This is a genomic window from Pseudomonas sp. PME37.24/006, assembly GCF_055556635.1.
Window position 1 is genome coordinate 848621 of the sequence record NZ_JBVHNL010000001.1, and the last position, 112285, is coordinate 960905.

Consider the following 112285-nt stretch of genomic DNA (forward strand, 5'->3'; position numbering starts at 1 on the left):
CGTGCTGCCAACCGGCGCATCGGTAGTGCCGGTGATGGTTGGGGTCGTATCACTGCTGACGGCCGGAGCATCGACAGTGATTGCCGGAGGCGTAGTGTCGATAGCGCCACTGTCGGTAGCGTTGCCAGTATTGCCAGCCGGATCGGTAACTTGGGCACCGACGGTATAAGGGCCTTCAGCCAAAGCCTGTGGAACGTCCACGGTGTAAGTGCCGCCAGCCAAAACCGGTGTGGTGACGGTAATGACGGTGTTGCCCTGAGTGATCGTCAGCGTGACCGTGCTGCCAACTGGCGCATCGGTAGTACCGGTAATGGTCGGCGTCGTGTCATTGCTGATGGCCGGAGCATCGACGGTAATTGCCGGAGCAGTGGTGTCGATGGCACCGCTATCAGTGGCCGAGCCGGTGTTGCCAGCCGGATCAGTAACCTGAGCGCCAACGGTATAAGGGCCTTCAGCCAGGGCCTGCGGCACATCTACGGTATAGGTGCCGCCGGCCAAAACCGGTGTAGTGACGGTAATGACGGTGTTGCCCTGAGTGATCGTCAGCGTGACCGTGCTGCCAACTGGCGCATCGGTAGTACCGGTAATGGTCGGTGTAGTGTCATTGCTGACAGCTGGAGCATCAACGGTGATCGCCGGAGCAGTGGTGTCGATAGCACCGCTATCGGTAGCGTTGCCAGTATTGCCAGCCGGATCGGTAACCTGGGCCCCTACGGTATAGGGGCCTTCAGCCAACGGTTGTGGCACATCGACGGAGTAGGTGCCATCAGCCAGAACCGGCGTAGTCACGGTGATGACGGTGCTGCCTTGGGTAATCGTGATCGTGACTGTGCTGCCTACAGGCGCACTAGTCGTGCCGGTAATGGTCGGCGTCGTGTCATTGGTGATTGCCGGAGCATTGACGGTGATGACGGGGGCGGTGGTGTCCGGATTGTCAGTGGCAGTCGCCGCAGTGTTGGTAAAGATGTCCGGGTCGTTATCTTCGATAAGGTTGAAGCCTGGTGTGCCAGGGCCTGCAGTTTCAAAACCGATCGTCGGATCGACGCGCAGGGCGGTTTCATTCAACATGACTGCGCTATGGCCGCCGCCAGCACTACCGCCACCACCACCCGCTCCTGGGCCTGCTGCGGTCGGCTCCAGATCGGTGGTCGGGTCGAAGCCGGCAGCCAGCGCCTGTTCGAATTCGCTGCTCGCTGCCTGGTTTGCGCTATCGGCAACGGCCTGCGAATCAGGATTACCCGCTTGCCAGGAGCTATTCGCGCCCAGAGTGACGACTTCGCCATCCGCCATTTCCAGAGTAACGGAGCCGCCATCCGCAGTGGTGACTTGCTCACCGGCGAACACGCGATCGCCTTCGAAGACCTGGCGTCTGAACCCGTCAACCGACATGACGAATACCTGACCGATCAGCGATTTGATGACAGCGGCGAAATTACTCATAAAAACAGCTCCATGCGCGCATGCGCGAGGTAATCCTGTGAAATACGTCTATACCGGTTATAGCGGATATTGCAAAAAACGGATCGTCATATAATTGGCGAGTATTAATGAGTGAATCAATTTCGCCAGACTATTGACCCTTCGGGTCTGATCATAAACAATCGCACACGGTGATGTCACTTTGATATTTTCAGATTTTTGGCGCGCCGTGAATCGTTGTAAACCAAGCGGCAATGATAGGCTGTCGGCTAGTCGTGCAGCGACTTGATATATACCGACGAAGTGTCGGTTTTTATAGGGAATTCATAGATCATGCGTTTCATTGCCATTCTTCCTCTTGCCCTCGCGATTTCCGTTTCGGCCCAGGCGCAAACACTCACCGAGGCCATGCAGAATGCACTCAACGTGCATCCTGAAATCCAGTCGGCTATCAACGCCCGGATGGCGGTCGAAGAGGAAATGAAGGTTGCCAAGGCTGGCTACCTGCCGCGGGTCGAGCTGCAGGCTGGATATGGTCGCGAAGGTACTGACAACAACAGTACCCGCGGCGTTGATGATCGCGGCTATCGCACCCTCAATCGCTCCGAATCCAGCCTAACCGTGCAGCAGATGCTGTTTGACGGTTTCGCCACTCGCGGGGAAGTGGCCCGTCAACGTGCGACGGTCAACGCCCGTGCCTATGCGTTGCTGGCGAACTCCGAGCGCACTGCGCTGGAGGTCGCCCAGGTCTATCTCGAAGTACTGCAGCGCCAGGATCTCATGCGTCTCGCAGAAGAGAATTTGCGCAGCCACGAGCGTATTTACGACCAGATTTCGTTGCGCAGTGAGCGCGGGGTAGGGCGTATGGCCGATCTGGATCAGGCCGAAGCCCGCCTCGCGCAGGCGCGAAACAATCTGCTTACCGAGCAGACCAATCTGGCTGATGCGCAGGTGACTTATTTCAGCGTAGTGGGACGCGAAGCTACTGACTTGAGCATGCCCGACAGCATGGGTGTGCATCTGCCTGAAAACTTGACCGCCGCCCGTGACGAACTGATGGCCAACAACCCCAATATCAGTTCTGCCGAGGCCGATGTGAAGGCCACTGAGGCCCAGTATCAGACAGCCAAGTCTTCTTTCTACCCACGCCTGGATGCTGAGCTGTCGACTGGCGCGAACCACAACGTCGATGGTGTGGAAGGGCAGAGCAACGAATGGCAGGCGATGGTGCGCATGCGTTACAACCTTTACGCGGGTGGTAGCGACAGCGCCAACGTGCGCTCCAAGGCTTACCTGAGTAACCAGGCCATGGATATCCGCAATAACGCATTGCGGGTTCTCAATGAAGAAGTCGGCCTGGCCTGGAACGCATTGCAGAATGCCCGTGCACAGTTGCCGATCGCCCAGCAGTACGTCGATCACAGCTCCCGAGTACGCGACTCTTATCAGAAACAGTTCGGCCTGGGCGAGCGTACTTTGCTCGATCTGCTGGATAGCGAGAACGAGTACTTCACTGCTGCCCGTCGTCTGGAAGAAGTGCGCTTCACCGAGTTGTTCACCCACTACCGGATCAAGGCAACCACGGGCACGTTGCTCAAGAGCCAGGGCATCGCGGCGCCAGTCGCTTCGGTACCGCTGGATATCATCAAGGCCGATGTGCAACTGCCCAAGTTGAACTAGAGTCAGGTTTTTCAGGTAAAGGGTAATTGTGCAGTGGCAGTAGAACCTGATCCGTCCCAGCCGCGTAACGATCCTCGGGATCGTTACGATGATCCCTTGCTGGATAGTCTGCTGTCCTTGTGCAGTCTTCATCAGAAGTCCGTTAGCAGGGCCATGCTCACCGCTGGGCTGCCCCTTCCCAAGCAGCGCCTGAGCGCCGAACTGTTGCCGCGTGCAGCGGCTCGTGCCGGGCTGCAGGGGCGCTGGTTGCGCCGCAGTCTGCAAAAGATCCCCGAATTGGCGATGCCCGCGCTGTTGCTGTTGCGCGATGGTCGCAGCGCCTTGTTGCTGGGCTGGGAGGCCGATGGGCAGGCGCGAATTATGCCCAGCGAGACCGAGGGTGGCGAGGTTCGGGTCAGCGTCGAGACCCTGGCTGAGGATTACAGTGGGCGCGTGTTCTTCGCCCAGCCTCAGCACAAATTCGACTTCGCCCGTGGCGAGCTGATCCCCCGGGCGGGTTCCTGGTTCCGTGACACCCTTATGCGATCGCGCTGGTTGTATATCGACGCGGTCGCTGCCAGCTTGCTGATCAATCTGATCGGCCTGGTCACCCCATTGTTCGTGATGAACGTCTACGACCGCGTGGTACCGAACCAGGCGGAAGCGACCCTGTGGGTGCTGGCTGTTGGTATTTGCGGGGTGTTCATCTTCGATCTGCTGCTCAAGACACTGCGTGGTCTGTGTCTGGATCTGGCGGGCAAGAAGACCGACATGATCGTCTCGGCCACTCTGTTCGAGCGGATCATCGGCATGGCGATGAAGCATCGACCGGCGCGGGTCGGCAGCTTCGCCCAGAACATTCACGAATTTCAGAGCCTGCGTGATTTCCTCGCCTCACTGACGTTGGCCAGCGTTATCGACCTGCCGTTCACCGTCCTGATTCTTGCCGTAATCGCCTATCTCGGCGGGCATCTGGTATGGATTCCGATCCTGGCGTTCCCGCTGGTCGCCCTGATTGGCTGGGCCCTGCAGCGGCCCTTGGCACAGACCATGGAGCGCAGCATGGCGCTGGCTGCCGAGCGCCAGTCCGGGCTGATCGAAAGTCTGGCCGGCCTCGATGCGGTGAAGGTCAATAATGCCGAAAGTGAACGCCAGTATATGTGGGAGCAGACGATCGGCACCCTCGGGCGTTTCGAATTGAAGGCGCGCATGTTGTCGAGTCTGGCGATGAACTCGACGTTGCTGCTGCAGCAATTGGCGGGTGTGGTAGTCATCGTGCTCGGTGTGTACCAGATCATCGCCGGCAACCTGAGCATGGGTGGTCTGATCGCCTGCTACATGCTTAGCTCGCGAGCCCTTGGGCCGTTGGCGCAGGTGTCCGGTTTGCTGATCCGTTATCAGCAGGCCCGCGTGACCCTTGAATCCGTCAATCACATGATGGAGCTGCCCCAGGAACGCCAGGCCGATGAGCGCCCGCTCAAGCGTCAGACGCTGCAGGGTGGGATCGAATTTCGTCAGCTGGATTTCCATTACCCCGATCAGCAGCAGGCCGCGCTGCAGGGCATCAATCTGATGATTCGTCCTGGTGAGAAGGTCGGCATCATCGGCCGCAGCGGCTCAGGCAAAAGCTCACTGGCTAAGCTGATCGTGGGCCTTTATCAGGCCGATGCTGGTAGTTTGCTCGTCGACGGTATCGATGTGCGTCAACTGGATGTCAGCGACGTGCGCTACAACATCGGCTACGTGCCGCAGGATATCCAACTGTTCGCCGGCACGCTGCGTGACAACCTGGTGTCCGGTGCGCGCTACGTCGAGGACGAACTGGTGCTGCAGGCATCCGAACTTGCCGGCGTACACGAATTCGCGCGGCTGCACCCCAATGGCTATGAGTTGCAGGTGGGCGAACGCGGCCAGAACCTTTCCGGTGGCCAGCGCCAGAACGTCGCGCTGGCTCGAGCCTTGCTGCTTGATCCGCCGATTCTGCTCCTTGACGAACCCACTAGCGCCATGGACAACACGGGCGAGGAGCGCCTCAAGCAGCGCCTCGCTGCGATCAGCAAGAACAAGACCTTGCTGCTGGTAACGCACCGCGCCTCGATGCTCACCCTGGTCGAGCGCCTGGTCATCGTCGACCGTGGCCGCATCATCGCCGATGGCCCGAAAGAGAGCGTCATGGAGGCGTTGAAGAAGGGGCAGATCAGTGTCAGTTAGAGACTCTTTAAAGCGCTTTTTTCGTGGTGTCTCTTCTTACTTCGGCCCTCGTGACGAAATAGGCGACGAGCCGCTGCCGGAAGTTCGCAAAGCCCTCATCGAAGATGCGCCCAGGGTCATGCGCCTTACCCTATGGGGCATCATTGCCTTCGTGGTGTTCTGCCTGCTTTGGGCCAACTTCGCCGAGGTCGATGAAGTCACCCGTGGTGATGGCAAGGCCATTCCATCCTCACGGCTGCAGAAGATCCAGAACCTTGAGGGCGGCATCGTTTCCGAGCTGTTCGTGCGCGAGGGTCAGATTGTCGAGGCGGGTGCGCCATTGTTGCGCCTCGATGACACCCGTTTCGCCTCGAATGTCGGCGAGACCGAGGCTGATCGCTTGTCGCTGTCCATGCGCGTTGAACGCCTGAGTGCGGAAGTTGATGGGCGCGAGTTGGCGATCCCTGACGATATCGCTGCAAAGGCGCCAGGCCTGGCGCAGAGTGAAAAGCAACTGTTCGCCAGCCGTCAGCAACAGTTACAGGATGAAGTTGCCGGTTTGCAGGAACAACTGATCCAGCGTCGCCAGGAAGTCCGTGAGTTCGTCTCCAAGCAAGGCCAGTTCCGCAACAGCCTGGAGCTGCTGCGTCAGGAGATTCGTATGTCCGAGCCGCTGGTGGCAGAAGGTGCGGTATCGCCGGTGGAAGTCCTGAGGCTAAAGCGGGCGGAAGTCGAGAGCCGTGGTCAGTTGGATGCCACTGGCCTGGCTATCCCCCGTGCGGAAGCGGCAATCAAGGAAGTAGAGCGCAAGATCGATGAAACCCGTGGGCGCTTCCGCAGCGAGGCGTTGACTCAATTAAATGAGGCGCGCACCGACCTGAGCAAGATCCAGTCTACTGGTAAGGCGCTCGAAGATCGTGTTAACCGTACTCTGGTGACGTCGCCCGTACGCGGTATCGTCAAGCAACTGCTGGTCAATACCATTGGTGGCGTGATCCAGCCGGGCAGCGATATGGTCGAGATCGTGCCGATCGATGACACCCTGCTGGTCGAGGCACGCATCCGTCCGCAGGACATCGCCTTCCTGCATCCCGGTCAGGAAGCGGTGGTCAAGTTCACCGCCTATGACTACACCATCTACGGTGGCTTGAAGGCCAAGCTGGAGCAGATCGGCGCGGATACCGTGACCGATGAGGAAGGCAACAGCTTCTACCTGATCAAGCTGCGTACCGAGAAAAGCCATCTCGGCACCGAAGAGCGCCCGCTGCTGATCATTCCCGGCATGGTCACATCGGTGGACATCATCACTGGCAAGAAGAGCGTGCTCAGCTATCTGCTCAAGCCGATTATCCGCGCCCGCGCCGAAGCTTTACGCGAGCGCTGAAACGGCAACAGATCCTAGCCGAGGTGAGCCAGTGGGTGCTCACCGTCGAGCGTGGTGAAATGCGACTCGACCACCTGCGCTGGCACGCTACTTACATCGGGCCAGTGCCAGCTCGGTGCGTGATCCTTGTCGATTAGCCTGGCCCGCACGCCTTCAGCGAATTCCGGAAGTCGGCAGCAGTTCAGGCTCATGCCGTATTCCATCTGAAACACCTGGGCTAGAGACAGGTGCCGTGCTCGCCGGATTTGCTCCCACACCAGATGGCCCGTCAGCGGGCATCCTCCCAGCAGAGTTCTGGCGGCTTTTGCCAGCAGGGCATCGTCGTCATTCTCCAGAGCCGCTATCGCCTTCCAGCTGAGGGGCAGATTGGACTGGTCGAGTAGCCTGTCGATACGCTCCCTGCGTGGTAGCCACTGGGCCGCTGGCAGTTCGCTGCGTGCCTGTTGTTCCAGTGCCTTGAGCAGGCTATGCAGCTGCAGATCCGGCTGCTCACGCCAGTTCAGTTGAATCAACCCGTCGATCAACGCGTCCTGCTGGGTATCGAGCATGAAGCGATCGGCCAGATTCAGGTCGAGAGCATCGTGGGCGTTCATCGGGCTGGCCGTCAGACCGAAGAACAGGCCGAGCTTGCCGGGTAGCCGGGACAGGAAATGGCTGGCACCGACATCCGGGAACAGGCCGATGCTGACCTCGGGCATGGCCAGGCGGCTACTCGGCGTGACGATGCGAATGCCAGCGCCCTGCAGCAGCCCCATGCCGCCGCCCAGTACATGGCTGTGGGCCCAGCAGATCAATGGTTTGCGGTAGGTATGCAGGTAGTGATCGAGTCGGTATTCATGGGCGAAAAAACGGTGCGCCAATTCCGGTGTTTCACCGGGGTTAGCCAGGCAGCGTTTCGCCAACTGCACCACGTCGCCTCCTGCACAGAATGCCTTGCTGCCGTTGCCGCGCAGCAATACGCAGGCGATGCGTGGATCGTCAGCCCAGGCTCGTAGGCGATCGTATAGGGCATCGATCATCGGCAGCGACAGGGCGTTGAGGCTGTTGGGAGCGTCCAGGCTGGCGATGCCTATCTGGTAGCCATGCAGGCTAGGGCGTTCTTCAAAGATGACATTCATGTCGGCTCTCAGAGGCTGTTGCCAATAAACATCAGGTGTTGCGCCACTGCGGTGGGCGCTTTTCCAGAAAGGCATTGACGCCTTCGCGGGTATCAGCGGCATCGAACAGATCGACGAAGCGCTCGCGCTCGGTAGGCAGCCAAGTGCTTGGGGCACGTTCGCGGGCGCCCTGAATCAAGGGTTTTATGGCGCGCACTGCCACCGGGCTCTGGCTGGCCGCTTTGGAGGCCAACAGCAAGGCATGGCCGCGAGCCTCACCATGATCGACCACCTGCTCGACCAGGCCGATACGCAGCGCCGTTTCAGCATCGATTCGTTCGCCACAGAGAATCATACGCTTGGCCCAGCCTTCACCCACTAACCACGGAAGGTGCTGCGTACCGCCGGCACAGGGCAGCAGGCCGACGCTGGCTTCCGGGAGTGCCATCATGGCTTGGCGCTCGGCGATGCGAATGTCACAGGCCAGAGCGCATTCCAAGCCGCCGCCCATGGCGTAGCCATTGATCGCGGCAATCGACACCCCCCGAAAATCACGTAACTGTTCGAAGGCTTCACCGAAGCGGCTGGCCATCTCACGGGCACGGGCTTTGTCACCATCAGCGAACAGTTTCAGGTCTGCGCCCGCGGAAAAGAATTTATCGCCCTGGCCGGTGAACACCAGCGCATAGATATCGTCGTCACGGTTTAAATGTTCGATCAGATATTTGAGTCCAATCAGCGATTCGCGATCCCAGGTGTTGGCCGGCGGATTGTTGATAGTCAGCAGCGCCGTATGGCCATGCTTTTCCACTGTGAGCTTGTGGGTCAGGTCGAAGATACCGGGTTTGTAAGGTTCGATTGCCGTACTCATGGGGCGTCCTCTTCAGTGCCTGCTACTCACTTTAGCGTCAATGGCTGGCCTGCGTTGCGTCGTTCGGTCTGCCAGGTGTTTAGGTCGGGCAGGCCAGTGCCGCCGTCCAGTCGTTCGACGATGTCGAAATAATCCTGCTTGAGCGGATCCTTGAGCACCTCGGAGCGGGGTTTCACTTTCACGGCATATACCGTCTGTATGTTCTGATGGTCGAAGCTGCGCCATTGCTGGCGATCCTTGAGCAGCGTATAGCTGTGGCCTTCCAGCGCCTTGATCAGGGCTTCGCTGTCCAGGCTGCCAGCACGCTTGGCTGCATCTGCCCATTGCTGGACGATGCTGTAGGCCGAGGCAGCCGAGCTGGACGGATACATGGCGTAGCGTTCGCTGTAGGCCTTGACGAAGGCTTTGCCGGGGGCTGAGTTTTCCAGCTCTGGGACGCGCCATGTCCACGGCTCGGTGCCGACCACGCCTTCCATCAAGCCGGGACCGGCCTGTTCGACGATGCTCTGCGTGAGGTTGGGAGCGACGATCTGCATGCGTGAGGTGAGTCCGAGATCCTTGGCAATACGCATCGCTCGCACCAGATCTTCTCCAAACAGTACCAGAGCCAGCACCTCGGCATTGCTGGCAGCTGCCTGGGTCAGTGCATTCTGGTAATCGCCCAGATTGGCGCCGGGAAAGGGCACCTTGAGACCAGGGTGCTTGGCTGAATCCTCGGTCTTGGTGGTCTGCCGCAGAGAGCTCTCGGTGGTATTGCCCCAGGTGTAATCGGCGGTGACGTAGAAGTAGCGTTTGTCAGGCAGTTGTTTGTTCAGGTACTGCCCCAGTACCTGGGCGCTCATCCAGGCGTTGTTGCACTCGCGGAACATGTAGCGGTGTCCGTCTTTGCCGGTGGTGTCGTTGGAGTAGGTGAGGGTACCGAAGTAGAGCAGGCCATGCTGTGCCGCTCGCTTGCCAGCGGCAATGGCCACCGCGCTGGAGGCGCCACCGAAGAGCATCGATGCACCCTCTTTGGCCAGCTTGTCGACATTGCGTTCGGCCTTCTCCGGGCGGGACGCGTCGTCCAGGCTGGACAGGCGCAGGCTTCGGCCCAGTACGCCACCTCCAGCGTTGAGCTCGTCGATGGCCAGTAAGGCGCCACGCATCTGCGCCAGACCTTCCTCCTTGTAGCTGCCGGTACGTGGATAGTTGAGGCCGAGTGTGATGGGGTCGGCGGCCTGCGCACAGGCATTGAATCCGACGCACAGGGCGAGAAAGGCGAGCAATCGTCTCATGATGTGTTCCTTGTTTTTATTGTGGTGTTGACCGCTCCGTTTTACGCTTTTCTCAGCCAGATGTGTGATTCGCTTTTGGTATAAAAAGTTGTTCTTGGTCGATCATTTTTGAATGACCGCTCCGGCCGCCGACCTTGACTTGATCTGTGTGCTTCTCTAGCGTGCCGATTCCATTGATTTACCCGGGAGCAGGCATGTCCGCCGCAGATAAGGTCAAGCTGGAAGCCGGCTGGAAACAGGCGCTTTACGAGGAGTTCGACAAGCCCTACATGAGTGCGCTGGGCGATTTTCTGCGTCAGGAAAAGGCGGCTGGCAAAGAGATCTATCCGCCGGGACCGCTGATTTTCAATGCGCTTGATTCCACCCCCCTGGATCAGGTCAAGGTGGTGATCATCGGTCAGGACCCCTATCACGGCCCAGGCCAGGCGCATGGCCTGTGCTTCTCGGTGCAGCCGGGCGTCGCCACGCCGCCGTCGCTGGTGAACATCTACAAAGAACTCAAGCGCGACCTGAACATCGACATTCCCAGCCATGGTTATCTGCAATCCTGGGCCGAGCAGGGCGTGCTGCTGCTCAACACATCGCTGACCGTTGAGCGCGCCAACGCAGGCTCTCACGCCGCCAAGGGCTGGCAGCCATTCACCGACCGGATCATTTCGGTTGTCAGTGAGCAGCGTCCGCGTCTGGTGTTCCTGTTGTGGGGGGCGCATGCGCAAAGCAAGGAGCGGCTGATCGATACCAGCAAGCATCTGGTGCTACGTTCGCCGCATCCGTCACCGCTGTCCGCGCACCGCGGCTTTATCGGTAACGGTCACTTCAGCCGCACCAACAAGTTCCTCGAGCAACATGGCCTGGCACCTATCGACTGGCGACTGCCCCAAGGTTGATCAGCCAGTACAGATCTGGCCTGCCAGATCGCTCTGTATGGATGCGAAGCGTTTGGCCGCCTGAGCTCGCTGTTTGTCATCGGCGGCTGCCAGCAGGTCACTGAGCAGGGCAGCCATGGCCTGACGTGATTCTTCGTAGGCTTGCTTTGCCTGTTCGTCGTGGGCGCCGCGGCGGTTCTCCAGTACCTGGGTCATGCGTTCGGGGTAGTCCGCTTCATTGCGTGCGTCCAGCGCCGCACGAAACTCACTCTGCCAACGGGCGCGATTTTCCAGCCACTGACGATTCTGATCGCGGCGCTCGCTGGCCCATTCGCCAATTCGCGCACGCTGTACGTCATTCAGTTTTCCTAACCAGGGCGTCAGGCGTTTCTCCAGACGCTCGGCGCGTTCGCTGATCTGGGTTTCTAGTGGTGGTTCGAGAAACTCCTGGCGATCTTCGAGGTTGTCCTTGTCCATGCGTGCATAGAGGCGCTCGACCTGCTCCGGGCGTAAGTCTCGGAGCAAGGACACCGCGGTGGCATTGGTCTCTTGCACGATGGCGTGGAATGCCAGCTCGGCGTCGAGCATCTGCGCTTCGAGTTGTCCTGCACCGGGTGTCGGCTCTTGCAGCAGATCCTGGGTTCGTTGCAGCCAGTCCACGTAGCGCGGCAGCTCGCTGCTGCAATGCCAGTCGAGGTGCGCTTGCAGGCGCGGCTTGAACCAGGCTTTTTGCTGTGAGTCGAGATCCAGGTACTGGTTCACTCGCCAGGGGATCACCCAGTCGAGATTACGATAGGCCAGGCTGGTCTGGCTGCAGGCGCTCACCAACAGACCGATCGCCAGCAGCAGGGACAGGCTTTTGAGATAACCAGTCATGTATCAACGCCTCTTCGCGAGTACTCCGGAAGACGAGAGTACGTCAGCGATGTGGACAGCGGACGGTCTGACATATTTGGCTAAAAAAGAGCCCGGTATCAACCGGGCTCTGCTGTTTCAGGTGAGTGGTAGTCGCCGCATCCATAAGCGGAACAAGGGTTCCGCCAGAAACATCACCATGAACAGGCGCAATGCCTGTAGCGCCGTGACCAGCGCCACCGAAAGGTGTAACGCTTCGGCGGTCAGGCACAGTTCGGTAATGCCGCCGGGCATCATGCCGAGCATCAGCGACATGGGCTCGATGCCGGCCAACCATCCAAATCCAGTGCCTAGCAATGCGGCGCCGGCCATGGCCAGCAAGGTAAACACCACTATGCGGGCCAGAAAACCCGGTGCACTGCGAAAGAACGCCCGGTCGAAATGGCAGCCCAGCGCACAGCCGATCAGCCATTGGCCGACTTGGCCAAGCCACTCTGGTGTGCCGATATGCAGGTCGAACGCTACGCTGGCAGCCGCGCACAGCGTCAGTGGGCCGAGCATCCACGGATTGGGTTGCCCCAGTCGGCCCCAGATCACGGCAAGCAGGGCACCGGCCGGGAGCAAAATTGCCAGCCAGAACCAGTCCACAGTTACTGTCGGTGGTGGCTCCACGCTGGGCAGGCCCCAGGTGAACAAGGCCGGAATCAGCAGGATCACCATCAGCAGGCGCAGGCTATGGGCGGCGGCGATGCGTGCCGGTTGCGCACCGTGGCGCAGCGACAGATTGACCATCTCACTGGCCCCACCCGGCATGCTGGCGAAGAACGCGGTGGCGCGATCGACACCTGAACGGCGCAGCCCAGCGATGCCAATGACGCTGAGTGCAAGCGTCGCGACGACACCGACGGCGATGACCGCCAGGTTGCCCAGCACCTGTTCCAGTACTTCTCCGGTGAAATGCAGGCCGATGCCGGCCGCCACCAGCCATTGACCGACCTGTCGCCCGCCGGGCATTTCCCGGCTGAGAACGCCACAGCAGCGCAGGGCGATGACCGCCAGCAGTGAGCCGATGACCCAAGGCAAAGGCCAGCCTATGAGGCTGGCCAGGTAACCACCGAGTGCGCCAACCAGTGGTGTGGGCCACCAGTTGCGCAGGTGCTTCGGGTTGTCGTGCGGGGCGACGCTATCAGGCATTGGCCGCTTCGGCCTTGCGTTGACTGCGCTTACGCCAGCTGCGGTAGAAGGGCAGGACGATCATCGCCACGATCAGTGTCCAGACGCCCCAGGTGATCGGGCTGGCGAACAGGATGCCCAGATCGCCATTGGAGATCGACAGCGCACGACGCAGGTTCTGCTCCATCAGGCCGCCAAGAATGAAGCCGAGCAGAATCGCCGAGAGCGGAAAATCCATCTTGCGCAGGATGTAGCCGGCGACGCCGATTCCGATCATCAGGTACAGATCGAACGCTGTGGCGTGCACGGCGTAAACGCCGATCGAGGTGATGATGGCGATGGCCGGCACCAATGCCCAGTACGGCACGGCGAGGATCTTGGTGAAGATCTTGATCATTGGCACGTTCATCACGATCAGCATGATGTTGGCGACGAACAGCGAGGCGATCAGGCCCCAGACGATGTCTGGTTGGTCGCGGAACAGCAGCGGGCCAGGGGTGATGTTGTACAGCGTCAGGGCGCCGAGCATCACCGCGGTGGTGCCGGAGCCGGGCACGCCGAGGGTCAGCATTGGCACCATGGAACCGCACGCCGAGGCGCTGTTGGCGGTTTCCGGAGCTGCCAGGCCACGCAGGTCACCGTCGCCGAACTTGTTATCTTTGGTGGCCAGGCGCTTCTCGCTCATGTACGCCACGGCACTGGCCAGGGTCGCACCGGCGCCCGGCAGGATGCCGAGGAAGAATCCCACCGCCCCGCTGCGCAGGTTGGTGGCCAGTACCGACAGGCCTTCCTTCATGTTGAACAGCATACGGCCCTTGGCTTCGATAGCCTTCTGGCCATGGTGAGTACGCTCGAGCAAGACGAGAATTTCACTGACCGAGAACAGACCCAATACCAGCACCACGAACTGGATACCATCGGCCAGGCCGAGGCTACCGAAGGTGAAGCGATACACGCCGCTGTTGGAGTCGATGCCGACGCAGGACAGCAGCAAGCCGATGCAGGCGGCGATCGCGGTCTTCATCGGTTTGTTGCCGGCCATGCCAGCCAGGCAGACGATGGCAAACACCATCAGTACGAAATACTCGGCAGGGCCGAATGCAACTGCCCATTTGGCCAGTAGTGGGGCAAATATGACTACGCCGCAGGTGGCCATCAAACCGCCGACGAAGGAGCTCCAGGCGGAGATCGACAGGGCGATACCGGCTTTGCCCTGGCGTGCCAGCGGGTAGCCGTCGAGGGTGGTCATCACGGCCGATGCTTCGCCTGGGATGTTCAGCAGGATCGAGGAAATACGGCCGCCGTATTCACAGCCCAGGTACACGGCCGCGAGCAGGATCAGCGCGGTTTCCGGCGGCAGACCGAGAGCGAAGGCGATGGGGATCAGCAGCGCCACGCCGTTGATTGGGCCCAGGCCCGGCAGCAGGCCGACAACGGTGCCGATCAGGGTGCCGCACAGAGCGGTGAACAGGTTGTAAGGGCTGAGGGCGACGCCGAAGCCCTGACCCAGGTAGCTAAATGTATCCACGGATCAGATCTCCAGAGAGGACAGAATGCCCAGCGGCAGGGGAACGTCGAGAATCTTGTCGAACAGCAAGAACAGGCCGATCGACAACACCACACCGGAGATCAGGCTGGTCATCCACGTGCCCTCGTAGAGACGGGCCATGGCGATGCCGAACATCAGGCTGGCCGGAATGAAACCAAGTGGCTCGAACAGCGCGGCGTAGAGGGTGAAGATCGCCACGCAGCCAACCACCTTGCGGATCACGTGCTTGTCGAGCGGCGGCTCATCGCTGTGCGACGCGCTGCTGGATGGCTTCTTGACCAGCAGATAGATGGCGCCGAGCCCCAGGAGGATCAGCAGCAACAAGGGATAGGCGCGTGGGCCGACCGGCTCGTAAGAAAAGGGCGCGTGATAGCCCCAGGCGACGATGCCCAGCCCTGCACAGGCGAATAGCAACACCACGCCGAAGATGCGTTGTGACATGAGGAGATCCTTGTTTTTTGACAATGGCAAAAGCACCCCCTGGGCAATGCCCAGAGGATGACAAGAGTCGTGTGTGGTTAGCGTTGCCGTGTTACTGCTGGATCAGGCCGAATTCCTGGGCGAGTTCCTTGTACTGAGCAACCTGCTTCTTCACGTAGCCGTCGAGTTCTTCGCCGGTCATAGCGAACGGATACAACTGGCGATCTTCACGCAGCTTGGCGAAGTCCTCGGAAGCGAGCAGTTGGTCGAAGGAGTTCTTCCACCAAGCATAGGCTTCATCGCTGACTTTCGGGCCCAGGTAGAAGCCGCGAATTACCGGCCAGACCACTTCGTAGCCTTGCTCTTTGGCAGTCGGGATGCTGGCCACTACGTCACCGGGGAGGCGCTCTTCGGAGAACACCGCGAGAATGCGCATGTCGCCGCTTTCGATGTGTGGAACGGAGTCGGCAATGTCGGTACTGGCCACCTGAATGTGACCACCGAGCAATGCAGTGGCCAGCTCACCACCGCCTTCCATCGCCACGTAGCGCAGTTCACGCGGGTCGATGCCGGCAGCGCGGGCGATCAGTGCGGTCTGCATCCAGTCCTGGCTGCCGACGGTACCGCCGGAGCCAATGACGACTTTGCCCGGGTTGTCCTTGAGCGCCTTGACCAGGTCGTCCAGGGTCTTGTACGGAGAGTCATTACGTACCGCCAGTGCACCGTAGCTGGTGCCGATACCGGCCAGCCACTTCACGGCGTTCTCGTCGAAACGACCGAACTTGCCCTGCGCCAGGTTGAGCAGCGAACCGCTGGAGAATGCTGTGATGGTGCCGGCATCGGCAGGGCGCTGGGCGACCACTGCGTTGTAGGCCACTGCACCTACGCCACCAGGCATGTAGGTAACACGCATCGGCGACTTCAGCAGCTTGCTTTCTACCAGGGCGCTTTGCGCCAGTTTGCAGGTGAGGTCGAAGCCACCGCCAGGTGCTGCCGGTGCGATGCACTCGGGGCGGCGAGGTTCATCGGCCAACAGGGGGGCGGCGAAGGCCATGCAGGCTGCTGTCAGGGCTATACGGGTGAAGGCGGTTTTCATTCAGGATCCCTCTTTCTTATTGTGAGTTACCAAATCGGCAGTGTGTAGCCGACTATGATTCGGTTTTCGTCCGCATCGCGGGCGAAGTCGGAGCGGAAGCTGGCATTGCGCAGGCGCACGTAGACATCTTTCAGGGCGCCGCTCTGCACCACGTATTTGAATTCAATGTCGCGCTCCCACTCGCCGCCGGTCTGGTCGCTGCCGGCGATTTTGGCGTCGTCACCACTGATGTAGCGGGTCATGAAGCTCAGGCCTGGAATACCGACCTTGGCGAAGTCGAAATCGTAGCGGGCTTGCCAGGATCGCTCGTCGGCGTTGGCGAAGTCGTTGATCTGCACGAAGTTGACCAGGAACGGGTCGCTACCATCTATGTAGGCAAAACCAGTGTCGCCGCTCATGTCCTGGTAGCCCAGGCCGAACTTGTGGCCACTGATGGCATAACTGACCATACCGTTGAGGGCACGGTTATCGATCTTGCCGGCATTGGCCGCGCCGCTGTCATTGCTGATGGTCAGGCGCAGGTCGCTGGAGAGTACGCCAGCGCCCAGTGCATGTTTGGTCTGCAGCCCGAAGAAGTGCTGGCGGTAGATGTCATCCAGGTCAGCGAAGTAGTAGCGCCCGGTGATCTCTTTGCTGAAGGCATAATCGAGGCCGGCGAGGTCGAGGTGATCGGCCTTTATGTTGCCGGCATAGCGCCCGTTTTTGGCGTTGAGCACCAGGTCTTCGGAGTTGGTGGATGCGCGGTCGATGACCTTGTCCAGGCGCCCACCAGTGAAGGTCAGGCCGTCCAGCTCCGAGGAGGTCAGCAGGCCACCCTCGAACACTTGCGGCAGCAGGCGACTATCGCTGGCCTTGACCACGGGCAGTTCGGGAATGTGCGAGCCATAGCGCAGCTCGGTTTCGGAGACCTTGACCTTGGCTGTCAGGCCCAGGCGGGAGAATTCATCCGGCGTACCGCCGTCGTCCTGAACCGGAAGCAGGTCGGTACCGGTGCGGCCACCGCCAGAGTCCAGTTTGACGCCCAGCATGCCCATCGCGTCGACACCAAAACCGACAGTGCCTTCGGTGAAGCCGGAGCGCAGGTCGAGCAGGAAGCCCTGACCCCATTCTTCGCGCTTGTTCTGGCCGGTGCCTTCGCGGAAATCACGGTTCAGGTAGATATTGGTGGTGGTCAAGCTGGCGGAGCTGTCTTCGATGAAGGCGGCTTGAGCCATCGGGGCGAGCAGTGCGGTTGGTAGAGCGAGGCTGAGCAGACTCAAGGACGAGATAGCCTGGCGCGAGGCAGTCGGCATGTGTGGTAACTCCATTGTTATTTTTGTCACGATTGCACACCACTGTGCAGATCGTTCTATGGGCGGATCTGGCCACCCTGCGGTGATCCTAGAAGCCCAACCTTTCACCAACCTTTCAAGGGCGAAAGTTGTTGCATATGCGCCGTCATCGCACGCCGTAACTGCCAAGTTCGCGCGCTAACGGTAAACTCTTGCCAGACATGGCGGTCAGTCATGGTTCGGTGTGGAGGTTGCAGTGCGAATTCTGCTGGTCGAGGATCATCCGCAGTTGGCGGCGAGCGTTACCCAGGCGCTCAAGAGTGCCGGCTGGACCGTGGATGTTCTGCATGATGGCGTGGCTGCGGATCTGGCGCTGAGCAGCGAGGAATACGCTTTGGCGATCCTCGACGTGGGGCTGCCGCGAATGGACGGTTTCGAAGTGCTGACACGCCTGCGAGCGCGAGGCAAGACCGTGCCGGTGCTGATGCTCACCGCCCGCGGCGAGGTCAAGGATCGGGTGCACGGGCTCAATCTGGGGGCTGACGATTACCTGGCCAAGCCGTTCGAGCTGAGTGAGCTGGAGGCGCGGGTCAAAGCCCTGCTGCGGCGCAGCATGCTCGGTGGTGAGCAGCAGTTGCGCTGTGGTGATCTGGTCTATGACCTCGATACCCGACGTTTCACCTTGCTGGAAGAAAGCCTCAACCTGACGTCCCGTGAGCAGGCCGTGCTCGAAGCGATGATCGCCCGGCCGGGGCGGGTCATGAGCAAGGAGCAGTTGGCATCCCAGGTATTCGGTCTGGATGAGGACGCCAGCGCCGACTCCATCGAGATCTACGTTCATCGCCTGCGCAAGAAGCTCGAGGGCGGTGCGGTACGCATCGTCACCTTCCGTGGTCTCGGTTACCTGCTGGAAGCTACGGGTGGATAAACAGGGCAGTCTTCGTGGGAGGCTGATCCGGCGGCTTGCCGTGTTGTTCACGGTAATCCTGCTAGTCAGCAGCCTGACGGCTTATTGGAGCGCTCGGCATGCTGCAGATACGGCCTATGACCGTACTTTACTGGCCTCCGCACGAGCGATTTCCGACGGCCTCTATGCCGTGGAAGGCATGCTGAGCGCCAATGTGCCTTATATCGCTCTCGACACGTTCGCTTATGACAGCGCTGGGCGTATCTACTATCAGGTTCTGGGCCCCAACGGTGAGCAAGTGTCGGGGTATGAGGATCTGCCAGAAGCACCGCCAGACACCCTGCGAACCAACGATTACCCTGCCTTGGCCAAGTTCTACGATGGCGATTACCGCGGTCAGGGTGTGCGTCTGGTCAGCTTTCTGCAGCCGGTTAGCGAGCCTGGGTACAGCGGAATGGCTGAGATTCGTGTAGCAGAAACCCTGGGTGCCCGCGAACGCATGACCCGCGATTTGCTATTCGGCACGCTATGGCGCATGGGGTTACTGTCTCTGAGTGCGCTGCTGCTGGTCTGGTTGGCGGTCAGTGTCGGCCTGCGTCCGCTTGAGAGTCTACGGCGTACGGTGGCGGCACGGAGCAGCGACGATCTGCGCCCGTTACCCGATAACGATCTACCTCGAGAGCTGCTTCCGTTGGTCAATGCGCTGAATCAGTTCAATGGCCGTCTGCACGGGCTGTTCGAACGTCAGTCGCAGTTCATCGCTGACGCTTCTCACGAGTTGCGCACGCCATTGGCGGCACTCAAGGCCCGCGTAGAGCTCGGCCTGCGTGATCGCGAACCGGAGGTTTGGCACGCTACTCTAGAGGACGCAGCGCTGAATGCCGACCGCCTTACCCATCTGGCCAACCAGTTGCTGTCATTGGCGCGCATCGAAAGCGGTGCGCGCGCAATCGCCGAGGGTGGCGCGCTGCGACTGGATCTCAGTCAACTGGCTCGTGAACTGGGCATGGCACTGGCGCCGTTGGCGCATTCGCGCGGTGTCGCCCTGGCATTGGAGGCCGAGCAGCCTGTATGGATTCGTGGCGAACCGACGCTGCTCAACGAGTTGCTGTGCAACCTGGTCGACAATGCCATGGCCTATACCGAAGCAGGCGGCAACGTGATTTTGCGGGTGCTGAGGCCTGGCGTGCTAGAGGTCGAGGATGATGGGCCGGGGATTCCTGAAGAGGATCGGGAGCGGGTCTTTGAGCGTTTCTATCGGCGTCAGGTACATGGCTTGGGCGCAGGGCTTGGTTTGGCTATCGTCGGTGAGATATGTCGTGCGCACCGTGCTGACATTAGCCTGCATCAGGCCAGCCCTCAGGGCTTGCTAGTTCGTGTGGCGTTCCATAGCGAAGCGGATTGATCGACGAACCGGGGCGAGTAGAGGCTCGCCCCGTGGCCGCTACTGCAGCATGGTCATTGCAGCATCCATCGCTGCGGAAAGATCTTCGTCCGCGTGCAGATCCGTGTCCGGCTTGAGGCCCAGTTTGGCGAACGCCGGTACCTGATTCCAGTCGAGTTGCGTGTAGGGGTGTGGTGTGCCGAGGTAGCTCTGCAAGGTAGCCACCTGGACAATATCGACGTAGTCGACCTTCGCGCTGTCGCGGCTGAAGTTCAGGTGCTGGCTAGGCACGCAGGCGATCATTTCCGGAAACTCCCAGGTACGCAGGATCTTGTCGCCAATGATCGGATGAATCTGCTCGATCACGTGGTTGAGGCTGATCGAGTCTGCCAGTAGCTCGCTATGCTCTTCCGCATAGGTGAGGATCGGCAGCACACCAATCTGATGCACCAGTCCGGCGAGGGTCGCCTGATCCGGCATCAGGCGAGTGTAATGGCGGCTCAGTACGTGGCAGATGCCGGCGATCTCGGTGCTCTTGTTCCACACTTCGCGCATCTTGCGGTCAACCACATCGGTGGTGGCCTGGAACATCTGCTCCATCGCCAGGCCGGTGGCCAGGTTGCAAGTGTAGTTGATGCCGAGGCGGCCGATCGCCATCTGCAGGTCGGTGATTTCGCGATTAGTGCGCAGCAACGGGCTGTTCACCACCTTGATGATACGTGCGGTGAGCGCCGCATCGTTACCGATGACCTTGCTCAGCTCCGGGATGCCGACGTTCGGATCTTCCGCAGCCTCGCGAACCTTCAGGGCGACCTCGGGCAGGGTTGGCAGAACCAGCTCATCATTGTCGATGGCCCTGATCAGATCCAGCTGGACTTTCTCGGCGAGTTTGCTCATGAAATTCTCGTTGATGGCGTTGTGGTCGCGGACAGAATGCAGTGTACGTCAGCGTTGGATTTCGCGGTTGCTATCCAGCGTGTACGGCAGGTCGAGCAGGTCAAGCGGCAGGCCTTCCGGTGTGCCAAGATGGATGTTGCCATCCTTTGCCGCGTCCTCCTGCAGTACGGCCAGCAGCTCCACGCCATTGGCGCTGGGCGCAGCCAGTACCACCTCGCCCACTGCACTGCGGTGTACGGGCGAGAACAGTTCGGTGCCAGGTTGAGGTGCCTGATCAGCGGCTGAGGTCAGGCGATAGAGACGCCGCTTGAGTTTGCCCAGGTACTGCATGCGCGCAACGATTTCCTGCCCGGTGTAGCAACCCTTCTTGAAACTGACGCCGCCGACTGCCTGCAGGTTGATCATCTGTGGGATGAACAGCTCGCGGGTCGCCCCAGTCACCTGGCCGATGCCGGCGCGAATCTGTGCCAGCAGCCAGTCGTTGAGCGTTCCTTGGGGCAGTTGTTCGCTCAGTTGCAGGCGAATGCTTTCTGCCTGCTCGGCTGGCGTCCAGAGTTCTGCGCGGCCATCGCTCAGGCGGATGGCCAGCAGGCTCTCGGTGCTGGCAACACTGTCCGCTTCTGCTGCCAGCTCCAGGCCGAGTGCCTGCAGCGCGCCTTCGCCACCGCTCAGCCCGAAACGAACCCAGGTCTCGCTTTCATCGCCGAGCTTGGCTTTGGAAAACACCACGTATTTTTGCAAGTCAGCGAGCTGCGCTTCCAGCAAGTCACGATCCATGGCCAGCAGAAACCCTTCGACTACGCTGACGATGCGGAAACTGGAGAGCATCCGCCCTTTGGGCGTGCAGCGAGCGCCCAGGCTCGAGCCGCTGGTGCCCAGGTAGCTGATGTTGCAGGTGATCTGACCCTGCAGGAATTTCCCGGCATCGGGGCCGCGCACGGCGAGGATGCCTTCATGGGTGAGTGTGCAGAAGAAAGCGCTATCGGCCATGGTCGAGGGAATCGCAGGCAGAGAATGAGGCTGCCATGATAAGAGCAGCGACGAGCAGCAAGCTACAGGCAAACGCGTAGCAGGCTCAAAGGATCGCTAATACCAGGTGTTGACGCTGCTGTGACGTGTAGCTGTTGTTATACTGCCGGCCCTTTTCCAGGAGCAGCCCCATGGTCGATGCCACTGAACTTAATCGCCTCTTCTGGCATAGCCGGCGCGGCATGCTGGAGCTGGATGTGCTGCTGGTGCCCTTCGTTCGGGAGGTGTACCCCAACCTGAATGAGCAAGACCGCGCCCGTTACTGCAAGCTGCTCGAGTGTGAGGATCAGGACATGTTCGGCTGGTTTATGCAGCGCGGCGAACCCGAAGACGCGGATTTGCGCTACATCGTTCGCATGATTCTGGATCGTGTCCAGCCCAAATAAGCGCTTCGAATGCCACTGGCAACCGTCGCGACGGTTGCTGGAAGTTTATCTTTGCGCTCAAACACTGGCCTTGCTCACGCTACTCTTGGTCGACATTCCGTTCTGGGCGCGGATCTGTGGCGTATTGATGTGTTGTGCCCATGCCGCCTGTGCGATGCCTCGGCATGTGCTACTCAGTGGTTCTGACCCCTTTCGCGGGCTGCGTCATGACGACGACGGTTGGCAGGTGCGTCGTGAGGGCGGTGACTGGCTGCCGGTCACTCTATTGCCTGATAGTGTGGTGCTGCCGTGGCTGGTGATCGTCCGCTTGCGCCTTCCTGGTCAGTACCGCGTGCGCAGCCTTTGTCTTCCTGCAGATGCAATGCCCCGTGACGCACATCGGCGATTGCGTGTGCGCCTGAAGTTCAGTCGTCAGCGCTGGCGGGTCGCAGAATAGTGTCTTGAGCCACTGGCAGCAGCTCTGGGTAGTCCAGGGTGTAATGCAGGCCCCGTGATTCTTTGCGTTCCATCGCCGAAAGAATCATCAGTTCGGCCACCTGCGCCAGATTGCGCAGCTCGATCAGATCCCGGCTGACCTTGTAGTTACTGTAGAACTCGTCAATCTCGTCGAGCAGCAGGCGCACGCGATGCTGGGCGCGCTGCAGGCGCTTGGTGGTGCGCACGATACCGACGTAGTCCCACATGGAGCGCCGTAGCTCATCCCAGTTATGGGCGATGATCACGTCTTCGTCCGAATCGGTGACCTGGCTGGCGTCCCAGGATGGCAAACCCGTCGGCATCGGTACCTGATCCAGGTTGGCGACGATGTCGGCGGCTGCTGAACGGGCGTAGACGAAGCATTCGAGCAGTGAGTTGCTGGCCATTCGGTTGGCGCCGTGCAGCCCGGTGAAGCTGGTTTCGCCAATGGCATAAAGACCGGGCAAGTCGCTCCGTCCCGCTTGATCGACGAGCACGCCGCCGCAGGTGTAGTGCGCCGCAGGGACTACGGGGATTGGTTGCTGGGTGATGTCGATGCCGAATTCCAGGCAGCGCAGATAGACGGTAGGGAAGTGACTTTTGACGAAGTCGGCCGGCTTGTGGCTGATATCCAGATAGACGCAGTCGATACCCAGGCGCTTCATCTCATGGTCGATGGCGCGGGCAACGATGTCGCGTGGCGCCAGTTCCTCGCGGGTGTCGAAGCGCGGCATGAAGCGTTCACCGTTGGGCAAGCGCAGGAGGGCGCCTTCGCCACGCAGGGCTTCGGTGACCAGAAAGCTCTTGGCCTGCGGGTGATACAAACAGGTCGGGTGGAACTGGTTGAATTCCAGATTGCCGACCCGGCAGCCGGCACGCCAGGCCATGGCGATACCGTCACCGCAGGCGCCGTCCGGGTTGCTGGTATAGAGATAGACTTTGGCCGCACCGCCCGTGGCGAGAATCACGAAACGCGCATGATGGGTATCGACCTCACCACTGCGCCGATCCAGTACGTAGGCGCCCAGGCAGCGCTGTCCGTCTCGGCCTAACTTGCGCTCGGTGATCAGATCCACGGCCACACGCTGTTCGAGCAGTTCGACATTGCTGCGCTGGCGAGTGCGCTCAAGCAAAGTGTTGAAGATCGCAGCGCCGGTGGCATCGGCGGCGTGGATGATCCGTCGATGACTATGGCCACCTTCACGGGTCAGGTGGAACTCGAAGCCGCCATCTTCGCGATCATGCTCATCGTCGCGAGTGAAGGGCACACCTTGGTCGATCAGCCATTGAATGGCTTCGCGGCTGTGCTCCACGGTGAAGCGTACTGCATCTTCTCGGCACAGGCCGCCGCCAGCATTCAGTGTGTCATCGACGTGAGAATCGATGGTGTCGCTATCGTCCAGTACGGCTGCCACACCACCTTGAGCCCAATAAGTCGAGCCATTGGCCAGCTCGCCTTTGCTCAGCACGGCAATGCTCAGGTGCTCAGGGAGCGTCAGTGCCAAGGTCAGACCGGCGGCGCCGCTACCGATGACCAGAACGTCGTGCTGGAAATGTTGGCTCATTATTCGAATGTCCGCTGGATGCCGCCCACTAGTATATAGAGGGGGGCAACGGCACAATAGTCAGTCAGGTGGGCCACCTCGAATAGAAGGTGTATTGTGGAGGGCTGGCGATGTGCCTGCTTCACGGGTGTCCGCCAAACGTGGTGCTGGAGCTTCATATGCTCTGCTATAGCCGGGATGAACTTTCTTGGTCGTCAAGGTTCTATAGCGAGTCGCCCCGGAGAGGGATTATGTCTGGTGTGCCGGGAGAATGAAGGTCGCGTAAGCGGGTTCGTTTCGGTAAGTCAGGCGATCTAAGACTATTCACGCAGCAGGGACATGCCCTGGTGCGTTGTTTCGTGCAAAACCAAAATGTTTTGCGGGAAGCTTGTTCGGAGGGGGAGAACTTTTGCACATGGCTCGAGTCTATTTTTGCAGACCGATTCTCTGGCAGACGCTGACCTCCTACGGACTTAACGAGGAGTGTTCATGCTAACCCAGGAAGAGGATCAGCAGCTGGTCGAGCGCGTTCAGCGTGGTGACAAGCGTGCGTTTGATCTGTTGGTGCTGAAATACCAGCACAAGATTCTCGGGTTGATCGTGCGGTTCGTGCACGACACCCATGAAGCTCAGGATGTAGCCCAAGAAGCTTTCGTAAAAGCATATCGGGCGCTGGGAAACTTTCGCGGTGACAGTGCGTTCTATACATGGCTGTACCGCATCGCCATTAACACGGCGAAGAACCATCTGGTGTCACGCGGCCGCCGGCCGCCAGACAACGATGTAAGTGCAGAAGACGCAGAGTTCTACGATGGTGATCATGCCCTGAAGGACATCGAATCCCCCGAAAGAGCCTTGCTGAGGGATGAAATCGAAGCCACCGTGCATCGGAGCATCCAGCAACTGCCAGAAGATTTACGAACGGCGCTAACGTTACGTGAATTCGATGGTCTGAGTTATGAAGACATTGCGAGCGTCATGCAGTGTCCTGTTGGCACCGTGCGTTCGCGAATCTTTCGGGCGCGTGAAGCCATCGACAAGTCCCTGCAGCCGCTGTTGCAGGAAACCTGAGACAGCGGCGACAGCCAAGAGAGGAACCGCTATGAGTCGTGAAGCCCTGCAGGAATCGCTGTCCGCGGTGATGGATAACGAAGCGGATGAACTTGAACTTCGGCGTGTGCTCGGTGCGAGCGATGATGCCGAATTGCGTGCTACCTGGTCGCGCTACCAAGTAGCTCGCGCCGTGATGCACAAGGATCTGCTTGTGCCTCGGCTCGACATCGCCGCAGCCGTTTCCGCTGCCCTGGAAGATGATGTGGCGCCAGTTGCACAACAGCAGCAGGATAAAGTTGTGCGTGGCCCTTGGCGTAGCCTTGGACGCGTAGCTGTAGCTGCTACCGTAACCGTCGCAGTGCTGGCCGGTGTGCGCTTCTACAACCAAGATGATGTTGCCGGAGCCCAGCTGGCTCAGCAGCAGACTCAGCCATCCATTGCTCTGCCACAGGCTCAAGGCCCGGCTATTCTGGCGGGTTTCAACACCTCGGATCAGCAGCCGAGCGTTGAAACTGTGTCTGCAGAAGGCGAAGGCTGGCATGAGCAGCGTGTTCCTGAGTACCTGCGTCAGCATGCTCAGCAGTCTGCTCCTGGTGCTACCGAAAATGCACTGCCGTTTGCCCGGTCTGCGAGTGTAGAAGAGCGCTAAGAAGGACGCGCATGCGCCTCGTTCCCGCTACTTCCTTCTTGATGCTCGGCAGCTTTTTGGCGATTCCTGCCATGGCTGCCGATGCTCAGGACTGGCTGCAACGCTTGAATACTGCCGAAGCCAGCCAAAGTTTTCAGGGCACCTTCGTTTACGAACGCAACGGTAACCTCTCCACTCACAGTATCTGGCGTCAGGTTGAGCCTGGCGGCGGCGTGCGCGAGCGGCTGCTAAAACTTGATGGTGTACCTCAGGAAGTGCTGAGGGTGGATGGGCAGGCGCAATGCGTTAGTGGTGCGTCGCCCGTCGAGTTTGTCGATGGTCAAGCTTGGCCTGGCCATGAGCTGGACACCGAGCAACTCGGTGAGTGGTACGAGATACGAGTGACCGGCGAATCGCGTGTGGCGGGGCGTCAGTCTGTCGTTCTCGGGTTAGTGCCTCGTGATAAACACCGGTATGGTGTCGAGTTGCACCTGGATCGTGAAACAGGTCTGCCGCTAAAGTCGTTGCTTGTCAGCGATAAGGGCGTGCTGCTCGAGCGTTTACAGTTCACTGAGCTGGAAACCGGCAACTCCCAGCATGCGGCGGTTTTGCAGCCTTCTGCCAACTGCGCGCCCGTACGCGTCATAAAAACCCAAAAAAAACAGCCGGAGCTCTGGCGCTCCGACTGGCTGCCGCCTGGTTTTAGCCTCAGCGCTGTGACCCAGCGGCGTAGTCCCGTCTCCGCAGACAGCGTCGACTGTCTGATTTACGATGATGGGCTAGCCCGTTTTTCCGTATTCCTCGAGCCCTTGCATGGTGCAGCGGTTGCCGACGCGCGCAGCCAGTCAGGGCCTACCGTAGTTGTTTCACGCCGCCTGACAACCGATGGCGGAGATGTCATGGTAACGGTGGTGGGGGAGATTCCGCTGGGAACGGCGGAGCGTGTCGCCATGTCGATGCGTGCCGACGATGCGCATGTAACGCCATAAGGATCGACGATAACGATCAAGGTTGATGTTGCCGCTATATCGTCATGTTCTGTTGTACCGATGGCCCCTCAGGGGCTCGTTTGTTCTGGATGGGGAAGCAACTGTAATGTCGATGCCTAGCCTGAAAACCTACGCTGCCGCGCTATTTGCGGTGTTCATGATGGGCCAGTCCGTTGCTGTGCACGCGCAGTTGCCGGACTTCGCGCCACTCGTCGAAGCCGCTTCGCCTGCCGTGGTCAATATCAGTACCCGACAAAAAGTACCCAATGCCGTTGCCGGTAATGGTGGTCTCGCCATGCCTGATCTCGAAGGCTTGCCGCCAATGTTTCGCGAGTTTTTCGAACGCAATATTCCCCAGACACCCCGCTCGCCAGGTGGCGGTGGTCGTCAGCGTGAGGCGCAGTCACTGGGCTCTGGTTTCATCATTTCCAAGGATGGCTACATCCTGACCAACAATCATGTGGTTGCCGATGCTGATGAGATCATCGTGCGTTTGTCCGACCGCAGCGAGTTGGAAGCCAAACTGGTAGGCACCGATCCGCGCAGCGACGTAGCCTTGTTGAAGGTTGATGCTGATGATCTGCCCATTGTGAAACTGGGTAACTCAGACAATCTCAAAGTAGGTGAGTGGGTGTTGGCTATTGGCTCTCCCTTTGGCTTCGATCATTCGGTGACTGCCGGTATCGTCAGCGCTAAAGGCCGCAGCCTGCCGAACGAAAGTTATGTACCGTTCATTCAGACTGACGTGGCGATCAATCCCGGTAACTCAGGCGGCCCGCTGTTTAACCTGGATGGCGAAGTAGTCGGTATCAACTCGCAGATATTTACCCGCTCCGGTGGTTTCATGGGCCTGTCCTTCGCCATTCCGATGAGTGTGGCAATGGATGTGGCTGATCAGCTGAAGAGTAGCGGTAAGGTCAGCCGTGGCTGGTTGGGCGTAGTCATTCAAGAGGTGAACAAGGATCTCGCAGAGTCCTTTGGGCTGGAGAAGCCGGCTGGTGCGTTGGTCGCTCAGGTGCTTGAGGACGGTCCGGCCGCCAAGGGCGGTTTGCAGGTGGGGGATGTGATCCTCAGCTTGGATGGCAAACCGATCATCATGTCCGCTGATCTGCCTCATCTTGTCGGTGCTTTGAAGCCGGGTACCAAAGCCAATCTGGAAATTGTCCGTGAGGGTGCCCGCAAAAACCTGAAAATGGCCGTTGGGACGATGCCGGCCGATGATGGCGACGAAGCCGCTGAAAGCGCTACGCCGAGTGCCGAGCGCAGCAGTAACCGTCTTGGTGTCAGTGTCGCCGAGCTTACCGATGAGCAGAAGAAAGCCCTCGATCTGAAAGGTGGCGTGGTCATTCGCGAAGTGCAGGACGGTCCTGCGGCCCTGATAGGCCTGCGCCCTGGTGATGTGATTACGCATCTGAATAATCAGGCAATCGGTTCGGCGAAGAATTTCACCGAGGTCGCGCAGTCGCTACCGAAGAATCGTTCGGTCTCTATGCGCGTGCTGCGTCAGGGGCGCGCCAGTTTCATCACCTTCAAACTGGCTGAATGAGTCTGCCTGAATTAGTGGTGCTTAATAGCGGCTTTCGTTAGTCGTGACAAAGGGGCGATGAGAGTCGCCCCTTTTTTGTGGCTGGCTATTTGTGATGCCACCAGTAGGGCTGCCATTGGCGTCACGAGAAAATTCCCTCTGCCTATTTTGTTTCCGGGCGTGGTCGTGCGGGCAAATAGCTCGGTCAAGCGCTTGTCCCGACGTGACGTAGGGGCAGCCACTCGGTTAAACTTCGGCGCTATTTTCGGCGGGCAGTCGCCTGCGGCCTTTTGAGTGTTGTCCTGTGAGTGACCTGAGTCATATCCGCAATTTTTCCATCATTGCCCACATTGACCACGGCAAGTCGACGCTGGCTGACCGGTTCATCCAGATGTGCGGCGGTCTGACTGCGCGTGAGATGGAGGCCCAAGTTCTCGATTCCATGGATCTGGAACGTGAGCGCGGCATTACCATCAAGGCCCACAGCGTCACCCTGTATTACAAGGCGCAGGACGGCATCACGTACCAGTTGAATTTCATTGATACGCCCGGCCACGTAGACTTCACCTATGAGGTGAGCCGTTCTCTGGCCGCCTGTGAAGGTGCATTGCTGGTGGTCGATGCCGGCCAGGGCGTGGAAGCGCAATCGGTCGCCAACTGCTACACCGCCATCGAGCAGGGCTTGGAAGTCATGCCCGTGCTGAACAAGATGGATTTGCCGCAGGCCGATCCGGATCGCGTCAAGGACGAGATCGAGAAGATTATCGGCATCGACGCCACCGATGCTGTCGCCTGTAGTGCCAAGAGCGGCATGGGCGTCGACGAAGTACTCGAGCGTCTTGTAAAGACTATCCCCGCGCCGACGGGCGATATCGAGGCGCCGCTGCAGGCGCTGATCATCGACTCCTGGTTTGACAACTACCTCGGGGTTGTCTCCCTGGTGCGTGTACGTCATGGTCGGGTGAAGAAGGGCGACAAGATTCTGGTCAAGTCCACCGGCAAGGTGCATTTGGTCGACAGTGTGGGGGTCTTCAATCCCAAGCACACCGCAACCGCTGATCTCAAAGCGGGTGAGGTGGGCTTCATCATTGCCAGCATCAAGGATATTCACGGTGCACCGGTGGGCGATACGCTGACCCTCAGCTCGACACCCGACGTCGACATGCTGCCGGGCTTCAAACGCATCCAACCGCAGGTCTACGCTGGCTTATTCCCGGTGAGCTCCGAGGATTTCGAAGACTTCCGCGATGCGCTGCAGAAGCTGACCCTCAACGACTCGTCGTTGCAGTATCTGCCAGAAAGCTCCGACGCCTTAGGCTTCGGTTTCCGGTGCGGCTTCCTGGGCATGCTGCACATGGAAATTATCCAGGAGCGCCTGGAGCGCGAGTACGATCTGGATCTGATCACCACGGCGCCTAGCGTAATTTTCGAGGTCGTGCTCAAGACCGGTGAAACGATTTACGTCGATAACCCGTCCAAGCTGCCGGATGTGTCGTCGGTCGAGGATTTCCGTGAGCCGATCGTGCAGGCAACCATTCTGGTGCCGCAGGAACACCTGGGTAACGTTATCACCCTATGTATCGAGAAGCGTGGCGTTCAGCGGGATATGCAGTTCCTTGGCACCCAGGTTCAGGTTCGCTATGACCTGCCGATGAATGAAGTGGTACTCGACTTCTTCGACCGTCTGAAGTCCACCAGCCGTGGCTATGCTTCGCTGGATTACCATTTCGACCGCTACCAGTCGGCTAACCTGGTCAAGCTGGACGTGCTGATCAACGGTGACAAGGTCGATGCCTTGGCGCTGATCGTGCACAAAGATAACGCCCACTACAAAGGGCGTCAGTTGACCGAGAAGATGAAAGAGCTGATCCCTCGGCAGATGTTCGATGTGGCTATTCAGGCCGCCATTGGCGGGCAGATTGTCGCGCGTACCACTGTCAAGGCACTGCGTAAGAACGTTCTGGCCAAGTGCTATGGCGGTGATGTAAGCCGTAAGCGCAAGCTGTTGGAAAAACAGAAGGCCGGTAAGAAGCGCATGAAGCAAGTGGGCAACGTGGAAATTCCACAAGAAGCCTTCCTTGCTGTACTCAAGTTGGATAGTTAGGGCCTATGTCATTTAATTTTCCGCTGTTGTTGGTCATCGCCGTCGCCGTGTGCGGCGCGTTGGCCCTGTTTGATCTGGTCTTTCTGGCGCCTCGGCGTCGTGCGGCGATCGCCAGCTATCAGGGCAAGGTCGAGCAAGCCGACGAGGCAGTGGTCGAGAAACTCAATAAAGAGCCCTTGCTGGTCGAATACGGCAAGTCGTTCTTTCCGGTACTGGCCATCGTGCTGGTGCTGCGCTCCTTTCTGGTTGAGCCGTTCCAGATTCCATCTGGCTCGATGATCCCGACTCTTGAGGTTGGCGATTTCATCCTAGTCAACAAGTTCGCCTACGGTATTCGCCTGCCGGTGCTGGACACCAAGGTGATCGAAGTTGGTGACCCGCAGCGTGGTGACGTGATGGTGTTCCGCTACCCGAGCGACCCCAACGTCAACTACATCAAACGGGTGATTGGTCTGCCGGGTGATCATGTGCGTTACAGCAGCGACAAGCATCTGTTCGTCAATGGCAAGCCGGTCGCCGAGCAACTGATCGGTGAAGAACCGGGCAGCCTGGGCAGTGCCACGCTTTACAGCGAGCACCTGGGTGAAGTGGAACACCGCATCCGCAAGGAAATGAGCCGATACCGCGCTGAGCCTGGTAAAGAGTGGACGATTCCTGCAGGCCATTACTTCATGATGGGCGACAACCGCGACAACTCCAACGACAGCCGCTACTGGAATGACCCGAACATTCCCAAAGATGTACTGGGCATGGTTCCGGATCGCAATATTGTCGGCAAGGCGTTCGCCATCTGGATGAGTTGGCCGGATCCGAAGTTCAGCCATTTGCCGAACGTCTCTCGTTTCGGGCTTATTCACTGATCTGATGAATATTTGCGGCGTCGTTCAATACGGCGCCGTCAGCTATCTATAGTCTTCTCATGCGCCCGACGCGCATGACTTGAACTACTTGGATATTGGGGAAAAACATGAAATTCGCACGCTCGCAGCAAGGTCTGTCGATTGTGAGTTGGCTGGTTGTGCTTGCTGTGGTGGCATTTCTCGCCAGCACCGCGTTCAAGGTGATCCCGCATTACCTCGACTACATGTCGATGGAGAAGATCATCACCTCGGTGGAAACCGACAAGTTGCAGGAAGTCAGAACCGTGGGTGATTTCTACTCCCACGTCAGCCGTGGCATGACGGTTAACAGCATCCGCGACCTGAACATGCAGGACGTCTTGAAGGTGACCATCGAGAATAACGAGTTTCTCGCCCACCTGAAGTATGAAAAACGTGAATCGCTGATCGAGAATCTCGATCTGGTGGTTAATTTCGATAAAGAATTCCGTGTGCGTATGCCGTGAGTGTTTCGTTGACCCGCCTTGAGCGACAGCTCGGGCACACTTTCAAAGATCAGGATCTGATGATTCTGGCGCTGACCCACCGCAGCTTTGCCGGGCGCAATAACGAGCGCCTGGAGTTTCTCGGTGATGCCATCCTCAACTTCGTTGCCGGTGAAGCGCTCTACGAGCGCTTTCCCCTTGCCCGTGAAGGCCAGCTTTCGAGGCTGCGTGCGCGGTTGGTCAAGGGGGAAACCCTGGCCGTACTGGCGCGTGGTTTCGATCTGGGTGAGTACCTGCGATTGGGCTCTGGCGAGCTGAAGAGTGGCGGATTTCGTCGTGATTCGATCCTCGCCGATGCGCTGGAAGCCCTGATCGGTGCCATCTATCTAGATGTCGGCATGGATATCGCCCGTGAGCGAGTCTTGGCCTGGCTGACCAACGAACTGGACAGCCTGACCCTGGTCGATACCAATAAAGATCCCAAGACTCGCCTGCAGGAATTCCTGCAGTCACGTGCCTGCGAGCTGCCGCGTTATGAGGTGGTCGACATTCAGGGCGAGCCTCATTGCCGGACGTTCGTGGTCGAGTGTGAGATCAATCTACTCAATGATAAAACCCTTGGCCAAGGCGCCAGTCGCCGTATTGCCGAACAGGTAGCGGCGACGGCAGCGCTGATCGCTCTGGGTGTGGAGAACGGCAATGACTGATACGCCTGTAACACGCTGTGGCTACGTCGCCATCGTTGGCCGGCCCAACGTGGGCAAGTCGACGTTGCTCAATCACATCCTCGGCCAGAAGCTGGCGATCACGTCGCGCAAGCCGCAGACCACCCGCCATAACATGCTCGGCATTAAAACCGAGGGTGACGTGCAAGCCATCTACGTCGATACACCCGGCTTGCACAAGAACAACGAGAAAGCGCTCAACCGCTACATGAACAAGAACGCCTCGTCGGCTCTCAAGGATGTCGACGTGGTGATCTTCGTGGTCGATCGTACCCGGTGGACCGACGAAGACCAGATGGTGCTCGAACGTGTGCAATACGTAGAGGGCCCGGTGATCCTGGCGGTCAACAAGACCGACCGTCTGGACGACAAGGCCGACCTGATGCCGCACCTGAAGTGGCTGGCCGAGCAGTTGCCGAATGCCGAGATCGTGCCGGTATCCGCGCAGCAGGGGCACAATCTGGATTCCCTGGAAAAGCTGGTGGGCGATCGTTTGCCCGAAGGTGTGCACTTCTTCCCGGAAGACCAGATCACCGATCGCTCCGGGCGCTTCTTCGCTGCCGAGCTGGTACGCGAAAAGATCATGCGTCAGTTGGGCGCTGAGCTGCCTTACCAGATCACCGTGGAAATCGAAGAGTTCAAACGCGAAGGACGGATCATGCACATCCATGCACTGATCCTGGTCGAGCGTGATGGGCAGAAGAAGATCATCATTGGTGAAAAGGGCGAGCGCATCAAACGCATTGGTCAGGATGCGCGCAAGGACATGGAGTTGATGTTCGACACCAAGGTCATGCTCAACCTCTGGGTCAAGGTCAAAAGCGGCTGGTCCGACGACGAGCGCGCCCTGCGTTCTCTGGGCTACGACAATATCTGACCCGGCATCCCGCCGCCTTGCGGCTGGCTATCCTTGCGAGTGATCCCCACATGCTTGCGCTCAGCCAGCCCGCCTATGTCCTGCACAGCCGTGCGTACCGTGAAAGCAGTGCGTTGGTCGACTTCCTCACGCCCCAGGGGCGTTTGCGTGCCGTGTTGCGCGGCGCGCGGGGCAAGGCTGGCAGTCTGGCCAGGCCATTCATTCCTCTCGAGCTGGAAACCCGCGGCCGTGGTGAGCTGAAGAACGTCGGCCGTCTCGAGGCCGCCGGCATCCCCAATCTGCTTTCCGGCGATGCGCTGTTCAGCGGCCTGTACCTGAACGAGCTGCTGATCCGCGTGCTGCCGGCCGAAGACCCCCATCCGATCATTTTCGAACAGTACGCCATGACCGTCCTGGCGCTGGCCCAGGGGCGTGCGCTGGAGCCGCTGCTGCGCGCCTTCGAATGGCGCCTGCTGGACGAACTCGGTTATGGTTTCGCCCTCGACAGCGATGTACAAGGCGACGCTGTCGTCGCAAGCGGTCTGTACCGGTTGCAGGCAGACAGTGGTTTTTTGCCCATCGGCCATTGGCAGCCTGGCACCTTCCTGGGTAGCGAGCTGCTGGCCATGGCCGAGGCGGACTGGACTGCACCAGGCGCCCTCGCTGCTGCCAAGCGACTGATGCGCCAGGCGCTGGCCCCTCATCTTGGCGGTCGACCGCTGGTCAGCCGCGAATTGTTCATGACGCTCAAGGAGCCGACCCGTGACTGAAGCCAACCGTGTTTTGCTGGGCGTGAATATCGACCACGTCGCCACTCTGCGCCAGGCGCGCGGCACGCGTTATCCCGACCCCGTCAAGGCGGCGCTGGACGCCGAGGAGGCCGGTGCCGATGGCATCACCGTGCACCTGCGCGAGGATCGTCGGCACATTCAGGAGCGCGATGTGCGCCTGCTCAAGGACGTGTTACAGACGCGTATGAACTTCGAGATGGGGGTGACCGACTTCATGCTCGATTTCGCCGAAGAAATCCGACCCGAGCACGTCTGCCTGGTGCCGGAAACCCGCCAGGAACTGACAACCGAAGGCGGTCTGGATGTAGCCGGTCAGGAGGCGCGAATCGCCGCTGCGGTGCAGCGTCTGGCTGCCGCTGGTAGCGAAGTCTCCCTGTTCATAGATGCCGATCCGCGGCAAATCGAGGCGAGCAAGCGGGTTGGCGCGCCGGCCATCGAACTGCACACCGGGCGCTATGCCGACGCGCATGATCCGCAGCAGGCCGCTGCCGAACTGCAGCGTATTCGTGAGGGGGTCGCGCTGGGCGTTTCGCTGGGGTTGATCGTCAATGCCGGTCATGGTCTGCATTACCACAACGTCGAGCCTGTGGCGGCGATCCCCGGCATCAACGAACTGAACATCGGCCACGCGCTGGTCAGTCATGCCCTGTTCGTTGGCTTCAAGGATGCGGTGCGGGAAATGAAGCAGCTGATCGAGAGCGCTGCGGCGCGCTAACGGCGCGCTCCGTAGGCAACAGCCACCTGCGCCGCCAGCGCTTCTGCAGCTGCGCCACGGTTGCTGCCGCGCAGCAGTTTGATGTGATAGTCGCCCAGGGGCGGCAGCCCGTGTTCCTGTTGAGGAAGGCGGCGTAGCGGCGGTTTGACCAGGCTGGCAGGGAAGGCCGCTATGGCCAGATCGGCAAGCAGCGCCGCTTCCTGGCCAGCGCACTGCTCGCTGGAATAGGCGATGCGGTAGCTACGTCCCAGCCTGTCCAGGCCGTCCATCGCCGCACGTCGCCAGGCGCAGCCGCGGCTGGCCACGGCCAGCGGCAAGGGATTGCGCTTGACCGCCAGCCCGCCATCACGGCCTGCCCATACCAGCGATTCGCTGCAGATGACTTCGCCGCGGGAATCGTCGGCATCGTCGTTGCCAGCATTGAGCAAGGTAAGGTCGAGTTCGCCTGCATCCAGGCGCTCGATCAGCTCGCAGCTGCGGCCTACCGATACGTCGACCTGAACCGCGGGATGACTACGGGCGAACTGCGACAGCAGGTCGGGGAGGGCGCCTACGCCGATGTCGAATGGCGTGCCGAAACGGACGGTGCCCGCCAGGTTCGGAACCAGAAAGTGCGATACCGCTTCCTCATTGAGTTTGAGCAGGCGCCGGGCATAGCCGAGCAGAATCTCGCCATCCGAAGTGAGTCGCACGCGGCGGCTCTCGCGTAGAAACAGCGTGCGGCCGAGCGTTTCCTCCAGACGTTTGATCTGTTGGCTGACGGCAGCCGTGGTACGGAATACCTGCGCGGCGGTTCGGGTGAAGCTGCCACTCTCGGCGATGCCGACGAACGTCTTCAGCACATCGCTTTCCAGGAGTGGCAGCGCAGCGGGCAGGTCGGTGAGCAGTGTGCTGTTCATGGTGTTGTTAATATTTTCTTAATCGATTGTTAGGTATTACTCGTTTGTCTTAACGATAAGCGCAACTCAATCTGTCGGCAAGCGGTCACCGATAACCGGTGACCACAGGCTGTCGAGGAGAGTTGCCATGACGTCGAACGAACAGCATGCCGCCAATACCGAGCGCGCTACCCAGACAAGGTCGTCGGGCCTTATTGCGAATGAGCTGACCCAGTGGTTGGGCGACTGGTACTTCGCCTGGTGCTGGAGGCGTAAAATGCGCCGTCTGCTGAGGCTCGAAAGCGCCGGTCAAGTGCGTCTGGGAAGTGCCCAGGAGCGAGTCTGCGCCGGTGCGCAGATGCCCCTCGGCATGATCGCCGCGCGGCAGGCCGAATGGCGTCGTAAAGGTGATGGGGCTGACTGAGCCTGCTGTCAGGGTTTACGCGCAACCAGCACCGCGCGGCGTGGGGCCGGCAGGCCTTCGAGGGTGCGGCGATGATCCAGTGGGTCGAGGAATTCGGGCAGCGACTGGTAGCGCATCCACTCGGTGCTGCGCTGTTCCTCGATCGAGGTGACGCTGACATCCACGCAGCGCACGTCGACGAAGCCGGCGCGGCGTAGCCACAGCTCCAGCGCCGGTACCGAGGGCAGGAACCACACGTTGCGCATCTGCGCGTAACGGTCTTCGGGCACCAGCACTTGGTTGGCATCGCCTTCCACCACCAGCGTTTCCAGTACCAGTTCGCCGCCCTTGAGCAGGCAGTCTTTCAGTTCCAGCAGGTGGTCGATGGGCGAGCGCCGGTGGTACAGCACGCCCATGGAGAACACGGTATCGAAACCCTGCAGCTTTGCTGGCAGTTCCTCGATGCCCAGAGGCAGATGCCAGGCTGGCATCTCTGGCAAGTAATTTTTCATGGCCAGGAACTGGCAGAGGAACAGCCAGTTTGGATCGATGCCGACTACGCTCTTGGCCCCGTCGCCGAGCATTCGCCACATGTAGTAGCCATTGCCGCAGCCGACGTCGAGCACGCGTTTGCCGGTCAGGTTCAGGTGCGGCGAAACGCGCTGCCATTTCCAGTCGGAACGCCATTCGGTATCCACGTGAACGCCGAACAGATGAAAAGGACCTTTGCGCCACGGGATCAGGCCACGCAGGGCGCTATCCAGGGCAGCCTGAGTGGTTTCGTCACGAGAACCATCGAGTTTGAAATCCCGGGTCAGGTCGATCTGCTCGATGTCCAGTGCCGGCAATGCTTCGACAGCCGCGTACCAGCGTTGCAGATCACCGTGACCGATGGCCAGTTTGGCGTCGATCTGCCCCGGCAGGTCGGCGCTCCACTCCTGCAGGGGAGTGCCGGCGAGTTGCGCCTGCAGAGCGTCGAGATCCATGCGGCGCATCATGGCAGGGCCACCAGGGAAGCGAAGTTCAGGCACTGGAACCAGGGCACCACTTTGCTGAAACCGGCTGCCAGTAGCCGCTCGCGGTGCTGTTCGAGGCTGTCGGGCAGCATGACGTTTTCGATGGCGCTGCGCTTCTGGGCGATTTCCAGTTCGCTGTAACCGTTGGCACGCTTGAACGCCACATGCAGGTCGGTGAGCAGGGCGTGCTGCTGGTCATCCTCGAAACGCAGCTTTTCCGACAGGATCAGTGCGCCGCCCGGCAGCAACGCCTGGCGGATACGCGCCAGTAACGGCTGGCGCTGAGCCGGCTCGATGAATTGCAGGGTGAAGTTCAGCGCTACCAATGAGGTCGGCTGGAACTGCATGGCGAGAATATCCGCCTCGATGACCTCGACCGGCAGCAGCTCCTGGAACATCGAGTCCTGGGCGTGCAGGTATTCGCGGCAGCGTTCGACCATGGCACTGGAGTTGTCCACGGCGACCACCCGGCAGTCTTCCAACTGAACGTGACGGCGCAGCGCCTGGGTCACGGCGCCCAGCGAGCTGCCCAGGTCGTAGAGCACGCTGTGCGGCTGAGCGAACTGACCGGCCAGCACGCCGATGTTCTCGACGATGGTCGGGTAACCGGGCACCGAGCGCTTGATCATGTCCGGGAACACACGTGCCACGTCTTCGTTGAACACGAAGTCCGGCACCTGGTCCAGTGGCTGGGCGAAAAGTTGGTCGGGCTGTCTGGTCACGGTCGGTCTGCGCGGAGCTGGAAAGGCGCGCATTTTAGCCAAGTCCGGCGATTAGCCAAACCTTGTCGCAGGTATCAGTGCAACGCGAGTGCTGAGGCCCGCTGGAAGGCGGGCTTCGAAGACTTGATTAGAGCGTCTGCGGTAATTGGCGGCGACAGCGCTCAGCGCACGCGAATCTGGCAATCGAAGGTCTCGGCAGGTTCTGTGCTGGCATCCCAGGGCTGCGCATAGGTCAGCAACAGCCGTGCTTCACCGCTTTCAATTGCCTGAAAACGCCAGGTCGAGTGGCCATCGCCGCCGACCAGGTCAGAGTTTTCAGCGGCGCTGTAAACTTCCGGGCCCAGGGTTTTGAGTACCTTGGCGGCATCTTCACGGACTGCCCAACGGTAGCCGGTCGTCGGGTTGCTTGGCAGGCTGAGGATCAACTGTTGGCCTGCCTGCAGGCTGATCGGGCATTGCGTCTGTTTCTGAACCTGCACGCTCTTGGACGGGCTGGCGCAGGCGCCCAGCAGGGCGAGACTGGCGATGAGAGGCAGACGGTAGACGTTGATCATGGTGTGCTCCAGACGCAGAAATCGATTGCCAGCATAGCGGCAGAACGGCGTGGTGTAACCCGCCCTGCACCCGTTGCACATGCGGTTTGGCTCAGTCGACGATAAACAGCCGGGCTCCGGTAGCCGTCGAGCTGCGGTGCGCTTCGGCCTGATCGGCGACCTGGTAGCTCATGCCCGCAGTCATCACGAAGCGGCGGCCATCTTCCAGTTCGGTATGCAGTTCGCCCTCGAGGCACAGCAGGATATGGCCCTTGCTGCACCAGTGGTCGGCCAGGTAGCCGGGCGAATAGTCGACCATACGCACCCGCAGCGCACCGAACTGGCGAGTTCGCCAGTGGGCCATGCCGGTTTCGCCGGGATGCTCGGTGGCTTCCACCTGGCTCCAGTCGGTAATGCCAAAAGGGATATCGGCGATGTTCATGAGCGTTTCCTGATGGGTGGTGAATCATGGCGCGGCGGTGATGCCGATCAAGGGGCTGTCAGTCCTGCTGCGCCTGGAGAAACAGCGCGAACAGCTCGGATTGCGACTTTATCCCCAGCTTGCCGTAGATGTGCTTGCGGTGCACCTTGACCGTCTCCGTCGAGATGCACAATTTGCGGGCGATCTCCTTGCCCGAGCAGCCGCTGAGCATCAGCCGGGCGACGTCCAGCTCCCGCGCCGTAAGGGTGTTTTCCATCCAGTGCCCGGCGCTGCCTTGCGGTTGCGGGCGAGCCGGGGCGGGCGTGGTGGTGCCGAGCAGGTGCTGATCGAAGGCCAGGCGCTGGCGCATCAGGCCGCTTACCCAAGGCTGCACCAGGCCAAGCAACGCGAGGTTCTCGGGGCTGAAGCGGTGGCGTGCACCCAGCGACAGGCACAAGGTTCGGCCATTCTGCAGCGGGACGTTGAACTGCACTTCGTCGACCACCACGTTGAGGCGGAAATAGCGCTGGTAGTAGTCGGTTTGCTCGAAGCGTTCCGGTGCCACGTCTGCCAGATGCAGCAGGCCACCCATGCTGCGTTCTCGACTGTCGATGTAGAACGGGTCGAGCTGGTAGAGACCCTTGAGGTAGTCCAGGAACAGGGTGTCGGGGCCACCGTCCAGCCCGGGGCACTCGGCGAGAACCTGGGGGCGTGCGTCGCTGAAGATCAGCACCACCCAGCTGTCGAACGCTACGTACTGCTCCAGAACGCGCACCAGCGCGATCCAGAAAGCGGGACGATCCAGCCCCTCGATGAGTTTGCCAACCGACTGGTGCCAGGCGATGTGCTGCAACGAAAGTCCCACTTCCTACCCCCAATGGGTTAACCCGCCCGCGTGATTACCGGCGTCGATGCTTGCCGCCATACTCGGGGTACGGCATCGGCAGGTCAGTGAGGCAATTCGAACGACCTGTCAGGCAAAGAAATACCCGGCCGATTCTGACGCTTTTTATCGGCCTGGGACAAAACAACAGGAAATCGAGATGAAGATCGAACTCGTACAAATGCGTGGCCGTGATGGCGACACCGCATACAACCTGAGCCGCGCATTGCAGGCGATCGACGACAGCGCCGAAGGTACCGATCTGCTGGTGTTTGCGGAAACGCACCTGATGGGTTTTCCGACAGCGCTCAACATCGCCGAGCTGGCCGAGCCAGTCGACGGCCCGACGATTCAGGCCGTGCAGCAGGCGGTTCGCGAGCGCAACGTCTCGGTGGCCATCGGCATGGCCGAAAACGACGCCGGCGTGTTCTACAACACGACGTTGCTGATCACCCCGGCGGGGATCGCCATGCGCTACCGCAAGACCCATCTGTGGTCGTCCGACCGCGGCATCTTCACGCCGGGTGACCGCTACGTGACTGTGCCCTGGCAGGGTATTCGGGTCGGCATTCTGATCTGCTTCGATATCGAGTTTCCGGAAAGCGCCCGGGCGTTGGCACAGCTCGGTGCCGACCTGATCATCGTCACCAACGGCAATATGGATCCCTACGGCCCTACCCATCGCACGGCGATCATGGCGCGCGCCATGGAAAACCAGGCATTCGCTGTGATGGTCAATCGTGTGGGCAGCGGCGATGGCGATCTGGTGTTCGCGGGCGGCAGCAGTGCGGTCGATCCGTTCGGCCAGTTGCTGTGCGAGGCCGGTCGCGAAGAGTGTCGGCAGATCGTCGAGCTCGACCTCGATCAACTGCAGGCTGCCTGCAGCGATTACCGCTACCTCGACGAGCGGCGCCTGACGCTGCCCGGCGAGCGCATCGACTACCCGGACGGGCGTCGCGAACTACTTATTCCACGTTAAGACGGAGGCCAACCTCCGCATTGCCGCCGGGCCCTGTGCCCGGTGGGCGCTGCTGTGTTCGCCGACTTCGGCTCTGCCATAAAAATCATAATCTCGGAGTAGCAGTAATGGCCAATCTCAAACGTACCCTGTCACTGGGTTCGGTGGTGCTGTTCGGCATCGCCTACATGACCCCGATCATCGTGCTCGGTACCTTCGGCATTCTTGCCGACGTGACCAACGGGCAGGTGCCCGCCGCCTACCTGGCTGCCACACTGGCCATGCTGTTCACCGCGCTGAGCTACGCGAAAATGGCTGCGGCCTTTCCGGTGGCCGGCTCCGCCTACACCTACGTGCGCAAGTCGATCAACGCCAAGCTGGGCTTTCTCGCCGGTTGGGCGGTGCTGCTCGATTATCTGTTTCTGCCCATGGCCATCTGGCTCATCGGTGCAGCCTACCTGGGCTCGGCGTTTCCCGAGGTGCCGCAGGCAGTCTGGGTACTTGGATTCATCGTGGTGACCTCACTGATCAACGTGGTAGGCCTGCAACTGGCCAAGACGGTCAACGGCCTGTTGATGGTGGTGCAGCTGCTGGTGCTGGTGGCCTTCGTTGCCCTGTGCGTGCATTACGTGGCAGGGGATGGCAGCAAACCGCTGTGGAGCTTGAAGCCGTTCTTCGACGGCAGTTTCAGCCTGCCCCTGGTGATGGGTGGCGCTGCCATCGCCTGCTATTCGTTTCTCGGCTTCGATGCGGTCAGCACGCTGACCGAGGAAACCCGCGATCCGCAGAAGACCATTCCCAGAGCGATTCTGCTGATTACCCTGTTCGGCGGGCTGATCTTCATCGTCACCTCCTACTTCGTGCAGCTCGCTCACCCCGGCGCCGTGTTCACCAGTACCGATTCCGCCGCCTATGAAATCGCCCGCAATATCGGCGGCGATCTGTTCGTGTCGATATTTCTGATAGGCCTGATCGTCGGCCAGTTCACTTCAGGGCTGTCGGCCCAGGCCAGTGCCTCGCGTCTGCTGTTCGCCATGGGCCGTGACGGCGTGCTGCCCAAGCGCCTGTTCGGTACCTTGAGCAAACGCTTCGGAACGCCGCTGGGAAGCATCCTGCTGTGCGCGGTGGTGGCCCTGCTGGCGCTGAAACTGGACGTGACCACCTCGACCTCGTTCATCAACTTCGGGGCTTTCCTGGCGTTCTCGCTGGTCAACCTGTCGGTCATCTTCCACTACTGGATCGGCGGCGCCCGGCGCGGTGCCCGCGCGCTGCTGCAGCACCTGCTGTTCCCGCTGCTCGGCATGTTCGCGACGCTGTGGCTGATGATCAGCCTGGATCACCTGGCGATCACCCTCGGTCTGTGCTGGCTGGCGCTGGGCGTCGTCTACCTGGCCTGGCTGACGGCGGGCTTCCGTCGCCAGCCACCGGAGATGCAGTTCGACGCAGCCTGAGCCGTCACTGCCGAGCGACGCTCACCCCTTCGAGGTTGGCGAAGGAGGTGTCCTTGGCGGTGAGCAGGAAATCACGCATGAAGGGCGCGTCGAGCATGTCCGTGCGGATGCCCGCGTAAAGCGTGGCGAACAGCCCCTTGTCGCCCAGGCGCTTGGCGGTCACGTAGCCACGCGAGCTGTACTCGTGCAGCGCCCAGTTGGGCAGGCCGCAAACGCCGCGGCCGCTGGCCACCAGCTGCATCATCATCACCGTCAGTTCCGAGGTGCGCACCTGGGCCGGCTCGATGTCGGCGGGCTCTAGAAAGCGGGTGAAGATATCCAGTCGATCCCGTTCCACCGGGTAGGTGATCAGGGTTTCCTTGATCAGGTCTTCGGGGCGGATGAAGGGGCGATTGGCCAGCGCGTGCTGGTTGGCCACCGCCAGCATCGCTTCATAGGTGAACAGCGGCACGTAGGTGATGCCGGACAGCTCCAGCGGGTCGGAGGTCACCACTAGGTCGAGGTCGCCGCGGGCCAGGGCGGGCAGTGGCGCGAAGGAGAATCCCGATGCCAGATCCAGCTCCACTTCCGGCCAGGCATCGCGAAACTGGTCGATGGTCGGCATCAGCCATTGAAAGCAGCTGTGGCATTCGATTGCCATGTGCAGACGACCCGCGGTGCCGCCGGCAAGCCGTGCCAGATCCCGTTCGGCGCTGCGCAGCAAGGGCAGCACGTTGTCGCACAGCTGCAGCAGGCGTAGCCCGGCGCTGGTGAACCGCACCGGCTTGGTCTTGCGCACGAAAAGCTGCATGCCCAGGCGCTCCTCGAGCTCCTTGAACTGGTGCGACAGCGCCGACTGGGTCAGGTGCAGACGTTCTGCGGCTTCGACCAGGCTATCGGTCTCGCGCAGCGCGTGAAGGGTTTTCAGGTGACGGATTTCGAGCATGGCAGGCCTGCGAGATATTCAACTGAACGCTCGGGAAGATGAGCGTTTTTCATGGAGGGAGTTTCTCTCAGCGCCGGCGTACTGTCGAGCCATCTATCGATTATCCCGCCTGGCGGATTTCATCAAACTGTCACCGTTGTGTGGCAGCGCGATTTTGCCAATCACTGCGACACTTCTCGGCTATCCGGTTTTTCGCCTATGGAATGAATGATGCGCGTCGTGGTTTTTCTGGCTGCCTTGTTGTGCAGCCTGTCGTCCCTGGCGACTGAAATATGCAAGGTCGATTCGGACATCGAGCGCGTATCGCTGGGCGAGGTGAGTCTGGCTTACCAGAGCATCGGGCGCAGCAGTGACCCGGCGCTGCTGTTGGTCATGGGCTTGGGTGGGCAGCTGATCCACTGGCCGGACGACGTGGTCGAGCAGCTGTGTGAGCAGGGCTTTCGGGTCATCCGCTTTGACAATCGCGATGTTGGTCTGAGCCGTTGGAACGGCGAGGCGCCAACCGCCAACCTTGCCTATGAAGTGCTGCGCTATCGCCTCGGGCTCTCCATCGGCGCGCCTTACGGGCTGCGTGATATGGCCGGCGATGCGCTGGGCCTGATGGATGCGCTGGGCATCCGCGAGTTTCATCTGCTCGGCGCCAGCATGGGCGGGATGATCGCTCAGCATGTGGCCGATATGGCGCCGCAGCGAGTGCGCAGTCTGACGTTGGTGATGACCAGCTCTGGCGCCCAGGGGCTACCGGCGCCAAGTCCGGCACTGCTGAGGCTGTTGTCCCGACGTGACGCGCCCAGCCGCGAGGCGGCGCTTGAACAGCAGGCGGATCTGCTGGCCGCGCTAGGCAGCCCGGCGGTCGTGGATGATCGTGCGATGTTGCTGCACCAGGCCGAGGTCGCCTACGACCGCGCCTTCAACCCCGCCGGGGTGGAGCGGCAGTTGCTGGCGATTCTCGCCGAAAGCAGTCGAGTCGATCTGCTCAATCGACTGCAGGTGCCGACTCTGGTGGTGCATGGCACCGCCGATCCACTGCTGCCGGTCATGCACGGTGTGCACGTGGCAGCGCATGTTCGCGGTAGCGAGCTGCGGCTGATTCCCGGGCTCGCGCACCGCTTTCAGGAGCGATTCAAGGCGCCGTTGCTGGCGGCCGTACTGCCGCATCTGCAAGCTCACCGGCAGGATGTACAACTGGTGCAGATGTAGCCACCGGCGTGTGCACTGCAGGGGTGATGTAGCGCTCTAGCTTGCTACGCTGTGTCGCGGACAGGAACAGGCCAAGCTTGCTGCGGCGCCAGAGGATGTCATCCACTTCCGTGGCCCATTCGTGCTGGCGCAGGTAATCCACCTCGCGGGCATACAGGCCGTGGCCGAAGTCTTCGCCCAACTGCTCCAGGCTCTCGACATTGTCGAGCAACTGCCAGGTGCGGCTGCCATAGCTGGCGGCCCAGCGGCGCGCCAACGCCGTATCCAGCCAGCCATGGCGCGCACAGAGTGCGTCGACCAGGCTTTGCCGGCTCTGCATCTGCTCACCACCAGGCAGCGGCGCCTCGGCTGTCCAGCGTGCGCCCAGCTTGGGGAAGAAGGGGGCCAATTGCGCCATCGCCGACTCCGCCAGCTTGCGATAGGTCGTCAGCTTGCCGCCGAATACCGAGAGCAGCGGAGGCTCGTTATCCTGGGCTGACAACGACAGGGTGTAGTCGCGGGTGATGGCCGAAGGTTCGTCTGACTCGTCATCGCAGAGCGGGCGTACACCAGCGTAGCTGTGCAGGATGTCTTCACGGCTGACCGACTTGCGGAAGTGAGCGTTGACCACTTGCAGCAGGTAATCGGTTTCCTCGTCGCTGATGCTGACCGTGGCCGGATCACCGTTGTATTCGCGGTCGGTGGTGCCGATCAGGGTGAAGCGGTCGAGGTAGGGAATGGCGAAGACGATACGACGATCTTCGTTCTGCAGGATGTAGGCCTGCTCGCCGTCGAACAGCTTTGGCACGATGATGTGGCTGCCCTGGATCAGACGGATGCCGTAGGGCGATTGCTGCTTCAGGTCGTCGCGAATGAAGCGCGCCACCCAGGGGCCTGCCGCGTTGACCAGCGCCTTGGCGCGAATCGAGAACAGGCTGCCATCGGCGCGCTCCAGGTGGATGTGCCACAGCCCCTTGCTGCGTCGTGCGCTGACACAGCGCGTGTGGGTGTGCACATGGGCACCGTGTTCGCGTGCGGCCATGGCGTTGAGCACCACCAGCCGCGCGTCATCCACCCAGCAATCCGAATATTCGAAGCCCTTGGTGATTTCCGCCTTGAGCGGGCTGCCTGCGCCAAAACGCAAGCCACGGGAGCGCGGCAGGGCTTTGCGCTTGCCGAGGTTGTCGTAGAGAAACAGCCCGGCACGGATCAGCCAGGCAGGGCGCAGGTGCGGGCGGTGGGGCAGGATGAAGCGCATTGGGCTGACAATGTGTGGTGCCTTGGCCAACAGCACTTCGCGTTCTGCCAGCGCCTCGCGCACCAGGCGGAATTCGTGGTGCTCGAGGTAACGCAGCCCGCCGTGAATCAGCTTGCTGCTCGCCGACGAGGTATGCCGGGCGAGGTCGTCTTTCTCGCAAAGGAACACGGACAGGCCACGACCGGCTGCATCACAGGCGATGCCAGTACCGTTGATGCCACCGCCGACAACGGCGATATCGTAGATCTCGGACAGCGGGCTTGTGGACAAGCTGGATGTGGGCATCGTCAGGCCTCATGTTGCTTTGATATTTGAATTCGAACATTTATGTTCATTTTCGAAAATACTAACCCATGAAGAGTCACGTATCCAGCAGGATTCGATTGAAAAAACTCATAGCCATAGGTTGGAATGAAAATACGTGAACATTTCTACAGATAACTGTAGCGGCCGAAGGTTCGGGCTGCGTTCGAATGAACGTCTTGAAAGGCGAGGTGTGTTGCCCGGCCGACAGTCATCAGCTGTCTGTCGTTCGGGCAAGGTTGGGAGAGGCGTGTGGGGTCAGACCACTTCGAGGCGGATCTTGTGTTGGTCGAGCAGCTGAGCGAGTGCCGGCACCGGCTGCTGGTCGGTCACCAGGCAGTCGACCAGGCTGATGGGGCCGAGGCGGATCATGGCGTTGCGCCCGAATTTGCTCGAGTCTGCAGCGAGAATCACCTTGCGGGCATTGGCGATGATCGCCTGGGAGACCCGTACTTCCTGATAGTCGAAGTCCAGCAGGCTGCCGTCTTCGTCGATGCCACTGATGCCCACCAGGGCGAAGTCGACCTTGAACTGGTTGATGAAGTCGACGCTGGCCTGACCCACCAAACCACCATCGCGGCGCACGTTGCCGCCGGTGAGCAGCACGTCGAAATCATCCTTGGCACTGAGCATCGAGGCCACGTTGAGGTTGTTGGTGATGATCTTCAGGTGGTTGTGATTGAGCAGGGCGCGGGCAATGGATTCGGTGGTGGTGCCGATGTTGATGAACAGCGAGGCGTGATCGGGGATCTGCGCAGCGACAGCTTCGCCGATGCGTTGCTTCTCATGGCGCATCTGGTCGGCGCGCATGGCGTAAGCGGTGTTCTCGACACTGGAGTCATAGGCGGCGCCGCCATGGTAGCGGCGCAGCAGATTGGCGTCCGCCAGTTGATTGATGTCGCGGCGGATGGTTTGCGGGGTGACGACGAACAGAGTGGCCAGCTCCTCGATGCTGACATAGCCGCGTTCGCGGATCAGATCGAGGATTTGCTGCTGACGAGGAGGCAGATTCATGGGGTTTCCTTGGGGCTGCCGTGCAGAATCCGTTCATGATGCCGCACGGGCCCGCTCACTGCCAGTTGTAGCCGAGCGTCAATTCGGCTGCTGCCTTACTTGGCCTCTTCGTGGGGCTCCCAGTCGCGGGTGCGGCTGACTGCTTTCTTCCAGCCCGCATAGAGTTTTTCTTTTTCCGGTTCTTCCAGCTGTGGCTCGAACTCTCGCTCGATCACCGCCTTGCCGCGCAGTTCGTCCAGGCTGCTCCAGAAGCCGCATGCCAGGCCCGCCAGGTAAGCTGCGCCGAGGGCCGTGGTCTCGCGCATTTCCGGGCGCTCCACGTGAGTGCCGAGAATATCGGCCTGGAACTGCATGAGGAAGTTGTTGGCCACTGCGCCGCCGTCTACCCGCAGGGACTTCAGGCGCTCGCCGGAGTCCTGCTGCATGGCGTCGAGTACATCGCGTGTCTGATAGGCGATTGACTCCAGAGCAGCGCGGATGATGTGGTCGACTCGCACGCCACGGGTCAGGCCGAACAGCGCGCCGCGTGCATAGGGATCCCAGTAAGGTGCGCCCAGGCCGGTGAACGCCGGCACCAGGTACACGCCATTGCTGTCCTTGACCTTGTTGGCAAAGTATTCGGTGTCGTAGGCGTCATTGACGACCTTCAACTCGTCGCGCAGCCACTGGATGGTGGAGCCACCATTGAAGATCGCGCCTTCGAGGGCGTAAGTGACTTCGCCTCGCGGGCCGCAAGCAATGGTGGTGAGCATGCCGTGCTGGGACTTCACCGCCTTGTCGCCGGTGTTCATCAGCAGGAAGCAGCCCGTGCCGTAGGTGTTCTTGGCTTGGCCAGGTTCGACGCACATCTGGCCGAACAGCGCGGCCTGCTGATCACCGGCGATACCGGCGATGGCGATGCCGCTCTTGGTGTGGCCGTAAATTTCCGAGGAGGACTTCACTTCGGGGAGCATTTCCCGCGGGATATCCAGCACCTCGAGCATCTTCGCATCCCACTCCAGGGTGTGGATATTAAAGAGCATGGTGCGGGCGGCGTTGGTGTAGTCGGTGATGTGCACCTTGCCGCCGGTGAATTTCCAGATCAGCCAGCTATCGATGGTGCCGAACAGCAGTTCGCCTTTACGGGCGCGTTCGCGGCTGCCTTCTACATGGTCGAGAATCCACTTCAGCTTGGTGCCGGAGAAGTAGGGGTCAGTGACCAGGCCGGTGGTTTGCTGAATGTACTCTTCCAGGCCATCACGCTTGAGCTGCTGGCAGATCTCGGTACTGCGGCGGCACTGCCAGACCACGGCGTTGTGGATCGGTCGGCCAGTATTCTTGTCCCATACAACGGTTGTTTCACGCTGGTTGGTGATACCGATTGCCGCTACCTGATCGTGATGGAGGCCAGCCTGCGCCAGCGCTTCGACCATCACCGCGCTCTGCGTGGCGAAAATTTCCATAGGGTCATGCTCGACCCAGCCGCTCTGCGGGTAGTGCTGGGTGAACTCACGCTGGGCGATGCACACCACGTTGGCGTCGCGATCGAAGATGATCGCGCGGGAGCTGGTCGTACCCTGATCGAGGGCAATGATGTAGTTCTTGTTGGTGTCAGTCATGTCGATTGCCTTGGACGGATGAAAGGAGGGTGAATGGCGCGTGAGCCGTTCGAGCAGGGTCGCGTGTCAGTTGAAGTCAGGAAGCTTTGACGTCGCGATTTGCCGGCTGTTCTATTTCGGGTTCGATCGCACTGGGCAGATGCCGGGCAATCATGCCGCGATACACCGCTGCGCCGATGCATGCGCCCAGAATCGGGGCGAAGATGGGCACCAGGAAATACGGAATATCTCGGCCACCGGTCAGCGAAATCTCGCCCCAGCCCGTTAGGAAGGTCATCAACTTGGGGCCGAAGTCGCGAGCCGGATTCATTGCGAAGCCGGTCAGCGGGCCCATGGCGCTGCCGATCACGGCGATCAGCAGACCGATCAGCAGAGGTGCCATCGGGCCGCGAGGCAGGCCGTTGTTGTCATCGGTCAGGGACATGATCACGCCCATCAGGATGGCGGTGATCACCAGTTCAACCATGAACGCCTGGCCGGTGGACAGCACTGGATTGGGGAAGGTGGAGAACACCGAGGCCAGTTCCAGGCTGGCCTGCGAGCCGCGAACCATCTGGTTGGCTTGTTCGAATTCCAGGAACAGCCCGCTATAAAGCGTGTAGACCAGCAGGGCGCCGCAGAAAGCGCCAGCGATCTGAGCAAGGATGTAGAACGGTAATTTGTGCTTCTCAAAACCGGCGAACAGCCACAAGGCGATGCTAACGGCGGGATTGAGGTGAGCACCGGATACACCCGCGGTCAGGTAGATCGCCATGCTGACGCCAACCCCCCAGATGATGCTGATCTCCCAGAGGCCGAAGCTCGCTCCAGCGACCTTGAGGGCGGCGACACAGCCGGTGCCGAAGAAAATCAGTAGCGCGGTGCCCAGGAACTCGGCCATGCACTGGCCTGATAATGAGGGTTGTCGTAGAGCAGCTGTCATGAGGAACCTCGATTTCTTGTTGTTGTATGGCGCCGATACAGAGCAGATTGGCGAAGCCTCCAGAGAGTCGCCGTTTGCAAGGTGCCATGGCTGTGTGGGTGGCGGTGTTGCTGTCGTAAAATGTTCATAATCGAAAAAAATATATATGCAGGACACGTATTGTCAAAAAATGAACGTAAAAAGCCGCTCATGTTTTCGATACCAATCGTGTACATAGTTAAATAGGTCAGCGGCACACGCGATAGGTTCCCTTACCTGGCAAGATTCGATACCTGCTTTTAAAGGCCGAGGCAGAGCCTTTTGCTAATAGGCGGCGCTAGAATCACCGCAACCTGCGTTGCTCTTACCTTTTGCCTGGAGCTGTCATGACCCCCGCACTGGATCTGCTGAAAAAGGTTCGCGCCGAACATCGAATCCACAGTTACGAACACGATCCAAAGGCAGCGTCCTACGGCCTGGAGGCAGCGGAGAAGCTCGGTCTCGATCCCGCGCAGGTGTTCAAGACGTTGTTGGCCAGCAGTGAAAAGGGCGAATTACTGGTAGCCGTGGTACCGGTCGTCGGAACCCTGGATCTGAAAGCGCTAGCCCAGGCTGCTGGGGTGAAGAAGGTCGACATGGCGGCAATCGATGCCGCGCAGCGGGCAACCGGTTATCTGGTCGGCGGTATCAGCCCGCTGGGGCAGAAGAAGCGTCTGCGTACCTTCATCGACAGCAGTGCGCTGAACTTCCCCAGTATCCATGTGAGTGCCGGGCGTCGTGGCCTCGAAGTCGAGCTGAGTGCCGAGGTTCTGGCGCAGCATACGCAGGCGAAGTTTGCCGTGATCGGTCGCTAGCCTGTCCAAGCGCCCCCCCATGCGTGGGCGAGAATTGCGCGTCCCTGTATGATCGGAGCCAGTTTGCATGAAGCCGCTGATATAGCAGGCTGCATGCATTACACGGGGGTGCAGCGACGGTAGGTCGCGCCGCGCAAACAGGGGCAGGAGGCTTGGCGGGTGATAAAAGGAATTCTGGGTGTTGCAGGTAGCCTGTTGATGGCTGCAATGCTGGGCAGTGCTTGCCTCAGGGCCGAAACCCTGGTCATGGAGGCGGACGTATGGTGTCCGGTCAATTGTGCTGAGGGTGCCGAGCGTCCTGGCATCTTCGTCGAGCTGGCCAGGGAAATCTTCGCCGAGGCGGGTATCGACGTGGAGTACCGCGTTACCAACTGGGCGCGTGCGATGCAGGATGTGCGCAACGGCCGAGTCAATGCGCTGGTTGGCGCTGGTCGTCGTGATGCGCCGGACTTCGTGTTTGGTGATGCAGCTCCCGGTATTTCCCGTAACTGTTTCTATGCTCGTGCCGACAGCACTTGGCGCTATACCGGCCTGGCATCCCTTGAGCAGATCCGCCTGGGGGTGATCAATGGTTACAGTTATGGTGAGGCGCTGGACGACTACATCCGCCGCAACCAGAAAAATTTGGATCGCCTGCAGCAAGCCGCTGGCGAGCAGGCGCTGGCGCTGAACATACGCAAGGTCGAACTGGGCCGTGTCGATGCCACGCTGGAGAACACCTGGGTGATGTCCATGTACCTCGATCAGCACAAAAACGCCGATGAGCTGATCGAGGTCGGTTGCCGGATGCCTGACGTGCCCATCTATATCGCCTTTTCGCCAGTACTGTCTTCCAGCCCCCGCTATCGCGATATCTTCGACGACGGCGTACGTCGCTATCGCCAGGACGGTCGCCTGGATGCCCTGCTACAGCGCTACGGAATTGGCCGCGAGCGTTGATCTCCTGACTGTTATGCCATTTTGACGTCGTGCTGTATCGCAGAGCGCGATGCGGATATAGGCATGCTGACCTTTTTCACTCGCTCACAGGAATCACCCCATGCCCCTCGAGTTTCATCAGGTCGATGCGTTTAGCGACAAGTCTTTTGCGGGCAATCCTGCGATGGTCTATCGCCTGGAGCAATGGCTCGACGATGCACTGATGCAGCAGATCGCCGCCGAGCACAATCTGGCTGAAACCGCATTCGTGGTGAGGGAGGGCGCCGCCTGGCGCATCCGCTGGTTTACGCCTACGACCGAAGTACCACTCTGCGGGCACGCGACGTTGGCCAGCGCCCATGTGCTGTTCGAGTGCTATGGCGAGGTGGGTGAGCGTATCGACTTCCTGTACGCAGGCGGCACGCTAGCAGTGAGTCGTGACAAGGATCGCCTGGCGCTTGATTTCCCCTGCCACCTGCCTGCACCCATTGCCGCACCCGAGGGGTTGGCCGAGATTCTCGGGCAAACGCCGCTCGCCGTGCTGGATGCCCCGCAATTGCTGGTGCTACTCGAGTCGCAAGATGCGGTGCGTGCTTGCAATCCTGATCTGCGGATGTTGGCCCGGTTGCCCTGGGGTGCCGTCATCATCACCGCAGAGGGTGAGACGGTGGATTTCGTCTCACGCAACTTCGCCCCGGCGGTGGGTATCGACGAGGATCCGGTAACCGGCTCAGCCCATTGCATCCTTACGCCTTACTGGGCGCAGCGATTGGGTAAGACCGAGTTGAGCGCCTACCAGGGCGGCAAGCGCGGTGGGTTTCTCTGGTGTCGTCAGGATGGGGAACGGGTGAAGATCGCCGGCCATGCCCATCTGGTGAGCAGCGGCCGACTGCATTTCGATTGCTAGCCCAGTAAAGACTGCGCCGCTACGCTGCCCGCTGCGGCGAATGCCACCAGGTGATCCGCAGCGATTCGAATTCCGACCTGCTCACCGGGCTGGTGATCGGCATGGCTGGGGAACAAGGCTTCCAGCTGACTGCCGGTAGGCAGCTGCAGGCGATACAGGGTCGCAGCGCCGAGGAAGCTCTTGCCGACGACCAGCGCCTTTTGTGGGCTTTGCGGGTCGTGGACGATATCGTCTGGGCGCAGCAGCACATCCACGGCGCTGCCGAGTGGCCATGCATAGGCACGATTGCCGCGAATACTGCCCAGTTCGGTCTGCACCTCATCCGGTGCCAGCAGCTGGCCACGAATAAAGTAACCCTGACCGATGAAGCTGGCGACAAAGGGCGTCTGCGGTTCGTGGTAGAGGTTGAACGGCGTGTCCCATTGCTCCAGATGCCCGGCCTTGAAGACACCGACCTGATCGCTGACGGCGAAGGCTTCTTCCTGATCGTGCGTCACTAGTATAGCGCTGGTGCCGCGGCTCTTGAGGATGTCGCGTACCTCATGGCTGAGGCGTCGGCGCAGCTCGCCATCGAGGTTGGAGAAAGGCTCGTCGAGCAGCAGCAGCTGCGGGTTGGTGGCCAGTGCCCGAGCCAGCGCCACGCGCTGTTGCTGTCCACCGGACAGCTCGTGCGGATGACGTTTACCCAGGTGATCGAGCTTCACCAGCTCCAGCAACTCACGGGTGACCTGCTCGCAATCGGGCTGCTTGCGGATGCCGAAGGAAACGTTCTGCGCCACGCTCAGGTGCGGGAACAGCGCGTAATCCTGAAACACCATACCGATGCGCCGCTTCTCGGGCGCCAGGGTAAAGCCAGGGCGGGAAATCACCTCGCCAGCCAGGCTGATTTCACCCTCTAGCACCGGCTCGAAGCCGGCGATGGCCCGCAGGGTGGTGGTCTTGCCGCAACCGGACGGGCCGAGCAAACAACCTATATCACCTGGGTTGAGGTGCAGATTGAGGTTTTGCACGATGCGCTGCTCACCGTAGCCGCAACCCAGGTTACGCAGGCTCAACAGCATGGGCTGGCTCATGCGTGGTGATACGCCGGTTCGACCAGGAACTCGAGCAGCGCCTTCTGCGCATGCAGGCGGTTTTCTGCCTGATCCCAGGCGGCCGAGCGTGGGTCGTCGAGGAGATCCTCGCTGATCTCTTCGCCACGGTGGGCGGGCAGGCAGTGCAGGAACAGCACGTTCTCGTCGGCTGCATCGAGCAGGGCGCGGTTCACCTGATAGGGCGCGAACAGCTTGTGGCGCTCGGCGATTTCCTCTTCCTGGCCCATGGAAGCCCACACATCGGTGCTCACCAGGTGAACGCCGGCAACGGCCTCGCGCGGATCACGGAAAATCTTCACGCGCTCGCCGGCTTCGGCCAGCAACGCGGCGTCAGGCTCGTAACCTTCAGGGCAAGCGACGTGCAGGTTGAAGTCGAACTGGATGGCCGCTTCTATATAGGAGTTGCACATGTTGTTGCCGTCGCCGATCCAGGCCGCCGTCTTGCCGACGATGCTGCCGCGCTGCTCATGGAAGGTCTGCATATCGGCCAATAACTGGCACGGGTGCAGATCGTCCGACAGGCCGTTGATCACCGGCACCCGGGAGTTGGCGGCGAACTCGGTCAGGGTGCTGTGGGCGAAGGTACGGATCATCACCGCATCGAGCATGCGCGACATGACGATGGCCGAGTCGCTGATCGGTTCGCCGCGGCCCAGTTGAGTATCACGGGGCGACAGGAAGATGGCCTGGCCACCGAGCTGGATCATGCCCGCTTCAAAAGAAAGGCGGGTACGGGTCGAGGCTTTCTCGAAGATCATGCCCAGCACGCGATTCTTCAGCGGTTCGAACAGCACGCCGCTGTTGCGCAAGCCTTTCAGCTCCATGCCGCGTCGGATCAGGCCCACCAGTTCATCCGGTGTGCAGTCCTTCAGCGAGAGAAAGTGTCTTGCGCTCATCGTTAACTACCTTTTGACAACAGGCCGTAGGTTCGTTTTTCACGGAAAAACGGAGGAACCTACGGCTGGGGGCCGCACAGTGCGACGAAACGGGGAAGCCGCCGATCTTATAAGTAAATGACGCCTACGCGCAAATCCGCCCAGATTGCCAAGTGTAACGCCCTGAACGGCTGGCCAGAGCCGCCTGATGCACGGCCCTGATGGTCGGGGATTCACGACGAATAGGCTGCTGGTGTGGCGACCCTGAGGCGCCCATGATGGCTTCTCGAACAAGAAGACGAGGCTGGCCATGACCACGACCCTCCATCACCGTGCGTGTCATCTGTGTGAGGCCATCTGTGGGCTGACCCTTGAGGTCGAGCACGCCGCCGACGGTGAGCCGCAGATACGTTCCATCAAGGGTGATCGTGATGATCCGTTCAGTCGCGGCCATATCTGCCCCAAGGCGGTGGCGCTGCAGGACATCCAGAGCGATCCGGATCGCCTGCGCCAGCCGATGCGGCGTATTGGCGATCGTTGGCAGGCGATCGGCTGGGACGAAGCCTTCACGCTGGCGGCCGAGCGTCTGGCTGCGGTGCAGGCCAAGCATGGGCAAAACGCGGTAGCCGTCTATCAGGGCAATCCTAGCGTGCACAATTACGGGTTGATGACCCACAGCAACTACTTTCTCGGCCTGCTCAAGACCCGCAATCGATATTCCGCCACCTCGGTTGACCAGTTGCCTCACCACCTGACCAGTCACCTGATGTACGGACATGGCTTTCTGATCCCCGTTCCCGATATCGATCACACCGATTTCATGCTGATCCTCGGCGGCAATCCGCTGGCCTCCAATGGCAGCATCATGACCGTCCCCGACGTGGAGAAACGCCTCAAGGCGATCCAGGCACGTGGCGGCCGCCTGGTGGTGGTCGATCCGCGGCGCAGCGAGACCGCTGCCATCGCCGATCAGCATCTGTTCATTCGCCCTGGGCAGGACGCCGCCTTGCTGCTGGCGATGCTCAGCACTCTGTTCGAGGAGGGGCTGTGCCGAGCCAGCCACTTGCAGGTCGCTGGCCTCGATGAAGTGGAGCAGGCCGTGCTGCCCTTTACCGCCGAGCTGATGGCGCCGCGCTGCGCTGTACCGGCGCCGGTGATACGCCAGTTGGCGCGGGATTTCGCCGCCGCGGATCGGGCGGTGTGCTATGGCCGCATGGGGGTATCCACACAGGCATTCGGCACCTTGTGTCAGTGGCTGGTGCAGGTGATCAATCTGGTGACCGGCAATCTCGACCGGGTGGGTGGGGTGTTGTGCACCGAGCCGGCGGTGGATCTGGTCGGCGCGACGTCCGGCGGGCATTTCGATCGCTGGCAGAGCAGGGTTTCCGGTTTGCCCGAGTATGGCGGCGAGTTGCCGGTCAGTGCCCTCGCCGAAGAAATGCTTACCGCCGGAGACGGCCAGGTGCGCGCGCTGATTACCGTCGCAGGCAATCCGGTGCTGTCGACGCCTAACGGGCGGCAATTGGAGCAGGGACTCGAAGGTCTGGATTTCATGCTCAGCGTGGATCTGTACATCAATGAAACCACCCGCCATGCCGATCTGATCCTGCCGTCCACCGCGCCGCTGGAACATGACCACTACGACACCACGTTCAATCTGTTCGCGGTACGCAACGTCACCCGCTTCAACGAGGCGGTATTGCCCAAGCCGGAGGGTGCGCTGGACGACTGGGAGATTTTCATCGGCCTGGCCAAGGCCTTCGCAGCGCAGACCAGCGCCGTGCTGAAGCCCACGCAGACACCGCAGCAGATGATCGACCTGGGGCTGCGTTTCGGCCCCTATGGTGACCAGTCGCCACTCAAGCTGTCGCTGCAGACACTGCGCCAACACCCCCATGGCCTGGATATCGGCCCGCTTGGCCCGAACCTGGCGGCACGCCTGAAAACCGCCGATGGCCGGGTGCAGTCCGCACCGGCGCTGTTGCTCGGCGATGTACAGCGCTTCGCTACGCAAGCTGCAGTCGATTCCGGGCAGTTGCTACTGATCGGCCGTCGGCATGTGCGCAGCAACAATTCATGGATGCACAACTATCACCGGCTGGTGAAGGGCAAGCCGCGTCATCAATTGTTGATGAGCCCGCGGGACATGCAGCAGCGCGGGCTCAGCGATGGCCAGCGTGTCAGCGTCAGCTCGCGGGTTGGCGTAGTCGAGGTCGAGGTGCTCGCCAGTGAAGAGATGATGCCGGGCGTGGTCAGCCTGCCGCATGGCTGGGGTCATGGGCGGCCAGGTGTGCAGATGAGCATCGCCAGTGCCACGCCGGGTGCCAGCGCCAACGACCTGACCGATGAGCGCCAGTTGGATCGGCTGTCCGGCAATGCGGTGCTCAATGGGGTTCCGGTGCAGGTGGTCGCGGCTTGAGCGGTGCCGTGTTCGCGTATTCAGCATGGCCGAGCATTGCGCTCGGCTTTTGGTTACAATGCGTGCACCGTATCGACCCGTGAGTCGGATAGTCCAGTTCTGAGGTGCCCCCATGGAAATCATCGAAACGATCAAAGAGCAGATCGCCAGCAACACCGTTCTGCTGTACATGAAAGGCGCTCCGAACGCGCCACAGTGCGGCTTTTCCGCTCGCGCTGCGCAGGCTCTGATGGGCTGCGGCGAAAAATTCGCCTACGTCGACATCCTGCAAAACCCGGAAATTCGCACCAACCTGCCCAAGTACGCCAACTGGCCGACCTTCCCGCAACTGTGGGTCGGTGGTGAACTGGTCGGCGGCAGCGACATCATCAGCGAGATGTACGAGAAGGGTGAGCTGCAGACCCTGATCAAGGATGCCGTCGAGAAAGCCGGCGCCTGATCGTCTGACCTTCCCGAGATCCGCAGCCAGCGATGGCTGCGGATTTTTTTTGCCTGCACGAAGGTTAGTCGGCAGGCCGTGGCGAAAACCAGCGTTCGATCTGGTGGGCTTGAGCCCACCAATTGGATCAGCTGCCCGTCTACGCCACCGTTACGTCCAGCACGCGAATGCAGCCGGATTGTGGATAGTGCCAATGTACCTCGACATCCCACAGGCGTACGCCGTAACGGCGTTCCGGCTGGGGTTGCTGGTAGGCGGGGCGTGGATCCTGCGCCAGGCACTGCTCGATCAGCTCGACCAGCGGCTCGTTCAAGCGCAGGCCGTGTTCGCGGGCCTGAGCCAATGCGCTGTCCTGCCACTGCACCTCGATCCGGACGGGAGCATCCGCAGCGATATGGTTGTGGGCGTCAGGCACGCTGTCGGCGTAGGGCACGTAGGGTTTGACGTCGAGCACTGGGGTGCCGTCGAGCAGGTCGATACCTGACAACCACAATCGCCCGCTTTCGACGCGCTCCAGACGTACCACTGATTGGCCGATCCCGTTGGGACGATGAGTCGCTCGGGTCGCGAAAACGCCGATGGCACGGTTACCGCCCAAGCGCGGCGGGCGCACCTTGAGCCTGGGCTTGTCTTCCAGCGCCTGGTGGAAGAGAAACAGCAGCCAGACATGGCTGACCTGCTCCAGGCCCTGCAGCGCATCACCCTGATCGAACGGCGCGCATAGCTCGAGTACGCCACGCGCGGCGGGCGCCAGTTGTGGCTGGCGGGGGATGGCGAACTTCTCCTTGAAGCAAGAGCGCACATAACCGATGGGCGAAACCTGGTAGCTCATGGCGTATCAGGCGCGCAGACGCTGGGTCAGGCCCTTGAGGAAGTTACGCAGGAATTGGTCGCCGCAAATACGGTAGTTGCTGGTGCCTTGTTTACGAAACAGTGCGCTCATTTCCGGCTTCGAAACGGGGCAGTCGACGCTGCGCATGATGGCGTGCACATCGTCTTCTTTCAGCTCGAAGGCCACACGGAGTTTTTTCAGCACCTGATTGTTGCTCACCGGCAGTTCCAGGGCCGGTGCGGCGCGACTGTCATCCTTGCCGCGCTTGAAATACACCAGGCCATCGAGTGCGTGGGCCAGCAGTTCGTCGTCACAATCCTGGTAACCGGGTTCGTCATCCTTCTTCAGTACCGCAGTGATCTCTTCAACGGTCACCGGCTTACCACCCAACTGAACGATTTCGGTCAGTTGGGCGTCGCTGACATCGAGCATATAGCGCAGGCTGCGCAGCACATCATTATTGAGCATGAAAATTCCTGATTTAAAAGGCCCACGCCAGAGGAGTAGGCCGGAAGAATAGGGGTTAGAAACGTTCTTTGACGCCCAGATAGCGCCACTGTCCGGGCTGCACCTTGGACATCGGTACGCCGCCGACTCGGATGCGTTTCATGCCCAGCACCTTGAGGCCGACGGCGTTACACATGAACACCAACTGACCTGGCAGCGGATTTTTCAGGGCGAAGCGCAGACGGGTTTCGTTCTGCCAACTGACCTTGCAGGGCGCCAATGCGGTACCGTTGAACACCAGGCCATGGTTGAGGCGTTTGAGATCACGATCCGACAGCTCACCGCTGACCTCGACCACGTATTCCTGCTCCAGCTTGCTCTGGTCGTCCTTGAGCTTGCGCTCGATACGCCAGTCCTGCGTCAGCACATGCAGACCGTCGGCGCCTGCCTGCAGAGGAATGCAGGGTGTCAGGTTGCTGAAGTGACCCTTGAGCGTGCGCTGCTCGGAGCGGTCTTCCGGCCAGCGATTGTCCGGGCCGATCTCTTCGGCTGCGCGTTCTGGAAAGCGCCCGCTGGGAATGTGCAGCAGCAGGGTGATCGGTACCAGAGGTTCGGCAACGGCATCCGGAAGCAGTGCTACAGCTTCGTCAGTCACCTTGCGCTGAGGTTCGTCGATCACTTCGCCGTTGACCGTGACCCAGCCGCCCTCGATATACAGTTCGGCCTCGCGGCGTGAGCAGCCGGTCAGTTCGATCAGGCGTTTGGAGAGGCGTAGGGGTTCGGTCATGGCAGGACATCGTCGGCGAATAGATGCCCATTGTACCGCCGTGAGGCGCGTCATGCGCGTGGCATGAAGAAAGCCGGGCAGGGCGCCCGGCTTTCAGGTTCTGCCAATCAGAAAATCAGCGAGAAGATGCCGATCACGACCAGCAGGCCGATAAGGAAGATGATACCGATGGTGCTGCCGAGGAACTTCAGCATGGGGGCTACTCCTGTTTTCGTCCGTTCAGTATTGGGACTGGAGTGGCGCTGGCATCGTTCAGGGTAAATCTGCCCTGCGGCCATTGCGGCCGCAGGGGAGAGCGGGCTAGCCGCCGAGGTAGGCGTCACGCACCTTGGGATCATTCAGCAGATCATGGCCACTGCCTTGCATGACGATCCGGCCGTTCTCCAGCACATAGCCGCGGTCGGCCAGCTTGAGCGCCTGGTTAGCGTTCTGCTCGACCAGGAACACGGTCACACCGTCCTTGCGCAGCTGTTCGATGATGTCGAAGATCTGCTGGATGATGATCGGTGCCAGACCCAGAGACGGCTCGTCGAGCAGCAGCAACTTGGGCTTGCTCATCAGCGCACGGCCGATGGCGAGCATCTGCTGTTCACCGCCGGACATGGTGCCGGCACGTTGTACCAGGCGTTCCTTGAGGCGCGGGAACAGGTGCAGCACCTTGTCCAGTTGCTCCTGATTGTCCGCCTTGCTGCCGAAGAAGCCGCCCATGGCGAGGTTTTCCTCGACGGTCAGGCGAGCGAACACGCGGCGGCCTTCCGGCACCACGGCGATGCTCTTGCGCATGATCAGCGGGGTTTCCATGCCGACCAGCTCTTCACCCTGATAGCGGATGCTGCCGCTGGTGGCCTGTGGAGTGCCGCAGAGGGTCATCAGCAGGGTGGACTTGCCGGCGCCGTTGGCACCGATCAGGGTGACGATCTCACCCTGGCGCACTTCCACACTGACGCCGTGCAGCGCCTGGATCTTGCCGTAGAAGGTGGAAACGTTGTCGAAATACAGCATTACGCTTCCCCCAGGTAGGCTTTGATCACGTCCGGATTGTCGCGGATCTGCTCCGGCGTGCCGTCGGCCAGGGGCGTGCCCTGGTTGATCACGAAGATATGGTCGGAAATGCTCATGACCAGCTTCATGTCGTGTTCGATCAGCAGCACGGTCACGTTGTGCTCGTCACGCAGCACGCCAATCAGCGCTTTCAGGTCGTCGGTTTCCCGCGGGTTGAGGCCCGCTGCCGGCTCGTCGAGCATGAGGATGTTCGGCCGGGTCATCATGCAGCGGGCAATCTCCAGGCGACGCTGCTGACCGTAGGCCAGGGTACCGGCGGTGCGGTTGGCGAATTCGGTCAGGTTGACCTGCTCTAGCCAATGCGCCGCGTAATCCATGGCCTCGCGCTCACTGCGGCGAAACGCCGGGGTCTTGAACAGGCCGGACAGGAAGTTGGTGTTGATGTGGCGGTGCTGGGCGACCAGCAGGTTTTCCACCGCGGTCATTTCCTTGAACAGGCGAACGTTCTGGAAGGTACGCACCACACCCTTGCGAGCGATCTTGTGGCCCGGCAGGCCTTCGATCTGTTCGCCGTTGAGGCGGATGCTGCCCGAGGTCGGTTTGTAGAAACCGGTCAGGCAGTTGAACACCGTGGTCTTGCCGGCACCGTTCGGGCCGATCATCGACACAACCTGTTTTTCATTGACCGAGAGGCTGACCCCGTTGACGGCCAGCAGGCCGCCAAAACGCATGGACAGGCCGCTCACTTCTAGAATCGGGCGGCTCATCGTTGTTTCAACTCCAGGTGTGGGCGCTGCATGGGCATGAGGCCCTGCGGACGCCAGATCATCATCACGATCATGGTCAGACCGAATATCAGCATGCGGTACTCGTTGAAGTCGCGCATCTCCTGCAACAGGGTCATCACGATGGCCGCGAATATGATGCCGAGCTGCGAGCCCATGCCACCCAACACGACGATGGCGAGGATCATCGCCGACTCGATGAAGGTGAACGACTCCGGCGTTACCAGCCCCTGACGAGCAGCGAAGAAGCTGCCGGCAAAACCGGCGAAACTGGCGCCGATGGTGAAGGCCGAAAGCTTGACGGTGGTCGGGTTGAGGCCCAGGGCACGGCAGGCGATTTCATCTTCGCGAAGGGCTTCCCAGGCGCGGCCGATTGGCATGCGCATCAGGCGGTTGATCACGAAGATGGCCAGCAGTACCAGCAACAGGGCGATCAGGTACAGAAAGATCACCTTGTAGGTGGAGTTGTAGGCGATACCGAGGAAGTCATGCAGGGTCTGGCCGCCATCCGGTGCGCGGCGATCCAGCGACAGACCGAACAGTTCCGGCTTGGGAATCGAGCTGATGCCGTTCGGGCCACCGGTGATCTCGGTAAGGTTACGCAGCATGATGCGGATGATTTCACCAAAGCCGAGCGTCACGATGGCCAGGTAATCGCCGCGTAGCCTGAGTACTGGGAAGCCCAGCAAACAGCCAAACGTGGCGGCCATCAGCCCGGCGATTGGCAATGCCGTCCAGAAACCGAAGCCCGCGTACTCGGCGAGCAGCGCATAGGTGTAGGCACCCACGGCGTAGAAGCCGACGTAGCCCAGGTCGAGCAGGCCGGCGAGGCCGACCACGATGTTCAGGCCAATACCGAGCATCACGTAGATGAGGATCAGTGTGGCGATGTCCACCGCGGCCCGGGAGCCGAAGAACGGCCAGGCCAGTGCGACCACGAACAGCGCGAGCATGATCCAGCGCTGCACGCTGGGCAGGGTCAGCGAGTTCTTCAGGTTCTGCGGTACGCCCGGCAGAACGCTTTTGAGCTTGTCACCGCCGAGCAGCAGATCACGCAGCACCAGGTGCCAGACGAACAGTAGCGCGGCGGCGATGCCGATGGTCCACAGGGTCTTGGCGCTGGCGCCTTGTACCTGCAGGCTGATGCCGACGACGCTGAGCTTGAGGCCGAGGATCGGGTAGGAGATCAGCAGCAGAAGGATGCTGCTGAACAGGGCGGTCTTGAGGTTCTTGCTCATACCTTTTCAACCTCCGGACGGCCGAGGATGCCGGTCGGGCGGAACAGCAGCACCAGCACCAGCAGGCTGAAGGCGACGACATCCTTATATTGGTCACCGAAAATATCGGCGCCGAAGGCTTCCGCCACACCCAGCACCAGGCCGCCAAGCACGGCACCCGGGATGCTGCCGATGCCGCCGAGTACCGCGGCGGTGAATGCCTTGATACCTGCGAGGAAGCCCAGATGCGGGTTGATCACGCCGTATTGCATGCCCAGCAGCACGGCGGCAACGGCTGCCAGTGCAGCGCCGATGACGAAGGTTAGGGCGATGATGTTGTTGGTGTTGATGCCGAGCAGGTTGGCCATCTTCAGGTCTTCGGCGCAGGCGCGGCAGGCGCGACCCAGGCGTGAGCGCGAGATGAACAAGGTGAGGCCGATCATGGTCAGGAAGGTGACCACGAAGATCAGCACCTGCATGTAGGAAATCACCACACCATTCATGGCGCTTTCGCCAAACACGAAGTTGCCGGGCAGCGGGTTGGTGATGGCTTTGTCCTTGGAGTCCTGAGAAAGCATCACGGCGTTCTGCAGGAAAATCGACATGCCAATCGCGGAAATCAGTGGGATCAGCCGGTTACCACCGCGTAGCGGCCGGTAGGCGACCCGTTCGATGCTGTAGCCGAGGGCACTGGTGACGATGATGCTCGCCGCAAAGGCGCAGATCATGATGAGTGGCAGGCTATCGAGCCCCATCATGGCCAGCAGGGTGATGGCGATGAAGGCGACGTAGGAACCGATCATGTACACCTCGCCATGGGCGAAGTTGATCATGCCGATGATGCCGTAGACCATCGTGTAGCCGATGGCGATCAGGGCATAGGTACTGCCGACGGTCAGACCGTTGAGCAGCTGTTGCAGGTAGTGATAAAGATCAGGCATTGCCTAACTCCTGGGTTGTCGCGCACGGCAGCGCTTGTGGCGCAACGCGAAACCGGGGCTCTTTCAATAAACTTTCAATAAACAAAGCCCACTGCGTGTGCAGTGGGCTTTAGATTCAGGCGGGGTGACTTACTTGGCTTCGGACTTGGTGCCGTCCTGGTGCCATTCGTAAACCACGAAGTTGAAGTCCTTCAGGTCGCCTTTCTCGTCGAAGCTGAGGGCGCCGGTCGGGGTGTCGAAGGTGTTGGCGCGCAGGGCGGCCGCTACTTCTGCAGTATCGGTGCTACCGGCTTTCTCAATGCCGCCGGCAATTACTTGAACGGCAGCGTAGGCCGGGAACACGAACGGCCCACTGGAGTCTTCGTTCTTGGCCTTGAACGCGTCAACCAGCGCTTTGTTCTTCGGATCCTGGTCGAAGGATTGCGGCAGAGTCACCAGCATACCTTCGGAGGCTGGACCGGCGATGGCCGAGATTTCCTTGTTGCCGACGCCTTCCGGCCCCATGAAGCGAACGTCCAGGCCTTTTTCCTTGGACTGACGCAGCAGCAGGCCCAGTTCTGGGTGGTAGCCACCGTAATAGACGAAGTCCACGCCTTGTTGCTTGAGTTTGGCGATCAGCGAGGAGAAGTCCTTGTCACCGGCGTTGATGCCTTCGAACAGGCCAACTTTCACGCCTTTGGATTCCAGGGTCTGCTTGACCGCTGTGGCGATACCTTCACCGTACTGTTGCTTGTCATGGATGACAGCGACGTTCTTCGGCTTGACGTGGTCAGCGATGAAGTTGCCGGCGGTTGGGCCTTGCAGGCTGTCCAGACCGATGGTGCGGAAGATCAGCTCGTAGCCACGGGCGGTGATTTCCGGGCTGGTAGCGGCCGCGGTGATCATCAGGATGCCTTCGTCTTCGTAGATGTCCGACGCCGGCTGAGTGGAGCTGGAGCACAGGTGGCCAACGACGAATTTGATGCCATCGTTGACGATCTTGTTGGCAACGGCCACGGCTTGCTTGGGATCGCAGGCGTCGTCATAAGTCACGCCTTCGAGCTGAGCACCGTTCACGCCACCGGCCTTGTTGATCTGTTCGATGGCCATCTTGGCACCGATGAACTGCATTTCGCCGTACTGGGCAACAGCACCGGTCACCGGGCCAGCCATGGCGATTTTGATGGTGTCGGCGGCGACCGAGTAGCTGGCAGCGCCAGCCAGGGCCATAGCGGCGAACAGCTTGGAAATCTGCTTAGTAGCGTTGTTCATTAGTGCTCCACTTATTGTGTTCATTGTTGTAGTTCTGGCAGCCAAAGCAGCAGAACCGGAGTCGACTTTTCCGGCCATACCCCCGGCAACTGTACCGATACAGTGTAGAGCGCTGATTTGCGCCTTGGAAAGTCGGTAGTCGAGGAAGAAAGGTAGGAATGTCGCGTAATTGCAAGAAATGTATAGAAAAACGGCGGATTCCTGACTGACGGGTGGTTGACACGGCTTGTCTGCTCGCCACCCATCGCTATCATGACGGCCGTCGAAAAAACGACCCTTCACGATGGAGCCTGCCATGAATGAACAACCAAGCACCCTCTATGCCAAATTGCTCGGCGAAACGGCTCCTATCCGTTGGCAGGAGCTGCAACCGTTCTTTGCCCGTGGCTCGCTGCTGTGGGTCGACAGTAACGCAGATCTGATTGCGGTGGCCGAGGCGGTTGCCGAGAACCATAGAGAAGCGGTTGCTGAATGGCTGGATTCGGCGCGGGTCGCGGTGTTGAGCGACAGGCACGCGGAGGATCTGCTGGCGCGTGATCCATCGCTCTGGGCCGTGGTGGTTGCTCCTTGGGTTTTGGTGCAGGAGCGCGCTGAAAAGTAGCGTTGGTTTCGAACGTTCGTTTTAACCGCTCTGGAATAGGACTCTTCTAGGGGCGGCAAACGATTTTTATGCTTTATTTTGGTGCTCCGTGTGGGTCGATTTGGGGCGCTGGGAGATTGGCATCATCGCCGAGTCTGGATGTCTATGCTCAGGAGACCGGAAGCCTTTTGGCGTATCGGGGAATCCTTCAGCACAGGAGACTGCTTATGTTTGAGCCCGGCCATCTATTTCGCGGTAACAGCCTGGCGGTGAGTGAGATACCCACCTATGCCATCGACCTGCATTACGACGTGCGCCAGGATGCGGCCGAAGGGCCGATGCTGCACGTGTCCCTCAAGGGGGAAATCGCAGGGGCGGCGTTCGAAGAGTCGTTCGAATTGCACCGTGATACCGCCTTCAACTTCGCCAGCGTGGTCAGCCGTCTGGCTCACAAGCATGGCTTGCCAACCAGTGTTGTGCTGATCAGTCACGAGCACGAAGAGTTCGACCAGATGTTCGAGGATATTCGTCAGCGTCTGGGCGCGCATAGCGGCGAGCCGGTTGATCTCGATCATCTTGAGAAAGATGGCCTGTAAGTGTTGTCGAGAGGCGAGCAGGTTCAATTCACTTCAACGGCTCGGTCGGCGCTTCGGCCCGCGACAGCCTGGAGTCATGCATGAAGATATCCGCCAACCTGACCATGCTGTTCACCGAGCGGCCGTTGCTCGAGCGCATCGTCGCAGCCGCTGCGTCGGGCTTCGATGGCGTGGAAATCCAGTTTCCCTATGAAGTACCGGCGCTTCGTCTGAAGGACGAACTGGCACGGGCGGGGATGCCGCTGGCGCTGATGAATTTTCCAGGCGGTGACTTCATCGCTGGCGGGCCTGGGCTGGCTGCGGTGCCCGCACGCCAGGCAGCATTCGACCAGGCTTTACAGGAGGCGCTAACCTACGCGGCCATGGTGCGCCCGCAATTCATCAACGTGCTGCCGGGACGGCTGGCCGAAGGTCTCGAGCGGGAGCAGGCGCTTGGCACCTTGAGCGACAACATCCGCAAGGCGGCTGAGGCGTTCCAGGCCTTGGGTATCGGTGTGGTCAGCGAGGCGATCAACCCCATCGACATGCCGGGGTTTCTGATCAATACGCCGGAGCACCTGCAGGCGTTGCTGGCCCAGGTCGATCATGACAATTTCCAGGCTCAGCTGGATATTTATCACATGGCGCGGCAGGGGATAGATCCCGTCGAGGCTGTCGAGGCGCTGGCCGGGAAGGTCGGCCATGTGCAATTCGCCGACTGTCCGGGGCGCGGTGCTCCGGGGAGTGGGAATATTGATTTCGCTGCCTTGCCTCTGGCGCTGGAGAACAGTGGTTACCGGGGCTGGCTGGGTGCCGAGTACCGCCCCGAAGAGGGCGATACCCGTGCCAGCCTGGGCTGGTTGAACGCGTGGCGGGCGCCTGCGATCAATTGACCAGAGGAGCGGTTACGCCAACCGCGGGCAGCTTGAGCGCCAGGTTGCCGCGATCCGCCTGGGTTGGTGTGCTCTGGTTGTAAGCGTGGCGCCACAGCGGGTGCTGTTCAGCTTGTTGCCACAACTGCGCATGCAGACGAGCGAGCAGTACCGGATCACTTAGCAGCACCAGCTTGCTCTTGCCATCGAGCTTTTTGGGGCCCAGCTCCAGTGCTTCGCCGAGGACACGTTGCCGCGCCTGTTCGATCAGCGCTGCATTGCCGTGACGAGCCGTGGCCATGGCGCATGCCAGCGCATTGGGGAAGGGGCGCAGCACGGCTTCGATGAAGCCGTTTTCCATGGCGTGCTCGCGGTTATGCCGGGTATAGGCATAGGTGGAGAGCAGCGCCTGAGGCGGGTTGGACTCCTCAGGAATCAGGAACAGATTACCCTTCTTGCTGCGCAGCCCAAGGCTCAGACGGCTGGAGAATACCGAGACCGGAATCGACAGCATCAGCGACACCACGATCGGCGACAGCCACCACAGGAAGTTCGGGTCGAGCCAGGCCACGCCCGCTGTCCAGCCGACACCCAGCAACGCCTGCCAGCCATGGCGGCGTGTGGCGTCGCCCCAGGTGGTGATGCCGTTGTCGCGCTGCGGTGAGTTCCAGGTGGCGGACCAGCCAAGGAACGCGGCGCTGACGAACATGGTGTGGAACAGCATGCGCACCGGTGCCAGCAGCACCGAGAAGAGCATCTCCAGCAGCATGCTCAGGGTCGCTTTGAACGCGCCGCCGTATGCCTTGGCGCCTTTGATCCAGATGAGGATCACGGCGAGCAGCTTGGGCAGGAACAGCAGGGTCAGGGTGGTGGAAAACAGCGCGATGGCTTTTTCCGGGTTCCACCTTGGCCATACCGGGAACAACTGACCGGGCACCAGGAAGTACTGCGGCTCCATCAGCGTATGAATGGCCAGCAGGGCAGTGGAGAGCAGCAGGAACATGAACCACAGCGGTGCCGACAGGTAGGACATCACGCCGGTCAGGAACACCGCGCGGTGTACCGGGTGCATGCCCTTGACCAGAAACAGGCGGAAGTTCATCAGGTTGCCGTGGCACCAGCGCCGGTCGCGCTGCAACTCGTCGATCAGGTTGGGCGGTAGCTCTTCGTAGCTGCCTTCCAGGTCGTAGGCGATCCACACCCCCCAGCCGGCACGGCGCATCAGCGACGCCTCGACGAAGTCGTGGGACATGATCGCGCCTGCGAACGAGCCTGTGCCCGGCAGAGGAGCCAGGGCGCAGTGCTCGATGAACGGCTGCATGCGGATGATCGCGTTGTGGCCCCAGTAGTGGGACTCACCGAGCTGCCAGTAGTGCAGGCCTGCGGTGAACAGCGGGCCGTAGGCGCGGGTGGCGAACTGCTGCAGGCGCGCGTACAGGGTGTTCATGCCCGCTGCCTTGGGTGAGCTCTGGATGATGCCGGCCTGGGGATTGGCCTCCATCAGCCGCACCAGTTTGGTCAGGCATTCGCCGCTCATCACGCTGTCGGCATCGAGCACGATCATGTAGCGGTAATCGCCGCCCCAGCGACGGCAGAAATCGTCGATGTTGCCGCTCTTGCGCTTCACGCGACGACGGCGACGGCGGTAGAAAATATTGCCGAAACCCTTGGTCTCCTGGCACAGCTCCAACCAGGCGCGCTGTTCGGCCACGGCGATGTCGGCATCGCCAGTATCGCTGAGCACGTAGAAGTCGAACTGATTGAGCTCGCCCGAGGCCGCCACCGATTCGTAGGTGGCACGTAGGCCGGCGAAGACCCGTGGCACGTCCTCGTTGCAGATCGGCATGATGATCGCGGTGCGGGCTTTGGCATCGATTGGCTCGTTACCGGCACTGCTGCCGGAAATACCATAGCGGTCATAGCCACGCAGCAATTCCCAGAAGCCCATCAGCGCCGTCCAGAAACCTGCGGACACCCAGCAGAACAGCAATGAGAACAGAGCCAGAATACTGCCCTGCACCACATAGGGCAGAACCTGCAGCAGGCTTTCCTGCCAGCCTTGCTCCATGACTTCCTGCAGGTTGATCAGCGACCAGCCCTGATAGGGCAGGATGCTGTTCATGTACCAGGTCGCGACGGCAGTCTGGCTCAGCATCAGTATCAACAACACATAGCGGCGCAGCGAACCGACTCGGCGCCAGCGTGCGGGCTCGAGTTCGCGTTTTGGCGGGCGAGGCGGGTTGGACTTGCCGAACAGCGCGCGCCAGCCGCGGGTCAGCAGGTTGGTGCGCCACGGCTCGGGGGTCATCTTGGTGCGGTTGAGGGGCGGGGCGGCGCGCAGAATTGGCCGTCCGGCCGCATCCAGCGACAGCAGACCGGTGGCTTCCAGCGGTTCTCCTGCGCCCAGTTCGATACGTCGGGCAGCCGATTTATGCACGGCCTCTTCTGCGCTTGCCGCCTGCGTGCCGCCAAGGCGGCTGTGCAGTTCGGTAAAGTCGCGGCAGTCGGCCAAGGCTTCACGTTCAGTGGCACTCAGCGGCAGGCTGTCCAGGTACTCGTCCAGGGCGGACTGCTCGGTGGTTTTCATGGGGCGGTAACCGTATTGGGTGGGAGTTGATAGCTCCAGGTTTCGCTGAGGGTCTTGTCACCCTCGACCAGAGCCGCGCGCATTTCCACCGCTTGCTTGGGATCCTTGACCTTGAGGCGCAGCGTCAGGCGCCAGCCTTTGGTCGCCGGGTTGTACTGCAGACTGTTGTCCAGCAACTCGGCGTTGTCATTGACGCTGACGTTGGACGTCACTGCCGCGTCGGATTTCAGCTTGGCCAAAGCCGGGCCTTCAAAATCCACCAGCAAGGCGGTGCTGCCATCGAGCTTGCGGGTCAGGTTGGGCTGTTTGACTTCGCCGGCGCTGCGCATGGTCTGTTTGACCCAGGCCGTCTCTTTGCCTAGTTGCGCGTGTTCGTCCTTGGTCCAGTGCATGCGGTAGTCGAACTGCATCGGCTCGCCCGGCTTGGGCTGCTCGTCAGGCGTCCAGAAAGCGACGATGTTGTCGTTGGTTTCGTCTGGGGTAGGAATTTCCACCAGCTCTACCTTGCCCTTGCCCCATTCGCCCTTGGGTTCGATCCACACACTGGGGCGCTGCTCGTAGCGGTCTTCCAGGTCTTCAAACTGGGCGAAGTCGCGGCCGCGCTGAAGCAGACCGAAGCCTTTTGGGTTCTCCACCTCGAACGTGCTTACTCCAAGGTTTTGCGGATTGTTCAGTGGGCGCCAGATGTGCTCGTCGTTGCCGGTATGGATCGCCAGGCCGTTGGAGTCGTGTAGTGCAGGGCGGTAATTCGGTTTGCTTGAGCGCTGGCTGGGGCCGTAGAGGAACATGCTGGTGAGCGGGGCGATGCCCAGCTTGTTGACGTTGTCACGCAGGAATACCCGCGACTGCACGTCTACCACCGAGTCCTTGCCCGGGCGCAGGATGAAGCGATAGGCACCGGTGGCGCGCGGCGAATCGAGCAGCGCGAAGATCACCAGATGCTTGTCTTCCGGCTTGGGGCGTTCGATCCAGAACTCACGGAAATAGGGGAATTCTTCGCCGCTCGGCAGGGCGGTGTCGATGGCCAGGCCGCGGGCCGAGGCACCGTACACCTGATCCTTGCCGATCACCCGGAAATAGCTCGCGCCAAGCAGGCTCATGATCTCGTCGGACTTGCCTTTGGTGTTGATCGGGTACATCACGCGGAAACCGGCGTAGCCGAGATTCTTGATGGCATCGCCATCCTTGTCGATCTTCAGGTCACCGAAATCGAAACGCGCGGGGTCGTACTTGATTTCATTGACGCTGGTGGACGTCACTTCGTTGATCTTCACCGGGCTGTCGAAGTGCATGCCCTGGTGATAGAAACTCAATTTGAACGGGGTTTTACTGTCGGCCCATTCGTACTTGTCTTCGAGCGATTTGATCTTCTGGTAATCGGCGAACTGCAGGGTGCGCAGCTCGCTAGGCAGGTTGACGGCTGGAGCAGCGTAAGGCTTGTCCAGCAATTCCTTGGCGTCTGATGCCACGTCATCGAGTGAGAAGGCCAGCACATTGGCGCTGAACAATGAAGTGGTGCAGGCCAGGCACAGCGCGGCTGGAAGCATGCTGTGACGGACAGATGCCTTGACGGTTTTGAGGATCACGGATCCCTCCAGAAAACAGTAAGAAACAGCGGCGTGGTCGGCCGAACATCTCCTTCCGACCGTGATCGTTGCAGATGATTCCTGTGAATTTCCCGCCGCTTCGCTCTGAGCCTGTTCACGACCTCGCGAGCTAGAGCCATACAGGGCTAGGCGCCCCCGCAAGAACAGGCGAGGACGCGGAGTTTACGAGCTGTAAATGAGCAGGCCGAGCCTGTTTTTAACGCAGTAGGGCAGACGCGCAGCAGGTTGTGAACAGGTTCTTAGCGTGTGCTGCGCTTCACAGGCAGAAACTTCAAGAGCTGCTTGCGGGTCGGCACCACCGCGTTCTCCTGGGCCCAGACGCAGAGGATCACGGTGAGCAGCAGGAACAGCGGGTAGAAGGCGATCGACAGGGTCTGCTCACCAGCCTGGGCGGCGCACTGCGCCCAGTTGGCGAAGCACTCGGTCGACGCCACGCTGAGCACCTTCTCCGAACGTGAGAACAGGGTGAAGGCCGGCACGTGCAGCACGAACAGCGGTAGCGAGGCAGCCCCCAGGCGCTGCGACCAGCGGCGTACCGGCTCACTGGACGGCGAAGATGCCAGGGCGCACAGGTAGATCAGCATCATTTGCGATGGCAGCAGCAGGCCGTTGTGCAGCAGGTAATACCAGTACTGCTCACCCTCGACCAACCAGGCGGCGCCGAAGAAGCAGGTCAGCACCGTGACGATCATCAGGCCGATGCCTGCGCCGCCTGGCGAGCGGCCCGCGTCGCGCATGTCACGGAACAGGCCGTAGGCGAGAATGCCGGCAAGGAACTCCGGCAGGCGCACCAGCGGGTTACGGTGCAGGATGCCGGTGAACGGCATGCCGTAGTCACCATTGAGAATCACCAGAGTTGGCGGAATCATGTAGATCAGGGTGAGTACGCCCAGCCACAGCACCTTGTGTTTCAGGCGCGCCAGGCGTGGGGCCACGAAGGGAAAGGTGAGGTAGAAGAAGAACAGCGTGGAGATCGACCACAGTGGCGGGTTGAAGGTCAGGTAGAACGGGTTCCAGGCCTGCAGCATGAACAGTTGCAGCACCGTATTGAGTGCCAGTTCGCCGTTGCCCATGAAATGTTCGAGGGTGGTGCGCGAGATTCCGGTCATGTCTTCGTTGGTGTCGTACACCACGAAACGGATGGTGGCCTTGGTCTCGTCCGGCGGGATGCCCAAGTTGCTGATGATGAAGATGACCGTGATGGTCAGCAGCAGGGAAAAGATGTGTAGCGGGTAGAGGTTGGCGAAGCGCCGGCTCCAGAAACTCACCGCCGGCTCGCGCAGCTCACCGCGCTTGCAGTAGACGTGGGCGAGCAGAAAACCGGACAGCACGAAGAAGGTACTGGTGGCAAAAAAGCCGACACCGCTGAGCTGCTTGATGATCGGCAGCTTCTGTTCTGCGTAATTGTGCAGGGTATGGAAGACCACGATGTACAGGCCGAGTATGAAGCGCAGCCACTCGAGCCCGATGAAATGTTCCTTGTCGGTTCGGGTCATTCCCGATCTCCTTATATCAACCATCTTCCGGGGACAAATCGACCTGCGCAGAGAGCTTCACTGCGCAGCCTTGCGGCAGCGGGGTCAGTTTCTGACAGCGGCAATCGCGTTTCGATCTATCTGATTTACCGGGAAAGGGCGGTATGGCGGGAGCGGGTATAAGGAGGGACGCAGCGTGTCATGTGCTCATGGCGCTTGAGTCAGTATTCAGTTTTGACAGCGCGAAAAATTGTAGGAGCCGGCTTGCCGGCGAAGTGATTTCTGGCTCAACGCCTATGCTGGCTTGCCTACTACATAGTCGCGGGCAAGTTTGCTCCAGCCGCCCTTTGGACATCGGCCGTACGCTAAGCACCCGCCCCGCATCAAATACGCGGGGCGGGCTGCTAGGTGTGAAGCCGTTGTGTCAGTCGAACAGCACCTTGGCGACATCGCTGTAGCGTTTGGCGAAATGCACGGTGATGCCTTCCTTGAGATAGTCCGGCAGTTCCTGGTAGGAGCCGCGGTTGGCCTCCGGCAAGATCAGCTCGTAGATTTTCTGCCGGCGTGCGGCAATGACTTTCTCGCGTACGCCGCCGATGGCCAGCACCTGGCCGGTGAGGGTCAGCTCGCCGGTCATGGCCACGCCTTTTTTCGGTGCCTTGTTGCGAGCCAGGGAGAGCAGGGCGCTGGCGATGGTGACGCCGGCGCTCGGGCCGTCCTTGGGCGTGGCGCCTTCGGGGACGTGCATGTGCACGAAGGCCTCATCGAAGAAGGTCGGGTCGCCCTTATAGGTCTTCAGGTTGGAGCTGACGTAGCTGTAGGCGATCTCCGCCGACTCCTTCATGACCTCGCCCAACTGGCCGGTCAGTTTGAAACCACGGTTGAGGGTGTGAATCCGCGTTGCTTCGATCGGCAGCGTGGCGCCGCCCATGCTGGTCCAGGCCAGGCCGGTGATCACGCCGATACCCGACAGCACCTGCTCGCTGCGGAACACCGGCATGCCCAGGTATTGCTCAAGATCCTTGGCGGCGATCTTGACCTTGCTCTGCGGATCTTCGAGCAGCTTCACTACGGCTTTGCGCACCAGTTTGCCGAGCTGCTTTTCCAGTTGCCGCACACCGGCCTCGCGGGCATAACCCTCGATCAGCGCGCGCAGGGCGCCGTCGCTTATCGTCAGTTGCTTGCTCGATACGCCCGCCTTGTCCAGTTGCTTGGGCCACAGGTGGCGTTTGGCGATGGCCAGTTTTTCTTCAGTGATATAGCCGGAGAGGCGAATCACTTCCATGCGGTCGAGCAGCGGGCCGGGAATCGAATCCAGCGTGTTGGCTGTGCACACGAACAGCACCTTGGACAGATCCAGGCGCAGATCCAGATAGTGGTCGAGAAACTCGACATTCTGTTCGGGGTCGAGGGTTTCCAGCAGTGCCGAGGCCGGGTCGCCCTGGAAGCTGCTGCCCATCTTGTCGATCTCGTCGAGCATGATCACCGGGTTCATCACCTCGACATCCTTGAGCGCCTGTACCAGCTTGCCGGGCAGGGCGCCTATATAGGTGCGGCGGTGGCCCTTGATCTCCGCTTCATCGCGCATGCCACCCACCGAGAAACGATAGAAAGGGCGACCCAGGGATTCGGCGATGGATTTGCCGATACTGGTTTTGCCGACACCGGGCGGTCCGACCAGCAAGACGATGGAGCCGGCGATCTCGCCCTTGAAGGCGCCTACAGCCAGGAACTCGGTGATGCGTTCTTTGATGTCGTCCATGCCCGCGTGGTGGTCGTCGAGCACCTTACGCGCATGCTTGAGGTCGAGTTTGTCCTTGCCAAACACGCCCCAGGGCACGTTGGTGGCCCAGTCCAGATAATTACGCGTAACGGCATATTCGGGTGAGCCGGTTTCCAGTACCGACAGTTTGTTCATTTCCTCGTCGATGCGTTTGCGGGCCTGGTCAGGCAGGGTCTTGCCTTCCAGGCGCTGGCTGAACTGTTCGGTATCGGCGCTGCGGTCATCCTTGGTGATGCCCAGCTCCTGCTGGATGATCTTCAGCTGTTCCTTGAGGAAGAACTCACGCTGATGCTCGCCCACCGACCGGTTCACCTCGGCGGACAGCTCGTTCTGCAGGCGCGCCACTTCCACTTCCTTGCGCAGCAAGGGCAGCACTTTTTCCATGCGTTTGAGGATCGGCACGGTATCCAGCACTTCCTGCAGCACCTTCGATTGCGCGGTGGTCAGCGCGGCAGCGAAGTCGGTCAGTGGCGATGGATCGTTAGGGCTGAAGCGATTGAGGTAATTCTTCAGTTCCTCGTTGTACAGCGGGTTGAGCGGCAGCAGCTCCTTGATCACGTTGATCAGCGCCATGCCGTAGGCTTTCACCTCATCACGCGAGTCATTGTCGTTGCGCGGGTATTCGACCTCGGCCAGGTAAGGCGGGCGATGGTGTTTGAGCCAGCCACGGATACGTACGCGGGTCAGGCCCTGGGCGACGAATTGCATTTTGCCGTCGTCGCCACTGATGTGGTGCACGCGCACCACGGTGCCATGCTCGGGTAGGGTGGAGGTGTCGAAGTGGCGCGGGTCGGTGACCGGCTGATCAACGTAGAACAGGGCCAGGGTACGGTGCTCGGTCTTGCTGACCAGCTCCAGGGTTTCCGCCCAGTGTTCTTCGTTGACGATGACCGGCAGCACCTGTGCCGGGAAGAACGGCCGATTGTGGATCGGAATCACATAGAGTTTGTCCGGCAGGTTCTGGCCGGGCAGCATCAGGCTATGGCTGGTCTGCTCCGAAGCGATCTCGATATCTTGCGTCTCGTTCATGCGGCACCTGTCTTTTCACGTTGAGTGTTAGATGGGGGGGCGCCGGCTTTTTTCAATATTTATTCGCTCCTCTGCCCACAATCTGCACGCGCGTGGGGTTCTCGGAATGCTTGCGGGGTGTTTCGTGCAATGGCCGTCATTCCACCGGTCGTGGCCCATACAGTTTTTCCATGCAACGCGGTAGAGTGCGCGCTTGGCCCATCGAGTTGCGAATCATGCTCAACGCCCGCCTCATGCGCCTGGACGACCAGGCCCACGAACACACTCACGACCATCATCAATTGGTGATGTCGGTGTCGGGGCGTGCCGAGTTCGAGGTGGTCGGGCGTGGTGGCGAGGTGTGCCGAATGCGTGCCTGCCTGGTGCCGGGCGATGCCGACCACCAGTTCGCGGGGATCGGTGACAACCGCATGCTGATCGTCGACCTCAACGAGCAGGATATGTCCGCCGAGGATCTGCAACTGCTCGGCCACCTGTTCGATACACCGCGTTACCCGCAGTTGGATGCCGACTTTCAGCACTTGCTCTGTTACGCCGGTGCCGAGCTGGAACGCTACGGCAGTGATCACTTGCTGGCTCGTTCCCTTGGTGGTGTGCTGTTGCGTGCTCTGCATCTACGCCTGTTTGGCGAGTCGGTTGGACGTAGCCATGGCTCGATGGATGTGCAGCGTCTTGACGGTTATATCGCCGATAACCTGGCAAGACGGATCAGTGTTGCGGAATTGGCTCATGTCGTCTGCCTCAGCCCCAGCCACTTCCATGCGCAGTTCAAAGATAGTGTTGGCCTCACACCGCATCAGTACCTGCTCAAGGCGCGCCTCGACCGTGCCACACGGCTGCTGCGCGAGAGTGATTTGCCGCTGATCCGCATCGCCGAGGAGTGCGGCTTCTCCAGCCAGAGTGCCTTGACCACTGCCATGCGGCGCTACTTCGGGCTTACACCTAAGCGACTGCGCGGCGGCGCATAAAGCTCTTCAGGCAGGCGGTTCATGGGCTGCCGGCGGTTATTTTTCGAGTGATGGCCTTTTGCCTTTCTGGCGATCCAATAAAGCGTGAACTTCTTCACTCATCCAGCTAATCTTTCCAGCAGCCCTTTCAGATTGCTGGAGGGGCCGGTGTGGCGACCTTGGTACGAGGTTGGCGTGTTCTGGACGAGTTCATCATGACCAAACATTTTCTCCTCGCATTGCCTCTGTGGTTATTCGCCTCGCTGGCCGTTGCCCAGGCTGCCAGCCTGCAAGGTGAGCTGGTCGACGCCAAGGGTGCGCCGCTGGCCAACGCAGTGGTTACCCTGCACGGCCCTGCGAATGGCGCCGCGGCACCTGGCAAGGCGGTGATTGATCAGCAGGACATGCGCTTCGTGCCCGCTGTGTTGGCTGTACGTACCGGCACTGCGGTGACCTTCCCGAATCGCGACGATATTCGTCATCACGTCTACTCGTTCTCGGCGCCCAAGCGTTTCGAGCTACGCCTCTACCAGGGCACACCCAGTGCGCCAATCGTGTTCGATAAGCCAGGGCTAGTGGTGTTGGGCTGCAATATCCACGACTGGATGGTCGGTTACGTGTACATCACCGACGACCCCTGGTTCGCCGTCAGCGACGCCCAGGGCAAGGTGGTCATCGACAATCTGCCCGCGGGAGACTACCGCGTAACTCTGTGGCACTCCGCCTTGCCGGACATGATGCCGCAACAGGCTGGTGCCCTGAAGGTCGAGGCTGGCGCAGTGCAACAGCGCTTCCAGTTGCCGGTTGAAGCACCGAGCGAAACCGAGCCGCCTGGTGCGCCGCCAAGCGCTTTCGGGGATGCCTTCAAGAAAGCCGTGGAACATGGTTCGCACTAGTTTCCAGGCGCGCATCGCCAGCGTTCTGATCCTGCTACTGCTTGTGGTGATCGGCGCGCTGTATTTCGCCGTTCAGGCGGCGACCAACGCATCGATTCGCACCCAGGCACGCGAGCAACTGGATGTCGGTACCGGTGTATTCGGGCAGTTGCTCGATGTGCACTCGCGACAGCTCAGAGACGCAGTGCAGGTGCTGACCACCGATTTCGGTTTTCGCGAAGCAGTGGCCAGCGGCGACGAAGCGACCATCCGCTCGGCACTGTTCAATCATGGCGCGCGCATCAATGCTGGCGTGGTGATGATGTTCGACATGGATGGCAAGCTGACGGCCAGTACCCTGGCGCCGTTGTCTACGGCGCGGGCCGAGCAGATCAACGCGCAACTGGGCAGTCAGGGGCAGAGCTTTCTGATGCCTTTCGATGGCAGCATTTATCTACTGGTGCAGGCCACAGTGAGTGCGCCGTTACCCATTGCTCGGCTGGTGATGGGCTTTGCTATCGATGAAAGCTTCGCCCGTGAACTGAACCAGCTGACTCACCTGGAACTGACCCTGACCGGCACCATGGAAGGGCAGCCCGACGTGCGTATAAGCACCCTGGACGATATGCCGATGATCGCCTTCGAGGGCGACAGCGGTGAAGTGCTGCATGGCGGCGAGCCCTTTCTGGTGCAGCGTCTGGTGCTCGCCAGCGGCGACGGCTTCCGCGTGCAGGCATTGTTGCAGCGTTCATTGGAGCAGGCGCGCGGTTCGATCGCGGCCCTCAACCGGAAAATCCTCTTCATCGCTGTAGTCGCATTGCTGGCTTCGCTGGTCGGCGCACTGTTGCTGGCGCGAAGTCTGTCGCAACCGATCCGCCGCCTGGCTGGTGCTGCGGAGCGAATCGGACAAGGTGACTATGAGGTGCCGCTGGCGCTCGATCGTGCTGATGAGCTGGGCAGCCTGGCCAAGGCCTTTCAGAGCATGCAACAGGGTATCGCCGAGCGTGAGCGGCAGTTGGCACACAACGCCCTGCACGATCCATTGACCGACCTGCCCAACCGTAATCTGGCACTGGAGCGTCTGGGTAGCGCCATCACTGCGAAGCGCCATATTGCGCTGTTGTACCTGGGAATCGGAAATTTCCGCACGGTCTGTGAGAGCTGCGAGGCCGGTGGTGGTGATCTTGTCATGCAGCAGTTGGCCAACCGACTCAAGGCGGCATTGCGGCCGGCTGACAGCTTGGCACGTCTGGTCGGTGATGAGCTCGTGCTGCTGCTCGAAGGTACCGACGTCGACAGCGCGGTTGCTACGGCGGATCGTGTTCAACAGCTTTCCATGAAACCCTTTCGGGTCGACAACGTGAATGTTGCTCTGGACTGCCGGATTGGCATCGCCGCTTATCCCACCGATGGTGCTACACCGGAAGAGTTGCTGCGCCGTGCCGCCATCGCCATGCAGGATGCCGGGCATCTGGTGGGGCGAATTCAGGTGTATGAGAGTGGCCGCGATGTTGCCCAGCAGCGCCAGGTGCAATTGATCCGCGACCTGCGCCGTGCCGCTCAGCAGGACGAACTGCTGCTGCATTACCAACCCAAGCTGGACATCCGCAACCCGTCGAAAATGCAGGCCGAAGGCCTGCTGCGCTGGCAGCACCCGCAGTTCGGCATGGTTTCTCCGGGCGAGTTCATTCCGCTGGCGGAGCGCACCGGCAGCATCCAGATACTGACCGCCTGGGTGATCGAAGAAGGTGTTCGGCAGTTGCAGGAGTGGCGCCAACGCGGGCAGGTGGTGCAACTCTCGCTGAATATATCCACCGAGGATCTGATCGACGCCGAATTGCCCACGCGAGTCGGCCGTCTCCTGGCGCACTACAAAGTACCGGCCTCGCAGTTGATCTTTGAGATTACTGAGAGCGGGGTGATGCTCAATCCTGCTGTGGCGCTACAGGTATTGCATGGCCTGCGCGAGAAGGGCATCGGCCTGTCGGTGGATGATTTCGGCACCGGCTATTCTTCCCTGGCGCAGCTCAAGCGCATGCCGGTGCAGGAACTGAAGATCGATCAAACTTTCATCCGCGACCTGCACGACACCAGCGAGGATGCGGTGATCGTGCGTTCGACCATCGAAATGAGCCACAGCCTGGGCCTCAAGGTGGTGGCCGAAGGCGTCGAGCTGCAACGCAGCCTGGATCTGCTCGACCGCTGGCATTGCGACAGTGTGCAGGGCTACCTAATCAGCCGGCCACTGGCGGCGCAAGCCTTCGAGGCCTGGATGCAGCGGCCGTTAACATCCCCCGTTTCTCTGGTGTATTGATCATGGCCTTATCCCAACTGACCGGCGCCCTCTTGTTTGGAATGCTCACCACGGCCGCTGTCGCCAGTGAAGGGCGGCTGCTGGCCACGGGCGGCGCCAGCAGTCTGGAAGGCGCTGCTGGTGGCGGCATCACGCCCTGGGCGGTATTGGCCGGCTATGGCGAGCAGGGCGAGTGGGGCGCAGACGTATTCGCCACACGTGTGGAAACCGGTGACTACCGCCTTGACGTGGCCGGTGTGGCGGCCGCATACGGCAATCGCATCGAGCTGTCCTACGCTCGCCAGCGCTTCGACCTGGGCAATCTGGCGCGTAACCTGAGCCTGCCGGAAAACAGCCTCAGTCAGGATATATTCGGCCTCAAGGTGCGGCTGTTTGGTGACCTCATCTATGACCAGCTACCCCAAGTGTCGCTGGGCATTCAGTACAAGCGGCAGAAGGATTTTCTTATCCCCAGTCTGATCGGGGCCCAGCGTGATGAGGACACCGAAGGCTACCTGACCGCCAGCCGGCTGATTCTCGGTGGCGCCTTCGGCTACAACCTGCTGCTCAACGGTGGCGTGCGCTACAGCCGCGCCAACGAGCTGGGCCTGCTCGGCTTTGGCGGTGACCGGCGCGATCGCCATTCGGTGCTCAAGGAAGGTTCAGTGGCGGTGCTGCTCAATCGGCAGTGGGCCGTCGGTGTTGAATATCGGGAGAAACCGGACAACCTCAACTTCGCTGGGGAAAGCGACTGGGCCGACCTGTTCATCGGCTACTTTCCCAACAAGCACCTGGCCGTGGTGCTGGCTTATGCGCGGCTGGGCGAGATCGCCACGCTGGATAACCAGAACGGTGCCTATCTGTCCGTGCAGGGGAGTTTCTGAGCATGCTGCGTTCATTCTGCGTTGCGGCACTGTTGCTGCTGTTGCTGATCGGCTGCGCGCAGCAGCCAGCCAAGGACGACAGCCTGTACCGCGAGCTGGGCGAGAAGCCCGGCATCACCCGCATCGTCGAGGGCATGCTGCTCAACGTGGCGCGCGATGAGCGCATCGTGCACTTCTTTGCCAAGGTCGATATCGCCGGCCTGCGCGACAAGCTGGTTGATAAGTTCTGCGTGATCGCTGGCGGGCCGTGCGTCTACACCGGCGACACCCTCGAAGAAAGCCACAAAGGCCAGAAACTGACGCCGAGTCACTTCAATGCCTTGGTCGAGAACCTGCAGGTGGCGATGGAAAGCGAAGGCGTGCCAACGCCGACCCAGAACCGGCTACTGGCGCGCCTGGCTGCCCTGCGTGGGCAGATTATCGAGCAGTAGCCACTGTTTTATCCATGACGAAATAGGCTTAAAGTTCGGCCCCGTCTTTCAGCCTATTTTCGCGAGCCGATCATGTCCGTCACCTGGCACCTCAAGCCTCACTCCGAGCTAAGCAAAACCGAGTTGTACGCAGCTCTGGCGCTGCGCACCCAGGTATTCGTGGTCGAGCAGAACTGCCCCTATCTGGAAGTCGATGGTCGCGATCTGGAGGGCGATACCTGCCACTTGCTGGGCTGGCAGGGCGATGAACTGGTGGCGTACCTGCGCCTGCTCGACCCGGCGCTCAACGATGGCGAAGTCGTCATTGGCCGCGTGGTGACCGCCGCCAGCGCACGTGGCACCGGCCTTGGTCACGGCATGATGCAACAGGCGCTACAAGGCTGCGCGCAGCACTGGCCCGGCATGCCGGTTTACATGTCAGCCCAGGCGCACCTGCAGGGCTATTACGGACGTTACGGTTTCGTCGCAGTGACTGACGAATATCTGGAAGATGACATTCCGCATATCGGCATGCGTCGCGAGCCATAAGCGATAGCCCTGCGGTAATTGGCGATCCGTTTTTGCTGTGGGCTTTAGCCCACCACCCAAAACGCCCACAGCCCGAGGTGCTGAACCGCATGCTCTTAACCTCCGGCCACCATCGGCGTTGAATGGCTTTGGTTGGCTAAAGCCTCACCCTACGGTTGATGCACCTGGGGGTAGGGTGGGCTTTAGCCCACCAACCGTAGGGGTTCATCTACTCCAACCTCAATGAAAATCCCGGCTGCGCACATCCAGCCCCAGCAGCCAGTCGGTCAGATCGACGAGTCTTCCGGCTATCACGTGTTGCACGCCATTGGCGGCCTCCAGATGCCCATCGATACGCAGCAAGCGAGCCTGCAGCAGCGTCTTGCGCTGGCGCTCGGCCAGCTCCAGGCGCACCAGTACGTTGATCATGCCGAACTCGTCTTCCAGGGTGACGAAGGTCACACCGCTGGCGGTCTGTGGGCGCTGACGGCCGATGACCAGACCAGCCACGCTGACCATGCGCCCCGGTTCCACGTGCTGTAGTTCGTTGCGGCTGCGGCAACGGGCGGCCCTGAGTTTGCTGCGCAGCAGCGACAGCGGATGCGGGCCGAGGGTGGTGCCCAGCGTCGCGTAGTCGGTCAGCAGGTTTTCGCCGACGCTGGGGCGCGGTAGCTCGATGGCGGTTTCCGTTTGTGCGGGCAGGCTGGCGAACAGCGGCAGTTGCGGCTCGACACCGGCGATGGCCCAACGCGCCTGGTGGCGATGGCCAACCAGCGCCTGTAGCGCGCCAGCATCGGCCAGCCGCACCCGGGCGTTATTGTCGAGCCGGGCACGCTGGCACAGGTCGGCCATATCGCTGAACGGCGCGACGTTGCGAGCGGCCGCCAGACGCAGGGCATCGTCCTCACGAAAACCCTTCACCAGGCGCAGGCCGAGGCGGATCGCCGGTTGTGATTTGTCGATGGCTTCCAGGGTGCAGTCCCACTGGCTGTAGCGCACATCCACCGGGTGAATGCGCAAGCCATGGCGGCGGGCGTCCTGCAATACCTGGTCGGGGTTGTAGAAGCCCATTGGCCAACTGTTGATCAGCGCGCAGGCGAACGCCGCCGGCTCATGGCACTTGAGCCAGCAGCTGGCATAGGTGAGCAGGGCGAAGCTGGCCGCGTGGGACTCGGGAAAGCCATAGCTGCCGAAGCCCTTGATCTGCTCGAAGATGCGGTTGATGTATTCAAGCGGATAGTCCTTCTCGAGCATGCGCTCGGTCAGGCGCTGGCGGTGATGTTCCAGGCCACCATGGCGCTTCCAGGCCGCCATGGAGCGGCGCAGCTCGTCCGCTTCGCCTGGGGTGTAATCGGCGGCGATGATCGCCAGCTCCATCACTTGCTCTTGAAACAACGGTACACCCAGGGTGCGCTCGAAGACGGGCTGCAGTTCGTCGGAGGGGTAGGTGACAGGTTCTTCCTGGTTACGCCGACGCAGGTAGGGATGCACCATATCGCCCTGAATAGGCCCCGGCCGCACGATGGCTACCTGGATCACCAGATCGTAGAAGGTCGCGGGACGCAGGCGCGGCAGCATGGCCATCTGTGCGCGGGATTCGATCTGGAACACGCCCACGGTGTCCGCGCGGCTGATCATCTCGTAAGTGGCCTTGTCCTCCTGGGGCAGTGTGGCCAGGGTCCAGTGTTTGCCGCGGTAGTCGGCAAGCAGGTCGAAGCAGCGGCGCAGGGCGCTGAGCATGCCCAGGGCGAGCACGTCGACCTTGAGCAGGCCAACGGCGTCGAGGTCGTCCTTGTCCCACTGGATCACCGTCCGCTCGGCCATGCTGGCGTTTTCCACCGGAACCAGCGTGTCCAGCGCGTGCTCGGAAATCACGAAGCCGCCAGGGTGCTGCGAGAGGTGACGGGGAAAACCAATCAACTCGCCGGCCAGCACCAGCACGCGATGCAGCACCTTGCTCTGCGGATCGAAGCCGGCTTCGCGCAGGCGCTCGGCATCGGGGATACGGTCGCTCCAGCGGCCACAGCAGGCGGCCAGGGCGTTGATCTGATCTGGCGGCAAACCCAGGGCCTTGGCCACGTCACGAATCGCCCCGGCACCGTGATAGGTGCTGACCACCGCAGTGAGTGCCGCCCGGTCGCGGCCATAGCGGCGGAACACGTACTGGATGACTTCCTCACGGCGGTCATGCTCGAAGTCCACATCGATATCCGGCGGCTCGTTACGCTCTCGGGACAGGAAGCGCTCGAACAGCATCTTGCTGTGCATTGGGTCGAGCTCGGTGATGCCAAGGGCAAAACACACCACCGAGTTGGCGGCCGAACCGCGGCCCTGGCAGAGGATCGACTGCTCGCGGGCGAAACGGACGATATCGTGCACGGTGAGAAAGTAGCTCTCGTAACCCAGTTCGCTGATCAGTTGCAGTTCGTACTCGATGCGGCCGCGTACCTCGTCACTGAGGCCTTTCGGCCAACGACCGGGAATACCGTCCTCGACCAGTTTGCGCAGCCAGGAACTGGCCTTGTGACCTGCGGGAACCAGTTCATGGGGATACTGATACTCGAGTTCGCCAAGATCGAACCGGCAGCGCTCGGCGATAAGCAAGGTTTCGGCCAGCAACCTCGGCGGGTAAAGCTCGGCCAGCTCCTCGCAGCGGCGTAAATGGCGCTCGCCATTGGCGAACAAATAGGCTCCGGCTTCGGCCACCGGCAAGTGGTGACGGATCGCCGTCATGCAATCCTGCAGGGCTCGGCGGCCACGGGCGTGCATGTGCACGTCACCGCAGGCAACCGCGCGGATACCCAGTTGCCCGGCCAGGCCCAGACAATGTTGCAGGTGCGCCCGGTCATCGGCGCCACGGTGTAGCGCCACACCTAGCCAAAGGCGCTCGGGAAAGCGTGCCTGCAGCCAGGCTCCGGCCGTGGCGTGGTCATCCGGGCCTGGCAGCCAGATGGCCAGCAAGCCCTCCGGCGTTGCGGGAATGTCATCGATCAGCAGCCTATAGCGGCCTTTTTCCGCACGTCGCCGAGCTCGGGTGATAAGCCCGCACAGCGCCTGGTAGCCAGTCAGGTTCTCGGCCAGGAGGATCAACCGGGCGCCGTTCTCCAGCGTCATCTCGCTGCCGACGATCAAATCTACCTCGTGCTTCTTGGCCGCCTGCCAGGCGCGCACGATTCCAGCCAGGGTGCATTCGTCGGTGATCGCCAGGGCGCGGTAACCCAGCAGTCTGGCCCGCTCGAAAAGCTCTTCGGCGCTGGAAGCGCCACGCTGAAAACTGAAGTTCGACAGGCAGTGCAGCTCGGCGTAGGCCACCTGGCTCATGCGAACCATCCGTGCAGATGCAGTGGGCCATCTTCGCCGACCGCGCGGAATGCCCAGCCGCGTTGGCCATTACGGGTCTCGATCAGGTAATAGTCGCGGCGTACGTCCTCGCCATCCCACCAGCCGGACTCGATGCGCTCGGGGCCCGTGAGAATACGCAGCCCGGATTCATGCAGAGCCTGAGGCTCCGGCAGCAGCCAGCTGGGCCGGGCACCGCATTGCCCAGTAACGGCGCTGCCCATAGTTTGCGTGCGCCAGGCTTTCTCGGGGCGATGATCGGCATGGGCGCTCAGGCCCTGTACGGCGTCGTCACCCAGGCGTGCCCGCAGGCGTTCGCGCAACTGTTCCCAGCCCAGGCTCTGCTGCGGGCGCTCGTCGAACAGCGCTTGGTGGTGCGGCACGAAAACCGGCAGATCATTGGCCACCAAGCGGATCGCCAGCACCGGCGACGGCAGTTGCAACTGCTCCAGACGGCCACGGGTGAACTCCAGCAACATCGCCGCTTCCCGTTCGGCACTGAGCAGGCCCACCGGCAGCAGGCTGTCATCACCCTCGCGGTGTTCCAGGTGCACCACGAAACGCTGCACGCCGCAGTCCCGCCCCGCCAGGTAGGCGGCCAGATCCGCAGTGAGGCGGCGTAATGGAAACAGCAGGGCCTGGGTCGATTCCGCCTCGAAGTGCAGCTCCAGGCGCGTATCGAACACATCCGGTGGCCGGTAATAATCCAGTGCCAGCGGGCGCAGGCCCAGCAGGGTATCCAGGCGACTCAGTAACTCGGCAGGAAAACGCCGCGCCAGGCTGTCACGAGGCAGCGCCTGTAACTGACGCACCTGGCGCAGGCCCATGCGCGTCAGGGCCGTGAGCAGCTCGACGGGCAGGCCGATGCGATCCAGAGGCATGGCCGCGATCTGCTGGCCCAGGGTTTGTTCGTCCGTCACCGCCAGGCCGTCGTGGAGATTGGCGAGCATGCGCGCTGCGGCCGGGTTGTGCGCCAGGGTGATGCGATGGCGAAAGCCCAGCGCCGTCAATTCCTTGCGCAAGCGCGCCTCTAAGCGTGGCCAGGGGCCGAACAGGGCCAGGCTGGATTGCACCTCCAGCAGCAGGCAGCGCGGGTAGTGCAGGCTGACCTGGGAGCTGAAACCGTAGGCCCAGGCGGCGAGAAAGTTGCGCCAGCGCTCGATATCCGCAGGGTCGTACTCGGCGCTGGCGAACGCGCAGTTCAGCGACTGCGCAGCCGTGAGCGTCTGCCCCGGGCGCAGGCCAAGCGCCCGGGCTGACGGGGTTACCGCCTGCAACAGGCGCCGCTGCGCTGGGCCGCTGAGCAGCACCAGCGGCGTGTCGGCGTCTTCGCGGCCACGCAATACCCCGTCCATGGCCAGTTGTGGCAGCAGAATGCAGGCCCAGCGCATGTCATCGACCCCAGGCGCTCAGGGGAAACGCGTGCGCCGGAGGCTGCCCGCCACGGCACTTGAGCACGCGCACCTGAGCCGGCTGCGCTTCGATAGTCAGGCGCAAGGCCGCCGGCGAAGGGTTCTGCGCCTCATGCAGCGAGCGGTAGGCAAAGGCCAGTGTCTGCCCGGTTTCTGCGGCGATCTGCAGGCGCCGCAAGGCACGATCATCGGCGCGTTGCGGCCAGAGCACCACCGCACCGCAACTGCCCGAGCGCAAACACTGCTCGGCAGCCCACAAAGCATCCCGGGCAGACGCCTGGATCAGCGTCAACTGCTTCATCTCCACTCCAGCCGCCAGCCACGCACTGGGGTAAGGCAGGTAGGGCGGAGCGACCAGCACCACCCGCTCACCAGCAGCGCTCAAACGCGCCAGCGTCTTCAACAGCAGGCGCAACTCACCAATGCCCGGCGCCGCGATCAGCAGCTCGCTCAACGCCGCTTCCGGCCAGCCACCACCAGGCAGCGCCGCATCCAACGCAGGGTTGCCTGTGGGCTGGTAGCCGCTGGGCGCGACAACGCTCTGGCCACGCCAGATACGGCGCTCGTTGAGCAAATGATCGAGGGCTACGACAGAAGACATGGCAATCGGATGGCAGAAAAAACACTGTTCAAATGTACAGTATTTTGCCTGACCGACAAGCCAGCATCCGCCGAGTGGAGCACACCGAATCCTGACTGAACGCTGGCAAGCAGGTGGCAAGTGCCATACCAATTAACGCCGCTGCGGCCTGCGAGGCTTCGTATTCAAGGTCTAAGGCCCGAACGAGGGCGGCTAGCTGCCACTTTTTGGTTGGCCGAATGAGGCAAGCAATTGAAACCAACCGAAAAAAATCGCCCGACGGGCTTCGCCAAACCGATTTCTGCTGATATCATGCGCGCCGCCTGGGAAGATGCCGGAGTGGCCGAACGGGACGGATTCGAAATCCGTTGTATCAGCGATGGTACCTAGGGTTCAAATCCCTATCTTCCCGCCATATCAAAAAAAGCCCCGATACTGAAAAGCATTGGGGCTTTTTCGTTTCTACTCGCTTATTTCCTGCTGGATTTTGGCGCGCTGGTCGAAACAAACGCGTCCAATTGGAGGCCCTAGGCCTTCGCCGAGGGCCTTACTGCCTTAGGACTTGTCCAGATCCGAAGCCTGATGCCGCTCGGGCACTTGCTGCGCTTCGTCGCCCCAGGTGCGATTGACGCGTTTGCCGCGCTGGACTGCTTCGCGGTTGGCGATTTCATCGGCCCAGCGCAGAAGATGCGGGTATTCATGAACAGCAAGGAATTCGGCAGCCGAATACACGTTGTTCCTCACCAGTTCGCCGTACCAGGGCCACACGGCAATATCGGCAATGGTGTAGGTGTCGCCCGCCAAGTAGCGGTTTTCGGCGAGTCGCTGGTTGAGTACATCCAGTTGACGTTTTGTTTCCATGGTGAAGCGATTGATTGCGTACTCGAACTTCTCCGGCGCATAGGCATAGAAGTGCCCGAAGCCGCCACCCAGGTAGGGCGCAGAGCCCATTTGCCAGAACAGCCAGTTGAGGGTTTCGGTACGGCCAGCTGGATCTTTCGGCAGGAACGCGCCAAATTTTTCCGCGAGATAGAGCAGGATCGACCCGGACTCGAACACGCGGATAGGGGTATCCGCACTCTGGTCGAGTAGTGCTGGAATCTTCGAGTTGGGATTGACGCCGACAAAGCCGCTGGAGAATTGGTCGCCATCGGAAATACGGATCAGCCAGGCATCGTACTCGGCACCGCTATGCCCCAGTGCAAGTAGCTCCTCAAGCAGGATGGTCACCTTCACGCCGTTGGGCGTGGCAAGCGAATACAGCTGCAGCGGATGCTTGCCGACCGGCAGCTCCTTCTCGTGTGTCGCCCCGGCAACGGGTCGGTTGATCTTGGAGAACTGGCCACCGGAAGGCTCAAGGTGCTGCCAGACTTTGGGCGGTACATAGGGGGGTTGGGTCATCGATTCCTCGCTATCGGCATCATGAGCAAATGCATTCGAAGCCAAGGCTATCTGGATTACGCCCGGCATTCGAATGCGTTTTGCGCATTTTGATCATCGATTCGGCTGATGTTGTCGGTAGGATCGGTGGTTATCGGCATCCACCTATCGCTGTAGCTCGAGAACCAGCGCCAGTGCGACGGACGCGTTGCCTGGCAGGTTACGAACGCCACATACGGTGCGCACGTGGCCAGCGCGTTCTGCGAAGACCTGGGCCAGCAACTCCGACGCGCCGTCGATTACTTCGGGGTGGCGGCTGAACGCGTCTTCGCAGGCCACATAGGCATCCAGGCGTACCACCTGTCTGATGTGATCGAGGCTGTCGAGGTAGGCACGCGCCTGGGCCAGTGCATTCAGCACGCTGAGCCGGGCTGCCTCCTGACCCGCTTCGATAGAGATCTCGCGGCCAAGCAACCCGGTAATCGAGGGCTTGCCCTGGACAATTGGCCCCTGCATGGAAATGTGCAACAGCGAACCAGCATCTACCACTGCACGGTAGGCCCCGAGCGGACGGGGCGGTGTGGGCAATTCCCATCCTAGCTGCTGCAAGCGTTCCAGCGTCTGATCCCGCATGTCTGCATCACTCCTCTCGAAAGACCGTATTGCGTCTGGTGGCAGCAGGACGATACGACATCGGCATGCGGGGTGGCGATTCGTACGTTGGCTTGGGATGTTTCAGCGATCAGGCCATTTTTGCCCGAACTCCGATGCCTGAACCTTGCGGCTACCCGTTGCAGCTCATTGGCAGAGTCCCATTAATCTCAATCCACGTGATCGACCAGCGTATGACCGCGTAGCAGCTTGGGCTCGATGGCGCCCATGAAGAGGCTCCCTTCAAATGGTTACTCGCGAGCTTGCTGTTCGGGAAACCCATTCCGCAATCCGTGCGAAAGGGCCTCCCTGGCCATCGTCGAGCAACTCCACTCCATCGACGCCCGCCAAGTGCAATCAGAAATGCTCGTCCGGGCCCGTTACGTACGCTATGACATTTCTACCGCTGAGTGCCTCCTGACGCTCGGTAGAAAACTGCTTGGTGAGTACGACGTCCGAACTCCGCATCCGACGCTGACATGCATGGGCGTAACTTGGCTGGCCGGCTTCCAGATCGAGATCAAAGCTCGTCTAGCTGGACTTTGCGACGGCGGTGCGTTCAAGCGTCGGCTATTTGCCGGAACACGCAGCACCACGTATCAGCGCAAATGCCGTTCGATCCATTGCGCGACGTCGACGGTATCGATCTTCGCTCGTGCGTTGTAGCTGTCCACCTTTGGCCATGCGACGCCTTTACCTTCGGCGAACACCGCCCGGTACTTGCGCAGCGAGTCATCGGGTGCTGCAGCCAGCTCGGCCTTGAGCGCGGGCACCGTCCATTCCACGCGCTCGACCTTGCGGTCGAGTAGCTGATCGACGGTGTCCGCCAGTTGCCGGTAGGTGAGGGTGTCGCCCGCGGTGAAGACGACCTGGTTGACCAGCTCCGGCTCGAACAGGATGGCAGCCGTCAGGCGGCCGATATCTTCCGGTGTGGTGACCGTCACGGCAGTGTCCCAGCTGCCCAACGCGCGCACGGTGTTCCGGCTCAGATCCACTACGCCGAATGCAGGTTCGAACAGAAAGCTGGTGAACATGCCGGTGGAGATGATCAGCCATTGCACCCGTGACTGACTGCGCAGCAGTTGGCGCACGTCCAGCTGTTCGTCGAACAGGTTCTGCGGGCTGCCGCGGCCGATCAGGTCGTAATCCACGCCGAACTGCCAGGGCACATAACGCTTCACATCCGACATTAGTGCTGCCCTGGCCAGCTTGCGCTGTATGCCTGCCCCGGCTGCGAACCCCAAGCAACTGACCAGCGTGTCAAAACCTCTGAACAACGCGGCGAGCTTTTCTTCGGAGTCGTTTGCGGCATCTGCAGATACCACTTCGATATCCAGTGTGCTCAGTTCTTCGAGCGTCTGGCGTTTGCTTTCTGAACCGGTATCAAGAGCGGATGCTCGCAGCATCACCGTTACCCGCGCTGCCGGCTGGGCCGCCAGTTCGCGGAGCACGGCCATGCCGAGTTCACCCGCGCCCAGGACGAGAATGTTGTCGGTTTTAACTGAAGAGTGTGGTTGCATCGGTTACTCGCAGTGAATGATCAGGAAGTTTTTTATCCTGTCACCATTGGCGAACATTCAGAAGAAGGCACACGAGTGATACCGCATGAACGCAATGACCGAAGAAGAGGTAATTCGCTTATCTCAAGCCACCTGCGACGCACTCAGTGACGAGGACGACGGGCTCAAGCGTGAGGTTCTGACTCATGCGGGCAATCGCTGGTCGCTGGGTATCGTCCATACACTGGGAGTAGAGGGAAAACTGCGGCATGCAGAAATCGGCCGGCGCCTACCGGGCATTACCCAGCGCATGCTGACCCGTAGCCTGCGACAACTTGAACGGGACGGATTGATCGCCCGTTGTGATCACGGCGAGGTGCCGCCACGTGTCGATTACCAACTGACCCCGCTGGGTCGAAGTTTTCTGGTGCACATGGTGCCGCTATGGACCTGGCTGCTGGAGCACGCAGAGGATTTTCGCGCAGCGCGTGTTCGCTTCGACCAGGATTGAGCGTGCAGGGATTATCGAAGGTGGCGGCTGGGGGCGTAGCCCCAGTCAGGCGCTGAAGGGGCAAACTGCTCAGGCGTGGGTACTGGCGCGTGCATTCCTTTTCTGCAGGAGCATCGACGCTTCGTTGTAGGCGTTCTGGAAGGCATCGCTGCCGATCCAGGCCACTGCCGCGTCCTCGTCGTCATCGTGAAAGATCCCGCGGTAGACGATCAGCAGGCCCATCATGAAGTCGGTCGCCGGGTCTTCATCTTCCTCGGCGACCACCAGTTCCAGCACCGGGTATTGCAGGAACACCAGGCACATCGCCAACAGGCTGATGCCTTCGGCCATCTTCATGGTCTGGAACAGGTCATCGAAATGTGCCGGGTCGAAACCGTTCTCCTCGATGTCCTTGAAGTCGAAGGTGCTCAGGTCGATTTCGACATCATCGAACGGTTCGTTGATCAGCGGGTTGGCCAGAACCGGATGCAGGACATTGGGCTTCGGCTTGCCCATGCGGTTCTGCTTGGCCTTGGCTTTGGCCCGCTGGGCGCGTTTTTGCTGTTTGTCAGGGGAGGCCATGGAGGCGGGTTCCTTGTCCGGTGCAGCCACATTCATGGCCTGCGATAGTCAGACGCATATTGTATTCAGTCTGGCTGGGTTCGTCGGCGAAAAGATGTCGCCCGCCTGGCCGAGAGCGGACAATGTTCGGATCCCGCAATGCCAGCAAGGCAGGCTCACCACTCACCAACTCTTCGCCATCGAGTGGATAGACGGCTAGGAGATTGAACGTGCCAATGCGGTCAGGCAGTTGGCAGCGTTCCGCCATCAATGACAAATTCGCTGCCCGTGATGGATGCCGCACGAGACGAGGCCAGGAACGCAATGAGATTGGCCACCTCCGATGGCGTCGAAGGGCGCCCGAGTGGAATACCGCCCAGAGCATCCATGATTATCCGTTTGCCGCCTTCATAGTCGGTACCGGCCTCGCTCGCCAGCCTCTCTGCCAGGGCGACCGACGCTTCGGTTTCAATCCACCCCGGCGATACCCGCACTACGCGCACACCTTTTGGCGAGACTTCTTTCGACAGACTCTTGCTGTAGGTCGACAGCGCCGCCTTGGCAGCGGCATAGGCCGTGGTGGCTTCGGGTAAGGGCAGCCGGCTCTGAATGGACGTCACGTGGATGATGACGCCTTGTTTTCGCTCCAGCATCTCCGGGAGCAGGGCGCGATCCAGACGCACTGCCGGAAGCAGGTTGAGGTCGAGCTCGCGTTGCCAATGCTCTTCGCCCAGCGCCGCGAACCCGCCGCCAGGCGACGACGAACCACCGAGGACATGAACGATGATGTCCACGCTGCCCAAGCGCCGCTTGGCCTGCGCTACCAGCGTTTCGCAACCTTCCACGGTCGAGAGGTCTGCCGCAACGAACAATTCTTCCGGCATGTCGCGGGTTGTCTGTCGGGCCGAGGTGATCACCTTCGCGCCTTCGGCGAGGAACAGATCGACTACCGCGCTTCCGACGCCTTTGGTGCCGCCGGTAACCAGAACTCGCTTGCCGCTCAGGTCAAGGTTCATGGCGCAATCTCCAGCGAGCGAATCCGACCCTCTTCCAGCAGGAACAGATGATTCAGCTTTACCGGGCTGCCGGGGAAGTTGCCGGTGACCTGTGCGGTTACCACCAGTCGGCCATCTCGATGTACGGCTTCCAGTGGCTCGACCTGGTAGGTGAATGCCTGCTGCGCTTCGTGTTGCCAGGCGTGGATTGCCTCGATGCCCCGATGCGTTCGGTTTTCGTCGGTCACCGTGGCATCTGCACTGAAACAGCCTGCAAGGCGTGACGCGTCGCTACCATTGCTGATTTCGAAGTAAGCCTTCACGGCTTCGGGAAGTTGAGGATTCACGGGTTGATCTCCTGTCTCGCGGTTTGTGGGGGCACGAGTACGATCTTGCCGCCTGGTTGATAGTTTGCTCAACTGGGATGGACGTTAATGGCTAGTCCCGAAAATCAGGATAATTCGATGCCAGATCCTCGCTTCGCTCTCAATGACCTGGACGCTGTAGTGGCCGTGGCACGTAGGGCGTCATTTCGGCAGGCGGCTATCGACCTGGGCGTTTCAACCACCGCGCTGAGCAATACCATCGCCAGGCTGGAGGCGAATCTCGAAACCCGGCTGTTCAATCGCACGACCCGCAGCGTGTCTCTGACCGAGGCGGGCAAGATGTTTCTGGAGCAGGTGGGCCCGGCCTTGCAGGACGTGCGCACTGCACTGGAAACGGTGCGCTCTCACAATGCTGGGCCTTCAGGCGTTTTGCGCATCAACGCATTCGCGAGTGCTCGCACTGCGCTGCTGCCACTGATGCTGGAGTTTGTGCAGCGCTTCCCGAAGGTGCACATCGACCTGGTTACCGAGGGGCGTCTGGTGGATATCGTCGCGGACGGTTTCGACCTGGGCGTACGTTCCGTGAGCCTCGTCCCCAGTGACATGATCGTGATCCCGATTGGCCAGCCGCAACGCTACGCCGTGGTCGGTTCGCCAGCGTACTTCGACAAGCACGGCCGGCCGCGCAGCCCCGCTGATCTGCTCGACCATCAGTGCATTCGCATCCGCCTGCCTAATGGGGCGATCTATCCCTGGCATTTCGAGCGAGCAGGGGACGTGATCAGGCTTGAGGTGAACGGCCAGCTCACCTTGGATGAATCCAGCATCGCCATGGCTGTCGTGCAGGTGGGTGTGGGGCTCGGTTTTTTCCTCGAGCAGGATGTTCAGGGCGAGATCGAGACCGGGAAGTTCGAGCGGGTACTCGAAGACTGGACGCCGCCCAGAGACAATCTGTGTCTGTACTATCCGAATCGTCGCAATCCCTCTGCCGCACTCAAGGCATTCATCGCCATGGCTCGCGCCAGCCTGCCAGGCAAGGACGAACTCGCTAAGCCGACCTGACTTCCTACTTGAGTTTCCCTGTGGGAGCGAGCTGGACGCCGCCCATGTCGGGAATCAGGAGATCAGACCCAGGGTCAGCCCCTTCAGGGTAGCCGCCGCTCGGGTGGAGCAGCCCAGCTTGCGAAAAATGCTTTCCATGTGGGTGCCCACGGTGCTGGGGCTGATTTCCAGACGGCGCGCCACTTCCTTGTTGCTGGCGCCACGGCTGATCTCCAGGAGGATGTGGCATTCACGTGCGGTGAGCAGCATACTTTTCGGCTGAGGCAGCCGCCGTTCGCCCCGTGCAGCGGCGATCACCGCGTCGCAGATTTCTCCGTCGAACAACCCACGGCTGGCATCCTGCTTGAGCAGCCTGGCCGCTTCCGATTCGCTGTAAGCCGGTCGCCAGGGGCGGGCACCCCTCAGCGCCACCCAGGCGACAGTGGTGGCGAGCAATCGATAAGCAGGGCATTGGGCGTCGGCCGCTGCACCGCGAAAGTAGCCGCTGCCGTCGAGCCGCTCGTAAGCATGGGCAGCGATCTCGCCGGGCACGGCCAGCTCGCTGATCTGCCTGGAGGCCTTGTGCGTCCAGTAGGGTACGAGGTGGATGCGCTCCGCTGCGCCGTAGGGCAGCGGCCCTGCGGTATTCCAGAGATGGTTGGAAACCGCAGCTCGGCCGAGACCATGAATCAGCGCGGCCTTGCCGATGTCCATCAACTCGGGCTCAGGCAGCCCCCACAAGCGCGCGGCTTCCACGGCGACATGTGCGACTTGCCTCGAGTGCCCCGCTAGCCAGGGGAGCTTCAGGTCGATCACGTCCCCCACCAGGGTCAACGACACTGCGCCTACTGACTCCCTGTCGAGCAGCGTGTCGGGTGTGGTGTCCAGATCGCTCAACCACTCCCTGGCATGTCGTACGAGCAGGGCGGCGAGGGGCGCGGGGTAGCGTCGATCGGACTGCTCGCTGATCCAGCGCAACGCCGCGTCCAGGCCGTGGGCTCGGCTGAGAATGTCCAGGTCCCCGGCAAGCACGACTTGGTAAGCCACTTCCGGGATGTGTTCGTGGGTGAGGCCCAGGGGGCGGCCAGTTCCGTCGTAGGTTTCGAATACCCGGCACACTCCCGACTCGACCGCCGCGCCGAGCTCGAGTGTCTTGGCAATTTCGCCGGACACCTCGCAGTGCACGACGGCGAGTGGAGTTGCCTGGTGCACCGCGCTCATCTGCTCGGCGCCCAGGGTCAGGTCGAGCATCGCGCGGCGGCCGTCCACATCGTCTCCCAGCAGGTGGGCGAAGCCATCGGCATTGGCTGTGCAGCCGGACCAGCGCAGCAAGGCGACCTGCTGGGCTACCGCGAGGTGGTTGCCCTCGCCGTGCATGGCTTGTGCCAGCATCTGCGCCAGCCTGGCGACGCGCAAGGAGTGCCCGAGGGGCTGTCCCATACTGAGGTCGCCAACCTGGGAGATAGCTCCCAGTGCGGCGTTTAACGAGACGTCGAAGCGCAACGCACTAACCATGAAAAAAGCCTCTGGGTCGGGTAAATGACCGATACCGGCCAAGCGAGCCTGCCAGCAGAATTTGTACTCCAAACACAGGAGTTCACCCCATGAAAACATTCAAGTCGCAACTCGTGACCGCCGCCTTCGCTCTGGCCAGCACCCTCGTCGCGAATGTGAGCCAAGCCGCCGATGCCACGCCTTCCGTTGTCATCGTACACGGCGCCTTCGCCGACGGCTCTGACTGGGCCAAGGTCGTGCCGCTCATTCAGGCCGAAGGGGTGCGCGTTACGGTAGTACAGAACCCGCTCACCTCGCTGGCCGACGATGTTGCCGCGACAAAAAGAACGCTGGATAACCAGTCGGGTGAGGTTGTGTTGGTCGGACACTCCTGGGGCGGCACCGTGATCAGTGAGGCTGGCAGCAGTGAAAAAGTCAGGGCTCTGGTGTATGTCGCTGCCTTCGCACCGGATGTCGGGCAGGCCAGCGGTGAGCAAGGCAAGGGCGCACCTACGCCTCCTGGCATCAGCCAGATCAAGGCAGACGGCAACGGTTTCCTCTACCTGACGCCAGAGGGCATGGCCAAGGATTTCGCCCAGGATCTGCCGGCTGAACAGACCGCCGTCATGACCGCCACGCAAGGCCCGATCAAGGCATCCGCCTTCGATGACCGTACGACGGTCGCCGCCTGGAAGAGCAAGCCGTCCTGGTACGTTCTCGCCACCCAAGACCGCATGATCCACCCCGATGTACAGCGCTCATCCGCCAAGCGTATCGGCGCCTCTCTGACCGAGCTGCGCACCAGTCACGTCCCCCAGCAGTCGCAGCCTGGCGAAGTGGCCGAGGTGATTCTCAAGGCGGTACGCAGTATCGGCGAGCAGTGATCGCCGATCACCGAAACGCTCCTGGAATTCACTCTTTGCATCGATATCGAAGGGACGCATGAGTCATCTGCATGATTCGGCAGTACGATTTCATTGTGTATGGAGCAGGTACGGCGGGCTGCGTAGTCGCAGCCCGCCTGGCCGACCCGCAAACCGTTGGCAGGGGACTGGTAGGTGGATCGAGTATCACGGCTATGTCTAGGCACGAGGGCACCTGAAAGTAGGGCCGCAGAGTTCGCTTCGGTCGAGTTGTGCAGGGTGTCGGGCAACAATGCGGGCGTGGATGCTGACGTTCCAGGCTGCAGAAAAAGGGCGACATGAAACTCAGGTTCAAGCAAATGGCATTCGTCCTGCTGGCACCACTGTCGAGCCTGATCGTGGTAGCTGCCACGGCGATGTATTGGGCAACGCCGACCATGATCGTGCGCAATGACTCAAGCGCTACCGTTTGGGTTACGGCGCAATGGCGTGACCAGCAGCGAGAGCTGGGGCCTATACAGCCAACCGGCAAGCGCAGCTTCAAGATCGCTGGCGAGTCTTCCATAAGGTTTATCGTGACGTATGCGGATGGTTCTCAGAGGGTGAGCCCGGATGCCTATTTCACAACGACCATGACGGTATCGGCTGTCGTAAGCGACCAGTCGGTGTGGGTCTCAAGCAACTTTTGAGCGACAGGGTATGCGGGAATGGGCGACTCATTTAGCCGCTGAGAACGTCCGCTACCGAATGTGGCGGACGCTTCGAGCATGGGCATGGTGCGGCTCTCCTGCCCCTACGTGTAGCTACCCGGCCGCTGGTAGCGCTGCAATTGCCTCGATCTCTACCAGCATGCCGTCCAGTGCCAGGCGAGGGACCGGAATCAGGGTACCGGTCGGCATGTGCGATCCCCATGCCCGTTTGGCTTCCGCGGCCCATTCGGCCAGTCGCGACTCGGAGTGATCGACTACCAGAATGGTGAGTTTGTATACGTCATTGAGCGTCGCTCCGGCAGCCGCCAGGCCAATCTCGATATTCGCTATCGTCTGACGCACTTGGTCGGAAAAGCCTGGCGCAAGGTTACCGTCGCTGTCCTGGCCGCCCTGACCAGCGAGGTGCACGATGTGCGCGCCCAGGGTGACCTGAGCGATGTGCGAATAGGCATTTACCGATGGATCGTAAAGACCGGCAGGGTTGGACAAGGTGAAGGCGGGCGAAGCATTTTCAGGGGGCATGGGCGTTCTCCGGTTGAATGAAGCCCTATCTTCAAACCTCAACTTAAGCTGAGGTCAAGCCCCTGATTTTCCGTGGCATCGTTTTATGTCGCTGGCTTCAGCCTTGGTGATCAAGGACGTTCGAGAATGCCGGCCCCCGGGCCTTGGTCGCCAAAGGTGTCGGCCGGATTGCGCAATGGACAGTCTTGCAGCGATAAGCATCCACAGCCGATGCATCCATCCAACTCATCCCGCAGGCGGGTCAGTGTCTTGATGCGCTCGTCCAGGTTGTCTCTCCATTGAGAGGAAATGTCACGCCATTGTCCTGCGCCGAGTTTGCTGTCGGACGGATAGGCATCCAGTGCCTGCTTGATTTCCCTGAGCGGAATGCCTGCGCGTTGCGCCACTTTTATAACGGCGACATAGCGCAGCACGTGAGCTGGAAACTGACGCTGATTTCCGCTGTTTCGAATACTGGCGATCAATCCCTTCTTTTCATAGAAGTGCACCGCTGAAACGGCAACCCCAGCACGCCGCGCGACCTCGCCGACCGAAAGCATGCGCGAGGCGCCTACTGCCGTAGCCTTGCTCATGAATCATCCCCACGTACTAACCACCAGCCCCGGACTGTAGCAGTGGCCCTGCGGGCTGACCACGGCTTGAGCGCTTGGCTGATCTTGAAACCTCACCAGGATTTAACCGAAACGTCGCGTATCGATGCGGTCGGTTGAAGGGCAGGCCGCTCACTCGACGTGGTGGGTTTACCTGCCAGGCCCACGACGGTAGTGATGGGGGACATGATGTTTCAGAATCGCCACGGTTTCACCTTGCAGGGTCGAAACATCATGGTCTGCATGGCGCTGCTTTCTGCACTGGCCGGTTGCTCGGCGGAGGATGAAACGCCTCAGGCCCAGGACGCTCCTTCAGCGGCATCTACAGAGCGCGCGGCCTCTGCCAGGCTGGCGCCTTTGACCGAGACGGACATCACCGAGGCCAAGCTGCCGGGTGAACTGGTTTGTACCTTCTCGGCAAAAGGTCATGCCTACCTCTATGTAGCCGGCGACGTCGCCAGCAGGGGCGATGCCCAGGGCGTGGTGAAGCTTGCTGATAGCGTGGTGGCAGTTCAGACCCCGGGGGGCTTCGACGGGATGCTGCAAGGCGCCACATTCAAGGGTGATCAATTGGCGATCGAGATCAAACTGACTGGTGCTGCGTTGGGCGGTGGCGAGTCGCCTCACCATGCCGCTACAGCGACATACCTGCTCAAGGACAACCCGAGCCGACCCCTTGAGGGACGCTGGTAGTGTGGGCCTTGAACCCGACGGCTTGGTCGTGACAAAACTGTGTTGAGCACCCGGTAAGGTCGCTAGAAGCCCTAGCATCATCGGCTGATGAGTGCGGATCACTGGGGTTCCAGTGCGCTGTTGCACACCCTCATCAGTTCATAGGGCTTTTCTCGTTCTGTCTCTTGGCAAACCCACCACCCAGCTCTAGATTGCTTGCTGCGCAGCTCGCGCATGTAGAAGGATTTATCGATCATGCTCGGTCGCACGACGCTACCGCTGTTCCTGCTGTGCAGCATCCTCTCCACTGCCGCGCTGAGTCAGGTCTACACCTGGGTGGATGAGAGCGGGCAGAAGCATTTCGGCAGTCAGCCACCTGCCTCTCAGCAGCAGGCCGAGCCAGTGAATATCAATCAAGGATACGTAGGGGATGGCCGAGCGGCCGCTCCTGTATCGCCTGCCCAGAAGGCCTCCATTGGCGCGGCTCCAGGCAAGCTCTCGAAGCGGGAAATGTGCAAGAGCGCCATGCGCTGGACGGCTATCGATATCGAGAACCTCAAGGAAATGGCCGAGGAGCGTAAGGAGGCTGGACGAATCACTGCGGCCGAGTATGCGGAAGGTCAGAAGAACTTCGTTGGCATTGAGGAACGGATCACCCTGCAGAATTGCGTGACCAGCTCTGGTGAGGATCAGCAGCGCTATGAATGCCTCTCTCAGGGGGCCGGTGTGATGGTCTGCTCAGGCCTGGCGGCCGCTGCTATGGAGGAGGGCATCGAGAAGGCCAAAAAGCGAATGAAGACGCCCTAGCCAGAGCCTATCGCTCGTTCATTCTCCGACATTTTGCCGCTGCCGTTTGCCAGCGTGCCGGGCTACCATTACCGAGGTTCGTTAGCGCGTATTCGAGTGGCCACGCATGCCGCGCGTCGTTGTTTTCTGTCAGTTCTTGTTGATGGGGGCATGCATGCCTGACAGTCGGCTATCACGCTGCAATATATCCGTAACACAGCCTTCATAAAATCATCGCACTTCCCCCTCCCGTTCGAGTTTTCCATGAGCCTTGGTCGTTCGCTGCGTGCCCAATTGGTGTTGCTGATTGGCGGTGGTCTGGTGTTGATGTTGTTGATTGCGCTGGCGGGTTTCGCGCTGTTGTCGCGCCAGCTCGATGGCTATCAGGCGCTGCTCAGCGGCCCGCAGGAAGAGGCGCGGCAGGTGGATGCGGCCAACCTGGCATTCAAGATCCAGGTGCAGGAGTGGAAGAACGTGTTGCTGCGCGGTGCTGATCAGGCGCAGCGCAACCGTTACTGGCAGCAGTTTCAGGAGGAAGAGGGGCGCGTGCAGGCGCAGATCGGCCACTTGATCGAAACGGCAGGCAGCGCCGAGCTGCGTCAACGTCTGAGCGAATTGCGCCGCGCACATGCCGAGATGGGCGAGGCCTATCGCCGTGGTTATGAGGCCTTTGCCGCGGCCGGGTTTTCTGCCCAGGCCGGCGACACGGCAGTGAAGGGCATCGACCGAGCCACCACCGAGCAGCTGTCGTTACTGGTCAACGAACTGCACGAGCGCAGCCAGGCGAGCGCCACGCAGTTGAGCGAGATCGCCCAGCGCAGCGTGCTGTTCGGCAGCCTGGCGATGCTTGGGCTGGGAATATTGCTGGCGCTTTTCAGTGCCTGGCTGGTCAACCGGCGCATCACCACGCCGCTGCTGCAGGCCACCGGCCAGCTCGATCTGCTCAGTCGTGGGCAGTTCGGCGAGCGGCTGAGCGAAGGTCGCGAGGACGAGGTAGGGCGCCTGGCCCAGGCCGCCAATCGTCTGCGCGAGTTCATGCAGGAGCTGTCGCAGCAGCTACGTCGTGGTACCAGCGAGCTCGATGCTGCCACCCACGACTTGAGCAGTGTGGCGGGACATATCGGCCACGGCATTCGTGAGCAGTTTTCGCGTACCGATCAGGTTGCCACCGCCATGCATGAGATGAGCGCAACGGCTGATGAGGTGGCACGGCATTCTGCTGCAGCGGCTCGTGCCGCGGATGAAGCCGATCAGGCTGCCCAGGAAGGCGAAGCAACCATGGCCAGCACCATCGCCACCATCGAGCAGATGCACAGCGAGATCACCCGTACTTCTGAGGTGATCACCCGCCTGGAAAGTGACAGCGAGCGCATCGGCAGCGTACTGGACGTGATCCGCGGCATAGCCGACCAGACCAACCTGCTGGCCCTCAACGCGGCCATCGAAGCCGCCCGCGCGGGCGATGCAGGCAGGGGCTTCGCGGTGGTGGCCGATGAGGTGCGCAACTTGTCGTTCCGCACCGCCAGCTCGATCAGCGAAATCCACCAGTTGATCGCCAACGTGCAAAGCGCCTCGAAGGAGGCGACAGCTGCCATCAACGCCGGTGCCCAGCAGAGCGCAGCAGGTCGTGCCCAGGTCGGCGTGGCTGGCGAACGTTTGCACAGCATCACCGAGGCGGTGGAAGCCATCCGCGACATGAACCGGCAGATCGCTACCGCTGCCGAGGAGCAGACCTCGGTCGCCGAGGACATTGCTCGCAACCTGGCGGAGATCGTGTCCATCGCCCAGAGCAACGAGGCCGACCTGCAGCGCAGCGAGTCGGCAAGCCGCGCCATGCAGGGCCTTTCTGGTGATCTGTCCACGCTGGCAGCGCGCTTGAAAGACTGACCGCAGACTTTCGCCGCATGCCCGTCATTGGGCGTGCGGTGAGAACCATCAGCCCATCAGCAACAGGCCCAGCATTCCCAGTGCCAGGGCGATCAATACCAATCCCGAGAGCCGTTCGAGCATTGGCAGCACGCGCTGGAAGCGCTGCAGCAGGCGCCCGTTGCCGATGGCCGTTGCCACGAGCAAGTCCCAGCCGAGCACCACGGCGAACATCCACACGCCGTAGAACAGCTTCCAGCCGACGCTGCCCTGCGAACTGCCGAGCATGCTCGCCAGGCTGACGTAAAACAGCGCGTTCTTGGGGTTGAGGATGCCCGACAGAAACCCCATGCCGGCGGCCTGCAGCCAAGTGAGCTGCCTGGCTGGCGCGGCCCCGTTCGCAGCCTGCAGTACGCTGCTGCCAGCGTGGCGAATAAACAGCACGCCGAGATAAAGCAGGTAAAGGCAGCCGACCAGCTGCAGCAGGATGAAGGGCACGCTGCCCGGCTGCAGAACCGACACTCCGGTAAACGCTGCGACGATGAACACCGCATTGGCCACGGCAATGCCCAGGCAGGCGCCACTGGCGACTCGCCAACCGGCGGACAGCGACGTGCGGGCCACCAGAAAGAAATCCGGGCCTGGAGAAAGCAGCGCCAGGAAGTGGGCGGCGGCAATGATCAGGAACTGCTGCATGGCGGGCATCGCTTCTCGAGAAAAGATGTCGGCAGTCTGTCGGGGCGCGGTGGGGGTGTATTGAAGGAAATCGTCAGGCGTGCATGAGCAGTGATTGGACGTTGCAGGGAAAGGCATCAGCCACGCCTCTCAAAACCCTAGAGTTACATGAGTAAAGCGCATTGTGGGCATCACTCAACGCAGAAGCCCGGCACTGGGCCGGGCTTCTTTTGTTCACCGCGGTGCAGCGTTACTGCACTTCAACCGCCAGGCTTTCAGCGATCTTCTTGTTCCAGATTGCTGGGCCCGTGATATGCACCGACTCGCCGCTGCTGTCGACCGCGACGGTGACTGGCATGTCCTTGACCTCGAACTCGTAGATCGCCTCCATGCCCATTTCGGCGAAAGCCAGTACCTTGGACTTCTTGATCGCCTGAGCCACCAGGTAGGCTGCGCCACCGACGGCCATCAGGTAAACGGCCTTGTGATCCTTGATCGCCTCGATGGCGGTCGGGCCGCGTTCGGATTTACCGATCATGCCCAGCAGACCGGTTTGTTCGAGGATCTGACGGGTGAACTTGTCCATCCGCGTAGCGGTGGTCGGGCCGGCAGGGCCAACCACTTCGTCGCCGATCGGGTCGACCGGGCCAACGTAATAGATGAAGCGGCCTTTCAGATCGACCGGCAGTTCTTCACCCTTGTTGAGCATCTCGACCATGCGCTTGTGCGCGGCGTCGCGACCGGTGAGCATTTTGCCGTTTAGCAGGATGGTTTCACCCGGCTTCCAGCTCTGCACGTCTTCCGGAGTCAGGGTGTCGAGGTCGACACGACGAGCCGACGGGCCGGCTTCCCAGACGATTTCCGGGTAGGCGGAAAGATCCGGTGCTTCCAGCTCCGCCGGGCCCGAACCGTCGAGCACGAAGTGGGCGTGGCGGGTCGCGGCGCAGTTGGGGATCATGCACACCGGCAAGGACGCGGCGTGGGTCGGGTAATCCATGATCTTGACGTCGAGCACGGTGGTCAGGCCGCCCAGGCCCTGGGCGCCGATGCCCAACTGGTTGACCTTCTCGAACAGCTCCAGGCGTATCTCTTCGATACGGTTGGCCGGGCCACGCTTTTTCAGCTCGTGGATGTCGATGGATTCCATCAACACTTCCTTGGCCATCACCGCTGCCTTCTCGGCGGTACCGCCGATGCCGATGCCCAGCATGCCCGGCGGGCACCAGCCGGCGCCCATGGTCGGAACGGTCTTGAGCACCCAGTCGACGATCGAGTCGGACGGGTTGAGCATGGCCATCTTCGATTTGTTCTCAGAGCCGCCGCCCTTGGCCGCCACGTCCACTTCCACGGTGTTGCCCGGGACGATGGAGTAGTGGATGACCGCCGGGGTGTTGTCCTTGGTGTTTTTACGCGCACCGGCCGGGTCGGCCAGGATCGAGGCGCGCAGGACGTTTTCCGGCAGGTTGTAGGCGCGGCGTACGCCCTCGTTGATCATGTCGTCGACGCTCATGGTGGCGCCGTTCCAGCTTACGTCCATGCCCACGCGCACGAACACGGTAACGATGCCGGTGTCCTGGCAGATCGGGCGGTGGCCGGTGGCGCACATGCGCGAGTTGATCAGGATCTGCGCCATGGAGTCGCGTGCAGCGGGAGACTCTTCGCGCAGGTAGGCCTCGTGCATGGCCTGGATGAAGTCGACGGGATGGTAATAGGAAATGAACTGCAGGGCGTCGGCGACGCTCTGGATCAGATCGTCTTGCTTGATCACGGTCATGCGGGGCGCTCCTTTATAGGGCAGGAACTTCATGGGGCACCGGAACATGGCCGGGGCCGTCTAAAAGGCGCGGCATTATACCGCGGGGTCGACGGGTGGGACACCCGTACAGTAGCGGCGCAGGTCGCTGATCGCCCGTCATATGGGGCATATAAACGCCTGCTAGGCATTTGCTCAAGGCGCGAGTAGAGTGGCGGCTAGTTGCCACTATGGGATGGAGCCCATGATCCCAAGCAGCCGTCGATTGACCCAACGTACGTTACAGAATCTGCTGATCAAGCGTTTCGGCATGGCTGTGGCTACCTATCTAATGATCGCTGCGCTGGCAGGGATTGCCTATTATCACGACCTCTTCAGTGTGCGTGGCGGCACGGTTGTAGGGCTGTTGGTGATTGCTGCTGCCAGTCAGTTGCTGTTCTTCGCATTGTTCATGTCGAGCCGCAATCTGCTGTTTCGCGATCCTAGCCTCACCGAGGCGCAGGTACTCGTCGCTCTGGGGTTGATCACCGCGATGGTTGCCATGCTCGACGAGGGGCGCGGCAGCCTGCTGCTGATCTATCCCATGTCGTTGCTGTTCGGCCTGTTCCAGCTGCCGCCGAGGGTGTTCTTTCGGTGTGCCGGTCTGGCGTTCTTAGGTTTCGTGCTCATCAATCTGTATGACGCCTACCAGATGCGTATGCGCGATCCTGGCCTGGCTACCTTGCAGGTTTGCGCGCTGGGGCTCGTGTTGTTGTGGCTGAGTCTGTTCGCCTCCTATATGCAGAGCATGCGCCAGCGTATGCGGCAGCGTCGTTTCGCGTTGCAGGCGCATCAGGAAACGCTACGCGGAATGATGCGTCAGTTGGAAGATCTGGTGGCTACCGATGAACTCACCGGGCTGTGCAATCGGCGACATTTTCTGCGTATGGCTGCTCTCGAGCTCGAAGGGTTATCGCCCAAGGGGCAGCACGGTCTGGCGCTGATCGACCTCGATCACTTCAAGGTCATCAACGACAGGCACGGCCATGCTGCAGGGGATCGCGTGCTGCAGGCTTTTGCAAAGGCGGCGACTGCTTGTCTGCGTGAGGGTGACATCATCGCCCGTTACGGCGGAGAGGAGTTCGTGCTGCTGGTTCCCAATACCGACACCGATGCCTTCATGTCTTGCTGCGAGCGGCTGCGGGTGGCGTTCAGTGAGGCTGAGCCTATCGGTGTTAAAGTGCAGAACCTCAGTTTGTCAGTGGGAATGACCCTGGTGTCCATGCAAGACGATCTTGACGAAGCCCTGCACCGCGCCGACCAGGCGCTGTATCACGCCAAGCGTACCGGGCGTAATCGCTGCGCCTCGACCTGGGAACAGGCGGATGCCTGAACTGTTGGTCGGTGAGCGACGCGTCACCGTCGATCCTGAAAATAACCTGCTCGATTCGCTGCTGGGTGCCGGTATTGCGGTGCCCTACAGTTGCCGCGCGGGCAGTTGCCAGGCGTGCCTGGTGCGCTGCCTGGTGGGCGAACCGCTGGATGCGAAGCCTGGTGCTCTCGATCAGGCGCGTCGGGAGCAGGGGTGGCGACTGGCGTGTCAGTGCCGGGTGATCGATGATCTGCAGATACAGATATTCGACCCCAGAAGCGATGGCATCCCTGCGCAGATCCAGGCGTGCGACTGGTTGAGCGATCATGTATTGCGCTTGCGCCTGCTACCGCAGCAGGCCGTGCGTTATCGCGCGGGCCAGCATCTGTTGCTATGGACGGCTACTGGTATCGCCCGGCCATATTCGTTTGCCAGCCTGCCACAGGAAGACAGCTTTCTCGAGTTTCACGTGGATTGCCGCCAGCCTGGCGCGTTCAGCGATGCAGCCCGGCAGTTCAGGGTGGGAGAACTCATACGCCTTGGCGCCTTGAGTGGCGGTGCATTGCACTACGATCCAGACTGGCAGACCCGGCCGCTCTGGCTGCTGGGTGCTGGAACCGGCCTCGCACCGCTGTACGCCATTCTGCGCGAGGCATTGCGCCAATCCCATCAGGGGCCGATCCGGGTTATGCATGTGGCGCGTTCGACTACCGAGCACTACCTGGCTGATCCGTTGCTCGAACTGGTCGAGCTCCATCCTCATATACAGCTCGACCTGATCGAGGCGGTAGCGCTGCCCGCTGCTCTGGCGGCGCTGCGTCCCGGCTCACGACAGACCATCGCGTTGGCTTGCGGCGGGCCAGACACCGTGGAGGCCATCGCCCGACGCCTCTATCTCGCCGGCCTGCCGCGCAGCCAGCTGTTCTCTGACCTGTTCCTGCCTCACGCCTGAGCTGCTTCGCTGCGTCCGCCAGAAACGAAAAGGCCCGCATTGAACGCGGGCCTTTTGGCGGATGCTGCTGATCGTCAGACCAGCGCGTCACCGACATGCAGGATTTTCATGCCGTTGGTGCCACCGATGGTGTGATAGCTGTCACCCTTGGTCAGGATGACCCAGTCGCCTTGCTGGACGAGGCCGCGCTTGAGCAACTCGTCTACCGCTGCCTGGCTGACTTCGCCTGGTGGCAGGGCCGCCGGGTCGAAGGGGATGGTGTACACGCCACGGAACATCGCCGAGCGCGCCTGGGTGTCGCGGTGCGGGGAGAACGAGTAGATCGGCACCGAGGAGCGGATGCGCGACATGATCAGCGGTGTGTAACCACTTTCGGTGAGGGCGATGATGGCCTTCACGCCCGGGAAGTGGTTGGCCGTGTACATGGCCGCCAGGGCGATGCTTTCGTCGCAGCGTTCGAAACTCTTGCCGATACGGTGGCTGGAGCTCTTGCCGGTCGGGTGGCGTTCTGCACCGAGGCAGATACGTGCCATGGCCTGCACGGCTTCCAGCGGATAGGCACCGGCGGCGCTTTCTGCCGAGAGCATGACCGCATCGGTGTAGTCGAGTACGGCGTTGGCTACGTCGGAGACCTCGGCCCGGGTCGGCATCGGGTTCTGGATCATCGACTCCATCATCTGAGTCGCCACGATCACTGCCTTGTTGTGGCGGCGTGCGTGCAGAATGATCTTCTTCTGAATGCCCACCAGCTCGGCGTCGCCGATTTCCACGCCCAGGTCGCCACGGGCAACCATCACTACGTCGCTGGCCTTGATCAGGCCGTCCAGTGTTTCGTCGTTCGCTACCGCTTCGGCACGTTCGATCTTGGCGACCAGCCAGGCCTTGCCGCCGGACTCGTCACGTAGCTGGCGGGCATATTCCATGTCCGCCGCATCACGCGGGAAGGAAACAGCCAGGTAGTCCAGATCCATTTCGGCAGCGAGCTTGATGTCGGCCTTGTCTTTTTCGGTCAGGGCTGGCGCGGTCAGGCCACCGCCACGACGGTTGATGCCTTTGTGATCGGACAGCGGGCCGCCGATCAATACGACGCAATTGAGGGTGTCGGCGGTGGTGGTTTCGATACGCATGACCACACGGCCATCGTCGAGCAGCAACTCGTCACCTACGCCGCAATCCTTGACCAGATCCGGGTAGTCGATGCCCACGACTTCCTGGTTGCCGTCAGTCAGCGGGTGGCTGGTGGAGAAGGTGAAACGATCACCGACCTTCAGCTCAATGCGCTTGTTGGCAAACTTGGCGATACGGATCTTCGGCCCTTGCAGGTCACCCAGCAGCGCGACGTGGCGACCGTGCTTGGCAGCGATGTCACGTACCAGCTTGGCCCGTGCCTTGTGATCTTCGGGCGAGCCGTGGGAGAAGTTCAGACGAGCGACATCCAGCCCTGCGAGAATCAACTGTTCCAGCATTTCCGGTGAATTGCTGGCGGGGCCGAGGGTGGCGACGATTTTGGTGCGGCGAGCGGTCATGCGCGGACTCCTTAATTGAAGCAGACCGCGAGGCTACTACGCCGCAGCGCTGTAGTCATTGTTCCTCTGCACTACTCTTCTGCCTATTTTCGTTGCACGGCTTGACCACCAGCAGGTCACAGTCCACCGATTCGAGCAGGCGCTCGGCAGTGTGACCGATGAGGATGGTGTCCAGACGGCCGCGGGCGATGGCCCCCATCACCAGCAGGTCGATTTCGTGCCTGCGCACGAAGTTCGGCAGCATGTTTTCCGGCGCGCCCTCGAGCAGGTGAGCCGATTCGGCGGCGATTCCGTGCTGGTGAACCAGCTCGTCGAAGGCCTTGTGATGCTGCTCTGCATCGTCGCTGAGGTACTGCTGGTAGGTGGCCAGCAGCTCGGTATTGTTGAGCAGTGTGCGGGGCAGTGGCGCATGGCAGTGCACGATGTCGGCATGCATGCCGAGTGCGGAGGAGAGCGCCATGCTGGTGTCGATCAGGTGGTGATCGAGTGCCGCTGGCTTGTCGTCCTTGTGTAGCGGATCGACGGCGGTACACAGGTTGCGCCCGCGCCAGTCGGCGTGATGAACCAACCACAGCGGGAACGGGCAGTGACGCATCAACTGCCAGCAACTGTCGGTCAGCAGTAGACGGCGCAACAGATTGTTGTGGGCGGCGGACTTGAGCACCAGATCCGGCTGCAGACCGTTTGCCACATCGAGCACTGTTTCGTGCAGGCGCTTGCCCCAGCGTACCTCCTGCTGCAGTGGTAGGCCTTCATCGCGCAACGGAGTCAGTAGCTCCTCCAGCCACTTGCCGCGCTGCTCCAGCAACGCCTCACGGGCTTTGCTTTGCAGGCTATTCTCAAGCAGGCTGCCATCCAGCGCGGCGTTGTACTCCACTAGCAGAATGTGTAGGCCCGCCTGGGTTGTGCGTGCCAGCCAAGCGGCGCGTTCCAGTGCGGGATGGCTGAGTTGGCTGGCGTCGATCACGACCAATAGTTTTTCAAGTTTCATGGCGTCGGCCTCGCAGGTTAAGTAAGCCGCATTGCATACCATCACTCGATGGCATGCGTTGACATGAATCAGCGTAGAAGATCGAGTCCGCTTGTCTTGTTCTGAGGCCTTGGTAACGCGATGCAGCATGTTGCCGCTGTTCAGTTTTTTCAGGCCCCGCCGATACGCTGCTCATTGGAGGAGAAACCCATGCGTATTCTGTTGCTGCTGTGTTGTGTGCTGGTCGTCAGCGGGTGTACCCGCATGTCGCTCGATCATCATCTGAACAAGGCCTATCAGGCCTACGACCGGGGCGAGTGCGAGGATGCGCTGCTCTACCTGTCCCAGGCCGAGCGGGTGAGTCGTTCGCGCAGCTACATCCAGCCGGAGATTTCCCTGCTGCGAGGCCAGTGTCTGGAACGACAGAACCTGTACATCGATGCGGCGCAGACCTATCAGTTCATCATTGGCCGCTATCCCACCAGCGAATATGCCTTCCGCGCCCGGGCGCGGCTGGAAACCCTGCGTCAGCTCGGTCATCATGGCGTGCCGGAGCCCGCCAAGGTATCGCCTGCTAGAGCGCTTTGACGGCCAACATACGATCGAGCGGGGATTGCCGCGATGCGCGCCTGGATTGGTCTTCTGCTACTGCCCTCTCTTGCCTGTGGGCAGGTTTATCGCTGGGTAGATGAGCAGGGCCACGTGCATTACGGTCAGCAGCCGCAGGCGACCGATGCCAAGGTCATCGAGATCCGCCCGCAGGTAGTAGAGCGCGATGCTGCTACTCAGGAGCGAGAGCAACGCAGTGAGCGCTTCTTCCAGGCCCGTCGCGAAGAACAGGCCCAGGCCGCGCAAGCAAGGCGGCAGCAGCAGGCCGATAAGGTGCAGGAGTGCACAGCGTTGCGTAATCGTCTGGCTTCCATGCCTGAGGGGCGGCGCTACTATCAGCCCGCTGCGAATGGCGAGCGGCGCTATTACAGTGACGAAGAGCTGGATGCCGGACGTGCGTATCTACGCAGCCAGTTATCCGAGCGGTGTAATTGAAGGCTAGTCAGCTCGGCGGACTGCCGCCATACTCGTCGGACACTCATAGCGCTTAGCCATTATGAATGCCAACCGCCATATAGAACGGCACCAGTTGCCTTACTACCTCAACGTCTTCAATGCCTATACCGATAAGCCAATCGGTCATTTGGGCAATGTCTCGCAGGATGGTTTGATGCTGATCAGCCAGTTGCCTGTGCTAGTCGGTGGCTCCTTCGATATGCGTCTGAAGATTCCAAGTCAGGATGCAGTTCGTCATATCGACTTCAGTGCCACCTGCCTCTGGTGCCGTGAAGATGTGACGCCTGGCAGCTTCGATTCAGGCTTCGCCCTCAGTGCCCCTCCGGCGGACTATCTCGAGATGGTCGAAGCCCTGCGTTATTACTTCAGCTTCCACCCGCTCGCTACGGCGGTCTGATGATTTGCTGAGTGCTCGTTGTAATTACCTTTCTTTATTAATGTGGCCCTCTGCAGTTTGCGTTGGCCAGCATTCCTACGGATCACGTTTTCTTTCCGTAATCGTGTCAGTATTTGCTTACACGTGTTGTAAGCATTAGTGGCAATTTGCCGCTTGGAATCTGACAGTTCGGCTTTTTTGTTTATTAAACTATTGATATTTAAGTGTTTTTTATTTTTCCTGGCATGCTTGCTAGGACGCTACTCGAATAGCCGTGCCGTTGTGATTAATACCAGAGCCGTTAAGATCTGAACCGTGCTTAGGGAGAAGCACAGGTCGTTAAGGAAAATGACCAGGACATCGCGGGACGCGATTCATCAGGATGATGATTTGGGAGTTTAAGGGAGTAGGGACAAAAGAGTGGGCGGGTAAAACCGCCCCTTTTTTTCGCCTGCAGAAAAGTGTCTGCTCGCTGACATAAGCTCTGCTGATAGCGGCAGCGGCAATATCGCGATGGTCGCCGCCGTAATGGTGAGCCATAAAAAATGCCGCGACCCTTTCAGGTAGCGGCATCTCTAGCGGCGGCCTGCACTGCCGAACCCCTAAGCTTAGCGCTCCAGGTGCTGCAGCTTGTCTTTCACGCCATCCCACTCTTCGGCATCGGCCATTGCGTCTTTGCGCTCGGTGATGTTCGGCCAGACTTCCGCCAGTTCGGCGTTCAGCTCGATGTATTCCTGCATGCCATCCGGTATCTCGTCTTCGGAGAAGATGGCCTGCGCCGGGCACTCAGGCTCGCAAAGCGCGCAGTCGATGCATTCATCCGGGTGGATCACCAGGAAGTTCGGGCCTTCGTAGAAGCAGTCCACCGGACAGACTTCCACGCAGTCGGTGTACTTGCACTTGATGCAGTTGTCGGTGACGACGAAGGTCATTTCTAGTTCTCTCCTCGGGCTACGGCAGCGAGCCACTCCTTGATTCAGCAGCTCTCAGGCTCGGGATTGGGGCTGTCAGACCAGGCTAAAGGCTGCAGCGCTTCCGGAGCGCGCGGGATTCTAACAGCTTGTTGGCTCCGGCGTTAGACTCGCGCTTTCCATGCATATAACAGTTCGAGCGCCTTGCGTGGGCTGAGATCGTCGGGATTGACCTTCTGCAGCTCTTCCAGCACGGGATGCGGCAGGCTGGAGAACAGATCGCTCTGCATCGGCGCGGTGCTTTGTCCCATGCCTTTGGTCGGCAGGTCGTGGGGCAGGCTGGTAGTTTCCAGACGCGCCAGATGCTCGCGGGCACGTAGGATCACGGTGTCCGGTACCCCTGCCAGTTGCGCGACCGCCAGACCGTAACTCTGGCTGGCCGGGCCAGGCAGTACGTGGTGCAGGAAGACGATGCGTTCGTTGTGTTCGGTTGCATTGAGGTGCACGTTGGCGACCACCGGTTGGCTTTCCGGCAAGACGGTCAGCTCGAAATAGTGGGTGGCGAACAGCGTGTAGGCCCGCAGGTTGGCCAACTGCTCGGCAGCTGCCCAGGCCAGCGACAGGCCATCGAAGGTGCTGGTACCGCGCCCCACCTCGTCCATCAACACCAGGCTGCGTTCGCTGGCGTTGTGCAGGATGTTGGCGGTCTCGCTCATTTCCACCATGAAGGTCGAGCGCCCGCCTGCCAGGTCATCGCTGGAGCCGATCCGGGTGAAGATACGGTCGACCATCGACAGTTCGCAGCGCGCGGCTGGTACGAAGCTACCTATATGGGCGAGCAGCACGATTAGCGCGGTCTGGCGCATGTAGGTGGACTTACCGCCCATGTTCGGGCCGGTGATGATCAGCATCCGCGTGGCATCATCGAGTTTCAGGTCGTTGGCCACGAACGGCGTGGTCAGAACCTGCTCCACCACAGGGTGGCGACCTTGCTCGATCAGCATGCACGGCTCTTCGACGAAGCGCGGGCGGTTGAGGTCCAGATTCAGTGCGCGTTCGGCCAGGTTGCTCAGAACGTCCAGCTCTGCCAGTGCCGCAGCGCTATCCTGCAACGGGCCCAGGTGGCCGATCAGGCGCTCCAGGAGTTCCTCGTAGAGCTGCTTCTCGCGAGCCAGGGCGCGGCTCTTGGCGGACAGCGCCTTGTCCTCGAACTCCTTGAGCTCCGGGGTGATGAAGCGCTCGGCGCCCTTGAGGGTCTGGCGGCGGATGTAGTCGGCCGGTGCTGATTCTGCCTGTCTGCTCGGTAGCTCGATGAAGTAGCCGTGCACGCGGTTGTAGCCGACCTTGAGGTTGGCCAGGCCGGTACGGGCTTTCTCCCGGGCCTCCAGATCCATCAGGTACTGGCCGGCGTTCTCGCTCAGCGACTGCAGGTCATCCAGCTCGGCGTCGTAGCCGGTTTTCAACACGCCGCCATCACGGATCACCGCCGGCGGATTGTCGATGATCGCCCGCGACAGCAGCTCGGCCAGCTCCGGGTAAGTGCTGATCGCAGTTGCCAGGGTCGCCAGGTGCGCACAGTCCAGTTGAGTCATTGCCTCCTGCAACTGCGGTAATGCACACAGGGCGTCGCGCAAGCGCGCCAGGTCACGGGGGCGGGCGTTGCGCAGGCCGATACGGGCCAGAATGCGCTCCAGATCACCGATTTCCTTGAGCTGTGGCTGCAAGGCTTCGAAGCGGTAGCGATCCAGCAGGCAGGCGATCGACTCCTGGCGCGCCTCGAGCACGGCGCGGTCACGCAGCGGGCGGTTCAGCCAGCGGCCGAGCAGGCGGCTGCCCATGGCGGTCTGGCTGCGGTCGACGACCGATTGCAGGGTGTTTTCGCGGCCACCGGCCAGGTTGATGTCCAGTTCCAGGTTACGGCGGCTGGCGCCGTCGAGAATCACCGTATCGTCGATGCGCTCGTGGCGCAGGCTGCGCAGGTGCGGCAGGGCGGTACGTTGCGTCTCTTTGGCATAAGCCAGCAGGCAGCCGGCGGCACCGATGGCCAGGGTCAGCGTCTCGCAGCCGAAGCCTTTGAGATCTTGGGTGCCGAACTGTTGGCACAGGCTCTTCTGAGCGGTATCACGCTCGAAATCCCAGGGTGCACGGCGACGCGAGCCACGGCGTTTCTCCGCCGGCAAGCCTTGGGGCCAATCATCGGGGATCAGCAGCTCGGCAGGGTTGAGGCGCTCGAGTTCGGCCAGGAGGTTTTCCCAGCCGCTGATTTCCATCACGCTGAAGCGCCCGCTGGTGATGTCCAGCACCGCCAGGCCGAACAAGCGCTCGTCACCGAGCACGGCGGCCAGCAGGTTGTCGCGGTGCTCGTCGAGCAATGCCTCGTCGCTGACGGTGCCTGGTGTGATGATGCGCACCACCTGGCGTTCCACCGGCCCCTTGCTGGTGGCCGGATCGCCGATCTGCTCGCAGATGACCACCGACTCACCCAGCTTGACCAGCTTGGCTAGGTAGCCCTCGGCGGCGTGGTAAGGAATGCCGCACATCGGAATCGCCTGGCCGGCGGACTGGCCGCGGGCGGTCAGGGTGATGTCCAGAAGCTTGGCGGCTTTCTTCGCGTCCTCGTAGAAGATTTCGTAGAAATCGCCCATACGATAGAACATCAGCTGATCGGGGTGCTGATTCTTCAGCCTCCAATATTGCTGCATCATCGGCGTGTGGGAACTGAGGTCGCTTTGGCTCATCGTGTCGAGTGTCCGGCTGAATAGCAAAAGCGCCTAGTGTACGGTATCGACCCCACCGCCTTTAACCCCGGAGCGCAGATGAATTTCGATGATCAGCC

107 protein-coding genes, 1 tRNA gene and 1 pseudogene (2 of these 109 cut by a window edge) are annotated in these 112285 nt (G+C 60.9%); 52 read left to right on the forward strand and 57 right to left on the reverse strand.

Annotated features, from left to right (window positions below):
- Positions 1–1440, reverse strand: the 5' end (the start) of a protein-coding gene (locus tag ACZ3GY_RS03850; RefSeq protein ID WP_465908992.1) for an Ig-like domain-containing protein. It extends 13929 nt beyond the left edge of the window; 1440 of the gene's 15369 nt are visible here — the first part of the coding sequence; the start codon lies at positions 1438–1440; its stop codon lies beyond the left edge, outside the window.
- Between the two features lie 312 nt (positions 1441–1752).
- Between ACZ3GY_RS03850 and ACZ3GY_RS03855 the strand changes: the two genes are divergently transcribed.
- Genes ACZ3GY_RS03855 through ACZ3GY_RS03865 form a run of 3 tightly spaced genes read left to right on the forward strand, consistent with a single transcriptional unit; the run spans position 1753 to position 6652 of the window.
- Complete coding sequence (locus tag ACZ3GY_RS03855; protein ID WP_463563997.1) at positions 1753–3099, forward strand: TolC family outer membrane protein; 1347 nt, start codon at positions 1753–1755, stop codon at positions 3097–3099.
- A gap of 33 nt (positions 3100–3132) precedes the next feature.
- Positions 3133–5289, forward strand: coding sequence for a type I secretion system permease/ATPase (locus ACZ3GY_RS03860; protein ID WP_463563998.1), 2157 nt, complete (start codon positions 3133–3135; stop codon positions 5287–5289).
- Positions 5279–6652: an HlyD family type I secretion periplasmic adaptor subunit gene (locus ACZ3GY_RS03865; RefSeq protein WP_463563999.1), complete on the forward strand. Its 1374-nt coding sequence runs from the start codon at positions 5279–5281 to the stop codon at positions 6650–6652. Before ACZ3GY_RS03860 ends, ACZ3GY_RS03865 begins: the two co-directional genes overlap by 11 nt.
- A 14-nt stretch (positions 6653–6666) precedes the next feature.
- On the opposite strand, the gene dspII is transcribed toward ACZ3GY_RS03865, so the two are convergent.
- Genes dspII through ACZ3GY_RS03880 form a run of 3 tightly spaced genes read right to left on the reverse strand, consistent with a single transcriptional unit; the run spans position 6667 to position 9894 of the window.
- A complete protein-coding gene (gene dspII, locus ACZ3GY_RS03870) occupies positions 6667–7770 on the reverse strand; it encodes an enoyl-CoA hydratase/isomerase DspII (protein WP_465908994.1) in 1104 nt (367 codons plus the stop codon).
- 31 nt (positions 7771–7801) lie between these two features.
- The gene (locus ACZ3GY_RS03875; protein WP_465908995.1) at positions 7802–8620 is read right to left on the reverse strand and encodes an enoyl-CoA hydratase; all 819 of its coding nucleotides are present in this window, start codon (positions 8618–8620) and stop codon (positions 7802–7804) included.
- A gap of 26 nt (positions 8621–8646) precedes the next feature.
- Positions 8647–9894 carry an ABC transporter substrate-binding protein gene (locus tag ACZ3GY_RS03880; protein ID WP_463564002.1) on the reverse strand — a complete coding sequence of 416 codons (1248 nt, stop codon included), beginning with the start codon at positions 9892–9894 and terminating at the stop codon, positions 8647–8649.
- 194 nt (positions 9895–10088) lie between these two features.
- Between ACZ3GY_RS03880 and ung the strand changes: the two genes are divergently transcribed.
- A complete protein-coding gene (gene ung / locus ACZ3GY_RS03885; protein ID WP_463564003.1) occupies positions 10089–10781 on the forward strand; it encodes a uracil-DNA glycosylase in 693 nt (230 codons plus the stop codon).
- Here the strand turns inward: ung and ACZ3GY_RS03890 are convergent, their stop codons facing one another.
- The 6 genes from ACZ3GY_RS03890 to ACZ3GY_RS03915 form a co-directional block, all read right to left on the reverse strand.
- Positions 10782–11636 carry a DUF6279 family lipoprotein gene (locus ACZ3GY_RS03890; protein WP_465908996.1) on the reverse strand — a complete coding sequence of 285 codons (855 nt, stop codon included), beginning with the start codon at positions 11634–11636 and terminating at the stop codon, positions 10782–10784.
- A gap of 117 nt (positions 11637–11753) precedes the next feature.
- Positions 11754–12809, reverse strand: a complete 1056-nt coding sequence (locus ACZ3GY_RS03895) for an AbrB family transcriptional regulator (RefSeq protein ID WP_465908997.1) — start codon at positions 12807–12809, stop codon at positions 11754–11756.
- Positions 12802–14316: a tripartite tricarboxylate transporter permease gene (locus ACZ3GY_RS03900; protein ID WP_463564006.1), complete on the reverse strand. Its 1515-nt coding sequence runs from the start codon at positions 14314–14316 to the stop codon at positions 12802–12804. The genes ACZ3GY_RS03895 and ACZ3GY_RS03900 overlap by 8 nt, the downstream gene beginning before the upstream one ends.
- A 3-nt stretch (positions 14317–14319) precedes the next feature.
- A complete protein-coding gene (locus ACZ3GY_RS03905; protein ID WP_463564007.1) occupies positions 14320–14778 on the reverse strand; it encodes a tripartite tricarboxylate transporter TctB family protein in 459 nt (152 codons plus the stop codon).
- Between the two features lie 91 nt (positions 14779–14869).
- Positions 14870–15853, reverse strand: a complete 984-nt coding sequence (locus ACZ3GY_RS03910) for a Bug family tripartite tricarboxylate transporter substrate binding protein (protein WP_463564008.1) — start codon at positions 15851–15853, stop codon at positions 14870–14872.
- 26 nt (positions 15854–15879) lie between these two features.
- Positions 15880–17145, reverse strand: coding sequence for an OprD family porin (locus ACZ3GY_RS03915; RefSeq protein WP_465908998.1), 1266 nt, complete (start codon positions 17143–17145; stop codon positions 15880–15882).
- 235 nt (positions 17146–17380) lie between these two features.
- Here ACZ3GY_RS03915 and ACZ3GY_RS03920 point away from each other — a divergent pair, with 235 nt between their 5' ends.
- Positions 17381–18052, forward strand: a complete 672-nt coding sequence (locus tag ACZ3GY_RS03920; protein WP_463564010.1) for a response regulator — start codon at positions 17381–17383, stop codon at positions 18050–18052.
- On the forward strand, positions 18045–19436 hold the full coding sequence (locus ACZ3GY_RS03925) for a sensor histidine kinase (RefSeq protein ID WP_463564011.1): 1392 nt from the start codon (positions 18045–18047) through the stop codon (positions 19434–19436). Before ACZ3GY_RS03920 ends, ACZ3GY_RS03925 begins: the two co-directional genes overlap by 8 nt.
- Before the next feature lie 39 nt (positions 19437–19475).
- Here ACZ3GY_RS03925 and ACZ3GY_RS03930 read toward each other — a convergent pair whose 3' ends face one another.
- On the reverse strand, positions 19476–20312 hold the full coding sequence (locus ACZ3GY_RS03930) for an HDOD domain-containing protein (protein WP_463564012.1): 837 nt from the start codon (positions 20310–20312) through the stop codon (positions 19476–19478).
- 48 nt (positions 20313–20360) lie between these two features.
- Positions 20361–21302, reverse strand: coding sequence for a CAF17-like 4Fe-4S cluster assembly/insertion protein YgfZ (gene ygfZ, locus ACZ3GY_RS03935; protein ID WP_463564013.1), 942 nt, complete (start codon positions 21300–21302; stop codon positions 20361–20363).
- Between the two features lie 170 nt (positions 21303–21472).
- Between ygfZ and ACZ3GY_RS03940 the strand changes: the two genes are divergently transcribed.
- On the forward strand, positions 21473–21727 hold the full coding sequence (locus ACZ3GY_RS03940; RefSeq protein WP_463564014.1) for an FAD assembly factor SdhE: 255 nt from the start codon (positions 21473–21475) through the stop codon (positions 21725–21727).
- Positions 21711–22163, forward strand: a complete 453-nt coding sequence (locus ACZ3GY_RS03945) for a protein YgfX (protein ID WP_463564015.1) — start codon at positions 21711–21713, stop codon at positions 22161–22163. The genes ACZ3GY_RS03940 and ACZ3GY_RS03945 overlap by 17 nt, the downstream gene beginning before the upstream one ends.
- Here ACZ3GY_RS03945 and nadB read toward each other — a convergent pair.
- A complete protein-coding gene (gene nadB, locus ACZ3GY_RS03950; protein ID WP_463564016.1) occupies positions 22132–23748 on the reverse strand; it encodes an L-aspartate oxidase in 1617 nt (538 codons plus the stop codon). The genes ACZ3GY_RS03945 and nadB overlap by 32 nt on opposite strands.
- A gap of 468 nt (positions 23749–24216) precedes the next feature.
- On the opposite strand from nadB, the gene rpoE reads away from it, so the two are divergent.
- The 11 genes from rpoE (at position 24217) to pdxJ (ending at position 34437) form a co-directional block, all read left to right on the forward strand.
- Entirely contained in the window at positions 24217–24798 is a 582-nt protein-coding gene (gene rpoE / locus ACZ3GY_RS03955; RefSeq protein ID WP_225834308.1) for an RNA polymerase sigma factor RpoE/AlgU, read from the forward strand.
- A gap of 31 nt (positions 24799–24829) precedes the next feature.
- On the forward strand, positions 24830–25429 hold the full coding sequence (locus ACZ3GY_RS03960; protein WP_465908999.1) for a sigma-E factor negative regulatory protein: 600 nt from the start codon (positions 24830–24832) through the stop codon (positions 25427–25429).
- Between the two features lie 11 nt (positions 25430–25440).
- Positions 25441–26397: a MucB/RseB C-terminal domain-containing protein gene (locus ACZ3GY_RS03965; protein ID WP_465909000.1), complete on the forward strand. Its 957-nt coding sequence runs from the start codon at positions 25441–25443 to the stop codon at positions 26395–26397.
- Positions 26398–26509: 112 nt separating this feature from the next.
- Positions 26510–27943, forward strand: a complete 1434-nt coding sequence (locus ACZ3GY_RS03970; protein ID WP_465909229.1) for a DegQ family serine endoprotease — start codon at positions 26510–26512, stop codon at positions 27941–27943.
- A 283-nt stretch (positions 27944–28226) separates the two neighbouring features.
- Positions 28227–30026: a translation elongation factor 4 gene (gene lepA / locus ACZ3GY_RS03975; RefSeq protein WP_463564019.1), complete on the forward strand. Its 1800-nt coding sequence runs from the start codon at positions 28227–28229 to the stop codon at positions 30024–30026.
- A 5-nt stretch (positions 30027–30031) separates the two neighbouring features.
- Positions 30032–30886, forward strand: coding sequence for a signal peptidase I (lepB, locus tag ACZ3GY_RS03980; RefSeq protein WP_463564020.1), 855 nt, complete (start codon positions 30032–30034; stop codon positions 30884–30886).
- 107 nt (positions 30887–30993) lie between these two features.
- Complete coding sequence (locus tag ACZ3GY_RS03985; protein ID WP_463564021.1) at positions 30994–31371, forward strand: DUF4845 domain-containing protein; 378 nt, start codon at positions 30994–30996, stop codon at positions 31369–31371.
- Positions 31368–32057 carry a ribonuclease III gene (gene rnc / locus ACZ3GY_RS03990; RefSeq protein ID WP_225834300.1) on the forward strand — a complete coding sequence of 230 codons (690 nt, stop codon included), beginning with the start codon at positions 31368–31370 and terminating at the stop codon, positions 32055–32057. The genes ACZ3GY_RS03985 and rnc overlap by 4 nt, the downstream gene beginning before the upstream one ends.
- Positions 32050–32952 carry a GTPase Era gene (gene era / locus ACZ3GY_RS03995; protein WP_465909001.1) on the forward strand — a complete coding sequence of 301 codons (903 nt, stop codon included), beginning with the start codon at positions 32050–32052 and terminating at the stop codon, positions 32950–32952. The genes rnc and era overlap by 8 nt, the downstream gene beginning before the upstream one ends.
- Before the next feature lie 50 nt (positions 32953–33002).
- Positions 33003–33701: a DNA repair protein RecO gene (recO, locus tag ACZ3GY_RS04000; protein WP_465909002.1), complete on the forward strand. Its 699-nt coding sequence runs from the start codon at positions 33003–33005 to the stop codon at positions 33699–33701.
- On the forward strand, positions 33694–34437 hold the full coding sequence (gene pdxJ, locus ACZ3GY_RS04005) for a pyridoxine 5'-phosphate synthase (RefSeq protein WP_465909003.1): 744 nt from the start codon (positions 33694–33696) through the stop codon (positions 34435–34437). Before recO ends, pdxJ begins: the two co-directional genes overlap by 8 nt.
- Here the strand turns inward: pdxJ and ACZ3GY_RS04010 are convergent.
- Complete coding sequence (locus tag ACZ3GY_RS04010; RefSeq protein WP_465909004.1) at positions 34434–35336, reverse strand: LysR substrate-binding domain-containing protein; 903 nt, start codon at positions 35334–35336, stop codon at positions 34434–34436. The two genes, pdxJ and ACZ3GY_RS04010, sit on opposite strands and share 4 nt — an antisense overlap.
- A gap of 127 nt (positions 35337–35463) precedes the next feature.
- On the opposite strand from ACZ3GY_RS04010, the gene ACZ3GY_RS04015 reads away from it, so the two are divergent.
- Complete coding sequence (locus ACZ3GY_RS04015; protein ID WP_465909005.1) at positions 35464–35739, forward strand: hypothetical protein; 276 nt, start codon at positions 35464–35466, stop codon at positions 35737–35739.
- Between the two features lie 8 nt (positions 35740–35747).
- On the opposite strand, the gene cmoB is transcribed toward ACZ3GY_RS04015, so the two are convergent.
- From cmoB to ACZ3GY_RS04040, 5 genes are all read right to left on the reverse strand, one after another.
- Positions 35748–36716, reverse strand: coding sequence for a tRNA 5-methoxyuridine(34)/uridine 5-oxyacetic acid(34) synthase CmoB (gene cmoB / locus ACZ3GY_RS04020; RefSeq protein ID WP_465909006.1), 969 nt, complete (start codon positions 36714–36716; stop codon positions 35748–35750).
- Positions 36713–37489, reverse strand: coding sequence for a carboxy-S-adenosyl-L-methionine synthase CmoA (gene cmoA, locus ACZ3GY_RS04025; RefSeq protein ID WP_225834289.1), 777 nt, complete (start codon positions 37487–37489; stop codon positions 36713–36715). The genes cmoB and cmoA overlap by 4 nt, the downstream gene beginning before the upstream one ends.
- A 128-nt stretch (positions 37490–37617) precedes the next feature.
- Positions 37618–38010 (reverse strand): protease inhibitor I42 family protein, encoded by a 393-nt coding sequence (locus ACZ3GY_RS04030; protein ID WP_465909007.1) that lies wholly within the window; start codon positions 38008–38010, stop codon positions 37618–37620.
- A 91-nt stretch (positions 38011–38101) separates the two neighbouring features.
- Positions 38102–38431, reverse strand: coding sequence for a DHCW motif cupin fold protein (locus ACZ3GY_RS04035; RefSeq protein WP_465909008.1), 330 nt, complete (start codon positions 38429–38431; stop codon positions 38102–38104).
- A gap of 58 nt (positions 38432–38489) precedes the next feature.
- The gene (locus ACZ3GY_RS04040) at positions 38490–39275 is read right to left on the reverse strand and encodes a helix-turn-helix transcriptional regulator (RefSeq protein ID WP_465909010.1); all 786 of its coding nucleotides are present in this window, start codon (positions 39273–39275) and stop codon (positions 38490–38492) included.
- Between the two features lie 178 nt (positions 39276–39453).
- Here ACZ3GY_RS04040 and ACZ3GY_RS04045 point away from each other — a divergent pair, with 178 nt between their 5' ends.
- A complete protein-coding gene (locus tag ACZ3GY_RS04045; RefSeq protein WP_465909011.1) occupies positions 39454–40272 on the forward strand; it encodes a carbon-nitrogen hydrolase family protein in 819 nt (272 codons plus the stop codon).
- Between the two features lie 107 nt (positions 40273–40379).
- The gene (locus tag ACZ3GY_RS04050) at positions 40380–41702 is read left to right on the forward strand and encodes an APC family permease (protein WP_465909012.1); all 1323 of its coding nucleotides are present in this window, start codon (positions 40380–40382) and stop codon (positions 41700–41702) included.
- A 4-nt stretch (positions 41703–41706) separates the two neighbouring features.
- On the opposite strand, the gene metR is transcribed toward ACZ3GY_RS04050, so the two are convergent.
- Positions 41707–42627 carry a transcriptional regulator MetR gene (metR, locus tag ACZ3GY_RS04055; RefSeq protein ID WP_042555026.1) on the reverse strand — a complete coding sequence of 307 codons (921 nt, stop codon included), beginning with the start codon at positions 42625–42627 and terminating at the stop codon, positions 41707–41709.
- 210 nt (positions 42628–42837) lie between these two features.
- Between metR and ACZ3GY_RS04060 the strand changes: the two genes are divergently transcribed.
- A complete protein-coding gene (locus ACZ3GY_RS04060) occupies positions 42838–43827 on the forward strand; it encodes an alpha/beta fold hydrolase (RefSeq protein WP_465909013.1) in 990 nt (329 codons plus the stop codon).
- On the opposite strand, the gene glpD is transcribed toward ACZ3GY_RS04060, so the two are convergent.
- From glpD to ACZ3GY_RS04080, 4 genes are all read right to left on the reverse strand, one after another.
- Positions 43751–45349, reverse strand: coding sequence for a glycerol-3-phosphate dehydrogenase (gene glpD / locus ACZ3GY_RS04065; RefSeq protein WP_465909014.1), 1599 nt, complete (start codon positions 45347–45349; stop codon positions 43751–43753). The two genes, ACZ3GY_RS04060 and glpD, sit on opposite strands and share 77 nt — an antisense overlap.
- A gap of 276 nt (positions 45350–45625) precedes the next feature.
- Positions 45626–46381: a DeoR/GlpR family transcriptional regulator gene (locus tag ACZ3GY_RS04070; RefSeq protein ID WP_463564034.1), complete on the reverse strand. Its 756-nt coding sequence runs from the start codon at positions 46379–46381 to the stop codon at positions 45626–45628.
- A 95-nt stretch (positions 46382–46476) separates the two neighbouring features.
- The gene (glpK, locus tag ACZ3GY_RS04075) at positions 46477–47979 is read right to left on the reverse strand and encodes a glycerol kinase GlpK (protein WP_465909015.1); all 1503 of its coding nucleotides are present in this window, start codon (positions 47977–47979) and stop codon (positions 46477–46479) included.
- A gap of 76 nt (positions 47980–48055) precedes the next feature.
- On the reverse strand, positions 48056–48901 hold the full coding sequence (locus ACZ3GY_RS04080; RefSeq protein WP_465909016.1) for an MIP/aquaporin family protein: 846 nt from the start codon (positions 48899–48901) through the stop codon (positions 48056–48058).
- 365 nt (positions 48902–49266) lie between these two features.
- On the opposite strand from ACZ3GY_RS04080, the gene ybaK reads away from it, so the two are divergent.
- The 3 genes from ybaK to ACZ3GY_RS04095 all read left to right on the forward strand — a co-directional run bounded on the left by ybaK (position 49267) and on the right by ACZ3GY_RS04095 (position 51559).
- Positions 49267–49734: a Cys-tRNA(Pro) deacylase gene (ybaK, locus tag ACZ3GY_RS04085; protein ID WP_465909017.1), complete on the forward strand. Its 468-nt coding sequence runs from the start codon at positions 49267–49269 to the stop codon at positions 49732–49734.
- A 159-nt stretch (positions 49735–49893) separates the two neighbouring features.
- The gene (locus ACZ3GY_RS04090; protein WP_465909018.1) at positions 49894–50673 is read left to right on the forward strand and encodes a substrate-binding periplasmic protein; all 780 of its coding nucleotides are present in this window, start codon (positions 49894–49896) and stop codon (positions 50671–50673) included.
- 100 nt (positions 50674–50773) lie between these two features.
- Positions 50774–51559, forward strand: coding sequence for a PhzF family phenazine biosynthesis protein (locus tag ACZ3GY_RS04095; RefSeq protein WP_465909019.1), 786 nt, complete (start codon positions 50774–50776; stop codon positions 51557–51559).
- Here the strand turns inward: ACZ3GY_RS04095 and ACZ3GY_RS04100 are convergent.
- The gene (locus ACZ3GY_RS04100) at positions 51556–52632 is read right to left on the reverse strand and encodes an ABC transporter ATP-binding protein (protein WP_465909020.1); all 1077 of its coding nucleotides are present in this window, start codon (positions 52630–52632) and stop codon (positions 51556–51558) included. The two genes, ACZ3GY_RS04095 and ACZ3GY_RS04100, sit on opposite strands and share 4 nt — an antisense overlap.
- On the reverse strand, positions 52629–53549 hold the full coding sequence (gene argF / locus ACZ3GY_RS04105) for an ornithine carbamoyltransferase (RefSeq protein ID WP_465909021.1): 921 nt from the start codon (positions 53547–53549) through the stop codon (positions 52629–52631). The genes ACZ3GY_RS04100 and argF overlap by 4 nt, the downstream gene beginning before the upstream one ends.
- A gap of 289 nt (positions 53550–53838) precedes the next feature.
- On the opposite strand from argF, the gene ACZ3GY_RS04110 reads away from it, so the two are divergent.
- Complete coding sequence (locus ACZ3GY_RS04110) at positions 53839–55947, forward strand: molybdopterin-dependent oxidoreductase (protein ID WP_465909022.1); 2109 nt, start codon at positions 53839–53841, stop codon at positions 55945–55947.
- Positions 55948–56059: 112 nt separating this feature from the next.
- Positions 56060–56386: a Grx4 family monothiol glutaredoxin gene (gene grxD, locus ACZ3GY_RS04115; protein WP_070883229.1), complete on the forward strand. Its 327-nt coding sequence runs from the start codon at positions 56060–56062 to the stop codon at positions 56384–56386.
- Between the two features lie 139 nt (positions 56387–56525).
- Here the strand turns inward: grxD and tsaA are convergent, their stop codons facing one another.
- The 9 genes from tsaA to ACZ3GY_RS04160 all read right to left on the reverse strand — a co-directional run bounded on the left by tsaA (position 56526) and on the right by ACZ3GY_RS04160 (position 63648).
- Positions 56526–57218 carry a tRNA (N6-threonylcarbamoyladenosine(37)-N6)-methyltransferase TrmO gene (gene tsaA / locus ACZ3GY_RS04120; RefSeq protein ID WP_465909023.1) on the reverse strand — a complete coding sequence of 231 codons (693 nt, stop codon included), beginning with the start codon at positions 57216–57218 and terminating at the stop codon, positions 56526–56528.
- Between the two features lie 6 nt (positions 57219–57224).
- Positions 57225–57686 carry a YehS family protein gene (locus ACZ3GY_RS04125; protein WP_465909024.1) on the reverse strand — a complete coding sequence of 154 codons (462 nt, stop codon included), beginning with the start codon at positions 57684–57686 and terminating at the stop codon, positions 57225–57227.
- Positions 57687–57741: 55 nt separating this feature from the next.
- On the reverse strand, positions 57742–58452 hold the full coding sequence (locus tag ACZ3GY_RS04130) for an rRNA pseudouridine synthase (protein ID WP_465909026.1): 711 nt from the start codon (positions 58450–58452) through the stop codon (positions 57742–57744).
- A gap of 107 nt (positions 58453–58559) precedes the next feature.
- A complete protein-coding gene (locus ACZ3GY_RS04135; protein WP_225834250.1) occupies positions 58560–58730 on the reverse strand; it encodes a small membrane protein YohP in 171 nt (56 codons plus the stop codon).
- Between the two features lie 22 nt (positions 58731–58752).
- The gene (locus ACZ3GY_RS04140) at positions 58753–59454 is read right to left on the reverse strand and encodes an ABC transporter ATP-binding protein (protein WP_042556484.1); all 702 of its coding nucleotides are present in this window, start codon (positions 59452–59454) and stop codon (positions 58753–58755) included.
- Positions 59454–60221, reverse strand: coding sequence for a high-affinity branched-chain amino acid ABC transporter ATP-binding protein LivG (livG, locus tag ACZ3GY_RS04145; RefSeq protein WP_465909027.1), 768 nt, complete (start codon positions 60219–60221; stop codon positions 59454–59456). The genes ACZ3GY_RS04140 and livG overlap by 1 nt, the downstream gene beginning before the upstream one ends.
- Positions 60218–61477, reverse strand: coding sequence for a high-affinity branched-chain amino acid ABC transporter permease LivM (locus tag ACZ3GY_RS04150; protein ID WP_465909028.1), 1260 nt, complete (start codon positions 61475–61477; stop codon positions 60218–60220). Before ACZ3GY_RS04150 ends, livG begins: the two co-directional genes overlap by 4 nt.
- Entirely contained in the window at positions 61474–62397 is a 924-nt protein-coding gene (gene livH, locus ACZ3GY_RS04155) for a high-affinity branched-chain amino acid ABC transporter permease LivH (RefSeq protein ID WP_225834246.1), read from the reverse strand. The genes ACZ3GY_RS04150 and livH overlap by 4 nt, the downstream gene beginning before the upstream one ends.
- A gap of 129 nt (positions 62398–62526) precedes the next feature.
- Positions 62527–63648, reverse strand: a complete 1122-nt coding sequence (locus ACZ3GY_RS04160) for a branched-chain amino acid ABC transporter substrate-binding protein (RefSeq protein WP_463564047.1) — start codon at positions 63646–63648, stop codon at positions 62527–62529.
- A gap of 295 nt (positions 63649–63943) precedes the next feature.
- On the opposite strand from ACZ3GY_RS04160, the gene ACZ3GY_RS04165 reads away from it, so the two are divergent.
- The 3 genes from ACZ3GY_RS04165 (at position 63944) to ACZ3GY_RS04175 (ending at position 65696) form a co-directional block, all read left to right on the forward strand.
- Positions 63944–64249, forward strand: coding sequence for a DUF2288 domain-containing protein (locus tag ACZ3GY_RS04165; RefSeq protein ID WP_463564048.1), 306 nt, complete (start codon positions 63944–63946; stop codon positions 64247–64249).
- A gap of 206 nt (positions 64250–64455) precedes the next feature.
- Positions 64456–64824, forward strand: a complete 369-nt coding sequence (locus tag ACZ3GY_RS04170; protein ID WP_465909029.1) for a DUF5064 family protein — start codon at positions 64456–64458, stop codon at positions 64822–64824.
- Between the two features lie 80 nt (positions 64825–64904).
- Positions 64905–65696 carry a hydroxypyruvate isomerase family protein gene (locus tag ACZ3GY_RS04175; protein ID WP_465909030.1) on the forward strand — a complete coding sequence of 264 codons (792 nt, stop codon included), beginning with the start codon at positions 64905–64907 and terminating at the stop codon, positions 65694–65696.
- Here the strand turns inward: ACZ3GY_RS04175 and mdoH are convergent.
- From mdoH to lon, 4 genes are all read right to left on the reverse strand, one after another.
- Positions 65689–68262 carry a glucans biosynthesis glucosyltransferase MdoH gene (gene mdoH / locus ACZ3GY_RS04180; RefSeq protein ID WP_465909031.1) on the reverse strand — a complete coding sequence of 858 codons (2574 nt, stop codon included), beginning with the start codon at positions 68260–68262 and terminating at the stop codon, positions 65689–65691. The genes ACZ3GY_RS04175 and mdoH overlap by 8 nt on opposite strands.
- Positions 68259–69809 (reverse strand): glucan biosynthesis protein G, encoded by a 1551-nt coding sequence (locus ACZ3GY_RS04185; protein ID WP_465909230.1) that lies wholly within the window; start codon positions 69807–69809, stop codon positions 68259–68261. Before ACZ3GY_RS04185 ends, mdoH begins: the two co-directional genes overlap by 4 nt.
- 299 nt (positions 69810–70108) lie before the next feature.
- The gene (locus tag ACZ3GY_RS04190; RefSeq protein ID WP_465909032.1) at positions 70109–71365 is read right to left on the reverse strand and encodes an acyltransferase family protein; all 1257 of its coding nucleotides are present in this window, start codon (positions 71363–71365) and stop codon (positions 70109–70111) included.
- 403 nt (positions 71366–71768) lie between these two features.
- Positions 71769–74156, reverse strand: a complete 2388-nt coding sequence (gene lon / locus ACZ3GY_RS04195) for an endopeptidase La (protein WP_465909033.1) — start codon at positions 74154–74156, stop codon at positions 71769–71771.
- Positions 74157–74371: 215 nt separating this feature from the next.
- Between lon and ACZ3GY_RS04200 the strand changes: the two genes are divergently transcribed.
- The 6 genes from ACZ3GY_RS04200 (at position 74372) to ACZ3GY_RS04225 (ending at position 80114) form a co-directional block, all read left to right on the forward strand.
- Positions 74372–75124 carry a helix-turn-helix domain-containing protein gene (locus ACZ3GY_RS04200; protein WP_465909034.1) on the forward strand — a complete coding sequence of 251 codons (753 nt, stop codon included), beginning with the start codon at positions 74372–74374 and terminating at the stop codon, positions 75122–75124.
- A gap of 194 nt (positions 75125–75318) precedes the next feature.
- On the forward strand, positions 75319–75999 hold the full coding sequence (locus ACZ3GY_RS04205; RefSeq protein WP_465909035.1) for a methylamine utilization protein: 681 nt from the start codon (positions 75319–75321) through the stop codon (positions 75997–75999).
- Positions 75986–78292 (forward strand): bifunctional diguanylate cyclase/phosphodiesterase, encoded by a 2307-nt coding sequence (locus tag ACZ3GY_RS04210; RefSeq protein ID WP_465909036.1) that lies wholly within the window; start codon positions 75986–75988, stop codon positions 78290–78292. Before ACZ3GY_RS04205 ends, ACZ3GY_RS04210 begins: the two co-directional genes overlap by 14 nt.
- The gene (locus ACZ3GY_RS04215; RefSeq protein ID WP_465909037.1) at positions 78289–79155 is read left to right on the forward strand and encodes a DUF3034 family protein; all 867 of its coding nucleotides are present in this window, start codon (positions 78289–78291) and stop codon (positions 79153–79155) included. Before ACZ3GY_RS04210 ends, ACZ3GY_RS04215 begins: the two co-directional genes overlap by 4 nt.
- 2 nt (positions 79156–79157) lie before the next feature.
- The gene (locus ACZ3GY_RS04220) at positions 79158–79586 is read left to right on the forward strand and encodes a group I truncated hemoglobin (protein ID WP_465909038.1); all 429 of its coding nucleotides are present in this window, start codon (positions 79158–79160) and stop codon (positions 79584–79586) included.
- 72 nt (positions 79587–79658) lie between these two features.
- On the forward strand, positions 79659–80114 hold the full coding sequence (locus tag ACZ3GY_RS04225; protein WP_465909039.1) for a GNAT family N-acetyltransferase: 456 nt from the start codon (positions 79659–79661) through the stop codon (positions 80112–80114).
- Between the two features lie 219 nt (positions 80115–80333).
- On the opposite strand, the gene ACZ3GY_RS04230 is transcribed toward ACZ3GY_RS04225, so the two are convergent.
- The 3 genes from ACZ3GY_RS04230 to imuA are packed head-to-tail and all read right to left on the reverse strand — an operon-like array spanning position 80334 to position 85445.
- Positions 80334–83423 carry an error-prone DNA polymerase gene (locus tag ACZ3GY_RS04230; RefSeq protein WP_465909040.1) on the reverse strand — a complete coding sequence of 1030 codons (3090 nt, stop codon included), beginning with the start codon at positions 83421–83423 and terminating at the stop codon, positions 80334–80336.
- Positions 83411–84823 (reverse strand): Y-family DNA polymerase, encoded by a 1413-nt coding sequence (locus ACZ3GY_RS04235; RefSeq protein ID WP_465909041.1) that lies wholly within the window; start codon positions 84821–84823, stop codon positions 83411–83413. The genes ACZ3GY_RS04230 and ACZ3GY_RS04235 overlap by 13 nt, the downstream gene beginning before the upstream one ends.
- A 1-nt stretch (position 84824) precedes the next feature.
- Entirely contained in the window at positions 84825–85445 is a 621-nt protein-coding gene (gene imuA / locus ACZ3GY_RS04240; protein WP_465909042.1) for a translesion DNA synthesis-associated protein ImuA, read from the reverse strand.
- A 304-nt stretch (positions 85446–85749) separates the two neighbouring features.
- On the opposite strand from imuA, the gene ACZ3GY_RS04245 reads away from it, so the two are divergent.
- Positions 85750–85839, forward strand: a tRNA-Ser gene (locus ACZ3GY_RS04245).
- Between the two features lie 140 nt (positions 85840–85979).
- Here the strand turns inward: ACZ3GY_RS04245 and yghU are convergent.
- The 3 genes from yghU to ACZ3GY_RS04260 form a co-directional block, all read right to left on the reverse strand.
- Positions 85980–86825, reverse strand: coding sequence for a glutathione-dependent disulfide-bond oxidoreductase (yghU, locus tag ACZ3GY_RS04250; RefSeq protein ID WP_465909043.1), 846 nt, complete (start codon positions 86823–86825; stop codon positions 85980–85982).
- A 144-nt stretch (positions 86826–86969) separates the two neighbouring features.
- Positions 86970–87437: a RidA family protein gene (locus ACZ3GY_RS04255; RefSeq protein WP_465909044.1), complete on the reverse strand. Its 468-nt coding sequence runs from the start codon at positions 87435–87437 to the stop codon at positions 86970–86972.
- A gap of 617 nt (positions 87438–88054) precedes the next feature.
- Positions 88055–88975: an aromatic alcohol reductase gene (locus ACZ3GY_RS04260; RefSeq protein WP_465909045.1), complete on the reverse strand. Its 921-nt coding sequence runs from the start codon at positions 88973–88975 to the stop codon at positions 88055–88057.
- A gap of 94 nt (positions 88976–89069) precedes the next feature.
- On the opposite strand from ACZ3GY_RS04260, the gene ACZ3GY_RS04265 reads away from it, so the two are divergent.
- On the forward strand, positions 89070–89465 hold the full coding sequence (locus tag ACZ3GY_RS04265; protein ID WP_465909231.1) for a winged helix-turn-helix transcriptional regulator: 396 nt from the start codon (positions 89070–89072) through the stop codon (positions 89463–89465).
- Positions 89466–89534: 69 nt separating this feature from the next.
- On the opposite strand, the gene ACZ3GY_RS04270 is transcribed toward ACZ3GY_RS04265, so the two are convergent.
- The 3 genes from ACZ3GY_RS04270 to ACZ3GY_RS04280 form a co-directional block, all read right to left on the reverse strand.
- Positions 89535–90026, reverse strand: a complete 492-nt coding sequence (locus tag ACZ3GY_RS04270; RefSeq protein ID WP_465909046.1) for a hypothetical protein — start codon at positions 90024–90026, stop codon at positions 89535–89537.
- 221 nt (positions 90027–90247) lie between these two features.
- Entirely contained in the window at positions 90248–91021 is a 774-nt protein-coding gene (locus tag ACZ3GY_RS04275) for an SDR family oxidoreductase (RefSeq protein WP_465909047.1), read from the reverse strand.
- Entirely contained in the window at positions 91018–91347 is a 330-nt protein-coding gene (locus tag ACZ3GY_RS04280) for a nuclear transport factor 2 family protein (protein ID WP_465909048.1), read from the reverse strand. Before ACZ3GY_RS04280 ends, ACZ3GY_RS04275 begins: the two co-directional genes overlap by 4 nt.
- Positions 91348–91464: 117 nt before the next feature.
- Here ACZ3GY_RS04280 and ACZ3GY_RS04285 point away from each other — a divergent pair, with 117 nt between their 5' ends.
- The gene (locus ACZ3GY_RS04285) at positions 91465–92388 is read left to right on the forward strand and encodes a LysR family transcriptional regulator (RefSeq protein WP_463564065.1); all 924 of its coding nucleotides are present in this window, start codon (positions 91465–91467) and stop codon (positions 92386–92388) included.
- A 54-nt stretch (positions 92389–92442) separates the two neighbouring features.
- Here ACZ3GY_RS04285 and ACZ3GY_RS04290 read toward each other — a convergent pair whose 3' ends face one another.
- Positions 92443–93882: an HD domain-containing phosphohydrolase gene (locus ACZ3GY_RS04290; RefSeq protein ID WP_465909049.1), complete on the reverse strand. Its 1440-nt coding sequence runs from the start codon at positions 93880–93882 to the stop codon at positions 92443–92445.
- Positions 93883–93971: 89 nt separating this feature from the next.
- Between ACZ3GY_RS04290 and ACZ3GY_RS04295 the strand changes: the two genes are divergently transcribed.
- Both ACZ3GY_RS04295 and ACZ3GY_RS04300 read left to right on the forward strand, forming a co-directional pair.
- Positions 93972–94745 (forward strand): alpha/beta hydrolase, encoded by a 774-nt coding sequence (locus ACZ3GY_RS04295; RefSeq protein ID WP_465909050.1) that lies wholly within the window; start codon positions 93972–93974, stop codon positions 94743–94745.
- 338 nt (positions 94746–95083) lie between these two features.
- Positions 95084–95413, forward strand: coding sequence for a hypothetical protein (locus ACZ3GY_RS04300; RefSeq protein ID WP_465909051.1), 330 nt, complete (start codon positions 95084–95086; stop codon positions 95411–95413).
- 114 nt (positions 95414–95527) lie between these two features.
- Here ACZ3GY_RS04300 and ACZ3GY_RS04305 read toward each other — a convergent pair whose 3' ends face one another.
- Together ACZ3GY_RS04305 and soxR are read right to left on the reverse strand one after the other, a co-directional pair.
- A complete protein-coding gene (locus tag ACZ3GY_RS04305) occupies positions 95528–95956 on the reverse strand; it encodes a RidA family protein (RefSeq protein WP_465909052.1) in 429 nt (142 codons plus the stop codon).
- A 110-nt stretch (positions 95957–96066) separates the two neighbouring features.
- A complete protein-coding gene (gene soxR / locus ACZ3GY_RS04310; protein ID WP_465909053.1) occupies positions 96067–96528 on the reverse strand; it encodes a redox-sensitive transcriptional activator SoxR in 462 nt (153 codons plus the stop codon).
- Between the two features lie 204 nt (positions 96529–96732).
- On the opposite strand from soxR, the gene ACZ3GY_RS04315 reads away from it, so the two are divergent.
- The 4 genes and pseudogenes from ACZ3GY_RS04315 (at position 96733) to ACZ3GY_RS04330 (ending at position 99891) form a co-directional block, all read left to right on the forward strand.
- Positions 96733–97239 carry a hypothetical protein gene (locus ACZ3GY_RS04315; protein WP_465909054.1) on the forward strand — a complete coding sequence of 169 codons (507 nt, stop codon included), beginning with the start codon at positions 96733–96735 and terminating at the stop codon, positions 97237–97239.
- A 234-nt stretch (positions 97240–97473) separates the two neighbouring features.
- Complete coding sequence (locus tag ACZ3GY_RS04320; protein WP_465909056.1) at positions 97474–98025, forward strand: DUF4124 domain-containing protein; 552 nt, start codon at positions 97474–97476, stop codon at positions 98023–98025.
- Between the two features lie 822 nt (positions 98026–98847).
- Positions 98848–98973 (forward strand): annotated as a pseudogene (locus ACZ3GY_RS04325) (hypothetical protein); the annotation flags it as partial.
- Positions 98974–99186: 213 nt separating this feature from the next.
- Positions 99187–99891 carry a methyl-accepting chemotaxis protein gene (locus ACZ3GY_RS04330; RefSeq protein WP_442964002.1) on the forward strand — a complete coding sequence of 235 codons (705 nt, stop codon included), beginning with the start codon at positions 99187–99189 and terminating at the stop codon, positions 99889–99891.
- Positions 99892–99939: 48 nt separating this feature from the next.
- Here ACZ3GY_RS04330 and ACZ3GY_RS04335 read toward each other — a convergent pair whose 3' ends face one another.
- Together ACZ3GY_RS04335 and ACZ3GY_RS04340 are read right to left on the reverse strand one after the other, a co-directional pair.
- Entirely contained in the window at positions 99940–100566 is a 627-nt protein-coding gene (locus tag ACZ3GY_RS04335; protein ID WP_465909057.1) for a LysE family translocator, read from the reverse strand.
- A gap of 229 nt (positions 100567–100795) precedes the next feature.
- A complete protein-coding gene (locus tag ACZ3GY_RS04340) occupies positions 100796–102319 on the reverse strand; it encodes a fumarate hydratase (RefSeq protein WP_463564071.1) in 1524 nt (507 codons plus the stop codon).
- A gap of 223 nt (positions 102320–102542) precedes the next feature.
- Here ACZ3GY_RS04340 and ACZ3GY_RS04345 point away from each other — a divergent pair, with 223 nt between their 5' ends.
- Together ACZ3GY_RS04345 and ACZ3GY_RS04350 are read left to right on the forward strand one after the other, a co-directional pair.
- Positions 102543–103670: a GGDEF domain-containing protein gene (locus tag ACZ3GY_RS04345; protein WP_465909058.1), complete on the forward strand. Its 1128-nt coding sequence runs from the start codon at positions 102543–102545 to the stop codon at positions 103668–103670.
- Positions 103663–104601, forward strand: coding sequence for an iron-sulfur-binding ferredoxin reductase (locus tag ACZ3GY_RS04350; RefSeq protein WP_465909059.1), 939 nt, complete (start codon positions 103663–103665; stop codon positions 104599–104601). The genes ACZ3GY_RS04345 and ACZ3GY_RS04350 overlap by 8 nt, the downstream gene beginning before the upstream one ends.
- A gap of 74 nt (positions 104602–104675) precedes the next feature.
- Here ACZ3GY_RS04350 and pyk read toward each other — a convergent pair whose 3' ends face one another.
- Positions 104676–106127, reverse strand: a complete 1452-nt coding sequence (gene pyk, locus ACZ3GY_RS04355; protein WP_463564074.1) for a pyruvate kinase — start codon at positions 106125–106127, stop codon at positions 104676–104678.
- A 55-nt stretch (positions 106128–106182) separates the two neighbouring features.
- Positions 106183–107118, reverse strand: a complete 936-nt coding sequence (locus ACZ3GY_RS04360; RefSeq protein ID WP_465909060.1) for a universal stress protein — start codon at positions 107116–107118, stop codon at positions 106183–106185.
- A gap of 189 nt (positions 107119–107307) precedes the next feature.
- Between ACZ3GY_RS04360 and ACZ3GY_RS04365 the strand changes: the two genes are divergently transcribed.
- The 3 genes from ACZ3GY_RS04365 to ACZ3GY_RS04375 all read left to right on the forward strand — a co-directional run bounded on the left by ACZ3GY_RS04365 (position 107308) and on the right by ACZ3GY_RS04375 (position 108559).
- Positions 107308–107685, forward strand: a complete 378-nt coding sequence (locus ACZ3GY_RS04365; protein ID WP_465909061.1) for a tetratricopeptide repeat protein — start codon at positions 107308–107310, stop codon at positions 107683–107685.
- Between the two features lie 33 nt (positions 107686–107718).
- A complete protein-coding gene (locus tag ACZ3GY_RS04370; RefSeq protein WP_465909062.1) occupies positions 107719–108141 on the forward strand; it encodes a DUF4124 domain-containing protein in 423 nt (140 codons plus the stop codon).
- Between the two features lie 61 nt (positions 108142–108202).
- A complete protein-coding gene (locus ACZ3GY_RS04375; protein WP_465909063.1) occupies positions 108203–108559 on the forward strand; it encodes a PilZ domain-containing protein in 357 nt (118 codons plus the stop codon).
- Positions 108560–109146: 587 nt separating this feature from the next.
- On the opposite strand, the gene fdxA is transcribed toward ACZ3GY_RS04375, so the two are convergent.
- Both fdxA and mutS read right to left on the reverse strand, forming a co-directional pair.
- The gene (gene fdxA / locus ACZ3GY_RS04380; RefSeq protein ID WP_042552052.1) at positions 109147–109470 is read right to left on the reverse strand and encodes a ferredoxin FdxA; all 324 of its coding nucleotides are present in this window, start codon (positions 109468–109470) and stop codon (positions 109147–109149) included.
- Between the two features lie 143 nt (positions 109471–109613).
- Positions 109614–112187, reverse strand: coding sequence for a DNA mismatch repair protein MutS (gene mutS / locus ACZ3GY_RS04385; RefSeq protein ID WP_465909064.1), 2574 nt, complete (start codon positions 112185–112187; stop codon positions 109614–109616).
- A gap of 78 nt (positions 112188–112265) precedes the next feature.
- On the opposite strand from mutS, the gene ACZ3GY_RS04390 reads away from it, so the two are divergent.
- A protein-coding gene (locus ACZ3GY_RS04390) for a CinA family protein (protein WP_465909065.1) crosses the window boundary here: on the forward strand, positions 112266–112285 show its beginning. The gene runs 493 nt beyond the window's last position; only the first 20 of its 513 coding nucleotides appear in the window; its start codon is at positions 112266–112268; its stop codon lies off the right edge, out of view.

Bases quoted from the DNA above. Each gene is read 5' to 3' on its own strand.
- ACZ3GY_RS04010 (WP_465909004.1), bottom strand. From the start codon at position 35,336: ATGAACAGCACACTGCTCACCGACCTGCCCGCTGCGCTGCCACTCCTG.
- ACZ3GY_RS04100 (WP_465909020.1), bottom strand. From the start codon at position 52,632: ATGAGCCAGCCCATGCTGTTGAGCCTGCGTAACCTGGGTTGCGGCTAC.
- ACZ3GY_RS04360 (WP_465909060.1), bottom strand. From the start codon at position 107,118: ATGAAACTTGAAAAACTATTGGTCGTGATCGACGCCAGCCAACTCAGC.
- ACZ3GY_RS03940 (WP_463564014.1), top strand. From the start codon at position 21,473: ATGGTCGATGCCACTGAACTTAATCGCCTCTTCTGGCATAGCCGGCGC.
- ACZ3GY_RS04370 (WP_465909062.1), top strand. From the start codon at position 107,719: ATGCGCGCCTGGATTGGTCTTCTGCTACTGCCCTCTCTTGCCTGTGGG.
- ACZ3GY_RS04170 (WP_465909029.1), top strand. From the start codon at position 64,456: ATGTTTGAGCCCGGCCATCTATTTCGCGGTAACAGCCTGGCGGTGAGT.
- mdoH (WP_465909031.1), bottom strand. From the start codon at position 68,262: ATGAAAACCACCGAGCAGTCCGCCCTGGACGAGTACCTGGACAGCCTG.
- ACZ3GY_RS04035 (WP_465909008.1), bottom strand. From the start codon at position 38,431: ATGAACATCGCCGATATCCCTTTTGGCATTACCGACTGGAGCCAGGTG.
- ACZ3GY_RS03895 (WP_465908997.1), bottom strand. From the start codon at position 12,809: ATGCCTGATAGCGTCGCCCCGCACGACAACCCGAAGCACCTGCGCAAC.
- ACZ3GY_RS04320 (WP_465909056.1), top strand. From the start codon at position 97,474: ATGCTCGGTCGCACGACGCTACCGCTGTTCCTGCTGTGCAGCATCCTC.
- ACZ3GY_RS04050 (WP_465909012.1), top strand. From the start codon at position 40,380: ATGGCCAATCTCAAACGTACCCTGTCACTGGGTTCGGTGGTGCTGTTC.
- ACZ3GY_RS04110 (WP_465909022.1), top strand. From the start codon at position 53,839: ATGACCACGACCCTCCATCACCGTGCGTGTCATCTGTGTGAGGCCATC.
- ACZ3GY_RS04340 (WP_463564071.1), bottom strand. From the start codon at position 102,319: ATGACCGTGATCAAGCAAGACGATCTGATCCAGAGCGTCGCCGACGCC.
- recO (WP_465909002.1), top strand. From the start codon at position 33,003: ATGCTTGCGCTCAGCCAGCCCGCCTATGTCCTGCACAGCCGTGCGTAC.
- nadB (WP_463564016.1), bottom strand. From the start codon at position 23,748: ATGAGCCAACATTTCCAGCACGACGTTCTGGTCATCGGTAGCGGCGCC.
- ACZ3GY_RS04150 (WP_465909028.1), bottom strand. From the start codon at position 61,477: ATGAGCAAGAACCTCAAGACCGCCCTGTTCAGCAGCATCCTTCTGCTG.
- ACZ3GY_RS04295 (WP_465909050.1), top strand. From the start codon at position 93,972: ATGAAAACATTCAAGTCGCAACTCGTGACCGCCGCCTTCGCTCTGGCC.
- ACZ3GY_RS04225 (WP_465909039.1), top strand. From the start codon at position 79,659: ATGTCCGTCACCTGGCACCTCAAGCCTCACTCCGAGCTAAGCAAAACC.
- ACZ3GY_RS04125 (WP_465909024.1), bottom strand. From the start codon at position 57,686: ATGCTCAATAATGATGTGCTGCGCAGCCTGCGCTATATGCTCGATGTC.
- ACZ3GY_RS03910 (WP_463564008.1), bottom strand. From the start codon at position 15,853: ATGAAAACCGCCTTCACCCGTATAGCCCTGACAGCAGCCTGCATGGCC.
- ACZ3GY_RS03915 (WP_465908998.1), bottom strand. From the start codon at position 17,145: ATGCCGACTGCCTCGCGCCAGGCTATCTCGTCCTTGAGTCTGCTCAGC.
- ACZ3GY_RS04315 (WP_465909054.1), top strand. From the start codon at position 96,733: ATGATGTTTCAGAATCGCCACGGTTTCACCTTGCAGGGTCGAAACATC.
- ACZ3GY_RS04345 (WP_465909058.1), top strand. From the start codon at position 102,543: ATGATCCCAAGCAGCCGTCGATTGACCCAACGTACGTTACAGAATCTG.
- ACZ3GY_RS03965 (WP_465909000.1), top strand. From the start codon at position 25,441: ATGCGCCTCGTTCCCGCTACTTCCTTCTTGATGCTCGGCAGCTTTTTG.
- ACZ3GY_RS04135 (WP_225834250.1), bottom strand. From the start codon at position 58,730: ATGGCCGCAGGGCAGATTTACCCTGAACGATGCCAGCGCCACTCCAGT.
- ACZ3GY_RS04270 (WP_465909046.1), bottom strand. From the start codon at position 90,026: ATGGCCTCCCCTGACAAACAGCAAAAACGCGCCCAGCGGGCCAAAGCC.
- ACZ3GY_RS04130 (WP_465909026.1), bottom strand. From the start codon at position 58,452: ATGACCGAACCCCTACGCCTCTCCAAACGCCTGATCGAACTGACCGGC.
- ACZ3GY_RS04285 (WP_463564065.1), top strand. From the start codon at position 91,465: ATGCCAGATCCTCGCTTCGCTCTCAATGACCTGGACGCTGTAGTGGCC.
- ACZ3GY_RS04220 (WP_465909038.1), top strand. From the start codon at position 79,158: ATGCTGCGTTCATTCTGCGTTGCGGCACTGTTGCTGCTGTTGCTGATC.
- ACZ3GY_RS04160 (WP_463564047.1), bottom strand. From the start codon at position 63,648: ATGAACAACGCTACTAAGCAGATTTCCAAGCTGTTCGCCGCTATGGCC.
- glpK (WP_465909015.1), bottom strand. From the start codon at position 47,979: ATGACTGACACCAACAAGAACTACATCATTGCCCTCGATCAGGGTACG.
- ACZ3GY_RS04265 (WP_465909231.1), top strand. From the start codon at position 89,070: ATGACCGAAGAAGAGGTAATTCGCTTATCTCAAGCCACCTGCGACGCA.
- ACZ3GY_RS04235 (WP_465909041.1), bottom strand. From the start codon at position 84,823: ATGCGCTGGGCCTGCATTCTGCTGCCACAACTGGCCATGGACGGGGTA.
- ACZ3GY_RS04365 (WP_465909061.1), top strand. From the start codon at position 107,308: ATGCGTATTCTGTTGCTGCTGTGTTGTGTGCTGGTCGTCAGCGGGTGT.
- ACZ3GY_RS04140 (WP_042556484.1), bottom strand. From the start codon at position 59,454: ATGCTGTATTTCGACAACGTTTCCACCTTCTACGGCAAGATCCAGGCG.
- ACZ3GY_RS03875 (WP_465908995.1), bottom strand. From the start codon at position 8,620: ATGAGTACGGCAATCGAACCTTACAAACCCGGTATCTTCGACCTGACC.
- ACZ3GY_RS04305 (WP_465909052.1), bottom strand. From the start codon at position 95,956: ATGCCCCCTGAAAATGCTTCGCCCGCCTTCACCTTGTCCAACCCTGCC.
- dspII (WP_465908994.1), bottom strand. From the start codon at position 7,770: ATGAATGTCATCTTTGAAGAACGCCCTAGCCTGCATGGCTACCAGATA.
- ACZ3GY_RS04255 (WP_465909044.1), bottom strand. From the start codon at position 87,437: ATGCGGGATCAGACGCTGGAACGCTTGCAGCAGCTAGGATGGGAATTG.
- fdxA (WP_042552052.1), bottom strand. From the start codon at position 109,470: ATGACCTTCGTCGTCACCGACAACTGCATCAAGTGCAAGTACACCGAC.
- soxR (WP_465909053.1), bottom strand. From the start codon at position 96,528: ATGAGCAAGGCTACGGCAGTAGGCGCCTCGCGCATGCTTTCGGTCGGC.
- ACZ3GY_RS04290 (WP_465909049.1), bottom strand. From the start codon at position 93,882: ATGGTTAGTGCGTTGCGCTTCGACGTCTCGTTAAACGCCGCACTGGGA.
- cmoB (WP_465909006.1), bottom strand. From the start codon at position 36,716: ATGATGCGCCGCATGGATCTCGACGCTCTGCAGGCGCAACTCGCCGGC.
- ACZ3GY_RS03905 (WP_463564007.1), bottom strand. From the start codon at position 14,778: ATGTCACAACGCATCTTCGGCGTGGTGTTGCTATTCGCCTGTGCAGGG.
- ACZ3GY_RS04350 (WP_465909059.1), top strand. From the start codon at position 103,663: ATGCCTGAACTGTTGGTCGGTGAGCGACGCGTCACCGTCGATCCTGAA.
- yghU (WP_465909043.1), bottom strand. From the start codon at position 86,825: ATGACCCAACCCCCCTATGTACCGCCCAAAGTCTGGCAGCACCTTGAG.
- ACZ3GY_RS04210 (WP_465909036.1), top strand. From the start codon at position 75,986: ATGGTTCGCACTAGTTTCCAGGCGCGCATCGCCAGCGTTCTGATCCTG.
- ACZ3GY_RS04015 (WP_465909005.1), top strand. From the start codon at position 35,464: ATGACGTCGAACGAACAGCATGCCGCCAATACCGAGCGCGCTACCCAG.
- ACZ3GY_RS04175 (WP_465909030.1), top strand. From the start codon at position 64,905: ATGAAGATATCCGCCAACCTGACCATGCTGTTCACCGAGCGGCCGTTG.
- ACZ3GY_RS04230 (WP_465909040.1), bottom strand. From the start codon at position 83,423: ATGGTTCGCATGAGCCAGGTGGCCTACGCCGAGCTGCACTGCCTGTCG.
- ACZ3GY_RS04330 (WP_442964002.1), top strand. From the start codon at position 99,187: ATGAGCGCAACGGCTGATGAGGTGGCACGGCATTCTGCTGCAGCGGCT.
- ACZ3GY_RS03880 (WP_463564002.1), bottom strand. From the start codon at position 9,894: ATGAGACGATTGCTCGCCTTTCTCGCCCTGTGCGTCGGATTCAATGCC.
- mutS (WP_465909064.1), bottom strand. From the start codon at position 112,187: ATGAGCCAAAGCGACCTCAGTTCCCACACGCCGATGATGCAGCAATAT.
- grxD (WP_070883229.1), top strand. From the start codon at position 56,060: ATGGAAATCATCGAAACGATCAAAGAGCAGATCGCCAGCAACACCGTT.
- ACZ3GY_RS04165 (WP_463564048.1), top strand. From the start codon at position 63,944: ATGAATGAACAACCAAGCACCCTCTATGCCAAATTGCTCGGCGAAACG.
- pyk (WP_463564074.1), bottom strand. From the start codon at position 106,127: ATGACCGCTCGCCGCACCAAAATCGTCGCCACCCTCGGCCCCGCCAGC.
- ACZ3GY_RS04185 (WP_465909230.1), bottom strand. From the start codon at position 69,809: ATGCTTCCAGCCGCGCTGTGCCTGGCCTGCACCACTTCATTGTTCAGC.
- ACZ3GY_RS04275 (WP_465909047.1), bottom strand. From the start codon at position 91,021: ATGAACCTTGACCTGAGCGGCAAGCGAGTTCTGGTTACCGGCGGCACC.
- cmoA (WP_225834289.1), bottom strand. From the start codon at position 37,489: ATGCGCGCCTTTCCAGCTCCGCGCAGACCGACCGTGACCAGACAGCCC.
- ACZ3GY_RS04205 (WP_465909035.1), top strand. From the start codon at position 75,319: ATGACCAAACATTTTCTCCTCGCATTGCCTCTGTGGTTATTCGCCTCG.
- ACZ3GY_RS04190 (WP_465909032.1), bottom strand. From the start codon at position 71,365: ATGACCCGAACCGACAAGGAACATTTCATCGGGCTCGAGTGGCTGCGC.
- argF (WP_465909021.1), bottom strand. From the start codon at position 53,549: ATGAGCGCAAGACACTTTCTCTCGCTGAAGGACTGCACACCGGATGAA.
- lon (WP_465909033.1), bottom strand. From the start codon at position 74,156: ATGAACGAGACGCAAGATATCGAGATCGCTTCGGAGCAGACCAGCCAT.
- ACZ3GY_RS03960 (WP_465908999.1), top strand. From the start codon at position 24,830: ATGAGTCGTGAAGCCCTGCAGGAATCGCTGTCCGCGGTGATGGATAAC.
- ACZ3GY_RS03970 (WP_465909229.1), top strand. From the start codon at position 26,510: ATGCCTAGCCTGAAAACCTACGCTGCCGCGCTATTTGCGGTGTTCATG.
- ACZ3GY_RS04095 (WP_465909019.1), top strand. From the start codon at position 50,774: ATGCCCCTCGAGTTTCATCAGGTCGATGCGTTTAGCGACAAGTCTTTT.
- ACZ3GY_RS04260 (WP_465909045.1), bottom strand. From the start codon at position 88,975: ATGCAACCACACTCTTCAGTTAAAACCGACAACATTCTCGTCCTGGGC.
- tsaA (WP_465909023.1), bottom strand. From the start codon at position 57,218: ATGAGCTACCAGGTTTCGCCCATCGGTTATGTGCGCTCTTGCTTCAAG.
- ung (WP_463564003.1), top strand. From the start codon at position 10,089: ATGTCCGCCGCAGATAAGGTCAAGCTGGAAGCCGGCTGGAAACAGGCG.
- ACZ3GY_RS03855 (WP_463563997.1), top strand. From the start codon at position 1,753: ATGCGTTTCATTGCCATTCTTCCTCTTGCCCTCGCGATTTCCGTTTCG.
- ACZ3GY_RS04300 (WP_465909051.1), top strand. From the start codon at position 95,084: ATGGCATTCGTCCTGCTGGCACCACTGTCGAGCCTGATCGTGGTAGCT.
- ACZ3GY_RS04335 (WP_465909057.1), bottom strand. From the start codon at position 100,566: ATGCAGCAGTTCCTGATCATTGCCGCCGCCCACTTCCTGGCGCTGCTT.
- metR (WP_042555026.1), bottom strand. From the start codon at position 42,627: ATGCTCGAAATCCGTCACCTGAAAACCCTTCACGCGCTGCGCGAGACC.
- livG (WP_465909027.1), bottom strand. From the start codon at position 60,221: ATGAGCCGCCCGATTCTAGAAGTGAGCGGCCTGTCCATGCGTTTTGGC.
- ACZ3GY_RS04080 (WP_465909016.1), bottom strand. From the start codon at position 48,901: ATGACAGCTGCTCTACGACAACCCTCATTATCAGGCCAGTGCATGGCC.
- glpD (WP_465909014.1), bottom strand. From the start codon at position 45,349: ATGCCCACATCCAGCTTGTCCACAAGCCCGCTGTCCGAGATCTACGAT.
- ACZ3GY_RS03930 (WP_463564012.1), bottom strand. From the start codon at position 20,312: ATGAGCAAACTCGCCGAGAAAGTCCAGCTGGATCTGATCAGGGCCATC.
- ybaK (WP_465909017.1), top strand. From the start codon at position 49,267: ATGACCCCCGCACTGGATCTGCTGAAAAAGGTTCGCGCCGAACATCGA.
- ACZ3GY_RS04070 (WP_463564034.1), bottom strand. From the start codon at position 46,381: ATGAATCTGCCTCCTCGTCAGCAGCAAATCCTCGATCTGATCCGCGAA.
- livH (WP_225834246.1), bottom strand. From the start codon at position 62,397: ATGCCTGATCTTTATCACTACCTGCAACAGCTGCTCAACGGTCTGACC.
- ACZ3GY_RS04030 (WP_465909007.1), bottom strand. From the start codon at position 38,010: ATGATCAACGTCTACCGTCTGCCTCTCATCGCCAGTCTCGCCCTGCTG.
- ACZ3GY_RS04375 (WP_465909063.1), top strand. From the start codon at position 108,203: ATGAATGCCAACCGCCATATAGAACGGCACCAGTTGCCTTACTACCTC.
- ygfZ (WP_463564013.1), bottom strand. From the start codon at position 21,302: ATGGCCGATAGCGCTTTCTTCTGCACACTCACCCATGAAGGCATCCTC.
- ACZ3GY_RS04060 (WP_465909013.1), top strand. From the start codon at position 42,838: ATGCGCGTCGTGGTTTTTCTGGCTGCCTTGTTGTGCAGCCTGTCGTCC.
- lepB (WP_463564020.1), top strand. From the start codon at position 30,032: ATGTCATTTAATTTTCCGCTGTTGTTGGTCATCGCCGTCGCCGTGTGC.
- imuA (WP_465909042.1), bottom strand. From the start codon at position 85,445: ATGTCTTCTGTCGTAGCCCTCGATCATTTGCTCAACGAGCGCCGTATC.
- era (WP_465909001.1), top strand. From the start codon at position 32,050: ATGACTGATACGCCTGTAACACGCTGTGGCTACGTCGCCATCGTTGGC.
- ACZ3GY_RS04045 (WP_465909011.1), top strand. From the start codon at position 39,454: ATGAAGATCGAACTCGTACAAATGCGTGGCCGTGATGGCGACACCGCA.
- ACZ3GY_RS03985 (WP_463564021.1), top strand. From the start codon at position 30,994: ATGAAATTCGCACGCTCGCAGCAAGGTCTGTCGATTGTGAGTTGGCTG.
- ACZ3GY_RS03890 (WP_465908996.1), bottom strand. From the start codon at position 11,636: ATGACTGGTTATCTCAAAAGCCTGTCCCTGCTGCTGGCGATCGGTCTG.
- rpoE (WP_225834308.1), top strand. From the start codon at position 24,217: ATGCTAACCCAGGAAGAGGATCAGCAGCTGGTCGAGCGCGTTCAGCGT.
- ACZ3GY_RS04200 (WP_465909034.1), top strand. From the start codon at position 74,372: ATGCTCAACGCCCGCCTCATGCGCCTGGACGACCAGGCCCACGAACAC.